This window comes from Pseudomonas sp. GW822-FHT02E03 (assembly GCF_058802325.1).
The window spans coordinates 114,501-229,843 of the sequence record NZ_JBXAOA010000005.1; the positions used below are offsets into that span (position 1 = coordinate 114,501).

100 protein-coding genes and 4 pseudogenes (2 of these 104 cut by a window edge) are annotated in these 115,343 nt (G+C 57.7%); 32 read left to right on the plus strand and 72 right to left on the minus strand.

The annotated features are described in order from the left end of the window. Positions 1 to 2,023, plus strand: partial view of an ABC transporter permease gene (locus AC1RQB_RS05850; RefSeq protein WP_063341094.1) — the 3' portion only. It extends 482 nt beyond the left edge of the window; 2,023 of the gene's 2,505 nt are visible here — the last part of the coding sequence; its start codon lies beyond the left edge, outside the window; the stop codon is at positions 2,021 to 2,023. A gap of 91 nt (positions 2,024 to 2,114) precedes the next feature. Here AC1RQB_RS05850 and greB read toward each other — a convergent pair whose 3' ends face one another. The 3 genes from greB to AC1RQB_RS05865 all read right to left on the minus strand — a co-directional run bounded on the left by greB (position 2,115) and on the right by AC1RQB_RS05865 (position 4,226). Continuing rightward, positions 2,115 to 2,588, minus strand: a complete 474-nt coding sequence (greB, locus tag AC1RQB_RS05855) for a transcription elongation factor GreB (protein ID WP_063341095.1) — start codon at positions 2,586 to 2,588, stop codon at positions 2,115 to 2,117. A gap of 67 nt (positions 2,589 to 2,655) precedes the next feature. Next, a complete protein-coding gene (locus tag AC1RQB_RS05860; RefSeq protein ID WP_063341096.1) occupies positions 2,656 to 3,933 on the minus strand; it encodes a type II toxin-antitoxin system HipA family toxin in 1,278 nt (425 codons plus the stop codon). Continuing rightward, complete coding sequence (locus tag AC1RQB_RS05865; RefSeq protein WP_063341097.1) at positions 3,930 to 4,226, minus strand: helix-turn-helix domain-containing protein; 297 nt, start codon at positions 4,224 to 4,226, stop codon at positions 3,930 to 3,932. The genes AC1RQB_RS05860 and AC1RQB_RS05865 overlap by 4 nt, the downstream gene beginning before the upstream one ends. Before the next feature lie 189 nt (positions 4,227 to 4,415). Between AC1RQB_RS05865 and AC1RQB_RS05870 the strand changes: the two are divergent. Next, positions 4,416 to 4,511: pseudogene (locus tag AC1RQB_RS05870) on the plus strand (transcription elongation factor GreB); the annotation flags it as partial. An 18-nt stretch (positions 4,512 to 4,529) separates the two neighbouring features. Here the strand turns inward: AC1RQB_RS05870 and AC1RQB_RS05875 are convergent. The 3 genes from AC1RQB_RS05875 to AC1RQB_RS05885 all read right to left on the minus strand — a co-directional run bounded on the left by AC1RQB_RS05875 (position 4,530) and on the right by AC1RQB_RS05885 (position 7,059). Beyond that, positions 4,530 to 4,838: a hypothetical protein gene (locus AC1RQB_RS05875; RefSeq protein WP_052964043.1), complete on the minus strand. Its 309-nt coding sequence runs from the start codon at positions 4,836 to 4,838 to the stop codon at positions 4,530 to 4,532. A 259-nt stretch (positions 4,839 to 5,097) separates the two neighbouring features. Next, complete coding sequence (locus tag AC1RQB_RS05880) at positions 5,098 to 5,532, minus strand: DoxX family protein (RefSeq protein ID WP_063341098.1); 435 nt, start codon at positions 5,530 to 5,532, stop codon at positions 5,098 to 5,100. Between the two features lie 105 nt (positions 5,533 to 5,637). Beyond that, the gene (locus tag AC1RQB_RS05885) at positions 5,638 to 7,059 is read right to left on the minus strand and encodes an MltF family protein (protein ID WP_063341099.1); all 1,422 of its coding nucleotides are present in this window, start codon (positions 7,057 to 7,059) and stop codon (positions 5,638 to 5,640) included. Positions 7,060 to 7,293: 234 nt separating this feature from the next. Here AC1RQB_RS05885 and AC1RQB_RS05890 point away from each other — a divergent pair, with 234 nt between their 5' ends. The 3 genes from AC1RQB_RS05890 (at position 7,294) to AC1RQB_RS05900 (ending at position 10,378) form a co-directional block, all read left to right on the plus strand. Next, entirely contained in the window at positions 7,294 to 8,103 is an 810-nt protein-coding gene (locus tag AC1RQB_RS05890) for a TatD family hydrolase (RefSeq protein WP_007899841.1), read from the plus strand. A 207-nt stretch (positions 8,104 to 8,310) separates the two neighbouring features. Beyond that, positions 8,311 to 9,792, plus strand: coding sequence for a methyl-accepting chemotaxis protein (locus AC1RQB_RS05895; RefSeq protein ID WP_063341100.1), 1,482 nt, complete (start codon positions 8,311 to 8,313; stop codon positions 9,790 to 9,792). A 217-nt stretch (positions 9,793 to 10,009) separates the two neighbouring features. Further along, positions 10,010 to 10,378: an Mpo1-like protein gene (locus tag AC1RQB_RS05900; RefSeq protein ID WP_008071687.1), complete on the plus strand. Its 369-nt coding sequence runs from the start codon at positions 10,010 to 10,012 to the stop codon at positions 10,376 to 10,378. On the opposite strand, the gene AC1RQB_RS05905 is transcribed toward AC1RQB_RS05900, so the two are convergent. The 3 genes from AC1RQB_RS05905 to AC1RQB_RS05915 form a co-directional block, all read right to left on the minus strand. Then, positions 10,379 to 11,176, minus strand: a complete 798-nt coding sequence (locus AC1RQB_RS05905; RefSeq protein ID WP_063341102.1) for an acyl-CoA thioesterase — start codon at positions 11,174 to 11,176, stop codon at positions 10,379 to 10,381. 247 nt (positions 11,177 to 11,423) lie between these two features. Then, the gene (locus tag AC1RQB_RS05910; protein ID WP_063341103.1) at positions 11,424 to 12,191 is read right to left on the minus strand and encodes a CHAD domain-containing protein; all 768 of its coding nucleotides are present in this window, start codon (positions 12,189 to 12,191) and stop codon (positions 11,424 to 11,426) included. Positions 12,192 to 12,235: 44 nt separating this feature from the next. Then, positions 12,236 to 12,514, minus strand: coding sequence for a hypothetical protein (locus AC1RQB_RS05915; protein ID WP_008071677.1), 279 nt, complete (start codon positions 12,512 to 12,514; stop codon positions 12,236 to 12,238). Positions 12,515 to 12,759: 245 nt separating this feature from the next. Between AC1RQB_RS05915 and AC1RQB_RS05920 the strand changes: the two genes are divergently transcribed. Continuing rightward, positions 12,760 to 13,800: a patatin-like phospholipase family protein gene (locus AC1RQB_RS05920; RefSeq protein ID WP_063341104.1), complete on the plus strand. Its 1,041-nt coding sequence runs from the start codon at positions 12,760 to 12,762 to the stop codon at positions 13,798 to 13,800. Positions 13,801 to 13,941: 141 nt separating this feature from the next. Here AC1RQB_RS05920 and AC1RQB_RS05925 read toward each other — a convergent pair whose 3' ends face one another. The 6 genes from AC1RQB_RS05925 to kdpF form a co-directional block, all read right to left on the minus strand. Then, positions 13,942 to 14,640 carry a response regulator gene (locus AC1RQB_RS05925; RefSeq protein WP_008006017.1) on the minus strand — a complete coding sequence of 233 codons (699 nt, stop codon included), beginning with the start codon at positions 14,638 to 14,640 and terminating at the stop codon, positions 13,942 to 13,944. 48 nt (positions 14,641 to 14,688) lie between these two features. Continuing rightward, positions 14,689 to 17,340: a DUF4118 domain-containing protein gene (locus AC1RQB_RS05930; protein WP_008071675.1), complete on the minus strand. Its 2,652-nt coding sequence runs from the start codon at positions 17,338 to 17,340 to the stop codon at positions 14,689 to 14,691. 151 nt (positions 17,341 to 17,491) lie between these two features. Further along, entirely contained in the window at positions 17,492 to 18,037 is a 546-nt protein-coding gene (gene kdpC, locus AC1RQB_RS05935; RefSeq protein ID WP_063341105.1) for a potassium-transporting ATPase subunit KdpC, read from the minus strand. Between the two features lie 200 nt (positions 18,038 to 18,237). After that, entirely contained in the window at positions 18,238 to 20,295 is a 2,058-nt protein-coding gene (gene kdpB, locus AC1RQB_RS05940; RefSeq protein WP_063341106.1) for a potassium-transporting ATPase subunit KdpB, read from the minus strand. A 10-nt stretch (positions 20,296 to 20,305) separates the two neighbouring features. Next, positions 20,306 to 22,000: a potassium-transporting ATPase subunit KdpA gene (kdpA, locus tag AC1RQB_RS05945; protein ID WP_063341107.1), complete on the minus strand. Its 1,695-nt coding sequence runs from the start codon at positions 21,998 to 22,000 to the stop codon at positions 20,306 to 20,308. An 8-nt stretch (positions 22,001 to 22,008) separates the two neighbouring features. Beyond that, entirely contained in the window at positions 22,009 to 22,098 is a 90-nt protein-coding gene (gene kdpF, locus AC1RQB_RS05950) for a K(+)-transporting ATPase subunit F (protein ID WP_007899818.1), read from the minus strand. A 404-nt stretch (positions 22,099 to 22,502) separates the two neighbouring features. Between kdpF and eat the strand changes: the two genes are divergently transcribed. Then, entirely contained in the window at positions 22,503 to 23,867 is a 1,365-nt protein-coding gene (gene eat, locus AC1RQB_RS05955; RefSeq protein ID WP_063341108.1) for an ethanolamine permease, read from the plus strand. A 174-nt stretch (positions 23,868 to 24,041) separates the two neighbouring features. Then, positions 24,042 to 24,209 carry a DUF2897 family protein gene (locus tag AC1RQB_RS05960; RefSeq protein WP_007899812.1) on the plus strand — a complete coding sequence of 56 codons (168 nt, stop codon included), beginning with the start codon at positions 24,042 to 24,044 and terminating at the stop codon, positions 24,207 to 24,209. Positions 24,210 to 24,306: 97 nt separating this feature from the next. Here the strand turns inward: AC1RQB_RS05960 and AC1RQB_RS05965 are convergent, their stop codons facing one another. From AC1RQB_RS05965 to AC1RQB_RS05995, 7 genes are all read right to left on the minus strand, one after another. After that, positions 24,307 to 25,158 carry an urea carboxylase-associated family protein gene (locus tag AC1RQB_RS05965; protein WP_063341109.1) on the minus strand — a complete coding sequence of 284 codons (852 nt, stop codon included), beginning with the start codon at positions 25,156 to 25,158 and terminating at the stop codon, positions 24,307 to 24,309. Positions 25,159 to 25,173: 15 nt separating this feature from the next. Beyond that, positions 25,174 to 25,827, minus strand: a complete 654-nt coding sequence (locus AC1RQB_RS05970; RefSeq protein WP_063341110.1) for a GntR family transcriptional regulator — start codon at positions 25,825 to 25,827, stop codon at positions 25,174 to 25,176. A 71-nt stretch (positions 25,828 to 25,898) separates the two neighbouring features. Further along, on the minus strand, positions 25,899 to 27,173 hold the full coding sequence (fabF, locus tag AC1RQB_RS05975; RefSeq protein WP_063341111.1) for a beta-ketoacyl-ACP synthase II: 1,275 nt from the start codon (positions 27,171 to 27,173) through the stop codon (positions 25,899 to 25,901). A gap of 32 nt (positions 27,174 to 27,205) precedes the next feature. Next, positions 27,206 to 28,000 carry an SDR family NAD(P)-dependent oxidoreductase gene (locus tag AC1RQB_RS05980; protein WP_063341112.1) on the minus strand — a complete coding sequence of 265 codons (795 nt, stop codon included), beginning with the start codon at positions 27,998 to 28,000 and terminating at the stop codon, positions 27,206 to 27,208. Between the two features lie 206 nt (positions 28,001 to 28,206). Then, positions 28,207 to 28,542: a ComEA family DNA-binding protein gene (locus AC1RQB_RS05985; protein WP_063341113.1), complete on the minus strand. Its 336-nt coding sequence runs from the start codon at positions 28,540 to 28,542 to the stop codon at positions 28,207 to 28,209. A 112-nt stretch (positions 28,543 to 28,654) separates the two neighbouring features. Next, positions 28,655 to 30,649, minus strand: coding sequence for a polysaccharide biosynthesis protein (locus AC1RQB_RS05990; RefSeq protein WP_207267297.1), 1,995 nt, complete (start codon positions 30,647 to 30,649; stop codon positions 28,655 to 28,657). Between the two features lie 86 nt (positions 30,650 to 30,735). Further along, positions 30,736 to 31,764 carry an MraY family glycosyltransferase gene (locus tag AC1RQB_RS05995; RefSeq protein ID WP_063341114.1) on the minus strand — a complete coding sequence of 343 codons (1,029 nt, stop codon included), beginning with the start codon at positions 31,762 to 31,764 and terminating at the stop codon, positions 30,736 to 30,738. A gap of 366 nt (positions 31,765 to 32,130) precedes the next feature. Between AC1RQB_RS05995 and AC1RQB_RS06000 the strand changes: the two genes are divergently transcribed. Genes AC1RQB_RS06000 through AC1RQB_RS06030 form a run of 7 tightly spaced genes read left to right on the plus strand, consistent with a single transcriptional unit; the run spans position 32,131 to position 38,171 of the window. After that, a complete protein-coding gene (locus AC1RQB_RS06000) occupies positions 32,131 to 33,156 on the plus strand; it encodes a glycosyltransferase (RefSeq protein WP_207267299.1) in 1,026 nt (341 codons plus the stop codon). Next, on the plus strand, positions 33,156 to 34,316 hold the full coding sequence (locus AC1RQB_RS06005) for an NAD(P)/FAD-dependent oxidoreductase (RefSeq protein WP_063341115.1): 1,161 nt from the start codon (positions 33,156 to 33,158) through the stop codon (positions 34,314 to 34,316). Before AC1RQB_RS06000 ends, AC1RQB_RS06005 begins: the two co-directional genes overlap by 1 nt. Then, a complete protein-coding gene (locus tag AC1RQB_RS06010; protein ID WP_063341116.1) occupies positions 34,313 to 35,050 on the plus strand; it encodes a glycosyltransferase in 738 nt (245 codons plus the stop codon). Before AC1RQB_RS06005 ends, AC1RQB_RS06010 begins: the two co-directional genes overlap by 4 nt. A gap of 2 nt (positions 35,051 to 35,052) precedes the next feature. Continuing rightward, the gene (locus AC1RQB_RS06015) at positions 35,053 to 35,997 is read left to right on the plus strand and encodes an aldo/keto reductase (protein ID WP_063341117.1); all 945 of its coding nucleotides are present in this window, start codon (positions 35,053 to 35,055) and stop codon (positions 35,995 to 35,997) included. Between the two features lie 15 nt (positions 35,998 to 36,012). Continuing rightward, complete coding sequence (locus AC1RQB_RS06020) at positions 36,013 to 36,393, plus strand: GtrA family protein (protein WP_063341118.1); 381 nt, start codon at positions 36,013 to 36,015, stop codon at positions 36,391 to 36,393. A 31-nt stretch (positions 36,394 to 36,424) separates the two neighbouring features. Continuing rightward, complete coding sequence (locus AC1RQB_RS06025; RefSeq protein WP_063341119.1) at positions 36,425 to 36,922, plus strand: hypothetical protein; 498 nt, start codon at positions 36,425 to 36,427, stop codon at positions 36,920 to 36,922. Then, on the plus strand, positions 36,903 to 38,171 hold the full coding sequence (locus AC1RQB_RS06030) for a hypothetical protein (protein WP_063341120.1): 1,269 nt from the start codon (positions 36,903 to 36,905) through the stop codon (positions 38,169 to 38,171). The genes AC1RQB_RS06025 and AC1RQB_RS06030 overlap by 20 nt, the downstream gene beginning before the upstream one ends. Positions 38,172 to 38,702: 531 nt before the next feature. On the opposite strand, the gene AC1RQB_RS06035 is transcribed toward AC1RQB_RS06030, so the two are convergent. The 3 genes and pseudogenes from AC1RQB_RS06035 to AC1RQB_RS06045 all read right to left on the minus strand — a co-directional run. Beyond that, a complete protein-coding gene (locus AC1RQB_RS06035; RefSeq protein WP_063341121.1) occupies positions 38,703 to 39,755 on the minus strand; it encodes an acyltransferase family protein in 1,053 nt (350 codons plus the stop codon). A 78-nt stretch (positions 39,756 to 39,833) separates the two neighbouring features. Continuing rightward, positions 39,834 to 40,337: pseudogene (locus AC1RQB_RS06040) on the minus strand (lysis protein). After that, positions 40,334 to 40,429, minus strand: a pseudogene (locus AC1RQB_RS06045) (cell wall hydrolase); the annotation flags it as partial. The pseudogenes AC1RQB_RS06045 and AC1RQB_RS06040, both read right to left, overlap by 4 nt. 223 nt (positions 40,430 to 40,652) lie before the next feature. Between AC1RQB_RS06045 and AC1RQB_RS06050 the strand changes: the two are divergent. Together AC1RQB_RS06050 and AC1RQB_RS06055 are read left to right on the plus strand one after the other, a co-directional pair. Further along, positions 40,653 to 41,609 (plus strand): acyltransferase family protein, encoded by a 957-nt coding sequence (locus tag AC1RQB_RS06050; protein ID WP_063341123.1) that lies wholly within the window; start codon positions 40,653 to 40,655, stop codon positions 41,607 to 41,609. Positions 41,610 to 41,787: 178 nt separating this feature from the next. Then, positions 41,788 to 42,071: pseudogene (locus tag AC1RQB_RS06055) on the plus strand (transposase domain-containing protein); the annotation flags it as partial. Positions 42,072 to 42,148: 77 nt separating this feature from the next. Here AC1RQB_RS06055 and AC1RQB_RS06060 read toward each other — a convergent pair. From AC1RQB_RS06060 to mtnA, 22 genes are all read right to left on the minus strand, one after another. Then, entirely contained in the window at positions 42,149 to 43,525 is a 1,377-nt protein-coding gene (locus tag AC1RQB_RS06060) for an FAD/NAD(P)-binding protein (protein WP_063341124.1), read from the minus strand. Further along, complete coding sequence (gene cysC, locus AC1RQB_RS06065) at positions 43,522 to 44,115, minus strand: adenylyl-sulfate kinase (protein WP_063341125.1); 594 nt, start codon at positions 44,113 to 44,115, stop codon at positions 43,522 to 43,524. The genes AC1RQB_RS06060 and cysC overlap by 4 nt, the downstream gene beginning before the upstream one ends. A 64-nt stretch (positions 44,116 to 44,179) precedes the next feature. Then, complete coding sequence (locus tag AC1RQB_RS06070; RefSeq protein ID WP_081235220.1) at positions 44,180 to 49,036, minus strand: glycoside hydrolase family 99-like domain-containing protein; 4,857 nt, start codon at positions 49,034 to 49,036, stop codon at positions 44,180 to 44,182. 4 nt (positions 49,037 to 49,040) lie between these two features. Then, positions 49,041 to 50,408 carry an ABC transporter ATP-binding protein gene (locus tag AC1RQB_RS06075; RefSeq protein WP_063341127.1) on the minus strand — a complete coding sequence of 456 codons (1,368 nt, stop codon included), beginning with the start codon at positions 50,406 to 50,408 and terminating at the stop codon, positions 49,041 to 49,043. Further along, complete coding sequence (locus AC1RQB_RS06080; RefSeq protein ID WP_063341128.1) at positions 50,398 to 51,216, minus strand: ABC transporter permease; 819 nt, start codon at positions 51,214 to 51,216, stop codon at positions 50,398 to 50,400. The genes AC1RQB_RS06075 and AC1RQB_RS06080 overlap by 11 nt, the downstream gene beginning before the upstream one ends. Before the next feature lie 117 nt (positions 51,217 to 51,333). Next, the gene (locus AC1RQB_RS06085) at positions 51,334 to 52,341 is read right to left on the minus strand and encodes a glycosyltransferase family 2 protein (protein WP_081235221.1); all 1,008 of its coding nucleotides are present in this window, start codon (positions 52,339 to 52,341) and stop codon (positions 51,334 to 51,336) included. Positions 52,342 to 52,700: 359 nt separating this feature from the next. Next, entirely contained in the window at positions 52,701 to 53,663 is a 963-nt protein-coding gene (locus tag AC1RQB_RS06090; protein WP_063341129.1) for a UDP-glucose 4-epimerase family protein, read from the minus strand. Beyond that, positions 53,660 to 54,583, minus strand: coding sequence for a glycosyltransferase (locus AC1RQB_RS06095; protein WP_063341130.1), 924 nt, complete (start codon positions 54,581 to 54,583; stop codon positions 53,660 to 53,662). Before AC1RQB_RS06095 ends, AC1RQB_RS06090 begins: the two co-directional genes overlap by 4 nt. Positions 54,584 to 54,639: 56 nt before the next feature. Continuing rightward, positions 54,640 to 55,530 (minus strand): glucose-1-phosphate thymidylyltransferase RfbA, encoded by an 891-nt coding sequence (gene rfbA / locus AC1RQB_RS06100; protein ID WP_063341131.1) that lies wholly within the window; start codon positions 55,528 to 55,530, stop codon positions 54,640 to 54,642. Beyond that, positions 55,527 to 56,420 (minus strand): dTDP-4-dehydrorhamnose reductase, encoded by an 894-nt coding sequence (gene rfbD / locus AC1RQB_RS06105; RefSeq protein ID WP_063341132.1) that lies wholly within the window; start codon positions 56,418 to 56,420, stop codon positions 55,527 to 55,529. Before rfbD ends, rfbA begins: the two co-directional genes overlap by 4 nt. Then, on the minus strand, positions 56,417 to 57,493 hold the full coding sequence (gene rfbB, locus AC1RQB_RS06110; RefSeq protein ID WP_063341133.1) for a dTDP-glucose 4,6-dehydratase: 1,077 nt from the start codon (positions 57,491 to 57,493) through the stop codon (positions 56,417 to 56,419). The genes rfbD and rfbB overlap by 4 nt, the downstream gene beginning before the upstream one ends. A 226-nt stretch (positions 57,494 to 57,719) precedes the next feature. After that, complete coding sequence (locus AC1RQB_RS06115) at positions 57,720 to 57,959, minus strand: LapA family protein (protein WP_063341134.1); 240 nt, start codon at positions 57,957 to 57,959, stop codon at positions 57,720 to 57,722. Between the two features lie 27 nt (positions 57,960 to 57,986). Continuing rightward, on the minus strand, positions 57,987 to 58,283 hold the full coding sequence (gene ihfB / locus AC1RQB_RS06120) for an integration host factor subunit beta (protein ID WP_007899751.1): 297 nt from the start codon (positions 58,281 to 58,283) through the stop codon (positions 57,987 to 57,989). Positions 58,284 to 58,433: 150 nt separating this feature from the next. Beyond that, positions 58,434 to 58,712, minus strand: coding sequence for a hypothetical protein (locus tag AC1RQB_RS06125; protein ID WP_008071618.1), 279 nt, complete (start codon positions 58,710 to 58,712; stop codon positions 58,434 to 58,436). Positions 58,713 to 58,928: 216 nt separating this feature from the next. Then, positions 58,929 to 60,620, minus strand: a complete 1,692-nt coding sequence (gene rpsA, locus AC1RQB_RS06130; protein ID WP_018929851.1) for a 30S ribosomal protein S1 — start codon at positions 60,618 to 60,620, stop codon at positions 58,929 to 58,931. A 120-nt stretch (positions 60,621 to 60,740) separates the two neighbouring features. After that, positions 60,741 to 61,430: a (d)CMP kinase gene (gene cmk, locus AC1RQB_RS06135; RefSeq protein ID WP_008071616.1), complete on the minus strand. Its 690-nt coding sequence runs from the start codon at positions 61,428 to 61,430 to the stop codon at positions 60,741 to 60,743. Beyond that, positions 61,427 to 63,634, minus strand: a complete 2,208-nt coding sequence (locus tag AC1RQB_RS06140) for a bifunctional prephenate dehydrogenase/3-phosphoshikimate 1-carboxyvinyltransferase (RefSeq protein ID WP_008071615.1) — start codon at positions 63,632 to 63,634, stop codon at positions 61,427 to 61,429. Before AC1RQB_RS06140 ends, cmk begins: the two co-directional genes overlap by 4 nt. 28 nt (positions 63,635 to 63,662) lie before the next feature. Beyond that, on the minus strand, positions 63,663 to 64,775 hold the full coding sequence (gene hisC / locus AC1RQB_RS06145; RefSeq protein ID WP_063341135.1) for a histidinol-phosphate transaminase: 1,113 nt from the start codon (positions 64,773 to 64,775) through the stop codon (positions 63,663 to 63,665). Positions 64,776 to 64,787: 12 nt separating this feature from the next. Continuing rightward, on the minus strand, positions 64,788 to 65,882 hold the full coding sequence (gene pheA, locus AC1RQB_RS06150) for a prephenate dehydratase (protein WP_008071613.1): 1,095 nt from the start codon (positions 65,880 to 65,882) through the stop codon (positions 64,788 to 64,790). Further along, a complete protein-coding gene (gene serC, locus AC1RQB_RS06155; RefSeq protein ID WP_033036325.1) occupies positions 65,882 to 66,967 on the minus strand; it encodes a 3-phosphoserine/phosphohydroxythreonine transaminase in 1,086 nt (361 codons plus the stop codon). The genes pheA and serC overlap by 1 nt, the downstream gene beginning before the upstream one ends. A 228-nt stretch (positions 66,968 to 67,195) precedes the next feature. Then, positions 67,196 to 69,865: a DNA gyrase subunit A gene (gene gyrA / locus AC1RQB_RS06160; protein ID WP_008071610.1), complete on the minus strand. Its 2,670-nt coding sequence runs from the start codon at positions 69,863 to 69,865 to the stop codon at positions 67,196 to 67,198. Positions 69,866 to 70,311: 446 nt separating this feature from the next. Then, entirely contained in the window at positions 70,312 to 71,388 is a 1,077-nt protein-coding gene (gene mtnA, locus AC1RQB_RS06165; protein WP_063343870.1) for an S-methyl-5-thioribose-1-phosphate isomerase, read from the minus strand. Between the two features lie 109 nt (positions 71,389 to 71,497). Between mtnA and AC1RQB_RS06170 the strand changes: the two genes are divergently transcribed. From AC1RQB_RS06170 to AC1RQB_RS06190, 5 genes are all read left to right on the plus strand, one after another. After that, positions 71,498 to 72,832 (plus strand): TRZ/ATZ family hydrolase, encoded by a 1,335-nt coding sequence (locus tag AC1RQB_RS06170; RefSeq protein ID WP_063341136.1) that lies wholly within the window; start codon positions 71,498 to 71,500, stop codon positions 72,830 to 72,832. 71 nt (positions 72,833 to 72,903) lie between these two features. Then, a complete protein-coding gene (gene ubiG / locus AC1RQB_RS06175; protein ID WP_007899720.1) occupies positions 72,904 to 73,602 on the plus strand; it encodes a bifunctional 2-polyprenyl-6-hydroxyphenol methylase/3-demethylubiquinol 3-O-methyltransferase UbiG in 699 nt (232 codons plus the stop codon). Between the two features lie 4 nt (positions 73,603 to 73,606). Then, positions 73,607 to 74,278, plus strand: coding sequence for an N-acetylmuramic acid 6-phosphate phosphatase MupP (gene mupP, locus AC1RQB_RS06180; RefSeq protein ID WP_063341137.1), 672 nt, complete (start codon positions 73,607 to 73,609; stop codon positions 74,276 to 74,278). A 186-nt stretch (positions 74,279 to 74,464) separates the two neighbouring features. Then, complete coding sequence (locus tag AC1RQB_RS06185) at positions 74,465 to 75,205, plus strand: YciK family oxidoreductase (protein WP_063341138.1); 741 nt, start codon at positions 74,465 to 74,467, stop codon at positions 75,203 to 75,205. A 374-nt stretch (positions 75,206 to 75,579) separates the two neighbouring features. Continuing rightward, entirely contained in the window at positions 75,580 to 76,506 is a 927-nt protein-coding gene (locus AC1RQB_RS06190; RefSeq protein ID WP_063341139.1) for a GGDEF domain-containing protein, read from the plus strand. A gap of 140 nt (positions 76,507 to 76,646) precedes the next feature. Here the strand turns inward: AC1RQB_RS06190 and AC1RQB_RS06195 are convergent, their stop codons facing one another. The 7 genes from AC1RQB_RS06195 to AC1RQB_RS06225 form a co-directional block, all read right to left on the minus strand. Then, positions 76,647 to 77,408 carry an iron-containing redox enzyme family protein gene (locus tag AC1RQB_RS06195; protein WP_219734651.1) on the minus strand — a complete coding sequence of 254 codons (762 nt, stop codon included), beginning with the start codon at positions 77,406 to 77,408 and terminating at the stop codon, positions 76,647 to 76,649. 77 nt (positions 77,409 to 77,485) lie between these two features. After that, entirely contained in the window at positions 77,486 to 79,945 is a 2,460-nt protein-coding gene (locus AC1RQB_RS06200) for an EAL domain-containing protein (protein WP_063341141.1), read from the minus strand. A 195-nt stretch (positions 79,946 to 80,140) separates the two neighbouring features. Continuing rightward, entirely contained in the window at positions 80,141 to 81,958 is a 1,818-nt protein-coding gene (locus tag AC1RQB_RS06205) for an ABC transporter ATP-binding protein (RefSeq protein ID WP_063341142.1), read from the minus strand. Then, complete coding sequence (locus AC1RQB_RS06210) at positions 81,951 to 82,553, minus strand: DsbA family protein (protein WP_198537223.1); 603 nt, start codon at positions 82,551 to 82,553, stop codon at positions 81,951 to 81,953. Before AC1RQB_RS06210 ends, AC1RQB_RS06205 begins: the two co-directional genes overlap by 8 nt. Positions 82,554 to 82,592: 39 nt before the next feature. Continuing rightward, positions 82,593 to 83,534 carry an oxygen-dependent tRNA uridine(34) hydroxylase TrhO gene (gene trhO, locus AC1RQB_RS06215; protein ID WP_063341144.1) on the minus strand — a complete coding sequence of 314 codons (942 nt, stop codon included), beginning with the start codon at positions 83,532 to 83,534 and terminating at the stop codon, positions 82,593 to 82,595. 286 nt (positions 83,535 to 83,820) lie between these two features. Next, positions 83,821 to 84,120: a BolA family protein gene (locus AC1RQB_RS06220; RefSeq protein WP_008005913.1), complete on the minus strand. Its 300-nt coding sequence runs from the start codon at positions 84,118 to 84,120 to the stop codon at positions 83,821 to 83,823. Positions 84,121 to 84,132: 12 nt separating this feature from the next. Then, positions 84,133 to 84,654: a DUF2059 domain-containing protein gene (locus tag AC1RQB_RS06225; RefSeq protein ID WP_008071591.1), complete on the minus strand. Its 522-nt coding sequence runs from the start codon at positions 84,652 to 84,654 to the stop codon at positions 84,133 to 84,135. 192 nt (positions 84,655 to 84,846) lie between these two features. On the opposite strand from AC1RQB_RS06225, the gene AC1RQB_RS06230 reads away from it, so the two are divergent. Then, a complete protein-coding gene (locus tag AC1RQB_RS06230) occupies positions 84,847 to 86,241 on the plus strand; it encodes a class II fumarate hydratase (protein ID WP_032830366.1) in 1,395 nt (464 codons plus the stop codon). A gap of 139 nt (positions 86,242 to 86,380) precedes the next feature. On the opposite strand, the gene AC1RQB_RS06235 is transcribed toward AC1RQB_RS06230, so the two are convergent. Then, complete coding sequence (locus tag AC1RQB_RS06235) at positions 86,381 to 87,343, minus strand: DMT family transporter (RefSeq protein ID WP_063341145.1); 963 nt, start codon at positions 87,341 to 87,343, stop codon at positions 86,381 to 86,383. Between the two features lie 201 nt (positions 87,344 to 87,544). On the opposite strand from AC1RQB_RS06235, the gene AC1RQB_RS06240 reads away from it, so the two are divergent. Continuing rightward, on the plus strand, positions 87,545 to 87,739 hold the full coding sequence (locus AC1RQB_RS06240) for a DUF6316 family protein (protein WP_063341146.1): 195 nt from the start codon (positions 87,545 to 87,547) through the stop codon (positions 87,737 to 87,739). A 194-nt stretch (positions 87,740 to 87,933) separates the two neighbouring features. Here the strand turns inward: AC1RQB_RS06240 and AC1RQB_RS06245 are convergent, their stop codons facing one another. After that, positions 87,934 to 89,118, minus strand: a complete 1,185-nt coding sequence (locus AC1RQB_RS06245; protein ID WP_008071575.1) for a thiolase family protein — start codon at positions 89,116 to 89,118, stop codon at positions 87,934 to 87,936. 105 nt (positions 89,119 to 89,223) lie between these two features. Beyond that, a complete protein-coding gene (gene pap, locus AC1RQB_RS06250) occupies positions 89,224 to 90,747 on the minus strand; it encodes a polyphosphate:AMP phosphotransferase (RefSeq protein WP_063341147.1) in 1,524 nt (507 codons plus the stop codon). Positions 90,748 to 91,070: 323 nt separating this feature from the next. Here pap and mnmC point away from each other — a divergent pair, with 323 nt between their 5' ends. The 5 genes from mnmC to AC1RQB_RS06275 all read left to right on the plus strand — a co-directional run bounded on the left by mnmC (position 91,071) and on the right by AC1RQB_RS06275 (position 98,578). After that, positions 91,071 to 93,053 (plus strand): bifunctional tRNA (5-methylaminomethyl-2-thiouridine)(34)-methyltransferase MnmC2/FAD-dependent 5-carboxymethylaminomethyl-2-thiouridine(34) oxidoreductase MnmC1, encoded by a 1,983-nt coding sequence (mnmC, locus tag AC1RQB_RS06255; RefSeq protein ID WP_063341148.1) that lies wholly within the window; start codon positions 91,071 to 91,073, stop codon positions 93,051 to 93,053. 123 nt (positions 93,054 to 93,176) lie between these two features. Continuing rightward, positions 93,177 to 94,949, plus strand: coding sequence for an N-acetylglutaminylglutamine amidotransferase (locus AC1RQB_RS06260; protein WP_063341149.1), 1,773 nt, complete (start codon positions 93,177 to 93,179; stop codon positions 94,947 to 94,949). 3 nt (positions 94,950 to 94,952) lie between these two features. After that, a complete protein-coding gene (ngg, locus tag AC1RQB_RS06265) occupies positions 94,953 to 96,698 on the plus strand; it encodes an N-acetylglutaminylglutamine synthetase (protein ID WP_063341150.1) in 1,746 nt (581 codons plus the stop codon). A 250-nt stretch (positions 96,699 to 96,948) separates the two neighbouring features. After that, a complete protein-coding gene (locus tag AC1RQB_RS06270; RefSeq protein WP_063341151.1) occupies positions 96,949 to 98,139 on the plus strand; it encodes an osmoprotectant NAGGN system M42 family peptidase in 1,191 nt (396 codons plus the stop codon). A 211-nt stretch (positions 98,140 to 98,350) separates the two neighbouring features. Then, positions 98,351 to 98,578 carry a YheU family protein gene (locus AC1RQB_RS06275; RefSeq protein WP_003199186.1) on the plus strand — a complete coding sequence of 76 codons (228 nt, stop codon included), beginning with the start codon at positions 98,351 to 98,353 and terminating at the stop codon, positions 98,576 to 98,578. Between the two features lie 5 nt (positions 98,579 to 98,583). On the opposite strand, the gene csrA is transcribed toward AC1RQB_RS06275, so the two are convergent. The 3 genes from csrA to AC1RQB_RS06290 form a co-directional block, all read right to left on the minus strand. Next, positions 98,584 to 98,769: a carbon storage regulator CsrA gene (gene csrA, locus AC1RQB_RS06280; RefSeq protein WP_008075152.1), complete on the minus strand. Its 186-nt coding sequence runs from the start codon at positions 98,767 to 98,769 to the stop codon at positions 98,584 to 98,586. A 153-nt stretch (positions 98,770 to 98,922) separates the two neighbouring features. After that, the gene (locus tag AC1RQB_RS06285) at positions 98,923 to 99,255 is read right to left on the minus strand and encodes a YnfA family protein (RefSeq protein WP_063341152.1); all 333 of its coding nucleotides are present in this window, start codon (positions 99,253 to 99,255) and stop codon (positions 98,923 to 98,925) included. 64 nt (positions 99,256 to 99,319) lie between these two features. Continuing rightward, entirely contained in the window at positions 99,320 to 100,135 is an 816-nt protein-coding gene (locus tag AC1RQB_RS06290; protein WP_008075150.1) for an SDR family oxidoreductase, read from the minus strand. A gap of 293 nt (positions 100,136 to 100,428) precedes the next feature. On the opposite strand from AC1RQB_RS06290, the gene AC1RQB_RS06295 reads away from it, so the two are divergent. After that, the gene (locus AC1RQB_RS06295) at positions 100,429 to 100,581 is read left to right on the plus strand and encodes a DUF3309 family protein (protein WP_008012020.1); all 153 of its coding nucleotides are present in this window, start codon (positions 100,429 to 100,431) and stop codon (positions 100,579 to 100,581) included. A 60-nt stretch (positions 100,582 to 100,641) separates the two neighbouring features. Here AC1RQB_RS06295 and AC1RQB_RS06300 read toward each other — a convergent pair whose 3' ends face one another. The 10 genes from AC1RQB_RS06300 to AC1RQB_RS06345 form a co-directional block, all read right to left on the minus strand. Further along, complete coding sequence (locus AC1RQB_RS06300; protein ID WP_063341153.1) at positions 100,642 to 102,735, minus strand: LTA synthase family protein; 2,094 nt, start codon at positions 102,733 to 102,735, stop codon at positions 100,642 to 100,644. A gap of 364 nt (positions 102,736 to 103,099) precedes the next feature. Then, positions 103,100 to 103,702, minus strand: coding sequence for an START domain-containing protein (locus tag AC1RQB_RS06305; RefSeq protein ID WP_063341154.1), 603 nt, complete (start codon positions 103,700 to 103,702; stop codon positions 103,100 to 103,102). A gap of 41 nt (positions 103,703 to 103,743) precedes the next feature. Next, the gene (locus AC1RQB_RS06310) at positions 103,744 to 103,998 is read right to left on the minus strand and encodes a YkgJ family cysteine cluster protein (RefSeq protein ID WP_008075147.1); all 255 of its coding nucleotides are present in this window, start codon (positions 103,996 to 103,998) and stop codon (positions 103,744 to 103,746) included. Between the two features lie 158 nt (positions 103,999 to 104,156). Further along, the gene (locus AC1RQB_RS06315; RefSeq protein ID WP_063341155.1) at positions 104,157 to 104,624 is read right to left on the minus strand and encodes a hypothetical protein; all 468 of its coding nucleotides are present in this window, start codon (positions 104,622 to 104,624) and stop codon (positions 104,157 to 104,159) included. A gap of 87 nt (positions 104,625 to 104,711) precedes the next feature. Next, a complete protein-coding gene (locus tag AC1RQB_RS06320) occupies positions 104,712 to 106,151 on the minus strand; it encodes an aminotransferase-like domain-containing protein (RefSeq protein WP_007903895.1) in 1,440 nt (479 codons plus the stop codon). Positions 106,152 to 106,361: 210 nt separating this feature from the next. Continuing rightward, positions 106,362 to 107,174 carry an OmpA family protein gene (locus AC1RQB_RS06325; protein WP_007903897.1) on the minus strand — a complete coding sequence of 271 codons (813 nt, stop codon included), beginning with the start codon at positions 107,172 to 107,174 and terminating at the stop codon, positions 106,362 to 106,364. Next, positions 107,171 to 107,527 (minus strand): DUF4398 domain-containing protein, encoded by a 357-nt coding sequence (locus tag AC1RQB_RS06330; RefSeq protein WP_008073146.1) that lies wholly within the window; start codon positions 107,525 to 107,527, stop codon positions 107,171 to 107,173. The genes AC1RQB_RS06325 and AC1RQB_RS06330 overlap by 4 nt, the downstream gene beginning before the upstream one ends. Positions 107,528 to 107,536: 9 nt before the next feature. Beyond that, on the minus strand, positions 107,537 to 108,373 hold the full coding sequence (locus AC1RQB_RS06335; RefSeq protein ID WP_008073147.1) for a substrate-binding periplasmic protein: 837 nt from the start codon (positions 108,371 to 108,373) through the stop codon (positions 107,537 to 107,539). A 106-nt stretch (positions 108,374 to 108,479) separates the two neighbouring features. Then, entirely contained in the window at positions 108,480 to 109,409 is a 930-nt protein-coding gene (locus AC1RQB_RS06340) for an electron transfer flavoprotein subunit alpha/FixB family protein (protein WP_063341156.1), read from the minus strand. Then, positions 109,410 to 110,159: an electron transfer flavoprotein subunit beta/FixA family protein gene (locus AC1RQB_RS06345; RefSeq protein WP_007942046.1), complete on the minus strand. Its 750-nt coding sequence runs from the start codon at positions 110,157 to 110,159 to the stop codon at positions 109,410 to 109,412. A gap of 547 nt (positions 110,160 to 110,706) precedes the next feature. Between AC1RQB_RS06345 and AC1RQB_RS06350 the strand changes: the two genes are divergently transcribed. Further along, on the plus strand, positions 110,707 to 112,371 hold the full coding sequence (locus AC1RQB_RS06350; protein WP_063341157.1) for an electron transfer flavoprotein-ubiquinone oxidoreductase: 1,665 nt from the start codon (positions 110,707 to 110,709) through the stop codon (positions 112,369 to 112,371). A gap of 185 nt (positions 112,372 to 112,556) precedes the next feature. On the opposite strand, the gene AC1RQB_RS06355 is transcribed toward AC1RQB_RS06350, so the two are convergent. After that, entirely contained in the window at positions 112,557 to 113,447 is an 891-nt protein-coding gene (locus AC1RQB_RS06355; RefSeq protein ID WP_063341158.1) for an AraC family transcriptional regulator, read from the minus strand. A gap of 227 nt (positions 113,448 to 113,674) precedes the next feature. Between AC1RQB_RS06355 and AC1RQB_RS06360 the strand changes: the two genes are divergently transcribed. Then, complete coding sequence (locus AC1RQB_RS06360; protein ID WP_063341159.1) at positions 113,675 to 114,727, plus strand: NAD(P)-dependent alcohol dehydrogenase; 1,053 nt, start codon at positions 113,675 to 113,677, stop codon at positions 114,725 to 114,727. On the opposite strand, the gene AC1RQB_RS06365 is transcribed toward AC1RQB_RS06360, so the two are convergent. Continuing rightward, positions 114,724 to 115,343 carry the 3' portion of an IclR family transcriptional regulator gene (locus AC1RQB_RS06365; protein WP_008012044.1) on the minus strand. Its footprint extends 184 nt past the window's final position, so the window shows 620 of its 804 coding nt (coding positions 185–804); the start codon falls outside the window, past its right edge; its stop codon occupies positions 114,724 to 114,726. The genes AC1RQB_RS06360 and AC1RQB_RS06365 overlap by 4 nt on opposite strands.

The window sequence follows — 115,343 nt, forward strand, 5'->3', positions numbered from 1 at the left end:
CATCGACGTCGGCATGAAAACCCTGACGCTGGCGCGGGTGCTGACCTACGAACCGGATCGCGCCGGCAATTTCTACAGCCTGACGCCACGGGTACTGATCAACTTCAGCGACCTTGAGGCAACCGGCGTGGTGCAACCCGGCAGCCGGGTCAGTTACCGCGAACTCTGGCGCGGCAACGCCTCGGCGCTGGAAACCTATCGGCAGCTGATCAAGCCAGGTTTGGCGGCCAACCAGCGTATCCAGGATGCTCGCGATGGCAATCGGCAGATCGGCGGCGCCCTGGGCAAGGCTGAACGTTATTTGAACATGGCCAGTCTGGTGGCGGTGCTGTTGTCCGGTGTGGCGGTGGCGTTATCGGCGACACGCTTCGCCACCCGCCGCTTCGATGCCAGCGCATTGCTGCGCTGCCTGGGCCTGTCCCGTCGGGAAACCATGGTGCTGTTCAGTCTGCAGCTAACCGTACTCGGACTGCTCGCCAGCGTCAGCGGCGCCCTGCTCGGCTGGCTGGCGCAGCTGGGGCTGTTTGCACTGCTGCGTGATTTATTGCCGACCGATGTTCCACCGGGTGGCCTGCTGCCGGCCATCGCGGGGATCGGCACCGGGCTGGTGGCGTTGGCCGGTTTCGCCCTGCCGCCATTGGCCGCTTTGGGTCGGGTGCCACCGTTGCGCGTGTTGCGTCGCGACATGCTGCCGATTCCGTCCAGCAGCTGGATTGTTTATGGCGCGGCATTGGGCGCCCTCGGCCTGATCATGTGGCGCTTGAGCCTGGACCTGTTGCTGACCTTCGCCCTGCTCGGCGGCGGTGTGATCGCGGCACTGGTGCTGGGCAGCGTGCTGTTGCTGCTACTGAAAAGCCTGCGCCGGATGCTGGCGCGCGCCGAATTGCCATGGCGCCTCGGGTTGGGCCAACTGCTGCGCCATCCACTGGCGGCGGCCGGTCAAGCCCTGGCCTTCGGTCTGATTCTGCTGTCCATGGCGCTGATCGCTTTGCTGCGTGGCGAATTGCTCGACACCTGGCAAAACCAGTTACCGAAAAATGCCCCGAACTACTTCGCCCTGAACATTCTGCCGGCGGACAAACAGGCCTTTACCGATCGACTGATGGAGTTGTCGGCACAATCGGCGCCGCTGTACCCGGTGGTGCCGGGACGGCTGATCAGCGTCAATGGCGAGCCGGTGCAGGACATCGTCAGCAAGGATTCGGCCGGTGATCGAGCCATTCAACGGGACCTGAGCCTGACCTGGGCGGCCGAGCTGCCGGAGGGCAACAAACTCACCGCCGGCAACTGGTGGGATCAGCAACCATCGGATGAAATACCGGGAGTATCGGTGGAAGGTAAAGTCGCCGAAAGCCTCAAGCTCAAGCTCGGCGATCACATGGTATTCACCGTTGGCGGGGTCAATCGGGAAGCGAAAGTCACCAGCCTGCGGGAGGTCAACTGGGACAACTTCCAGCCGAACTTTTTCATGATCTTCCAGCCCGGCACCCTGAAGGACTTGCCGGCGACCTACCTGACCAGCTTCTACCTGGCGCCCGGTCACGATCAGCAGATCGTCGATCTGTCCCGAAGCTTTCCGGCAGTGACCATTCTGCAAGTCGAAGCGTTGCTGGCGCAGCTGCGCAGCATTCTCGGCCAGGTCACCCTGGCGGTGGAGTATGTGTTGTTGTTTGTGCTGGCGGCGGGCATGACGGTGTTGTTCTCCGGTTTGCAGGCAACGCTGGATGAACGCATTCGCCAAGGTGCATTGCTGCGAGCGCTAGGCGCCGAGCGACAGTTGCTGGTCAGGGCCCGGCGGATCGAGTTCGGTCTGCTCGGCGCGGTCAGCGGGTTGTTGGCGGCACTGGGTTCGGAACTGGTGAGTCTGGTGCTCTACCGCTACGCTTTCGACCTGCCTTGGCATCCGCATCCATGGCTGTTGGTGTTGCCACTGATCGGTGCCGTGCTGATCGGCGGTGCCGGTGTGTTCGGCACGCGCCGCGCCTTGAATGCCAGCCCCCTGACAGTCTTGCGTGAGGGTTGATAAACACATCAAGTATTCAATCGCAAGAAGTCACCACGAGCCGTTATCGCCCTCCCCGTAGGGCGATTGCTCGGAAAACGCCGAGTACACCCTATTTCGGGTATCTGATCTCGTTTATCCACCACAACACTTCTCCGCTCGGGGTCTGCACAACGGCCTCATCACCGACCTCTTTCTTCAAAAGCGCACGCGCCATTGGCGAATCGATGGAGATGTAATCGTTGCGACCGTAGATTTCGTCATACCCCACAACCCGGAATTTCTTGATTTCACCTGCCTCGTTTTCAATCTCGACCCAAGCCCCGAAAAAGACCCTGCCTTCCTGCTCAGGCGAGTACGCGACCACCCGCACATCTTCGAGGCGCTTGCGAAGGTACCGAACACGCCGGTCGATTTCCCGGAGCAGCTTCTTGTTGTATTGGTAATCCGCGTTTTCGCTACGGTCGCCGAGCGACGCCGCCCAAGTGACCTTGCGCGTGGTGTCAGGACGCTTTTCCCGCCAAAGGTAGTCGAGCTCCTGCTTCAGAGCCTCATGACCTTCCTTTGTGATGATGTTCGTACTCAAGATGGATTTCTCACTAACGATTTATCTCCAGCAAGGTTATATCGGCTCTTGGAGCCCCAGGTCGCGCTCAAGCGAAGCGCACCCTTGAATCACTAAGGACCCGGTGAATTGCTGCCCCCGCAGACTTGGGGATTTTCAGTGCTCTGAGCACACGATCCCAGTCATCAAGCGCCGCGAGGGTTTGGTCTAGGTATTCATCAGGCTTGAGGTATTTGTAATCCTTGCACAGGTCTCTGATGACCTTTCGTGTCGGTTTACCATGACCTGAAAATGCAGTGGAGTGCTCACCCATCCCATTGGAGAAAGTAAGGTCGTACGCTGGAGACAGCTTCCAGCCCCCCTGCCCACTTTTGTCCTGAGGCTCGTGATACAGAAACGCAAAGTTTTTGGTGTGATCGTCGTAGTTGTGGAACACCGCATTGAAGATCATGAGCCTTGCCATTTTCTCAACCTCGGCAGCGCTTTTCGTCAGTGCGCTTGTCAGCTTGAGTAGCTGGCTGTAATCCATCGTCGGCGCCCGGAAGTCTGCGTAGACCAACGCGCAGAGGGTAATCATATGAATCTTGCGATCGCCATCACGATCGAAACGTTTGGCTGCGAAGAACCGCTCAAATCCGCCCTGGCGCATCTGCACCTTTAGCAGTTCCGTATGCGCCATATTCACCCCGGCCATTCTGGCCATCACCGCATACGCTTGCTCGATCCCTCCAGTCTCCAAAGGCTCACTCAGAGCCCTGAACTTCACAAGCCAGTGAGCGTATCCAGGTGGAAGTGGGCCAAAAGCTGAAGTCGCAGTTTCAAGATCGTGTGACAGTGCGGCGATTGCTTTGGGGCGAGCACCACCGGGGGAGCCACCCGCCAAACGTAACCCCTTGAGCACTCCTGGGGTGTCTCCTTGTTGTACCTCGACAGATGCCTCGAATAGGCGAGCAAGATTCACTGACTCGGCGGCGATCTTTTCTGCTTTGGGATGGTACTCAAAGATCCCCATAGCCCGATCACCAATATAGGCCAGCCGATCCAGCGGACTGAGCGTCAGCGAGGTGCCTGCTCCGAAGGTCGCGTCGAAGAATCTATCCATCAGCAGAAGCCCCCAACCGTCCGGCAAGGAATCTGCAAATGGGCCATGCAAGCCCTTGAACAAACGACTTTCACGAGCGAGCTGTGGCTTGTCATCGAATGTCATTGTCAGGGGAGAAAGGTCGAACCCCTTGGCCAGCCATTCTTTGTCGTACACAAAGTAGATGCCTTTCCCCTCGATACGGCTCAATTCGCCAACCATTACGCCATTGGCAGTGACGGTGAGCGATTCAGTGGGCTTGAACCTGGGGATAGGCGAGCTCATTTGGTGCCTCGTTTACGCTTGAGATTTTTTAGCTCGTCGATTGAGCCTGGATGCGAGGGTTTGAAAAGACTCATCACCGGCGTTAGCTCATCGAGCGCCGTGGCCAGGAGAATCATGGACTCAAGAGTGATCGAGCCTGAGCGTTCGAACCGCTTGATGGAGGACTCAGACACTCCGGATTGCTCAGCCAAGGTTCTGCGAGAAAGGTTCTTGGACAAGCGCAACGATTCGGCATTCTTCCCCAGCTCGCGTGCGATTTCCGCTGGGCTGTACAAAAAATGCAAGAGCGACATAGCTTTCTCCGAACACACTATTGGTCAGAACTGATCCAGTATGACCAATAATATCGAACAAAGGATCTATTCTGACCAGTTGCATCAATAGCAAGATATGTAATTTGTTGCATTAGTGGTCATATTTGACCAATTAACACAAAATAATAACTATAAAAGGTCAGATACGACCAATAGAGTTAAAATGAGCGCGCCTTGATCGGCAAGGCACTGGACGCCGAAGTGCGGGTCCAGACACCGACCGGTGAACAACTCGTGTATATCGTGGCGATCGACTATTTTTGAGCCGCGGCGCTCTGAACCTCAGCGACGGGTAATCAGCCCTTGGCGAGCCACGCGAGTCAGCTGCCTGATCACTTCAGGCGCATCCTCGGCGTTGGGTGCCAGAATCACCGCCAGATCGAAACTGTCGTTGGCAAACCGTGCCAATGACTCGCCGTCGTCGACAAACTGAATCAGGAAAGCAGCAGGCCCACCGGTGCGACGTGGCCAGCCATCGAGGTAACGCAAAAGCGTCGGCTGATGTTTACCGCCAAGCAGGATTTTTGGATTGCGCTGGGTGAGGTGTGCCGTGATCGGCGCGGGGCGTATAACGGGGCTTAATGCATTCATTGTGTCGTGTCTCTGCCTCAAAAGTCTGCATGGCAGGTGAGAGGCAACACCGAACCAGCGCTTTAGCGGTATTTCGAAGCCTGTTTCAAGCTTCTATCGGCAACTGAATGAGTCACCTGGCGCCCCGCAAGTAGCTGTTTAAATCGGCGCATGGGCAGCATCCTAGAGAAGCTGACCGGACAGTGTCAAGAATCACCAGCAACAAAAAGGCCTGCACAGTGCGTCGCACAATGCAGGCCTTTTCGTTGAGCCAGGGCAGTCAGTTGGTGATGGCGCGGTCTACCGAAAGTTTGCCTGCACCTTCGATCAGCACCGCGAGGCTGCCACCGAGCAAAGCCAGGGCGAACTCATAACCGTTGTTAGCCATGAACAGGCCGTTGCTGATGTGCACTGTGAAAATAGCCACCAGAGAGAGAAAGGTCAGCCCCAGCGCTGCCGGGCGTGCCAGCAGACCGATGATCAGCGCCAGACCGCCGAAGAACTCGGTACCACCGGCCAGGATCGCCATCACATTGCCCGGAGCCAATCCAATGCTTTCCATGTACTGCGCAGTGCCGGCAATGCCGTAGCCGCCGAATGCCCCAAAGAGTTTCTGTGAGCCATGGGCCGCGAAGATGATGCCGACGAAAATACGCAGAATCGTCAGACCGTAGCCCGCGCGAGTGAACAGTACCTTGTTGATCAGTGTGCTCATGCTGTGTCATCCATTGTGAGTGTGTGTGTTGGTTGGCCGCTATATTAATCAATAAAACTCATGTTAAAAGCGCAAAAAACGCACCATAACAATCAGCTTAGTCGATCATTTCCGTGAGACCACTTTTTGCCCCTGAGGCTCCAACGACTCCCGCTCCCGATCGAACGCCAAGTAATACTTGTTCACGCTATTAACATAGCTGACAGCCCCCATCCCCACCTGCTCCATGGCGATGCGCTCGACCTGGAAAAACCACTGATTAGGATTCAAGCCGCGCCGCCGGGCCTCGGCGCGCATGCCTTGAACCCGCTCCGGTCCCATGTTGTAGGCCGCCAGCACGAACGCCATGCGCTCGCGCTCGTTGAGTTTGGGGCTGGCGAAAAACTTGCGGCGGATCATCGCCAGGTACTTGGCGCCGGCCTGCACATTGGCGTCGAGGTTTTGAATATTACTCACGCCAACCCGTTGGGCGGCGGACGGGGTGATTTGCATCAGGCCGGTGGGGCCGCTACCGCTTCTGGCGTTGGGTTGCAGCGCCGACTCCTTGAAGGCCAGCGCTGCCAGGTTCAGCCAGTCCATGCCTTGGGCTTCGGCATGTTTTTGCAGTACTGGTCGAAGTTTTTCCAGGCGCTGCCGATCGGCCTTGGCCAAGGGATAGTGCACTTGATACAGGCGTCGATAGATTCGCAGGAACGCCGCATCCTGGTCCGACGGTTTCTTGTAAGTCGTCAGGAAGCGATCGATGCTCGAACGCAGCATTGAAGCGTCGCGGCGCACAAACCAGTATTCCTCGCCTGGTTCGCTGATCATGACCTGCCGATCGAAGCGCAATTTGGGTAGGATCTTGCCCCAACGTTCGGCAATCGGTTGCTCGACAATCGTCAGATGAAAAATCCCGCCCTGAACCATTTCCAGCACGTCCTCGACCGCCAGGCTGGGATCGACCCACTCGATCTTCACCGGCGGCAGTTTGTGCAGCGCGAGTTTCTGATTGATCTGACTGACCGCATCCCCGGCGGCACTGCCGGTGGGCAGCGCGAGGGTTTTGCCCGAGAGTTGTTCGAGACGGGTGTAACGTCGCTCGCCTTTGATCCCCACCAGCAGCAACGGCACGTTACTGGCAATCGGCTGACTGGTACTGACGGCGAGGCTCGGTTGCGGGTCGAGTAATTCTCCCGGCGCAACCAGATCACCCTCCCCGCGCTGCAACGCACCGAGCAGTTGATCCTTGGCTTTGGGAATGATCTTGAGGGTGATTTCCTGGCCATCGCGGGCATGGCCATTGAGGTATTGTTCGAAAGCGCGCAGGCGGTGGTATTCGACGCCGATGGCCTGGCCCTGGACTTCACCGGAGCTGTTGCGGCTCTGGTTGACCAATACCCGCAACACGCGACTGCTGCGAATCTCCGCCAGGTCGCGGACCTTGGCCGCCGGCACGGCTTGCAACGGCCCGGCCAGACGCGCAACCGCCGGCATGGGCAGCAGCAACGAACAACACAGCAGTAACAAAACCGAGGGACGAATCATCCACTCTCCGGAAAGAATACGGGTCGACTCATGGATAATTTCATGACGTCGAGCGACAGAAACAGAGCGCCTGAAGCGCTGGTAAAGTGCGTGAGAGTGGCACAGTGATGGCAAATCTACCACCCGACCTGTCTCGCGGCCTCAACAGACAGCTTTAACTGGTTGTAGTTCTTGGCTTTTCTTATAAATCTACGGCTCTGATATGCTTTCCGGCCTTTGGTCCGAGGTAGCACCATGCAACTCATCGATATCGGCGTCAACCTGACCAACCCCAGTTTCGCCGACAAACACCAGGCTGTGCTCGACCGTGCCTATGCTGCCGGTGTCTGCCAACTGGTGCTCACCGGGACCAGCGTCGAGGGCAGCGAACAGGCGCTGGAGCTGTGCCAGCAACTGGACGAAAGCGCTCAGCGGCTGTTCGCTACGGCCGGTATTCACCCACATTCGGCCAGCGACTGGAACGCCGATAGCGCTCAGCGCCTGCGCAGTTTGCTCAAGGAGCCGAACGTGGTGGCCGTGGGTGAATGCGGCCTCGATTTCAATCGTGATTTCTCGCCCCGCCCGCAACAGGAAAAGGTCCTCGAAAAACATCTGGAGATGGCGGTCGAACTGCAATTGCCGGTGTTCCTGCATGAGCGCGATGCCAGCCAACGATTGCTGGAGATCCTGCGTGATTACCGCGACCAGTTGCCAGCCGCCGTGGTGCACTGCTTCACCGGTGAAAAGAAGGCGCTGTTCAGCTACCTCGATCTGGATCTGCACATCGGCATCACTGGCTGGATTTGTGACGAGCGCCGGGGCACGCACCTGCATCCACTGGTCAAAGAGATTAAACGCGGGCGCTTGATGCTGGAGAGCGATGCACCGTATCTGCTGCCCCGCAGCTTGCGCCCCAAGCCGAAGAATGGCCGCAACGAGCCGGCGTATCTGACTGAAGTGTTGCGTGAGGTGGCGTTGCATCGTGGGGAAAGCCAGGAAGACCTGGCAAATCACACCACAGCATGCGCACGGGCATTCTACGGGTTGCCTTCGATCCCCCAGTAACTACAAATCCCCTGTGAGAGCGGGCTTGCTCGCGATGACGAAATATCAGTCGACATCTCTGGTGCCAGATACACCGCTATCGCGGGCAAGCCCGCTCCCACAGGTTAGCGGTGTTGCCCATTGATCCATATCAAGAGTCGCCCCCCTGAGTAGCGGCACACTAATGGCACCTTGCCAAAACTGTTTCCGCTATCAGAGAAGACCTCCATGGGTGCCTGGCTTAGCAACATCTCGCTGAAATACAAATTCTGGGCGGTCAACGCCGTTGCCTTCGTCACCACCCTGTTGCTGGTGCTGTACGCCGTGCAGCTTGAACAACAAGCCCGCAGCCACGCCGCCCAGGCGTCGGTTCAGGCCCAGGCGCGATTGCTCAATGCCTGGCCTGCCGGGCAGCCGCTGCCCAAGGCCGATAATCTGCTGACCTTCAATCGCGGGCAGGCGCCGTTACTGAATGGGCAACCGGTGCTGGAGCTGACCGATACCAACGGTTGGGTCGAGATCAACGCTATGCCGCTGTTCGGTGAAAACCCGTTGATGGGCGCCGAGGTATTCACTCGCCCTGACGGTCAACAGGTCGCGGTAATTGCCTATGGCCCGAGCCTGAGCCACGTGTTCGGCGAACGCTTCACCCACTACGCGGTAGCGGTGTTCATCCTGATGCTGGCAATGCTCGGCGCCTCGCAACTGTTGATCCGCTTCCTGCTCAGCCAGCTCAACACGTTGAAAGACGTGATGCTCCATGTCGAGAAAAGCGGCGACCTGTCGGCCCGTGTGCCGCTGGCTTGCAAGGATGAAGTCGGGCAGATGGCCAATGCCTTCAACGCCATGCAGGCCGGTTATCAGCGGGTGGTCAACACCGTCGCCAGCACTGCGAGGCAACTGGATGTCGGCGCCGCGCGGCTGGCCTCGAGCATGAACGAGGTGCGTCACGGTATGCTCGGTCAGCAAAGCGAAACCGATCAGGCCGCCACAGCGATCAACGAAATGACCGCCACGGTCCATCACATAGCCCAACACGCCGGCGCCACCCGCGACCTCTCGCAAACCGCCGACACCCTGGCCGGCAGCGGCCAGGAAGTGGTCACTCGGGTGCAGCAATCGATTGGCGGGTTGTCCACCGGCGTGCAGCAAACGGCCGAGATGATTCAGCGTCTGGCCGAGGACAGTCAGAAGATCAACGGCGTGGTCAGCGTGATCCACAGCATCGCCGAACAGACCAACCTGCTGGCCCTTAACGCCGCCATCGAAGCGGCCCGGGCCGGGGAAATGGGCCGCGGGTTTGCGGTGGTCGCCGATGAGGTGCGTAACCTGGCCAAGCGAGTCCAGGCGTCCACCGACGAGATCACCACCATGGTTTCAGCGCTGCAGGCCGGCACTCGGGATGCTGTGGACTTCATGCAGGAAAGCTCGTACAAGGCGGACGACTGCATGCAGCAGGCTCAGGAAGCCAGTGTGGCCCTGGCCGAAATCACTGGAGCGGTGGCGCAGATGCGTGAAAGCAATACGCAGATCGCTGTGGCGGCCGAGCAGCAGAGCCATGTGGCGGAGGAAATGAATCGGGCGGTGGTGAGCATTCGCGACGTCACCGAAAATACCGTGCAGCAGACCGTGAATTCGGCGATCACCAGCAATGAGTTGGCGATGTTGGCCGGGGAGTTGAGCAAGGCCATAGGTCAGCTGAAACTGTGATGGCCCCATCGCGGGCAAGCCCGCTCCCACAGGATTAGCGCTATTTTAAAACTTGCGCATTACCTGTGGGAGCGGGCTTGCCCGCGATGGCGTCAGACCGAGCAAAATCAATCCTGACCATTACACCTATTGCGCCGATAGCCAGCCTCGATTCGCCGACGGCTTTCGCCCGGCCTATTCTTTGTTCAAGAGCCTCATCGAACCAAGGATAAGCATCATGGGCAAACGTCATCCCAACCTTCCCGCCTGGCAATGGCGAGCGTACCCGCATAATCACCAGCACCCGACCAATCTGGTGTTGCACCTGATTGCCGTGCCGCTGTTCATCGTGGCGTTTTTGCTGATGGTCTCGGGGGTGTTCAGCCTGGATCTGGCGAGTATCGCGATCGGCGTTATCGGCCTGATCGCCGCCCTGGGTCTGCAGCGCCAAGGTCATCGCCTGGAGGCACAAGCCTCCGAGCCCTTCAGTGATCGCAAAGATGCGGTATCACGCTTGTTGGTCGAGCAGTTCCTGACCTTCCCACGGTTTTTCTTCAGTGGCGGCTGGTGGCGCGCCTGGCGTGAACGCCACCGCCGTCGTCACTGATCAGGCGAAAATCGTGACTGTCTGCCGGCTCATGGCGATCAACTGACCGTCTTCGCTCCACAGTTTTGCGGCGGCGTGCCCGTAGCCGTCAGCGGCATACTCGATTTCAACCAGGTACTTGCACCAGTCCAGCGTGCTCAACGCAAGTAACGGCTGGACGAATTCGATGGTCCAGGTCAGCGTGCTGCCTGCCGCCGGCTTCTTCAGATACGACAACAAGGACGGCGGCCAGGCGTCGACCAGCGCCAGAATATGCGCCTCGCTGACCACCTCGTCCTTCCCTTCTCCACGCAAGCGCACCCAACCTCCCATGTCGCGGGAGGTGTTGCCGGTGAACGGCAGGCCACCGACACTCCAGCGCATTGCCAAATGACGCATGAATTCCGGGGTCACCCCTTTGATATAGGGCATTTCCTGGCAGTCGTCCCAGTGCTTCATCTCGGGCGCAGCGTTGGCCGTGACCGCCACTTCGGAAGGTCGCGAGGCGCCGAAGCTGCCCTGGACCAACGTCACCACCTGGCCCTTCTGCATCGCCCGGCCCAGCACCTGGCTGACGGCTTTGCCTTCGCGCAACACATCGACTTCAAAACTGACTGGCACATCGGGTACGACCGGGCCGACAAAGGTGATTGCCAGCGAACGCACCGGACGATCCGCCGGGACTTTTGCGCGCATGGCTTCGTATTGCAAGGCGGCTATCAGCCCCCCAAAACTCGCCCGGCCCTGGCCCCATTCGGCCGGAATAGACAGCTCCTGCGGCTGACTGCGCACAGCGTCGAGCAGATCGGAAAAGTGCATGGGAACCTCAGAGACAGGAAAATGGATGGAACGATCTTAACCAGCGCGCAAAGCCGATACAGCGCTTATTCCGGCCAAAATCACTGACAGATGAGCCGTGCTCGGCTCGAACACTCATTCCCTGTTCACCACAAAACAACTGTGGGAGCGGGCTTGCTCGCGAAAGCGCTCTGACATTCAACATTTTCGTTGAATGTCATGCCCTCTTCGCGAGCAAGCCCGCTCCCACATTTGATCTTTAGGGTTTTCAGGATTTGAAGCAGGCGGCACTGAATTTTTCGAGGACGCGGTCGGCGCGCGCTTCGGCCTCGGCCAAGGTGGTTTTCCAGGTCGCGACACAGGGCTGCAAATCGGGCTCTTCTTTGGCGCGGTCCAGCCACTGCCAGCTGTCGTGCCAATCGCCCAAAGCGGATTGGGCCGATTTCAATCCGGACAGGGCCGCTTCCGGCAAGCGATCCAGTTCGGGGTAGGCTTCGATGCCATAGCGCACGCGCTTGATCAGCAGGCGCAGGCGATGGCGGTCATGGGCGGGGTCATGCAGGGCCTGGTCGAGTTTCTTCCATTGTTTGCCCAAGCGTTTTTCGATGCGCTTGCGCAAGCCCTTGAGCAAGCCCTGACGCTGAGAAGCCCGCAGGAAACGCGGAAAGGCGTCGAGGATCATCAGCATCTGCGCCACTTCCGGGCTCGCCGCCACGACGGGATAAACCTCGTGCATCCGCGCCATGCGCCGGTGCGCGGCCTCGGGTTGATCGTGCTGGAGCAGGTACGCTGCCAGCACTTCGCGATCGCGCAACGGCGTGGTCAGGTCACCGACCCGGGAAGCCGCCGCTTCAAGTTGCTCGACTCCGGGCAAACCGCGCAAGGGCCGCAACAAGCTGCGCAAACGCCGCACGGTGGTGCGTAGATCGTGCAGGGCTTCAGAATCGGTACGGGCACTCAAGCGTGCCTGGCAGGCGAGCAGGCGAATGTCCAGGCTCAGAACGTGAGCCACCAACCGATCAACCAAGGCAGACATCGCTTGCTCCGTAAATCGAATTCCCCCATTGGCTATAGCATGCTTCAGCGACCGGCGCGAGATTCACGAATGTAGAAGCGCGCCTTCTCGGCCTTCTTGGTGCACCCCTCATACGCTTCGAATTGCTGCTGGGTCTTGGCGCCGGTCAGCAACGACAGCGCCTTGGAGTAGCTGACAGTCCCGGCAAAGCCCTCGACCTTGGCCAGATCCAGTTCACGCCAGGCGGCGTCGAGCTGGCTACCGCAGCTGTCACGGTAAGCGGTTTTACCGGCACAACCGGCGAGTGCCAGGGCAATCAACGGCACACAGATCCAGACTTTCATCACTCACACCTCAAAGATAGGTAAATATGCATGCACGTAAGACGGTCTGGCACGTGAAAAGTGCCTTGGGCTCGCCGTGGAAACATGCAGTGGAAACATGCAGTGAAAACATAGAGCCGGCGAGAATACCCATTCGCCTTGCCTGAGTGTCAAAAAACGACGCACTGGCCCCCTCGAACGACCATAGCGATTGAAGCGTGCCCCTCGATGGGTGCATTGTTGAACCTTGTCAGAGAGGTCGATTCATGAAAAAGCGTGTCGCACTGGTGTTGGGCTCGGGTGGCGCCCGGGGCTACGCCCATATCGGCGTCATTGAAGAGATCGAACGGCGCGGCTACGACATCGCCTGCATCGCCGGTTGCTCCATGGGCGCAGTGGTCGGCGGGATCTATGCCGCCGATAAACTCAAGGATTACCGCGACTGGATCGAGAGCCTGGATTACCTCGACGTGTTGCGTCTGGTGGACGTCAGCTTTCGCCTGGGCGCAATTCGCGGGGAAAAGGTCTTCGGACAGATCCGCAAGATCGTCGGCGAAATTAATATTGAAGACCTGCGCATTCCCTACACGGCGGTGGCCACGGACCTGACCAACCAGCAGGAAATCTGGTTCCAGGAAGGCTGCCTGCACCAGGCCATGCGCGCCTCGGCGGCGATCCCCAGCCTGTTCACGCCGGTGATGCAGGGCAATCGAATGCTGGTGGACGGCGGCATTCTCAACCCATTGCCGATCGTGCCGGTGGTGTCGAGCCATTGCGACCTCATCATCGCGGTCAACCTCAACTCCACCAACCAGCGTCACTATCAACTGCCAGTGATCCAGCGCCCGGCCGCGTTCAAGACCCGTTTTGACAGCCTGATCAACTCGTTGGGTTCGAAAATGCCCTTCCGCCGCAAACAGGCGGAACAATTGCTGCTGCTGGAAAAGGAGGCGTTGATGGCAGAAGCGGCCGATATCAATCCGTGGATCGAATCCGCCGCGCCCGAAGGCCAGCAACCGGCGGCGGCCCCGGAAAGCAACGGCGCACCGAAATCCGCCACCGGGTCGTTCATCATCGACAACGTCGGGCCGGCGTCCTTGCTGGACCTGATCAACCAGAGTTTCGAGGTGATGCAGACCTCATTGGCGCAGTACAAGATTGCCGGGTATCCGCCGGATATCCTGATCAACGTGCCCAAGCGGGTGTGCCGGTTTTTCGAGTTCTACAAGGCGCCGGAATTGATCGCGCTGGGGCGCGAGATTGCGCGCGATACGCTGGATCGGTATGAGAATGAGCGGGAATCTTGAGGTTCCTGGGTGAATGTGAGGGCCTCTTCGCGGGCAAGCCCGCTCCCACAGAGTTTTGTGGCGGTCACATGATCTGTGAACACCCGGAACACTGTGGGAGCGGGCTTGCCCGCGATGGCGCAGGATCAGGCACCACAAAAACTAAAGGCTACCCTCACTCAACAACCGATACCCAACCCCCGCCTCGGTAACGATAAACCGTGGCTGAGTCGGATCATCCGCCAGTTTCTGCCGCAAGTGCCCGACCACTATCCGCAGATAGTGGCTGTCTTCGGTGTGGGTCGGGCCCCAGATGTCCTTGAGCAATTGCTGCTGGGTGATGACCCGCCCCGGATGCCGGGCCAGTTGCGCCAATACCGCATATTCCTTGCGCGTCAGCGCCACTTCGGCACCGTCCAATAGCACCCGGCGATAAGCCAGGTCCACGGTGAGCGGGCCGAAACTGAGCGCCGCTTCCTGAGCCTCACCCGTCGGCGCCTGACGCAGCAAGGCGCGCACCCGGGCCAAAAACTCCTGGATGCCGAACGGCTTGGTCACGTAGTCGTTGGCGCCGCCATCCAGGGCTTGTACTTTCTGCCCTTCGCTGGCGCGTACCGAGAGCACCAGTACCGGCACCGTCGACCACTCGCGAAACTCGCGCAGCACCTGCTGGCCGTCCATGTCCGGCAGGCCGAGGTCGAGCACCAGCAGGTCGGGTTTGTTCAATGCGGCCTGGGCCAGGCCTTCCGTGCCGGTGCCGGCCTCCAGCACTTTGTAGCCTTGGGAGGCGAGGCTGATGCGCAGGAATTTGCGGATCTGCGGTTCGTCGTCGATGACCAAAATGGTCGCAGTCTGGCTCATGAATTCATATCAACACAAAGAAGTGGCAAGAGAGTAGCGCAGGCGAGATCAGGCTTCACTGTCCAATCCCGGTTGAGTCTGCAACGGCAGGTGCAGCGTGATGCAGGTACCGCGCCCTTCGATGCCGTCGGCGACGCTGATCCGCCCGCCATGGGCACCGACCATGCCCTGACAGATCGCCAGCCCCAACCCCGTGCCCTGCCCACCGCGATCACCGCGAGCGGCGGTGTAAAACATGTCGAAAATCTTCGCCCGGTCCTCCTCGGGAATCCCCGGTCCCTCATCGCTCACCGAAAAAAACAGCTCGCTGTCATTGGCCCCTGCACACAATTCAAGACGCCCGTGGGGCGGTGAGAAACGCGCGGCGTTTTCCAGCACATTGACCAGTGCTTGCTCGATCAGCGCGGCATGCACATAGAGCAGCGGCAACTCGGCCGGCACTTCGGTAATCACCTGCAACGATGCCAGCACCGCGCGCAGACGATTGAGCGAACTGCCGACGATGTCTGCTGGCGACACCCAGTCTCGCGCCAGCTTCAGGGCGCCGTGACCGAGGCGCGTCATGTCTAGCAGGTTTTGAATATAGCGATCCAGTCGTTCGGCTTCATCGCGGGTGCCTTCGAGCAGTTCGCGGCGGTCCTCCAAGGGGATCGCCTCGCCAAGCGCCAGCAGGCTGTCGATGCTGCCGCGCATGGAGGTCAGCGGCGTGCGTAAATCGTGGGACACCGAGGCCAACAGCGCGCTGCGCAGTTGCTCAGTTTCGCCATGCAAGCGCGCCGCCTCAAGGTCATCGGCCAGTTGCGCGCGGGCCAATGCCTGGGCCAGCGGTTGGCTCAGTGCGGTCAACAAGCGCCGCCGCTGGCCGCTCAGGGTCTGACCTTCTTTGGCACACACGCCGAGCAGCGCCAGCGGCCCATCGTCCACCGACAACGGCCACCACCACCAGCGCCCGAACGGCAAGGTGCCGGTGCCTGCGCCGGCCGGTTGGTCGTGTTGCCAGGCCCAATCGGCGGCGGCGCGCTCGGCTTCGGAGAACTCCAGCGGCCCGCCGGTTTCAACTTTCCAGCCGCTCTGGCCATCGCGATTGAGCAGGCACAGTTTCAGGTCGGTCCAGCCATTGAGGTGCTGCGCCGCAGCGCTGACCACGGCCTGACGGTCGGTGGCGGCGGTGAGTTTGCGCGACAGGTCGAGCAGTTCGCTGGTTTCTTCCTGGGTGTCGCGCAAGGCCTGCAATTGCCGCCGTTGCCGAGCCGCAAGGTTACCGGTCAAGGCCGCCATCAACAGAAAGAACAACAAGGTCAGCACGTCTTCTTCGCGCTGGATACGGAAGGAGAACGTCGGCGGGATGAACAGAAAGTCATAGGTCAGAAACGACAGCGCCGCGCAGGCCAATGCCGGGCCGAGACTGCTACGCACCGCCACCAGCAACACTGCGGCGAGGAACACCAGCGAAATGTTGGGCAGCGCCAAGGCGCTCGACACCGCCCAGGCCAGGGCACTGGCAAGCACCGTTGCCACCAGCGCCAACGCGTAGTCGAACCAGACCAGCGATTGCGCCGAGCGTTGGCGCGGCTGATGCTGTTCCTGATCACTGTCGAGCACGTTGATTTCCAGCCCGCGAGCATCGCGCAGTAAACGAGACGCCAGCCCGCCACCGAACAACCGTCGACGCAAACGCTGGCGTGACTGGCCCACCAGCACCAGGCTGGCGCGGCGTTCAGCGGCGTGCTGGATCAACGTTTTCGCCACCTCGCCCGCGCGCAGCAACACCACTTCACCACCGAGGCGTTCGGCCAGTTGTTGAGCGCTTTGCAGGCGCAGCCGCGATTGCTCGTCGCGCACACGGCCGTTGTCCACATGCACCAGGCTCCACGGCAAATGCCGCCGCTGGGCCACACGACTGGCGTGACGCACCAGACGCTCGGCCTGAGCATCGCCATCGACACCCACCAGCAAGCGACCGCGCACAGCCGGTGCGGCCTGCCCCAACTGGCGATAACCCTGGGCCAGATCGTTATCGACCTGAGCGGCGGCGGTTTGCATCGCCAGTTCGCGCAGGGCGGTGAGGTTGGTCTGGGTGAAGAATGCATCGATGGCCGCCCGCGCCTGCTCCGGCACGTAGACCTTGCCGTCACGCAGACGCTCCAGCAACTCGCGCGGCGGCAGGTCGATCAGCAGCAGTTCGTAGGCTTCTTGCAGCACCCAGTCCGGCAGGGTTTCGCGCACCTGTACGCCAGTGATGCCGCGCACCTGATCGTTGAGACTTTCCAGATGCTGGACGTTGACCGTGGTGAACACGTCGATGCCGGCAGCCAGCAATTCCTGAATGTCTTGCCAACGTTTGGCGTGACGACTGCCGGGGGCGTTGCTGTGGGCCAGTTCGTCCACCAGCACCAGTTTCGGTTTGGCGGCAAGCAGACCGTCGAGGTCCATTTCTTCGAGCATCACGCCGCGGTATTCCGAGCGCACCAACGGTTGCTGCGGCAAGCCAGCCAACAGCGCTTCGGTTTCGGCGCGACCGTGGGTTTCGACCACCCCGGCCATGACTTTCACGCCTTGACGCAGTTGAGTGTGGGCGGCTTGCAGCATGGCGTAGGTCTTGCCGACCCCCGGGGCGGCGCCCAGGAATACCTTGAGCCGGCCACGGCCATCGCGGGGCAGGTCTGCTAACAGCGCGTCGGCGCGGCCGGAGTCACTCATGCTTGAAGTTCTCTCTAATTGATCGTTCCCACGCTCTGCGTGGGAATGCAGCCCGGGACGCTCCGCGTCCCAGTCGAAGCGGACGCAGAGCGTCCATATAGATGCATTCCCACGCAGAGCGTGGGAACGATCCTTTCCAAACTTTTGACCTTTACAGTTTTTCCAGCGCCATATTCAACGCCAACACATTCACCACCGGCGGCCCCACCAGGGGCTGTTCAATGTGCGCGTTGAGCAGTTGCTCAAGCGTAGACACTGGCAGATTGCGCGCCGCCGCGACACGCGCCAGTTGATAGGCAATTGCGGCCGGTGGCAAGTGCGGATCGAGGCCGCTGCCGGAGGTGGTCAGCATCGCCAACGGCACCGGCCCCTGGCCAGCTACCTGCAATTTACTGGCCTCGTCGATCACCCGAGTGGCCAACGCCGGATTGCTGGGCGAGAGGTTGCTGGCGCTGCTCGACACGGTGGCAAAGGCACCGGCCGATGGCCGTGGGTGGAACCAGCCATCACCAACGAAATCCTGGGCTATCAGCGACGAACCGCGAACCTTGCCGTCAGCGTCGCGCACCAGGCTGCCATTGGCCTGGTCCGGGAAGGCGACCTGGGCGACGCCGGTGACCACCAACGGGTAGGCGACGCCGGTGATCAGGGTCATCAGCAACAGCAGGCTCAGGGCCGGACGTATCAGTGTGGACATTTCAAAATCCTCTATTCGACTCGGAAGGCACACACATCACCTGTGGCGAGGGAGCTTGCTCCCGCTCGGCTGCGCAGCAGTCGTAAACCTGGTGAATGCGGTGTGCCTGAATAAACACTTGGGCCTGAGGTGGGGCCGCTTCGCAGCCCAGCGGGAGCAAGCTCCCTCGCCACAAAAGCCCCTGCCTCAAGCAGCAACCGCTATACCAAATGCAACGCCGTCAACAACATGTCGATCGCCTTGATGCCCACGAACGGCACCAGAATCCCGCCCAGCCCATAAATCAGCAGATTGCGCCGCAGCAACGCCGCCGCGCTCACCGCTTGCACCCTCACACCACGCAACGCCAACGGAATCAGCACCACAATGATCAAGGCGTTGAACACAATCGCCGACAGAATCGCGCTCTGCGGACTGCTCAGGTGCATGACGTTGAGCACACCCAGTTGCGGGTAGATCGAGGCGAACAGTGCCGGCAGGATCGCGAAGTACTTGGCCACGTCGTTGGCGATGGAAAAGGTGGTCAGCGCACCACGGGTCACCAGTAATTCCTTACCGATCTGCACCACGTCCAACAGCTTGGTCGGGTCGCTGTCGAGGTCGACCATGTTCGCCGCCTCCCGTGCCGCTTGCGTACCGTCGTTCATCGCCATGCCGACGTCCGCCTGAGCCAGGGCCGGGGCGTCGTTGGCACCGTCGCCGCACATGGCGACCAGGCGACCGTCGTTCTGCTCGTGACGAATGCGCGCCAGTTTTTTCTCCGGAGTCGCTTCAGCCAGCACGTCATCCACGCCCGCTTCGGCGGCAATCGCAGCGGCGGTCAGCGGGTTGTCGCCCGTGACCATGACCGTGCGAATCCCCAGCTTGCGCAATTCGGCGAAACGCTCGCGGATGCCGGGCTTGACCACGTCCTTGAGGTGAATGACACCGAGCAATTTGCCGTCGACGCAGACCAGCAGAGGCGTGCCGCCACTCTGGGCGATCTTGTCGATCTCCCGGGACAGAGGCGCGGCCAGATCGGCGCGTTTCAGGCCGACGAAAGTCAGCAGCGAATCCACCGCGCCTTTGCGATAGACCCGGCCCTGATAGTCAACGCCAGACAAGCGGGTTTCAGCACTGAACGGCACCGCGGTCAGCACCTCGGCGGACGGCTCGGGTTGCGGATGAAGACCGCGCAGGTACTCGACGATGGATTTGCCTTCAGCCGTGTCATCGGCCAAGGAGGCAAACAACGCGCCTTCGGCCAATTCCTTGGCAGTGACACCCGGCGCGGCATAGACCGCGGAGCAACGACGATTGCCAAAGGTGATGGTGCCGGTCTTGTCCAGCAGCAGGACGTGAACGTCCCCCGCCGCTTCCACGGCGCGACCGGATTTGGCGATCACGTTCAGGCGCACCAGACGGTCCATCCCGGCGATACCGATGGCCGACAGCAAGCCGCCAATGGTGGTCGGAATCAGCGTGACCAATAACGCCACCAGGAACACCAGCGGCAGGCTGCCATTGGCGAAGTGGGCGAACGGTTGCAGGGTCACCACCACCAGCAGAAAGATCAGGGTCAGGCCGATCAGCAGGATATCCAGCGCCACTTCGTTCGGGGTTTTCTGGCGTTTGGCGCCTTCGACCAGCGCGATCATGCGGTCGAGGGTCGATTCACCGGGGTTGGCGGTGATGCGTACCAGCAGCCAGTCGGACACCAGTCGAGTGTTGCCGGTGACCGCCGAACGGTCGCCACCGGACTCACGAATCACCGGCGCGGATTCACCGGTAATTGCCGCTTCGTTGACCGCCGCGATGCCTTCGATCACCTCGCCGTCACCGGGAATCATCTCTCCCGCTTCGACGCGCACCACATCGCCCTTGCGCAGGCTGGTGGCGGGCACCACCTGAAAGCTGCCATTGGCGTTTTTGCGCCGGGCACTCAAGCCTTCACTGCCGGCCTTGAGGCTGTCGGCACGGGCCTTGCCGCGACCTTCTGCCAGCGCTTCGGCAAAGTTGGCGAACAGCACGGTGAACCACAGCCACAACGCGATTTGCGCGGCGACGAAAGTCGGCACGGCGCTGTCGGGAATGAAGCACAGCACGGTGGTCAGAATCGCGGTCAGTTCCACCACCAGCATCACCGGCGCACGTTGCAATTGCCGTGGGTCGAGCTTTACGAACGCTTGCACCAGCGCCGGGCGCCAGAGGGCCGAGATCGCGGTTTTCGGTTGTTCCGGCGCCTTGACGACGGCGGCTTTAGTTGCGGGCATATTCATCATTGACTCCTTAGAAGCCCAAGCTCAGATGTTCGGCAATCGGGCCCAGCGCCAGGGTCGGCAGGAAGGTCAAACCACCCACCAGCAAAATGGTCACGGTCAACAGGACCACGAACAGCGGGCCGTGAGTCGGGAAGCTGTTCTGGCCGATCGGCGCGGTTTTCTTCATCGCCAGGCTGCCGGCCAGGGCCAGTACCGGGAGGATGTAACCGAAGCGACCGATCAACATGCCCAGCCCCAGCATCAAGTTGTGGAACGCGGTGTTGGCACCGAAGCCGCCGAACGCCGAGCCGTTGTTGGCACTGGCCGAGGTGTAGGCATAAAGCAACTGGCTGAAACCGTGAGCACCGGGGTTACTCACCGCCGCGACCGGGCCAGGCAGGCTGGCAGCAATCGCGCCGAGCACCAGCACGCCGACTGGCATCACCAGCAAGGTCACCACCAGCAACTGGACTTCTTTGGCTTGCAGTTTCTTGCCGAGGTATTCCGGAGTGCGGCCGATCATCAGCCCGGCGAGGAATACCGCGATCAGCACGTTGAGCAACATGCCGTAGAGCCCGGCTCCGACGCCGCCGAAGATCACTTCGCCGACCATCATGTTGATCATCGCCACCATGCCGCTCAGCGGATTGAGGCTGTCGTGCATGCCATTGACCGAACCGTTCGACGCCGCCGTGGTGGTCACCGACCACAGCACCGTGGCGGTGGTGCCGAAACGCGCTTCCTTGCCTTCCAGCGGCGCGGTCTGTTCGACGGCGACGTTGTTCAGGGTCGGGTTCGGTTGATATTCAGCCCACAGCGACGTCGCGCCGCCGATCAAAAACAGCGCCAGCATGCAGGCGATGATCGCGCGGCTCTGACGCAGGTCTTTCACGTAATGGCCGAAGGTGAACACCAGCGCCACCGGGATCAGAATGATCGAAGCGACTTCGAACAGGTTGCTCCACGCCGTCGGGTTCTCGAACGGGTGCGCCGAGTTGACGCCGAAGAAGCCACCACCGTTGGTGCCCAGTTGCTTGATCGCAATCTGGCTGGCGGCCGGGCCGAGCGGGATGACCTGATCGACGCCCTGCATGGTCACGGCGTTCACGTACTGGGCGAACGTTTGTGGCACGCCCTGCCAGACCAGATACAGCGCCAGCAGCAGGCACAGCGGCAGCAGGCCGTAGAGGGTGGCGCGGGTCATGTCGACCCAGAAGTTGCCCAGGGTTTTGGTGGATTTGCGGCCGATGCCGCGACACAGCGCAACCAGTACAGCGAGGCCAGTGGCGGCGCTGACGAAGTTCTGCACGGTGAGGCCGACCATCTGACTCAGGTAGCTGAGGGTCGCTTCGCCGCTGTAGGACTGCCAGTTGGTATTGGTCATGAAGCTGACGGCGGTGTTGAACGCTTGCGTCCATTCCTGACCCGGCAAGTTTTGCGGATTGAGCGGCAAATAATTCTGAAACAGCAGGATCGTGAACAACAGCAAAAAACCCGCGAGGTTGAAGGCGAGCAAGGCCAGGGTGTATTTCTGCCAGCTCTGCTCAGCCTGTGGATCGACGCCGGCCACCCGATAGCAACCCCTCTCCACCGGCCCGAGGATCGGCGACAGCCAGGTGCGCTGCCCTTCCATCACCTTGTAGTAGAAGCGCCCAAGAAACGGTGCCGGGATCAGCACCACGGCGAAGAAGGCGATGATCAGCCAATAGTCATAACTGTGCATAGCCGCTCCTAGTTCCGGTCCGCGCGCAACAGCGCAACCAACAGATAAATGAACAGCCCCACTGCCAATAGCAGTGACACCCCGTCCAGAACGCTCATGGAAATTCTCCGTGTTACGGCGTATTGCCGCGTGTGGAGTGATTGTCGGGAGGGTGGCTGTAAAGGCGCGAGATCGAGGGGGGTGGCGGGGCATAAATAAAGCGTAAAGAGTGGGGGTATGGTTTTGTTACAGCGGTGTTCCGACGGGCCTCATCGCGGGCAAGCCCGCTCCCACAGGTTTTTGCGATTTCCGGGAAAGCGCATTCCATTGTGGGAGCGGGCTTGCTCGCGAAGGCGGCAGCACAGACGACAACGCCCCCAACTGGCGCACAAAAAGCGCGCATCCGGCCGCGACCATCCCCGATACGACAGCTTTCAGCGCTTTACGACGCCCACCTGAAAAATGGCACGCCCACTGCACACGCCCTCCCCCGAGCTTTTCCAAACCGTTCAGGGAGCAAGGCATGAACACACAACTCAAACCCACGCTGGGTACGCTGCACCTGTGGGGTATCGCGGTCGGGCTGGTGATTTCCGGTGAGTACTTCGGCTGGAGTTACGGCTGGGGCGTTGCCGGGACACTTGGCTTCCTGGTGACCTCTTTCATGGTCGCCACCATGTACACCTGCTTCATCTTCAGTTTCACCGAACTGACCACCGCGATTCCCCATGCCGGCGGTCCCTTTGCCTACAGCCGCCGCGCCTTTGGCGAGAAAGGCGGTTTGATTGCCGGGTTGGCGACCCTGATCGAGTTCGTCTTCGCCCCTCCGGCGATTGCCCTGGCGATCGGCGCCTACCTGAATGTGCAGTTTCCCGCCCTCGACCCGAAACACGCGGCGGTCGGTGCCTACATCGTGTTCATGGGCCTGAACATCCTCGGCGTGAAACTGGCCGCGACCTTCGAGCTGGTGGTCTGCGTATTGGCGGTCGCCGAATTGTTGGTGTTCATGGGCGTGGTCGCCCCGGCGTTCAGCTTCAGTAACTTCGCCCTCAACGGCTGGGCTGGTGCTGATGTGTTCGGTGCGCCCGCGATTGCCGGCATGTTCGCGGCCATTCCGTTTGCCATCTGGTTCTTCCTTGCCATCGAAGGCGCGGCCATGGCCGCCGAAGAAGCCAAAGACCCGAAACGCACGATTCCCAAGGCCTACATCAGCGGCATCCTGACCCTGGTGCTGCTGGCCATGGGCGTGATGTTCTTCGCCGGTGGCGTTGGTGACTGGCGCACCCTGTCGAACATCAACGATCCGCTGCCGCAAGCCATGAAAGCCGTGGTCGGCGAAAGCTCCGGCTGGTTGCACATGCTGGTGTGGATCGGCCTGTTCGGCCTGGTGGCGAGTTTCCACGGGATTATTCTCGGCTACTCGCGGCAGTTCTTTGCGCTGGCCCGGGCCGGTTACTTGCCAGCATCCCTGGCCAAACTGTCGCGCTTCCAGACCCCGCACCGGGCCATCATCGCCGGTGGCGTGATTGGCATCGCGGCGATCTACAGCGATGGCTTGATCAACCTCGGCGGCATGACGCTGACGGCGGCGATGATCACCATGGCGGTATTCGGCGCGATCGTGATGTACATCATGAGCATGCTCAGCCTGTTCAAACTGCGCAAAACCGAACCGAACCTGGAACGCACCTTCCGCGCGCCTTGCTACCCATTGGTGCCATTCATTGCGTTGATGCTGGCGGTGGTTTGCCTGGTGGCGATGGCCTGGTTCAACACCTTGATCGGGCTGATCTTCCTCGGCTTCATGGCAGTGGGTTTCGTGTACTTCATGCTCACCGCGCAATTGCGTGCCGATGCGCCGGTGGATGCGATGTTGACCGGGCTTTAACCTCACACACCGCGCCCCTGTAGGGGGAATGTGCAGGTTTCGAAGATGTGGCGCAGATGAACGGGACATAACAGGCCTAGAATGGAACCACTGCGAAATTCCATCGCTCAAAAGTGGTATGCAGGATCGATCGGCGAACCCTCGCCCACCGGCCTGCCCTTAAGGAGAGCCGTTATGCCTTGGTATGCCTGGTTGATTCTGATCGTTGCCATCGGCTCGATCGTTGGCGGTCTGATGCTGCTGCGCGACACCGCCAACAAGGTCGAATTGACCGAAGAGCAACGCAAGCGCGTCGCCGAACGCAATGCGGAAGCGGATGCCAAGGATGCGCAGGACCGCTAGATCAAAAGATCGCAGCCTTCGGCAGCTCCACATGGAATATGCGTTTCCCTGTAGGAGCTGCCGAAGGCTGCGATCTTTTTGCTCTTGCTTTTAGCGCTTACTTTTCCCAATCGGCCTTGGCGATGTGCAAGCCATGCAGCCCTTTATAGACCGCACGTTCCGGTTGGCTCCAGCCTTCAAGCAACGACTCTTCCAACCGATAAATCTCAACTCCCAACGGGCGACACACACTCAGCGGATCCTGCGCATCCGGCCCCCACATGGCCAGGGACAAATCGCCACCCGGGCACGTCGACAACGCACACAGCAGATCAATCTCGGCAAAGAACTCCAGATAATCACCCTTCTGCGCCGGACAAGCTTTCATGAAGTACATGTCGTCGTGGTTCAGACCCGTGCACTGGAAAATGTTCAGCACATCATGCACGTCAAACTCGGTCAGGCCATGGGGTAACACGGCGCGCGTCAAATTCGAGTGGCAGTGATGATGGAAGTCCTCGCCGGTGAGCATTTTGTTCACATACGGATCGCACCGCGTCCCCAGCAAGTCGTGCAAACGCCCGCCATGTTCGTCGATGCCGTACCCGGCCAGGCTATCGTCGGTGATGGTCACCAGCGGCCGCAAAAATGGCAGGTTCGACCAGAGCCGGTCATGAATGCTGACATGCGCCCCTTGCAACTGCCGGGTTCGCGCCGCCCACAAACGCTCGCGCGGGTCATGGGCATTCCAGACATTGAAGTCCCCGACTTGCGGGCCGACTGGGGTCGTGACCCTGAACACATGCCCGGCTGGCACATTCCAGGCGCGGCCAGTGCGGATCGGCACTTCGAATTGTTCGATCAGCGTGCGCCCCTCTTTCTTGTCCCGGACTCTCTCGTAGAAAGCCGTGTCCACCTGCAAGGCCGAGCCTTTGCTGACTTGATAGGCCGCCGGATAGTCTTTGTACATGGCACAAATCCTCGATCAGTGATGGGAAGAAAGGGCAAGCATCTGCAACAGGAGGTGTTCGGAATCGTCGAGATACAGGCTCATCGCGTCCCCGGCTGCGCGCTTGTCGCCGTCGGCCAGCAAGTCATGTATCTGCCGGTCGCGGGCCAGCCAAGGCGCCTGAAAACGTGATTCATCGGGAGCGGTGCAAAACACCAGGCGCAGTTGCGCGACGACATTGGTGAAGAACTCATCGAACAACGGACTGCGCAGCAATCCGACGATGTGTTGATGAAACGCCAGACTGTGAGTGCCGACCGCACGCCAGTCCTCACGCTCCCGAGCCAGTTCGGTGGCCTCCAGGGCTTCGAGCATCCGGTCGGACTGATACTCACGCAATGGCTGACTGGCGCTGATGGCTTGCAGCTCCAGGGTGCGACGGACCTTGAACAGATCGCGCACATCATCCGCTCCCAACCTGCGCACCGTCATACCCTTATTGCGCACATAACGGGTCAGCCCTTCCTGACCCAGACGATGCAACGCCTCGCGAATCGTGTTTCGCGAGGCGTTGTAAGCCGACACCAGATCGTTTTCCACCAGCGCCATGCCCGGCAGCAAACGACCGCCGATGATGTCAGCGCGCAACTCCAATGTGATGTGGTCGGCCAGGGACAGTCCGCTGCTCATACTCAATGCCTCGTGATTGTTCAACAATCGCCAGCGAATGAGTAATCACTATTCGTGCCATCTACCTTGAACTACTCCTCCCAGTATTTGAACAACACACTGGCATTGACGCCACCAAACCCGAAACCATTGGATAACGCGTAATCGATGGTCATCGGCCGCGCCTGACCATGAACGATGTCCACCCCTTGCGTTGCCGGATCCGGGTTATCAAAGTTAAGCGTCGCCGGCACCACCTGATCGCGGAGCGCCAACAGGGTAAAGATCGCCTCGATCCCGCCGGCAGCGCCGAGCAAATGCCCGGTGGCCGATTTGGTCGACGTCACCGCTATCTTGTTGTCCGAGCCGAACAACGATTTGATGGCCGCCAACTCCCCCAAATCCCCCACCGGGGTCGAGGTCGCGTGAGCGTTGAGATGCTGCACCTGCGCTGGCGAAATGCCCGCCTGGGCCAACGCCAGCGACATCGCCCGACGCGCACCGCTGCCATCTTCAGGCCCCGCGGTCAGATGATAGGCATCGGCACTGGTGCCGTAACCGACCAGTTCGGCCAACGGCTGAGCGCCGCGCGCCAGGGCATGCTCCAGGGATTCGATCACCAGCAAGCCCGAGCCTTCGCCCATCACAAAGCCATCACGCCCACTGTCGAACGGCCGCGAGGCGCGTTCCGGGGTGTCGTTGTAACCACTGGACAACGCCCGAGCCGCCGCAAACCCGGCAAGGCTGACACGATCGATCGCCGCCTCCGCACCGCCACACACCGCAATATCTGCCTCACCGCAGCGAATCAGCCGCGCCGCGTCACCAATCGCCTGAACCCCGGCCGCGCACGCCGTTACCGGAGCGCCCAAAGGGCCCTTGAAACCGTGCTCAATCGACACATGGCCCGCCGCGAGGTTGACCAGAAACGACGGAATGGTGAACGGAGACAAACGTCGCGGGCCACGGTTGTCGGTGGTGCGCACCGCATCGGCAATCGCGCCGAAACCACCCACGCCCGAGCCAATAATGGTGGCAGTGCGTTCCTGGGCGTTGACGTCTTGCGGATGCCAATCGGCCTGCTCCAGTGCCTGACGCGCCGCCTCCATGGCAAACATAATGAAACGGTCCATCTTCTTCTGCTCTTTGGGCGGCGTCGCCCGGTCCGGATCAAAACCCGCCTCGGGATCTTCCGCCAGCGTCTGCACCGCGCCACCGACCTTGGTGGTCAGATCGGCAACCACCTCGTCCGGCAACGCCCGCAACCCGGAACGCCCGGCCAACAAACGCGCCCAAACCGCTTCGACGCCACTACCTAACGGCGACACCAGGCCCATGCCCGTGACGACCACTCGACGATTACTCATAACGCAAATACCTCAAGCCGATTCATGGCGCCTCACTTGTAACGCGTGGCGGCCGTGCTTCTAGACAGATTCGGCGCCATCGCATGACGCGCCGCCATAAAGGCCTCCCACTCGGAGGCATTCGGTAACGAAGGAATGGTGATCAACTCACCCTGGTCCAGACCCGACAATGCCGCGTCGACCATCTCCCCTGCTTCCATGATCATGTCCGCCGGAATCTGGGACGCATCGATACCGGACCGCTCCAGGATCTCGGTACGTGTGACGCCCGGCAACACCGCTTGAACCTGAACCCCGGTGCCCTGCAGTTCGGCGTTCAACGACTGAGTCAGGCTCAACACATAAGCCTTGCTCGCGCTGTACGTCGCATTGAACTGCTCGGGAAACAAAGCCACCACCGATGCAATGTTAATGATCGTCCCGCGACCGGCCTTAGAAAAACCCGCTGCCGCCGCCGAGGCCAACCGCGTCACCGCTGTGACGTTCAATTGAATCAAGCGCTCCAGCTGATCCATATCGGCGTTGGCGAGCAAACCATCCGCCGCGACACCGGCGTTATTCAGCAACAGGCTGATACTCGAATCGCTACGCAGGCGCTGCTCAAGCTTCAACACATCATCCTTTTGCGTCAGATCCGCCTTCAGCACCTCCACCTGAACCCCATGCGCTGCACGCAACTTGCTCGCCGCAGCCTCCAGCCGTTCCTGATCACGGGCCACCAGCAACAAATCAAAACCACGCGCCGCCAACCGCTCCGCGTAAACCGCACCGATGCCGGAAGATGCGCCGGTGACGAGGGCCGTACCTTGGGTCTGGACAGAATTCATGACTGTGCTCCTGGAGGATGCTTGAGGAAGGTGAGCGTCTGAAAATCAGGGCGCATCAACAAATGACGAATTTATTATAGGCATAATTTAAGCGTCATATGATAGACGTAATTTTTCCCGTCCCGATGAAAGGCTCCAGATCGCCCTCTGCGGCAATATGCAAAAAGGCCGGTCAATGACCGGCCTCTTGGCGTGGATCTACAAGCTTAGTTCACTTCCAGCTTCTCGCGATTCTTGTCCAGAATAGCCTTGCCAATCCCCTTCACTTCCAGCAATTCGTCGACGGACGAAAACGGCCCGTTACTCTCACGATAAGCAACAATCGCCTTGGCCTTCGCCTCACCGATCCCGGACAACTCGCGCTGCAGCGTCGGCGCATCGGCGCCATTGAGATCGACCTTGGCGGTTTGAGCCTTGGCAGCAACATCCAGCATCAAGGGTGCCTTGGCAGCCTCTGGCGCAGTCGTCGGCGCAGCGATGGCCGCAATAGAGGCGCTGGTGAGCAGGGCAAAAACCAGAGAGTAGAAATAGCCAGTACGCATAAATGAAGCTCCATGACATCGATTGAGAAAGCAGCTTTTCCGAAGCTGCCTTCCAAACTTAGGCGATGTGGTGGAGCTGTCAAAAATGTGTCCGTTACAGGATGTGAAACAATCAGGGTTCGAGGCGGCGTTGCTGATGAATCCAGTCGACAATCTCCCCGTCGGGGGTATAGCCGCTGACCGTTTCGCGCAGGAGTTGACGCACGCGGGAATAATCGTCCTGCTCGACAGCCAACAACAAATCAGTCAAACGGCTCTTGAGCACATCCCAGGGCAAATGATCTTCATTGGCCGTCATGATCATTGGATGCGGCGTCGCCGCGACGTTATCCCCGATCAGCAACTCTTCGTAGAGCTTCTCTCCCGGACGCAAGCCCGTGAACTCGATCGAAATATCGCCCTGGGGATTTCGCTCGGAACGGATGCTCAAACCAGACAGATGAATCATCTTCTCCGCCAGCTCGACAATCCTCACCGGCTCGCCCATATCCAGCACGAACACATCACCGCCCTGCCCCATGGAACCGGCCTGGATCACCAGTTGCGCGGCTTCGGGGATGGTCATGAAGTAACGGGTAATCTTCGGATGGGTCACCGTCAAAGGCCCACCCGACTTGATCTGACTATGGAACAGCGGGATCACCGAACCGGACGACCCCAACACATTGCCAAAACGAACCATGGTGAAACGGGTTTTATTGACCCGGGACACATTGGCTTTATCGCCAAACAGCACCGGAGCAATTTCACGACTGAGGGCCTGAAGGGTCAACTCCGCCAGACGCTTGGTGCTGCCCATGATGTTGGTCGGACGCACGGCTTTATCGGTGGAGATCAGCACGAAGTTGGCCACACCCGACTGCAAGGCAGCCTGAGCAGTGTTCAACGTGCCGATGACATTATTGAGCACGCCTTCGGCAATGTTGTGCTCGACCATCGGCACATGTTTATAAGCCGCCGCGTGATAAACGGTATCCACGCGCCAGGTCTTCATCACATCGAGCAACTTGTGCGGGTGACGGATGGAACCGAGAATGGGCAGCAACTGAACCGATACCGACTCACGGCTGGCGCGCTGCTCCAATTCCGACAGGATGCTGTAAAGGTTGAATTCACTGTGCTCAAACAGCAAAAGCGTGGTCGGGCCAAGGGAGAAAATCTGCCGGCACAGCTCCGAACCGATCGACCCACCAGCACCAGTAACCATCACTGTCTTGCCTTTGATACAGCGCTCAAGCAAATCGGCCTGGGCTGGCACGGCATCACGGCCCAGCAAATCAGCGATATCCACTTCCTGAATGTCTTCAACCTTGACCCGACCGCTGGCCAGATCGGTGAAATTCGGGACACTTCGCACGTGAAGCGGATAACCTTCCAGCAGATTGAGAATTTCCCGGCGCCGGGCGCGGGTGGATGATGGGAGCGCCAGGAGGATTTCCTGAGCGCCGGTGACGTCGATCATCTGCTGGATGTGTTTGGGTTTGTACACCTGGAGGCCTGAGATAGAGCGATCGGCGATGCTGGAATCGTCGTCGATGAAGGCCACTGGGCGCATGACTCGGCCCATGCGTAATGCAGCAACCAACTGATTACCGGCCACGCCTGCGCCGTAGATGGCGACTTTGGTGAGGCCGTCGTCGCGGCTGGTGAAGGGGACGTGCTGGGCAGCGGTGAACCAGTCACCCATGAAGTATTGGCGCATGCATAGGCGTAGGCCGCCGATGATTACCATGCTTAGCCACCAGTAGTTGAAGATGATGGAGCGTGGGACGACGGTTTGGTGGTTGCTGTACCAGTAGACAACGACCGCCAGGATCAGCGATGACAGGCTGACCGCCTTGACGATTGCGATCAGCGCATCATTGCCGAAATAGCGCATGACGGCGCGATACATGCCGAAGCGTATGAAAAGCGGGATAGCTACAATCGGAGCGCTGAGGAATAGCCAGAAATGGACCCTCAAAGGATTGTACATATCGTCGATGCCTAGGCGGACGATGAACGCAAGCCAGAGCGAAACCCAGACCAGAAAAATGTCTGTGGTAACTTGAATCAGTCGTTTTTGCCTACGTGGCAAACCTAGCAAAAAGGCGCGTATTTTATCCATAAACCTCACCCGACCAGGCCCATCCCCTCACAAAATCTGTGCTCATTGTACGGAATAATCCGAAATCATTCTGAATTTATCAGTGATCAGCGGTTAACAGTCCTGACTTCCAATTCCCCCGCACGATATCTAACAGCTATTACCAGTAACGGAATGTAAGCTATCAACACCCCAAGCGCTCCATCCAGACCAAAAGAAGTCACACAAAATGCAAGGGGCAACAACCAGAACACATTGATCAAGGCGACGGCCATCGTCACTGGCAAATGACGTCCATAGTGACGCGAGGCGTACTGATAAGCGTGGCTTCTGTGGGCTTCATAGACCTTGTCGCCACGCAACAGGCGTCGTAGCAAGGTAAACGTCGCATCGACAATAAAGACTCCGAGCAGGATCAGCCACCCCCAAAGAAAGCGAGGTTCGACCGCAGCAGCTTGAAGCGACAGCACCCCCAAGATAAGCCCCAGAAAACCGCTCGCCGCGTCCCCCATGAATATTTTCGCTGGCGGAAAATTCCAGAATAGAAATCCCAGAACCGCCATCGCCAGCAACAGTGGTCCCCATATCAAATTCAGGTGACCATCCGCCCAGTAAAGCAGACAAGCCCCCAGACAGACGCAGATGGCCTCGACGCTGGCGATTCCGTCAATCCCATCCATGAAGTTGTATAGATTCAGCAGCCACACCAAATAGAACAACGCAAAGACATCCCCGACCCAACTCAGGTTCAAAACAATTCCGGCGATCTCTATAGGAGCGAGCCCCCCCGTCCAGACCAGCACCCACCCTGCGCCGGCAAAATGGCCAAGCAAGCGCCAACGGGCGGCAATATGACCATGATCATCCATAAACCCGACGACTGCCACGAGCACTCCCGCACCCGCTGCTCCCCAAAAAAACCGGAAATCAATCAAATCCTCCCCCCACATTGCCGCGAGGCAAACGAGAAAGGTCACTACGATTGAAACGCCACCGCCCCTAGGAGTCGGTACAGTATGCGAGCTGCGATCATTCGGCACATCGAGCATGCTACGTGCCAGTGCATATCGACGCAGTGCTGCAGTCAAACCAAAAGAAAGGCCGCAGACAGCCGGTATGAACCACCAGAAAATCATTGATTACATCACTCCGAAATGTAGGTCAGCTATGAGCGACACATCCTTCATGGACGCAGAAGGTTGCTCAGAAGCAAAGTAGAAAATCCCGCTGATAGCGACCCCAAGACCGTTTCGCACAACGAACCAAAGCGCGCCGTGTGTTGCTGTGATTACGAAAGTGATGAAGGGTACACGATGTGTCGCGTTTGTCGTACGTAGCAGAGGTAGTCTCCAGAAGCCTTGGGAAGCGGGGTTGTGCGCGATTGCCTGCAAATGGCCATGAACGAAAAGGGTGACGTCCTCTACCCTGCAGATTAAGATTACGCGCTTTTTTTTCGAAAATATGGGCGACGGCCAACTGGCAGGCGTCTGGAGGAACTCTAAATGGTATTTTTTCCGGTATTTCTCTCGGTTGTGTTTGTTGTGCGCAACCAATCAAACCATATAGGAAGTATCCTGGCAGACACGGTCGAACGAATGTCCTCGCTCGTTAGTGATTACGAACTAATTGTTGTCGACAACGCGTCGGACGACGAAAGTATATCGATATTGAAAGGTCTGACCACTGAAAACGGCCTTCCAAACTTGCAAGTTTATGCTCTGACCAAGGAAGTCGACACCGACACTGCATCCTGGGCAGGTCTGGAAAATGCCTTGGGGGATTTCGTAGTCGTGATAGATCCTTTGGCCGATGACATCGCCTTTCTGCCTGAGATGCTCGACAAGGCAGTCAGTGGCGCGGATGTGGTTTTCGCCAACAACAAGCAAAAACCGCCACAAAGCTTTGCTTACGAGACCGCCTACAAAATATTCAATAAGGCCTACAAATCGTTCAATGGCATTCATCTGGCCACTGAAGCCCCCCAGTATCGGCTGCTCAGCAAACGAGTAATCAACTTCATCCTGCAACACCCGCAGCCATCTGTCACCTACCGCCATCTTCCCGCCACTGGCGGATTCGCTCGCGCCAATCTTATTTACAGTTCCAAGCCCCGAGTGACTCAGACCAAGCGCCTGCGTGAAAGTGTGGACCGGGGCATGCTGCTATTGGTCTCAACGACTCGAGCGCCGATGCGGTTAGTCACCTCGCTTTCGTTGTTTGGTGCCGTCGCCAACTTGATCTACTCATTTTATGTCGTCGCTAGTGGCTTCTTGAATCCGCATATTGCCCCGGGTTGGATCAGCCTTTCCTTGCAGCAGTCCGGCATGTTCTTCCTGATATCTCTGGTTCTCATGGTGCTTGGGGAGTACATCCTGCACATGACCAGCCTGTCGAACGAAGGACCGCTCTATCACATTGCCCAAGAGTTCACGAGCGCCCGCATAACGCGGCACGAGAAACTGAATATTGAAGAGGTAGCCTCTCAGACTGCTCCTCCCTCCCCGTCTGCTTCTGGTCGAGTTGCCTGATGGCGGCTATTGATAATATGCAAGACGCGGTTGTCATCGGAGGGGGGTTTTACGGTGCAGCAATCGCCGTCTACCTGGCCAAGCAACGCGGCATGAAACGTGTCACTTTGATCGAGCGAGAATCCACGCTGCTGTCCCGTGCCTCGTACAATAATCAGGCACGAGTACACAACGGTTATCACTACCCCCGAAGCTTCACCACGGCGTACCGCAGTCGCATCAACCTACCAAAATTCGTTCAGGACTGGCCTGACGCGGTCAAGCAGGACTTTACTAAGCTGTATGCCATCGCTCGGCGCAATTCCAAAGTCACCGCGAATCAGTTTGAACGTTTTTATCGAGAGATCGGTGCCCGGATCGAACCGGCCACACCTGCACTGCGGGCGTTATTTGAACCGCGCCTGATCGAAGAGGTTTTTCTGGTTGAAGAATATGCATTCGATACAACCAGACTGGCTCAATGGGCACTGCGTGAACTGAACGAAAGCGGTGTGAACATCCGCCTGCAGACCCGGGCTGTCGCAATATCCCACAGCCCTGACAACGCTCTGAATGTCACCCTCGCTCCCGAGGGCAAAGCGCAGGAACTCATCACCTGCCGATATGTATTTAATTGTACCTATAGCGGTCTCAATCAGTTTGGTGGCGACTTTCCAGGCACACAAACAGGCTTGAAGCAGGAAGTCACAGAAATGGCGCTCATGCAGGTACCGTCCGTGCTTCAGGATGTGGGCATCACGGTCATGGACGGTCCATTTTTTTCCATCATGCCATTTCCTGCCCGAGGCCTGCATACCGTATCGCACGTACGGTATACACCTCATATGCACTGGACTGACGAGTTGGGTAGCGACCCCTACCGAAAACTGGACAATTACGATCGCGCAACCCGTGTTGACCGCATGATTCGCGATATAGGTCGCTATCTGCCATCCGCGCTGGATGCCCAATATGTAGAATCACTTTTTGAAGTGAAAACCATTCTTACAAAGAATGAAGGCGACGATGGCAGGCCCATCCTGTTCGAAAAACACGATGCGCTTCCGGGATGCTACTCAATCCTGGGTGGGAAAATCGACAACATCTATGACGTTCTGGAAAAGCTTGAAACTGAAAATCTAACCAGCACGCAGACAACCCTTTCAGAGCAACGAAAATGAATCCATCGATTGAAATTACAATCCCCATCTTGAACGAAGAAGCGACGCTGGCGGATCAAGTTAATAAAACTCGCGACTATATCCTCAATAATTTGACGGATATTGGCGATATCCATATCGTGCTGGCCGACAACGGATCAACCGATAGAACGCCGGAAATTGCGCGTGAACTGCAAAGCAAGTTGCCCGGCGTGCGATATCTGCGTCTGGAAGAGCGTGGCGTCGGTCGTGCCCTCAAAGCATCCTGGACCCAATCCACCGCAGACATTGTCGGCTACATGGACCTGGATCTAGCAACCGACTTACGCCACTTGCGCCCGGCACTGGAAGCACTCAAGGCGAACAACGCTGACATCGTCACTGGCTCTCGCCTCGCAAAAGGTGCGAAAGTAATTGGTCGAAAACCTCTGAGGAATGTCACAAGCTTAGGCTTCAACTCTATTGTGAAACTTATTTTCAATACGTCATTCAGTGACGGCATGTGTGGTTTCAAATTTCTGCAGCGAAACATTCTCGGTCCGCTGATGAAAACCGGAGCACAAAGTGATGGCTGGTTCTTCGCCACCGAAATCCTTATCACTGGTGAACACCTGAAATACCGTGTACTGGATTTGCCGGTCACCTGGACCGACGACCCTAATTCAAAAGTCAAAGTTATCAAATTGATCATTGAGTACCTGAAGGCAATGTTCTCTTTACGCCAGCGCCTGAACAACACCAAGCCTGGAGTATGAACATGTCGACGTTCGCACCCGATAACAAAAAACTAGTGCTGGGCACAGCTCTCTGGGGCTGGGGCATAGAGCGCCGCGAAGCCTATAAGCTACTCGAGCACTTCTTGCAAAGTGGCGGCAGCATTGTCGATACCGCCACCAATTACCCGATCAACAAGCACAAGGAAGACTTTGGGCTTGCTGTCAACTGGATGGCTGACTGGGTAAAGCAACACGGTGGTGACACCAACCTTGCGCTTACCGTAAAAATCGGCTCCAGGGACAACATGGGCTCCCCCGATGTAAACCTCACGCCCGACCACATTGAGCGAGCTGCCGACACGCTGAAGAGCCAGTTTGGCGACGCACTGTCTTGCATCTCGATCCACTGGGACAACAGGGCAGATGACGAGCACCAACTAGCAGCCATTGCGCAAACCGTTGATGCCATGTCAAAACTGGAAAAAGCGGGGTTTTCCATTGGTTTGTCGGGCATAAAGTATCCGGAACTGTACTTCAAGGCCGACCCAACCCTGGCAGAGAAATGGATAATCCAAGTTAAAGAAAACTTTATGACACGTGCCGCTCGTGAGGCCTATCAAACATGGTTTCCCAAGGCAAAGTATCTTGCCTACGGGATCAACTTGGGTGGGCTGAAGATCGAAGCGCCGCAAACAAATAGCTCGATAGAATTACGCCAGATAAATATTCCCCAATCGCTGACCGAGAGGCTTGGACACTTCCTTAACTCAGACCATGGGTTCGTGCCTCGCCCGATGACACTCAATGAGTTGGCAATGGCTGCATCTTACGTAAATCCTTCACTGTCAGGGGTAGTCATAGGCCCAAGGAATATTGAGCAACTGGAAAACACCCTTGCCTATTGGAAGTCTTTAGAAGAGTACGCCGACAAACCAAAAGGTCTGCAGATGTTCAATCAATTGTCTAAAGACTTATCGCACGCATAGGAAGCTTCGCAAATAATGCAACCGCTAAAATACATCTTTGCAGGCATCGCCAATACAGTAATCGGCTATGGCGTATTCCTGATACTGGTCACTCTGTTCAACATGAATCCGGCATATGCTAACGCGATTGGCTATGGAGTAGCATTGATTGCAGCATTTTTATTTAACAAGACTTTCGTCTTTAGTCAGTCAACAACTGACAGAAGCACGATCCCGAAATTTGTTCTTGCCTTTGCCATCTCATTCACTCTAAACCAGTTGGTGCTAATGATAGTTTACCGTTGGATAGGAGTACACGCAGAAGTAGCCCAAATCTTCGCCATGGCTTCATACACGATAGCTTTCTACCTTCTCAACAAAGAATTTGTATTCAACAAGCCCAGAACTGAACTATAACAGACAAAAAAAAACCAACAGGATACAAAAAGTGCTCAAGCCACTTCACAACACAACGCTCAAAAGCGTGTTAAATTTTTCACCCGCCACATATATCTTTGCAATTGCTATCTCGATACTGGTGGGAATTTCCCTTTTCTTCGCAAACAACACGACAAAAATCGCCAAACTCCCTACAGAAAACAACTACACTCCCGATCTGAAAGCCAACTTTGACAAGTGTGAAATTGGCCCATTCTGGATATCAGTCAGTGGCTGGGCGCTTATGCCGCCCCCTAACGACACAATTAAAATTCATATTATTGCCGCGGGAAAAAACGGGGCAATCGAACTGATCACTCACCGCCTGAACAGAAAGGATGTCAGCGATTTCTTTAAGATAAAAAGTGAATTCCATTTACATGGATTCTCCGCATCAGCAATGAGTTACCGGCTCCGTCATCGCTACGGCAATACTATAAAGCTGTACATCGAAGACTCAAAAGGCGTTATATATTACGGAGGCGAAAATGCCTGCACTGCGATTTGACTCAGAAACCAAAAAGGCACTTCTATTTTTACTATTTCTTACATTTTTTTATTTGAGCTTTTTCTTCAATCTGGAGCTAAAGCCGTTCTCGGACGACTACACATTCCTATCAGCCGCCACATCAGGTGCGACCCAATTAGACTATCTGACTAAACGTTACTATACATGGACCGGCCGGATAGCAATTGAAGGCATCATGTTTACGACTATAGGCCTACCAACTTTCTGGAAGCTTGCGATCCCAACTTTCGTGCTTTTAAGCGCCTACTCCACCTGGAAAGCTTTTTTTTCAAACACCTTTCATTATGCCTATGGCATTATTCTCTGCACGTTCCTGACATTGCTTATCAGCCATAGCATTCTAGACACTACAGTTTACTATGTTACTGGTTTTTACAACTATTTGCTGCCGATTACATCTGCCGTTTTCGTTTGCACAACCTTCATACGGCCATCAGCGTTTTCAACGCCAGAAAAAATACTCGCACTTCCCCTCGCCTTTATTGCTTCGCAATCAGAACAGGCGGGGGTATCAATGCTCAGTGTATTAGTAGTTTCTTTGATTTGGGACAAAAAAAATGCCCTTCTCTATAGATGCCTTATATTGGCGATAGCGGTTGCTGGTTTTTCCTTTCTGCTGTCTGCGCCCGGAAACTATCTACGCATGACTTCAGAACTGAGATACATGCCAGAATTCACCGACTACTCTTTTTTCAAAAAAATAACGACCGGGCTTGATGTTTTCAACCACCACTTTATTGACTCAAAAAACCTCTACCCAAAATTGATAGCCCTGCTATTGCTACTACTCTCTCTTAACAACAACTTCCACTTAAAAAAGCTTGCCTTCTTGCTGGCCATCTGCGGCATTTTTCAAGGCGGCGTTTTTGGATACATATTCAATTCTGGAGGTAACGAATATTTCTCAATTCGCTACCTGAGCATGGGGCTTGGTCTGAGTTACTACGTTTCCTACACGTTGACTCTCTTATCACTTGTTAGCATTATCTACATCGTGAGAAACGTCATCACCAGCGACAGCAAATTTTACTTCGCTACGTTCCTCTTGCTACTTCACGTAGCTGTAACTGCATTGGTAGGCCTCTCGCCGACGGCCTACGAATCTGGGTACAGGGTTCTGTTTGCAGGCGACATCATCAGCCTTATGTTCATTTGCTTATTGTTTAAAGAAGAAATCGAACGACGCCGCAGTCTCCCCACAGAACTAAGTAGGATGCAGGTTAATTGACTATAGCGGTCCATAAACCCTGATCACCCATGTTGGCTCCGGAAAGTAACTGGGAGTACAGCATCGGGGCCAGGGGGCGACTTTGAATGTGGGCTTTATGGAGCGCTTACGGACCTTCATCTACAAAATTGCGCACATGCTGGGCACACTAAAAAGGGCTACTTACATAGCCCTTTTTATACAGCTCGCCAGTTAACCATAACCGTTCCATGAGCTCCGAATTCCAAGCCAGAATTTGATGTTCGATGCTGTGCTCCCAATTACTTTCTGGAGCCTGCCCCTCATGATGCGACCCGATGCCAAAGTTGAAAAGTCTATCTCTACCCCCGGACTTCCGACAATCCATTGACGGCTTGGCCGCCCTAGTAGAGTTGGATATTAAAGTCACCCCATGTGCGGACACCTTTCCCAATACAGCGCATTCGCGACTTTGTCACAGCAGGCCCGCCCCCCAGCCAACACTGCCGTTCGCCCCGTGTCAGCCGATACTTTTGACGAAGCAGACTATAGGTCTATGCTGGAGTTCAAACTTTATATACGACCACTTTCTGAAAGCCTCCCAGAGTACTTAAATGATTTCAGCGGCGCCAAAACCACTCTCTGCAAAGGCCTCTCCACAAATTTATAGCTCAACCACGAAATAAGTAGAGTGACAGCCAAAACTAGAGAAAAACTAATTAAGTAGCTATCACCTGAAGGAAGCCAGGACAATAGCGAAAGAAGCACAAAGTAATGAAGCAGGTAAACAGAGTATGAAATTTTACCAACCCACCTCAGAGGACTCCACGAAAGGATCGCAGATAAATAGTACCTATCAGAAACAACCAGAACAAAAAGAGTGACAAACTGAGCCATTACGATAAAGCTACGCCAAGAGTCAATTTCAAGATCAAAGTACAATCTTGAAAACTTAGGAAACGTGGCAGGTACGCTCAGCAATAGTAGAACGCCTATCACCGATCTAATCTTGGTTGAGTCCGAAACAACCTTATAGCTTGATGCGTTCACTACAATCAGTCCAAATATGAAATAGTGACATCTATTGAAAAAATCATAACTATAACTTAACCCTCCAGCCACCAACAGACAGGTGATACCCAGCAGCGTAGCGGCCGTCGCCATTTTCCCGAACCTAGATGCAAAGAACCATATTGCAACGAAAGCCATGTAGAAAATGAATTCAATCTGAATAGTCCAGAGCACGCTAAAGCCACGCTCAACCAATGCAACCTGCCCCAGATAAACACTTACCGAATCAATTTCCGATAATGCTATCTTCCCCGGGAATCCTGACCAAGCCAGGAAGGCAGGCAAAGCAGAAACAAGTAGAAAAAGCGGATAAACCCGAGCAACACGCTTAAACACATACTCAACTAAGCTTGACTTGGTAAACTCCTGATCAAGATGAAGCTTGCCAATCAAAAATCCGGTCAGCATAAAGAACAGCATAACCCCGGCCTGCCCTCCCCCCTCACCCAGCACACCGCCAAACATACCTGTAAGGTTGCTGTAATGACTCACGACTACTACGAGAGCAGCAAAGCCTCTAAACCCATCTAGATTATTAATATGCTGTTGCTGCATCAAATTTACGCCAACAAAATTTCAATCATTCTATCCGTAAAACCCAGAAACACGAAGCTTGGGGCGTTCGGTTCAGCGTTACAAATCCCTTGCGTACACTTGGCATGCCTTAAATCGATCAATCCCCTGTCGCCTTCATTGGCGATGGCGACAACTCGTTGAGCAAACGCTGGGACAAGTTCGACTCGTACTCCTGCATAACCCACACCGCCGGTTCCGGAGGTTTTGAGCACGTTACAGACACCGGCTGAATCCGCGGCAAGGAGGACTGACAGACACAGATCAGAAGTAGCAAGGCGTTCGCGCAGGCGAGTCTAGGCTTTTTGTGCATCGCTCAATTTCCTGTAATGGGTTTGCTCGTTGGTCGATAGGCGCTGCTCTAGGGCCAGACGCTTGTCCTGATCGGCGCGCACCAGGACGGCGGCCGCGTTGCTGACGGCGTCCAGATCATCTTTGTGCAGGGCCGGCCTGTTCCGCCATCTGCTTGCCACAGCGCCAGTCCTGCACCTTCCAGATACCGCCAGCCGTGAGCAGCATTAGCAACAGCACACCGCAAAATTTCCACCACAGCAGGGGACTCATGGCACATCCTTTAAGAAGACATGATGCCCGAGCTTCAGCGTCTGTTTCGTTCCCACAGCCCAGGCCGGAGCCTTCGGCATGGTGGTGGCGTAGTTTTCTCCATGCAAAAAAAAGCCGCCGAACTGGCGGTTGCTTATTTGCAAAGAGCGAATACGAAACACACTCACTTGCAACCAATTAAAGTGGTGGACTAACACTTTTTCAGATACCATGCCGGCGTTTTGGCATCATTTGTATCATTTTTTATACACATCCATCAGCACGCTGATCCCGTACCCCAGCGAAGCTCATGGATCAAACCGGCATGAAATAACTATGACTCGAACGGACTTGTCCACTTCGGAACGCTACCCTAATTTCGATATCCTCCGCTTACTTCTAGCATTAGAGGTGGTTGTAGCGCATCTATATTTATTCTCAACACCGAATACCGCTTGGAATGCTTGGATTATGGCGGTACCGGCATTCCTTGCCATCAGTGGTGTTGTGGTACTGAAGAGTTACAGCGAGAAAGTCTCGCTAAAAGATTTTGCAAAAAGGCGAGCTCTTAGAATACTTCCAGCTCTAAGCGTATCCATTTTATTGATATTTGCGTTGTTTGATTTTCAGGTAGCTATAAACGCTGTAACCACTTGGCTTTCAGGCGGAATTTACATACCTGAAAAAGGTTACACTAACCAGGCACTATGGTCGCTTGCGTGGGAGGAGCTTGCATATCTACTTTTAGCTGGGTTATGGGCCATCGGCGCATACAAAAAACCTCACTTTATATGGTTTGCCCTCATTGCGGCTGCTGCTACCGTGTACGTTTTGTCAGCTTATCGCTTTGGTCCACTTGCGATCACACTTGCCATGCTAGCCCAAGCCTTCTTTGTAGGAAACTTGGCGTTTCTATACAGAAAAAAACTTCATATTCTCGGACGCTTCGCACCCTGGGCATTCCTCGTGTTTACTCTCTTAACACCATATCTTCCAGCTCGCCAACTGCTTCAAGCAATGGCGGTGGTTTGGGTAGGGATTGCGGGGTTCAGGATAATCGGGTTTCGCATACCAGATATCAGTTACGGCATATATATTTATCATGTTCCAATTTTATTATTCATCACTGAGAAATGCCGGATCACGGATATCCAGAGTGCAAGTTGGATACTGATGGCTGTCCTGATACCAACTTGCCTAGCAAGTTGGTATCTCATTGAACAACCTTGTATTCGTTACAAGCGCAAAACAATACCCAACGCAGCAAAAGCAATGACTCAGCCCGTGGTTTAGCAGCTCCATAACATCCTGAACGGCTCCTAGCAGTTCAGTAGGCTGAAGTTGCTCTGGCCAAGGAAGGCTTGCTTGAATCTCCGCGTATCGGTCCGGGCCTGTCTGGCGTGCCGCTTGAATCTCTTCTTCCGACACGCCCATCATCTGAAAGCACGCCGCTTCCGAAAAGAAATGGTTGCGCTACACCGAGACTGGTTACTTACCGATCGATAACAACGATGCCGAGGGCCATCCGGCTCTTCGTCATCGGCAGAAAGAACTGGCTGTTCAGCGCCCCCCCCCAACGGGGCGAGGGCCAATGCGCAACTTTACAGTCTGGTCGAAACGGCCAAAGCAAATGGCCAGGAGCCCTATGCGTGGCCGCGCCACGCATTGGAACACCTGCCGCAGGCCTTGTCGGTAAAAGACTATGAAGCCTTGCTGCCGTGGAACTGCTCGTCAGGACGCCATGGTAAAACATAAAGCCCACTTCTTAGAAAGTGGGCTTTATGGATCCCATACCCTCTATCACGCAAACACTAGTTAACGGGATAGTTTTTTCAGCGAATCAAGTTGACCAGACTGGACGCTAGAGATTTCGCGTGTTGCCGCAACTCAGGGACTGCTGTAGCTTCCCAAAAATCCGCCTTGAGCATTGGGCCAATGTAGTGCAGCCAAGAGGGCGCTTCACCGTCAGCACCTTTCACCGCAAGCTTCTCATCGACATTTAATCCCAGACCGAAGGGATCAAGTTGTACCAGCCCCTCCCCTATGAGCTGAGTAATCAGACCGTCATTGACACGTCGCAAGTTTGTATTGGGGCCGGTACAGTTGATGACTCGAGCAACATTGATTTGCTCCACTTGCTGTTCGCCACGCAACTGGATATCAATTGTCAAACCAGCGGAGTCTGAAGCAATTTTTTGAATGCGCCCCGCCATTGAACGGATCTGTCCACCCGCTACCGCCTCTTCGAAGCGCTGGTAAGCAGCTGGCGCAACCCGATGGCGATGCACATCCCAGTAAGGCTGGACATGGCGCAAGAAGCGTCGGCGCTCGATATCTGACAACCGCCCCCACAATGCTGGGGTACCGGAACGCAAGACCGCGAGCAGGTCTCGCCAATCAAGATCATGCAGTCGTGCGGCATCGATTTCGTAGCGAATCAGACGCATGTATTCACGTATCGTCGGTGGTGCCTGCATCAGTGTGTCGACGAGACCAACCGGCACTTCATGGGCCGGACGTTGCGGCCGATGTGGCAACGGGCGAAGTCCGCGCCGAGAAACCATGTGGATGGGTCCACGATGCCCCTGCTGTAACAATCCAAGCGATACATCCAGGGCTGTCAGCCCTGCTCCGACCAAAAGTATCGGACTATCTATTTCAGCCACGGGCATTGCTCCGCCAGACCAAGGGTCTGACTGGTAACGCTGAGGGCTCATGGATGTAGAAAATCCCGGAGGATCAAGCGGAGAAAAATTACCAAACGCCAGCACCACTTGATCTGCCTTGATACGCTGGCCATTGACCAACTCCAGGACAGCCCCCGCGCCATCTGGTCTTAGGCGGCGCACTTCCGAGACTACGCGCTCAAGTCTTACCCCCACGGAACTGTGCTTTTCGGCATGATCCAAGACTGCGGCCAAGTAGTCGCCGTAAAGTTTCCGAGGTACAAATGATGATGCGGTGTAGGCAGGATTCAGTGCTTGGCAAAACCGCAAAAAATGATCAGGTTCTTCAACATAGGCACTCATATTGCCGGCAGGCACATTAAGCAAATGCAGCGAGCTGTTTGTTCCGTAGGCCAGGCCTCGTGCCATCGTGCCCGAACGGTTAATCAATACGACTCGAACATCAGGAGGGCTATGACGCAGGAACTGAGCGGCAGTGACCGCACCGCTAAAACCAGCCCCGATAATGACGAGCGTCTTCATTGAGCGGACCGTTTGTCGAGGTAGTCTAAAACCCGATTCACTGACACTGCCAGATCTTCTTCGACAGTATTAATGCGAATATTCGGGTTGGTAGGCGCCTCATACGCCGAGTCGATACCGGTGAAATTTTTGATTTCACCGGCCCGAGCTTTACCGTACAGCCCTTTAGGATCGCGTCGTTCACATTCCTCCAACGAAGTGTCTACAAATACTTCGACAAACTCGTCGGGGCCGATGACGTCACGCGCCATCGCGCGATCTTGCTGGAAGGGTGAAATGAAAGCGGTGATCACGATCAATCCAGCATCGACGAGCAGTTTGGAAACTTCTGCAACTCGCCGAATATTTTCAACGCGATCGACATCCGCGAAACCGAGATCCTTGCACAGCCCCATCCGCAGATTGTCGCCATCAAGCAAAAACGTATGCCGGCCTTTTTCAACCAGGGCCTGCTCCAGCGCATTGGCAATCGTCGACTTTCCCGCACCACTCAATCCAGTAAGCCAGATGACTGCAGGTTTTTGCCCTTTCACCAGGGCTCTCGCAGAGGCACTGACAGCCGTAGTGTGAAAAACCAGATCCTTACTCATACAATAAACCTTAATTGAACCAGTCGACCAAGGCCCGCCAGTGAAGTGGCAGGCCTACTCCGCATTATGCGTGGGCAAGCAGACGATCGCGCAACGCCTTGATCCGAGCTTCACAGACTCGATAAGACTCACTGTTCAGCAAGTCCGTACGTTGCTGCTCGTCAGTGAGCGCGAGCGTATGAGTATCACAGCCAATTCGATGAATGTAGTCACCAATAAAGCCGCAAGTTCGCAATGACGCCCAATCCGTTCCGGCTCGAGTGAACAACTGCATCGTCAGATAATAGTCTTCCATGTACTTCATATCATCGAAGTAGGTCACAGCTTCAAGATCGCACTTATCCAGATTCAGCAGGAAGCTGTGTAGCGGCGCGTGGTTATGCTCGACGAAATCACGATAGGTTTCACCGTAGTCATAAATTTTTTCACGCTTGATTGTGCAACCGGTCACCGCATCGACCATGGTGGAGTAAACACGTGCAAAGGTCGCATTTTTGCCGCTGGACTTGATTTGCTCTAACAGCACCTCGTAAGCCTTTGGAAACAACAAGTCATCGTAATCGAGAAATGCCGCATAACCATGACCGACAGCCTTGAGCGTGTCGTTCAACATCAGAGAGCGCAGATCCGGTGCCTGCTCTGTCGATGAATAACGCCGAATGACCGGTGCGCAACCATCACTCCAAGGCAGCTTTGCAAGCTCCCCTTCCAGTACCGCTATCTCCTCGTCACTCATATCCTGAATGGCCAGAATCGGCTTGACCAGGCACCCGGACTGGGCAATTAAAGAAAGAAGTGCATTAATCAGTGAGGCTCTGTCGCCCCGCCGATGGTAGCGCATGATGGTCGACACGGTGTCGAGCGCAACCTGAGTAACGGCTTCGGGCATTAGCTGGAAGCATGAAGCTTCGCAGCAGATCTTGTAGCCGATGGCCGAAACATTCGGGCGCAACTCCATGCAAGCGCGCTGATCAGCTTCAATCGTGAAGTTGACGATATTTTCGCTTTGCACAAAGTCAGGATCGTTGCGCAGGTTGGCGGACACGGCAAAGCCTTTGTGCCGGATCGCCATTTTCAGCAACGATTCAATGGTGTCGGCGGGAAACAGGCAGACATCGCTGAAAACAAGGGTGAAATCCGCGGAATCGACAGCATGACTGGAAACTTTCACGCCTTGTGCCTGCAACGCTTGGTGAACCTGAGCGCTTTCGACAACAACCGAACACCGCTCAAAAACGCCGGAACTCGCAAGGCACGCCAGGAACTTGTGACGGGACTGAGGCTCGGCTTCCAGACGCGCCGAGGCATCGGATGTCAGGACGATATTGAGTTTCAGATCACTATCGAGAGCATCGTGGCCAGCCGCCGAAAACGACTGACCGGACATTGCTCGCCCAATGGAGTTGAGATAGCCGTAACCGAATCGAGTATCCGGTTCGAGGTGCGCACCTTCAGCCCATTCGTTCCAGGCATTGATCACCACGAAGCGGCGATCTTCCGGCAAGTTTTGCTCAGAATAATCGATAAGACGCTCGACCCAACTCTGAAACTTCGCAGTCGTGAAGTTGTTCAGCACGTAGGCTCTGGTGCCGTATCGAGCGGTGTTGTCCCATGTTGGAACCAGAGAACGAAACAAGGTGAAATCCTTGCCCAGATCCTGCTCCATATAGTGGTCGGCGACTTCTGAGTAATTGAGAACACTGCCTTCCAGAGGCCAGTACGGGCGCAACTGAGCACGAGTATCAGCGACCGCATCACCGGTCCAATCATGCAGGACCCGCTCAATGGCAGCATCCATGCCATAGTCTTGTGGATGCGATGCCCCGCGTGTCAGCGTCGCGACAACATAAGGTGGTTTAACACCCGCCTTCTCACACTCTTCGCGCCAGATAGCGATATAACGCTCACTATGCTCGATTGAAGAAGGACGATAAACGGATAGTTTTGGACGTCCATCCACCTTGATGTAGCGCTCATCCTTAAAGAATGGGATGAGATAGCGGATGAAGTCACGAGCGTCATTTTCCGAATACACTTGCCCCAGCAGAACTTCCTGCTCGTTGCCATCCCAGCGACGAGTCCAGTTTTCATTCGCCCAGCAGAAGCAAAAAGGCATGTCGATCTGTGGATTGTCCAGCAGCATCTGTGCCGGCTTCTCCAAGATCATTCGTCCAGTGAACCAGTAGTGATAGAAGATCAGGCCATGAACACCTGACTTCTTCATCATCTCAGCCTGTTGCATCAACTGTGCCGGGCCGTCCAGATGGTAATAACCGATATCCTGGTGAGGAACATGCTGCTGGTAGTGCCCGTGGAACAGCGGGTTGGCAGAGCGAACCTTGTACCACTCGGTGAATCCCTCGCCGTGCCACTCATCGTTTTCAGGCGTAGGGTGGAACTGTGGCAAGTAGTACGCCAGCACTTTGATCGTGTCGTGCACGATGGAGCCGGAGTAATCGGATTGCGGTTCATAATAGGCCAACGGGTCACGAGAAAGCTGCGGTGACTCCAGTTGGTAATTGCGACCTTCATTCGTCGTCGTGCAAACCAGAAGCAGCCGTTCCAGGCAGTGGGTAAGCATGTCGGACGTGGCAGCAAAATCTTCATATTGCAAAGGCAAATGAATAAAGTCGCTAACAATACTTACGCGGGCCCAGAACATGCCGGCACGCGGGAATTCCGCGCTCGGGAACGTCGCGCCATCAACCTGGGGATACTTCTCCATTACCGTCGGGAGCACGCCACGGGCGTCGCTCCAACCAGATTCATGGTACGTAGCGTCCTCTGGCCGGTGATCGACCGGGTACACCACTTTCGCGTCATTGCCGAGCAAATCGAAGATTTGCCCAACGATGCTCGGTGAACCGCACAGCTGCTCCATCCGAAGGTTCGTGTCCGCGTCTTTTCCGCCCATGTCGTGAAAATGCGCAACATAGTCGTAACTGCTTAAACGGCTACCGAACTGAATGATCAACGGGGCGAGGTGCCCACTGTTTACCGGAACCCCCTCGACGACCAGTTTGCGCAGCAAAGGCACGGTGGCACGCAAGGACTTATCGTCAAACTTTGTGTTACCTGCGTCACTATGGGAAATGAACAGGTCAAATTCGACCGGGATATGTTTCAGGTAGTCGGACCAGTCCCCAGTCATCTGCTCATCATACAAATGAAGATGAACGGCGATCATGGTCGACCCTGGCTTCGTAATCTCTTGCAGATAAGGATCCAGGTAATAAGGTACGACTTTAAGTACCTCGTACTCTGTCAGTGCGCTGTCGCTCAGCGGTTGCAACACCTTGCTCAAGGCCAGGCGTTTTTGACTGCGAGTGAGTGTACGAGCCGCGATTGCGATCGCATGGCGCAAACCACCACGACGCGCCTCGCGAACAAAACGCCCGAGCAACTGCGGCTGCTGCGAAACCAGACTTAACAATTGGACAACGGTGCGATGACGACTCAATTTACGCGAAAGGTGATAGTTACGACCTTTCGTGTCATAGATCGACCGCCCTTCGTAGTAGCCGTGGCGCAAATAGTGAATCAGAGGATTGATACGACGCAGCCGTACATCAGCATATCGCTCAAGGTAGGCATTGGTGGAAAAGCCGGCCGAAGGGTCCCGCCCTTCACGCCAGCCCTGTTCGAGGTAATGCTGAAGCGGATTGACACCTGCGGCTCGAACATCCTCGTAGGTAGTTAGGTAATAGTTGGCGTCGAACAGTTCGCTTTCGGCAGGATTGTCTCCGCGATACCGCAACCCGAATCGCTCGGCCATATGGGACACCAGCGACTTAAGCAGGAAGCGCCCGGAAGCATAGCGGCGCAGATCCGCTTCCAGACTTTGAATCGTTCGCTCGGAATCAGCAAGAACCGTATTGACAGTGCCATATTCGGATTCAAGTGCGCTACGGTGCGCAACCAGGTTCGAGTATTCAGACGCAAGCGTGCTGTGTTGAGCTTCCAGATTATCGAAATCAACCTCCAGCGCCTTTATGCTCTGATCCTTCAACGCCGCTTGTTCGATCAGTCGCAGACTCAGCTCCGAACTGTGGTCCTCGAAGTGGCGCATGAGTCGATAAGCAGGCAAACGCTCCAACATTCCACGGTGGAGATCATTGAGCAGCGCTTCAAGTGCCTGGTCGTCTGCTCGCTTATCATGGGAAAGCTCCAGAAGAACATTGCTGAGCTTCAACACATCGACCGATACCGCGGGATCCTTGCTGAGGTCTTCCGGAGTAAAGGTATTATGCTGCAGCGAACGCTCCAGAAACTTGTGCTGATACTCAAGGAACTCTGGTCCTTGCGGATCAAAGGGGAACCCCAAGGAAGCAGAGATACGCTTTAACTGCTTTTCTGGCTCTTGAAGCATCAAATCGTAGTTAACAAAGACACGCGAAGTTCCCTGGCTATACTTCATGCTGAACAGCATGTGTTCCAACCAGAGGAAATAACCTTTCTCCAGCTCAAAATTATTTCGATTGGCTAGCGAGTGAGCGACACTTTTAGGATTACGAAAGGCGACGACGTAGCTGACTTTCAACTCGAGTGCAGCAAAAACCGCTTGCCAGAAAGGCAGAAGCCGCGCCATCCGTGGATCTTTAACGCCAAAACAATTGATCCCCGCAAGCTTGCTACGCAGAAGCTCGATCGCAAGAACTTTATGATCTTCGGCAACTTTCGACTCCAACTCCTCAGGCAGGATCGGTGTCAGCGTATGCCAATCATGACCCAACGCCTTTAACAATTCGACGTTGAAATCCGTTACTGCGGCGTCCTCAAAAAAACCCTTTTCGTTATTACCCACTTCAGCCGACAAAAGATTGCCGCCGAGATCTACACCAAGGACTTGTAACCCACGAGTAATGGCACTTGTACCGCTACGGTGCATGCCCAGAACTACGACTATTTGTTTATGATCCATAAGATTAATTATGCTCAACACTTGAAATGGTAAAAGCTGAAATACACTTGAAATCTACCGTCCCGGTTGCTGTGATCGAGGTTTCCGGCAGAACACGAAACAGGCACGCATCGATCAAGCGGTGCAGGTAGGTCTCCCCTTCCCCGACGACGCCGACCACGCCGGAGTTGAGAAAGTACGTGCCAGGATTCAGGTTGCACTCGAACTTGAACTCGACATCGATTTCTGCGTCGGCAGCTACATAGGTAATAGAATCTTGAGCCGTGGCCGCACTGGCTGCCCCACCGATCTCGATACCCGCAAGCGTTTTGATCATCATGCCAAAGCGAACAGCCACAGCTCCTGTCGAAAACGCTACGCGGTATGTATATCGATAGATGTCCCCGCGCTTGAGGCAGTTGACCTGTTTGCCGGCCACATTGAGGATGCGTGGATCACTGATCAGAACGCCGTGAGATTCGTAGGACATAACACTTTTGGAGACGATATGAGGATCGAAGTACTCCTCCAGTCCATTGTCCGCAGCTCGCGATATCTCGACCGCAACCGCCGACCGCTTCGCCTCTCGCTCCAGTTCAAGCCGTTCGAGACCGCCCGATTTGATCGCTTCGCGAATGCCGGCAACCTTGTCAGCGGGTGCATACAACAACTTCTGATATTGGCCGACAATAACCTTCGGCACGCCCTCTGCCAGCTTCTCACCTTTATCGAGAAGTATCGCGCGGGTACACAATTCGATGACTGCGCTTCCCGAGTGCGAGACGAACAGAATAGTGGCGCCGCTGGCTTTAATCGCCTCGATACGCGCAAAGCATTTGCGCTGAAATAATTCGTCGCCAACGGACAACGCCTCGTCGACGATCAATATTTGCGGATCAACGTTGATGGCCACGGCAAAGGCCAGGCGCACCATCATGCCACTAGAATAGGTCTTGACCGGTTGATCAATGAAATCCCCGATTTCCGCGAATGCCTCGATCTCGGCAAAGCGGGCGTCGGTTTCTTCTTTTGTAAGACCAAGCACTGCGGCGTTCATGTACACGTTTTCGCGGCCGCTGAATTCCGGGTTGAATCCAGAACCCAACTCCAGCAAAGCTGCGACGCGACCATGGGTCAAAATATCGCCATGAGTCTGATTGAGCGTGCCGCAAATCATCTGCAACAGGGTTGATTTCCCGCTGCCGTTACGCCCAAGAATACCGACGGTTTCACCTCTGTTGATGGTGAACGAAACGTCCTGCAAGGCCCAAAACTCCCGAAAGTATTGCTTCCGGCCGCGAGCGAACATTTGCAACAGCCGATCTCTAGGCTTGTCGTAGATATGAAAACACTTGCTCAGATTGTTGACGGCAATTGCTGTATTAGAGGACATCGGCGAACCCTTTACGCGTTTTTTGGAACCACGCAAATCCTAGCCAGAAGACAAGAGCTGCAGCGATATAGTAAAAGCCCAAGTGAACAAAGCTGGGTAGTTCACCACGGAAAAGCAGAGCCCGCGCATCTTCGATAGCAGGTGTCAGGGGATTCAGGAAAAGCAAATGCCGGTACTGCTCAGGCAGCGCCGTGATTGGATAGAAAATGGGGGACAGGAACATCAGAACCGAAGTGAAAACACCGATGATCTGACTGACATCTCTGAGGTACACCCCCATTGAGGCGAGAAACCAGACCAGGCCGACAACAAAGATCATCAAGGGCGCCAAGAATACCGGCAGCAGCAGGACGGTATATTGGAGTTTTCCGAAGAAGATCAGGTAAGCAATCAACCAGACACTAAGACTGACAAGAAAATGGAACATTGCTGCGCCAAGCGTTACCCAAGGAAGTATTTCCAGCGGGAATACCACCTTCTTTACGTAGTTGACGTTGCCGATAATCAGCCCTGGGGCTCTGTTTATGCACTCTGCAAACAGATTAAATACGATCAGGCCCGCAAACAGCATAAGCGCAAACTCGGTTTTCGAGCTGCTATCGACGCTCCACCTGGCTTTGAACACGACACTAAACACGAATGTGTAAATCACGAGCATGACAATCGGGTTAAACAGTGACCACAACATCCCCATGATCGAACCACGATAGCGCCCAACGATCTCCCGCTGCACCAACGCTCGGATGAGGCCTCTGTTGCGCCAGACGCTATTGAGCATCTCCTTTGGTGACGTAGAAAAATTCAGCATTGTGTAAAAACCTCAAAAAATCCGAGGGAGTTTAACTCTCTCAGCAAACTCTCTCGTCCGATCATTACTTGAATTACCACAGAACTCTTCCTGAAAGGAGCCAAGCCCGACTGCGTGTCAGATTCCATTGAACACCGTCGCCAAAACCAGCCCAAGATTGCCCCATAAGGATTGCCGGTAGACCCCAGATCGCCGTAGCCAGATGATCCGCGCCAATCCACGTGAGCTACGTGCTCGTTGAAAAAGATCCAGCCTCATTCGGTTTTCTTCATTTAACTGAAATCGGGTCGATTCCAGCGCTGCAATATTCTTTTGATTCCACCCACGAAAACGACCGCGAAACAGCATGCGCACTCGTTTCAATTGCGCTCTCAACCCCGAGGTAGAGCCAATAAGATTCGCATCATGCTGCCTATAGAGAATGGTCGGACAAACGTCGTAACAAACCCGCCCACCGGCGCCCGAAACAAGCAGATAGGCCCACCAATCATGGGAAACAATATCCAGACCGGCGCCTGCACGCTGAAATAACTGGCGGGCAGCATGGTTGAAGACCATTGTGTTGCCGCCACCGACACTTTGCACCAGCGCATTGGCAAATCCGACGGGACGCTCAAACAAGGGTGACAAGCCAATATTTGCGCCATGTTCATCGATCAGCGCCGTCCTGCCACAATAAAGAGAAGGTGTATGCGACGGTATATCCTGCAGTCGCTGCAAAGCGGACTCCAGCTTGTTTTCCTGCCAGATGTCGTCTTGATCGGCCCAAGCATAGAAATCAGACTTGATCGATTCGTCACAGGTAACAGTGAGGAAATTTGCAGCATAGCCGCGTCCTGGCCCCTGTCGGATCGACAGTTTGTCATCGCCCCAGCGCTCGACATATTCGCGTAACAGTTCCAGGGTTGAGTCAGTGGAGCCGTCATCCGATACCACAACAACCCAGTGCGAATAGGTTTGACGCGCTATGGATTCCAGTTGTTGAACCAGAAAACGCTCACCATTGAAGGTGCACAAGAGAATCGCAACACGTTCCATATGCCCGGTTACTTTCTGCCGACTATCGTCCACATCGCGGTAATCCGAATTGTTGTTATGGACAACCGGGGAAAGAGGGGCTACCACCGAGCACTCCGTTGCTGAAATGAGAGAATTTCACCTGTGCCGACTCGTTCAAACCAGGCAGGCGTTCGACGGGTCTGTTGAGCGTTAGATGATCGGCTCAGACACCACCCCCAGCTGCGCAAAATTTGCGATTATAGCGATGAAGCATTGCCATTTGATAGCCCATTGACATTATCGCTTTGCAAAGCGCTGGAGCAGATCGCGGGATTAAAAACACATAATATTGAACAGTTCGAGGTACAGCAGCACACGCCGCGGCACGAGGAGTGTAGGGTACCAAGCCCCCTTCCACCGAAAAAGGGTGGCAGTTTGCCAATGGTGGGATCAAGCCACCACCGACTCACTCTTTGATCTACAGTTCAGCTATGCAGTTTCAGGTGATGCTCTTCGGCTGTGTGACGAAGCGCTTCATCCACACTGATAACAGGCAGCCACCCCAGAGTATCCCAAGCTTTACTGATATCGACCTGTAATGAGCCACACAACCGCTGCGCCAAGTCACGACGCCCAATCAAGAATGCGCCTAAATTTAGTACCCAGTAAGGGATTGACAGCAAACGGGGCTTTACGCCCAGGGCATCGGCCATTCGCCGAAGCAATTGGGAAGTGGACAAGTCCTCGCCATCACTGACTAGAAATGTATTTCCCGCCGCTTCAGGATGGCTGATGCAGACATTGATCAAATCCACCAGATTCCCTATAGCCACCAGGCTACGCCGATTTTTTATCGCTCCCAGCGGAAGTGGCACTCCGCGCTCAAGCCAACGCATCATGCTCAGGAAGTTAGCCTTCACTCCCGGCCCGTAGACCAGCGGCGGGCGAATGATGACAACCTCCATCCCGGTGTCGAGGCTGAGCTGCTTCAATGCCTCTTCGGCTTCGTACTTGGATACACCATAAGGATCGGCCGGAGCCGGAAAATCATTAGCCTTGAATGGCTTACCCAATACAGTGCTTTCACCATTGACCTTAATCGAACTGATGAAAATGAAGCGCTTTACCCCCGACTCAGCTGCACGCCGTGCCAATCGAAGGGTCCCCTCCACATTGACTTTGCGAAATTCGGTCAAGGCGTCCACGGCGGTTTCATTCATCACATGTACGCGGGCAGCGGCATGGATGACGACTTGCACGTCATTGAGGTTAGGCAATGCTTTTGAATCAGTCAGCTCAAAAGGAACGACTGTGCATAACCCGTTCAGCCGTGTTGCGCCGCGCGCAGCTGCAATGGGGATGAACTTCTTGTCCAGCAGCAGCCTGAAAACCACCGCCTCGCCGACAAATCCGCTTGCCCCTGTCACCAGTATCTTTGGGGCATTCATTTAGCTTTGCACCCTATCAACGCCGTAGCCCAACAGATAAAAAAGAAGAACACTTTATCCCGCGCCCGGCGTCGGCATTGCCAGGCGCTGAAGGACAGTTTTATTAATTGCCGGTGGCGCAGATGCAACCACGTTTTGACGAACGGGTCTGTGTCACGCCCAACCAGACGAGCAATCATCCGCACCTGGTTAAACCACCAACCGTCGTGAATCGTTTTGTACCGGGCAATCAATGGGCTCAACCCCTTGTTGGCACCCACCTGATTACGCTCGTGTTGGCGATAGTCCATGGATGGTAATGGATCGATGTACCAGCGATAGCCATGACTGCGGGCAAAAGCGTAGCAATACCAGTCATGCAAAGTGACGTTCTGCAGAGGCTGCCAATTTTCAACCATTGCCGCTTTCAAGGACTCTGCCATCTTTTTGCTCAGCACATAGGTACAGCCCGGGCCTGCCGCTTCAAACAGGTAGTCCCATTCAACCTGGGGTTGGGCCTTGTCCAGCAAGTGAGTTCTGCCATCTGGCCAGAAGGCCGTGACGTTGCTGGAATAGGCATCGACCTGACGAGTTTGAATGGCGTCGACTGCACGCTGCAGTTTGTCCTTGTGCCAAACATCATCTTGATCGGCAAAGGAAATGAAATCGAAAGAGCCGAAGTCGACATCACGAATCAAACGAAAGAAGTTACGCGAGGCGCCCCCGAAGCTACCGGCATCCGGCAGAACGATCACTTGGTGATGCTCAGCCGAATAAGCCGCACACCGGGCCTCGGTACCATCAGTGGAAGGATCGATACTGATGTAAATGGTTACGTCGACAGCTGACTGGTCGAGGATCGAGGCCAACTGCTCCTCGATCCACTGCATGCCATTGTAGGCAGCCAGCAAAACCGCAACCTTGGGATGTTTTACTGGCATGCCATTCCTGCCTGGACCGGTTAAACGCTACTGTTCGAAAGGGTTGAGCCTTCGAATCAGTGAGAAGGCGAGTCCAGCAATTTCTGCAAGTACTGACCATAACCAGTCTTCTTCAGAGCATCAGCCTGAGCACCCAACTCTTCGGCTGTGATCCAGCCATTGTGATAAGCGATCTCTTCCAGGCACGCCACTTTCAGGCCCTGGCGCTGCTCGATGGTGTGCACGAAGTGACTGGCTTCCAGCAGCGAATCATGGGTACCGGTGTCCAGCCAGGCGAAGCCGCGGCCGAGCATTTCGACGTTGAGGGTCTTCTGCTCGAGGTAGGCACGGTTAATGTCGGTGATTTCCAGCTCGCCACGGGCAGAAGGCTTGATGCTCTTGGCGATTTCGACGACCTGGTTATCGTAGAAGTACAGGCCAGTCACCGCGTAGGCGGATTTAGGCTTCAGCGGCTTCTCTTCGATACTCAAGGCACGGCCGGCAGCGTCGAACTCGACGACACCAAAACGCTCCGGGTCCGACACGTGATAGCCGAATACAGTCGCGCCGTGCTCTTGAGTGCTGGCGGAACGCAGGTTCTCGGAGAAGTGCTGACCGTAGAAGATGTTGTCGCCCAGGATCAGGCAGCAAGGGTCTTTGCCGATGAACTCTTCGCCGATGATGAAGGCTTGTGCCAGGCCGTCCGGGCTAGGTTGCTCGGCGTAGGTCAGCTTGATGCCGTACAGGCTGCCGTCACCCAGCAATTTCTGGAACGATGGCAGGTCTTCTGGGGTGGAGATAATCAGGATTTCGCGCATACCCGCGAGCATCAGCACCGACAACGGATAGAAGATCATCGGCTTGTCGTAGATCGGCAGCATCTGCTTGGACACGCCGAGGGTCAACGGGTGCAGACGCGTGCCCGAGCCGCCAGCGAGGATGATGCCTTTACGATTTGTCGTGGTCATTTATTCAGGACTTCCATCAGCATTCGGGTGACGCCACTTTGCCAATCCGGCAAGCGCAGAGAAAAATTGTCGCGCAGCTTCTGAGTGTTCAACCGTGAGTTCAGAGGGCGGCGCGCCGGTGTTGGGTAGGCGGTTGTGTCGATCGGATTGATCGTCGTGACGGCAAGCTCTTCACCGTTGGCCTTGGCAAAACCGATCACATGGCTGGCATAGCCGTGCCAGGACACTTCACCACTGGCCGCCAGATGATACAGGCCCGCCAGTTCAGGGCGTAGCTGGACCTGCTGAATGGCCAGTGCCGTCACGTCGGCGATCAAATCTGCGCCGGTCGGGGCACCGATCTGGTCGGCGATGACGCTCAGGGTGTCGCGGTCCTTGGCCAGACGCAGCATGGTCTTGGCGAAGTTATTGCCTCGGGCGCCGTAGACCCAGCTGGTGCGGAAGATCAGGTGCTTGCAGCCCGAGGCAATGATCGCTTGCTCGCCGGCCAGCTTGCTGGCGCCGTAGTGATTCACCGGGGCGACGGCATCTGTCTCTTGCCACGGCGTCAGGCCTTCGCCGCTGAACACGTAGTCGGTCGAGTAGTGAATCAGCCAGGCATCCAGGGATGCAGCCTCTTCAGCCATGACCTGGCTGGCTTGGCCGTTCACACGGTCGGCCAGTTCGGTCTCGGACTCAGCCTTATCGACGGCAGTGTAGGCCGCAGCGTTGACGATGACATCCGGCTTGACCTGACGGATCGTTGCACGCAGTGCGTCGAGATCAGACAGGTCGCCGCTCAAGCCATCGACCGGGTGACGATCGAGGGCGATCAATTCGCCAAGCGGCGCAAGGGAGCGTTGCAGCTCCCAGCCGACCTGGCCGTTTTTTCCCAACAGGAGGATTTTCATGCTTTGTCCGAACGATCCGTGTAGTTCTGGTCGATCCATTGCTGGTAGCTGCCGCTCTTCACGTGAGCTACCCATTCAGTGTTGTTCAGGTACCACTCGACGGTTTTGCGGATACCGGTTTCAAAGGTTTCTTCCGGCGTCCAGCCCAGCTCGCGCTGGATTTTGCTGGCGTCGATGGCATAGCGCTGGTCGTGGCCCGGGCGATCCTGAACGTAGGTGATCAGGCTGGCATGGGGACGATGCGCGGAATCTGGACGCAGTTCGTCGAGCAGTGCGCACAGGGTATGCACCACTTCGATGTTTTGCTTTTCGTTATGGCCGCCGATGTTGTAGGTCTCGCCGATCACGCCTTCAGTCACGACTTTGTACAGTGCGCGGGCGTGGTCTTCGACGTAGAGCCAGTCACGGACCTGGTTGCCTTTGCCGTAGACCGGCAGAGGCTTGCCTTCCAGTGCGTTGAGAATGATCAGCGGGATCAATTTCTCTGGGAAATGGCAAGGGCCGTAGTTGTTCGAGCAGTTGGTCACCAGCGTCGGCAGGCCGTAAGTACGAGCCCAGGCGCGAACCAGGTGATCGGAACTGGCCTTGCTGGCCGAATATGGCGAGCTTGGCTGATACGGTGTGGTTTCGGTGAAGAGGTCTTCCGGACCTTCGAGGTCTCCGTAGACTTCGTCGGTGGAGATATGGTGGAAGCGGAAATTGGTTTTACGCGCCCCATCCAGTGCCGCCCAATAGTGGCGTGCAGCTTCCAGCAAGGTGTAGGTGCCGATGATGTTGGTCTGGATGAATTCAGACGGACCGGAGATCGAGCGGTCAACGTGGGACTCTGCGGCCAGGTGCATGATGGCATCTGGTTGGTGCTCACGCAGAACACGGTCCACTTCATTACGGTCGCAGATGTCGACGCGTTCGAACACGTAACGCGAGTTCTGGCTGACTTCGGCCAGCGACTCAAGGTTACCGGCATAAGTCAGTTTATCGACGTTAACGACAGAGTCGGCAGTGTTGGAGATGATATGACGAATGACTGCCGAGCCGATGAACCCGGCGCCGCCGGTAACTAGAATTTTCACGCGAAACCATACCCTTAAGTTGCTGACAGGGCCGCCAACCGCGCACTGTCTAATCCATGAATGCAAAAGCCATCAAGTCAGCCGTGGCTTCTGACAGAGTCAGTCTGAACCGATTCGGGAACGCCCTATCGACCAAGCGCAGCATTTTACAGCTTAATGAAGGTTTTACTAATGGATATGGACAAGCCATGACGCAAATTCGACGCGTGTAACGGGTTTGTCGCGATCAGACAAGGCGCTTGCGTGAAGCCCTGGACGTACGCCCCAGAAACCAGCCGAGAATCGGCCCGATCACCATGCCAATCAGCAGCGCAATCACCATGACCAGCGATACTGGCAACTGCGGGCTCGCCCAGCCCAGGAACAGCAGTGACACGCTTTGCTGGTTCTCAAGTACGAACGCCAGGATCGCGAGAACGAGCAACAGGACAAATATAGCGAGAAGTACGCGCTTGAGGTTACGCATCAGCGGTTCCTTGAAGTGCAGCAGCTGTCAAAGCCCCTCCTCCTCTTCCTCGTTCACGCGATCGCGCAGTTCTTTGCCTGGCTTGAAATGCGGAACGAACTTGCCGTCGAGGCTGACGGACTGACCGGTTTTCGGATTGCGGCCTACGCGCGGTGCGCGATAGTGCAAGGAGAAGCTGCCAAACCCACGGATCTCGATTCGATCACCGGTGGCCAGACATTGGGACATTTGCTCAAGCATGGTCTTGATGGCCAGCTCCACATCCTTGGATGAGAGCAGCCCTTGATGGGTGACAATTCGTTCGATCAACTCCGACTTCGTCATATTTTTCCCTTCTTTTTCAAGCAGCTAGGAAAAGCGCTTCAAAGGTTTTAGCATGCCCGGAGAAATTTGAACAGCCTGAGTTTTGACATATCTTTCCTCGTAATGAGGCGCCCGATTGCAGAACATCGGAACATTGCTCCAACCCGGCATTCATCTACAGATAACCAGCATGGTGCGCGTCAGATAACCCGCGGGATTGAAGCCGAAAGGGAATACATCCTCTTCCTTGGCATCATCGGACCTGACGACGACTTTATAACCTGCGCCCTTGCATTCCTTTGCAGCTCGCTTGTGGCACTTTTCCCATCCGGAGCCCAACCCGGAACAATCGATCTCTATGCCACTGACTCCGCGTACCGCATGAGTCTTGGCGCTTGTGGTACAGCCCGCTAATGTCAGTACTGCTATCACGACAATGAGCTTGTTCATTCGCTTCCTTATGCCGGGCGCAATGCCCAGCGGTCGTTCACTTCAGGCTAAGCCTAGCCTCGAATAGATGATTGACCTGTATGAAGTTACAGACAACTTGTGTAGATCATTGGTTTCACGAAAGAAAAGCGGTGGTGTCAGCCCTCCTTGGGATTCACCAAATCGCAGACACAAAAAAGGGCGACCGAAGCCGCCCTTTTTATGGTCTGTCAGAACTTAGTTCTGCTTTTCCATTTGTGCACGCAACAGGTCGCCCAGAGTGGTAGGACCAGCAGCGATGTCAGCAGCAGGCTTGTCTTTCAAGCTCTGGATTGCTTCTTTCTCTTCAGCATCGTCTTTCGACTTGATGGAGAGCTGGATTACGCGGCTCTTGCGGTCAACGCTGATGATCTTGGCTTCTACTTCCTGGCCTTCTTTCAGAACGTTACGCGCGTCTTCAACGCGGTCACGGCTGATTTCGGAGGCTTTCAGAGTCGCTTCGATATCGTCGGCCAGAGTGATGATGGCGCCTTTAGCGTCAACTTCTTTCACGATGCCTTTAACGATGGCGCCTTTGTCGTTCTCTTGAACGTACTCGGAGAACGGATCGCTTTCCAGTTGCTTGATACCCAGGGAGATGCGCTCGCGCTCTGGGTCAACCGACAGGATAACGGTGTCCAGCTCGTCGCCCTTCTTGAAGCGGCGAACGGCTTCTTCGCCCACTTCGTTCCAGGAGATGTCGGACAGGTGAACCAGACCGTCGATGCCGCCGTCCAGACCAATGAAGATACCGAAATCGGTGATCGACTTGATGGTGCCGGAGATTTTATCGCCCTTGTTGAACTGGCCAGAGAAATCTTCCCATGGGTTAGATTTGCACTGCTTGATGCCGAGGGAGATACGACGACGCTCTTCGTCGATGTCCAGAACCATAACTTCCACTTCGTCGCCGACTTGTACGACTTTCGAAGGGTGGATGTTCTTGTTGGTCCAGTCCATTTCGGAAACGTGCACCAGGCCTTCAACGCCTTCTTCCAGCTCAGCGAAGCAGCCGTAGTCGGTCAGGTTGGTTACACGAGCGGTAACGCGAGTGCTTTCTGGGTAACGGGCTTTGATAGCAACCCATGGATCTTCGCCCAGTTGCTTGAGGCCCAGGGAAACACGATTGCGTTCGCGATCGTACTTCAGAACCTTGACATCGATCTCGTCGCCAACGTTGACGATTTCGGAAGGATGCTTGATACGCTTCCAAGCCATGTCGGTAATGTGCAGCAGGCCATCGACGCCACCCAGATCGACGAATGCGCCGTAATCGGTGAGGTTCTTGACGATACCTTTGACTTGTTGGCCTTCCTGCAGGGATTCCAGCAGAGCTTCACGCTCGGCGGAGTTCTCGGCTTCGAGGACGCTGCGACGGGAAACGACAACGTTGTTGCGTTTCTGGTCGAGTTTGATGACCTTGAATTCCAGCTCTTTGCCTTCCAGGTGCGTGGTGTCGCGCACTGGACGGACGTCAACCAGAGAACCTGGCAGGAACGCACGGATGCCGTTAACGTCGACAGTGAAGCCGCCTTTAACCTTACCGTTGATAACGCCCTTGACCACTTCTTCGGCTGCGAAGGCTGCTTCCAGAACAATCCAGCATTCAGCGCGCTTGGCTTTTTCACGGGACAGCTTGGTTTCACCGAAGCCGTCTTCAACCGAGTCCAGAGCAACGTGAACTTCGTCACCGACGTTGATGTTCAGCTCGCCAGCATCGTTGTAGAACTGCTCAAGCGGGATGAGTGCTTCAGACTTCAGGCCAGCGTGAACGGTTACCCAGCGAGCCTGGTAATCGATATCAACGATAACACCGGTGATGATGGAGCCTGCCTGAAGGTTCAGGGTTTTTAGGCTTTCTTCAAAGAGTTCCGCAAAGCTTTCGCTCATTTTAATTCCTGTTGATAAGGGCGAAGAATACGCCCATCTCCACACCCCAGACGGTGTGGGTTAGTTTCATTTAAAAGAAGCCACCGCAGGACTATGACTGGTCCCCTGCGGCCCTCTTGGTCACCCGGCGATATCGCGAATGGCGATCTCGCTCATGATGCGTTCCAGCACCTGATCGATGGATAATTCCGTGGAATCCAGCTGGATGGCGTCAGCCGCCGGTTTGAGCGGGGCTACCGCTCGCTGGGTGTCACGCTCATCGCGTGCACGTATCTCATCTAGCAGACTCGACAGACTAACACCATCGACTTTGCCCTTCAACTGCAAGTATCGACGGCGCGCACGCTCCTCGGCACTGGCAGTGAGGAAAATCTTCAGCGGCGCGTCCGGAAAAACCACCGTACCCATGTCGCGACCATCGGCCACCAGACCCGGCGACTCCTGAAAGGCCCGCTGGCGCTGCAGCAGCGCTTCACGAACGGCGGGCAGCGCAGCGACCTGCGAGGCACCCGAGCCGATACTTTCGGTACGGATGACATCGCTGACTTCGTCGCCTTCCAGAATAATGCGCTGCAGCTGACCGTCGGTCGCCGCGATGAATTGCACATCCAGATGAGCGGCGAGCTTTTTGAGCAATTCCTCATTCGTCAGGTCGACGCCATGGTTATGCGCCGCGAACGCCAGCAATCGATACAGCGCACCGGAATCCAGCAGGTTCCAGCCCAGGCGCTTGGCCAGCATGCCGGCAACAGTCCCCTTGCCAGAGCCGCTAGGCCCATCAATGGTTATAACCGGTGCGATGCTGATCACGACTGAGCCTCTTGCGCAACACGGATACCGACCTGCGCGCACAGCGCGAGGAAGTTCGGGAACGAGGTCGCGACGTTGGCGCAGTCATGGATGCGGATCGGTGCAGTGGCGCGCAACGAAGCCACGCTGAAGGCCATGGCAATCCGGTGATCGCCGTGACCATGCACTTCGCCGCCGCCGATCTGGCCGCCGTCGATGATGAGGCCGTCCGGGGTCGGCTCGCACTTGACACCCAGCGCCAGCAAACCATCCGCCATGACCTGGATCCGGTCCGACTCCTTCACGCGCAGCTCTTCGGCGCCGCGCAGCACGGTGCGCCCTTCGGCACAGGCAGCGGCCACGAACAGCACCGGGAACTCGTCGATGGCCAGTGGAACCAGCGCCTCGGGGATCTCGATACCTTTGAGTTTAGCTGCCCGTACGCGCAGATCCGCTACCGGCTCGCCGCCCACTTCACGCTGGTTTTCCAGGGTGATGTCCGCACCCATCAGGCGCAGGATGTCGATCACGCCGGTACGGGTCGGGTTGATGCCGACGTGCTCGAGCACCAGTTCCGAACCTTCGGCAATCGACGCGGCCACAAGGAAGAACGCCGACGACGAGATGTCGCCCGGCACTTCAATGTGGGTCGCGGTCAGCTTGTGGCCGGACTCGACCGATGCGGTCGCGCCATTGACGGTGACCGGGTAGCCGAAGCCGCGCAGCATGCGCTCGGTGTGATCGCGAGTCGGTGCCGGCTCGGTGACGGTGGTCTTGCCTTCAGCGTACAGACCCGCAAGCAACAGGCAGGATTTCACCTGGGCGCTGGCCATCGGCATGGTGTAAGTCAGACCCTTGAGCTTGTTGCCGCCACGAATGGTCATCGGTGGACGACCTTCAGCAGCGGTCTCGATCACGGCGCCCATTTCACGCAGCGGATTGGCCACGCGATTCATCGGACGCTTGGACAGAGAAGCATCGCCGGTCAGGGTGCTATCGAAGTTCTGCGCAGCCAAAAGGCCAGACAGCAGACGCATCGAGGTACCGGAGTTGCCCAGATAGATCGGGCCCGGCGCAGGCTTCAGGCCATGCAGGCCGACGCCGTGGATGGTCACACGACCGTGGTGCGGACCTTCGATGACGACACCCATGTCGCGGAAAGCCTGCAAGGTCGCCAGAGCGTCTTCGCCCTCGAGGAAACCTTCCACTTCGGTGACGCCTTCGGCCAGGGAACCGAGCATGATCGAACGGTGGGAAATCGATTTGTCGCCCGGTACACGAATCCGCCCAGTCAGGCGGCCACCAGGTTGTGCCAGGAAAATCAGATCGTTGGAATTCATAGCGTCCACATAGGCCCGGCGGGCCAGGATTTTACTGAAATGCTCGCGGGCAACCCGGGCGCGCGTGAACACGCCCAATAATTGGTGCCCATCCCCTGCATCGACCGCGTCGCGCAAGGCGTCGAGGTCGCTGCGAAATGTATCGAGTGTGCGCAGGACAGCTTCGCGGTTGGCGAGGAAGATGTCGTGCCACATGACCGGGTCGCTTCCGGCGATTCTTGTGAAATCGCGGAAACCGCCCGCAGCGTAACGGAAGATCTCAAGATTTTCATTGCGTTTGGCCAACGAATCGACCAAACCGAACGCCAGCAAGTGCGGCAGATGGCTGGTCGCCGCCAGCACTTCGTCATGACGCTCGACCTGCATGTGCTCGACGTCGGCGCCCAATTCGCGCCACAACCGGTCAACCACTGCCAGCGCGGCCGGATCGGTCTGATCCAGCGGCGTCAGAATCACTTTATGACGACGGAACAGTTCGGCATTGGAGGCTTCCACCCCGCTCTGCTCGGAACCGGCGATCGGATGCCCCGGCACGAAGCGCGTCGGCATGCCGCCAAACGCCTCGGTCGCCGCGCGCACCACATTGCCCTTGGCGCTGCCGACGTCGGTCAGAATCGCTTGCCCCAGGTCCATGCCCGCCAACAGCGCGAGCAGTTTCTCCATGGCCAGGATCGGCACCGCCAGCTGAATCACGTCAGCGCCTTGGCAAGCCGCCGCCAGGTCTTCTTCGCAGCGATCCACCACGCCTAACTCGACCGCCAGCTTGCGCGACTGCGGGTCGAGATCGACCCCGACCACTTCGCGACACAGACCGCTTTCACGCAGGCCTTTGGCAAACGAACCGCCGATCAAGCCCAGACCAACCACCACCAGGCGACCGATCATAGGTTGCGCAGATTGCAGTGCAGTGACATCAACCACGAGCCATAACCTTGGTCAGCGCCTCGAGGAAGCGGCTGTTTTCTGCCGGCAAACCGATGGTGATACGCAGGTGGTTCGGCATGCCGTAATTGGCCACCGGACGCACGATCACCCCTTCACGCAGCAACCCCTCGAACACTGGCGCCGCTACGCGACCCAGATCGACACAGATGAAGTTGCCTTTGGATGGAATCCAGCTCAACCCCAGCTCGCGGAAACCCGCTTGCAGCTGCTGCATGCCGGACTCGTTCAGGCGGCGGCTTTCGGCCAGGTACTCGACGTCTTGCAGAGCCGCACAAGCGGCGGCCAGCGCGAGGCTGTTGACGTTGAACGGCTGACGCACGCGGTTCAGCACATCGGCGACGATGGCCGAGGACAAGCCGTAACCGACCCGCAGCGACGCCAGACCATAAGCTTTGGAGAAGGTGCGCGAGACCAGCAGGTTCGGGTAGGCCGCCAGATAATCCAGGCCGTCCGGCAAGTCGCTGCCTTCGGCGTACTCGATGTAGGCCTCGTCCAGCACCACCAGCACATGGGCCGGCACGTCCTGCAGGAAATCATCCAGCGCCTGGGCGTCGAACCAGGTCCCGGTCGGGTTGTTCGGGTTGGCGATGAACACCACACGAGTATCGGCATCGATCGCGGCGAGCATGGCCGACAGATCATGCCCCCAGTCTTTGGCCGGGATCACTTTTGCCTGGGCACCGACGGCCTGGGTGACGATCGGATAGACCGCAAACGCATGGGCGCTGAACACCGCGTTCAGGCCTGGCGCCAGATAGGCACGTGCCACCAGCTCCAGAATGTCGTTGGAGCCATTGCCCAGCGTTACCTGGTTGAGCTCGACGCGGCACTGATCGGCCAGCAGGGTCTTGAGCGCAAAACCGTTGCCGTCCGGATAGCGGGTCAGCTCGGTCAGCGCTTCGCGGATCGCTGCCAATGCCTTGGGACTGGCGCCCAACGGGTTTTCGTTGCTTGCCAGTTTGACGATATTGGCCGGATCGAGGTTCAGCTCACGGGCCAGTTCGTCCACGGGCTTGCCCGGAACGTAAGGCGAAAGTTGTTGCACGCCCGGCTGTGCCAGAGCGAGGAAGTTGCCACTCATTTGCTACCGCCCTTAGAGAACTGCTTTCGGGTAGGAACCCAGCACTTTGAGTGCTACTGCTTCCTGACTGATCTTTTCCAGTACACCTTTGACCAGTGGGTCGCGGTGGTGGCCGACGAAGTCGATGAAGAACACGTAGGTCCATTTACCGCTGCGCGACGGACGAGTCTCGATGCGCGTCAGGTCGATGCCGTTGTCATGGAACGGCACCAGCAACTCATGGAGCGCGCCGGGTTTGTTGCTCATGGACACGATGATCGAGGTCTTGTCGTCGCCGGTCGGCGGTACTTCCTGGCTGCCGATCATCAGGAATCGCGTGGAGTTGTCCGGACGATCCTCGATTTTTTCGGCCAGACGAGTCAACCCGTACAGACTGGCGGCCATGTCGCCAGCGATCGCCGCCGAGTTCCACTCACCCTTGACCCGCTTGGCCGCTTCGGCGTTGCTCGAAACCGCCACGCGCTCGACATTCGGGTAATGGGCGTCCAGCCACTTGCGGCACTGGGCCAGGGACTGGGCGTGGGAATAGATGCGGCTGATGCTGTCGGTCTTGGTGTTTTCACCCACCAACAGGTGATGGTGAATCCGCAGCTCAACTTCGCCACAAATCACCATGTCGTGTTCGAGGAAGCTGTCGAGGGTGTGGTTGACCGCGCCCTCGGTGGAGTTTTCCACCGGGACCACGCCAAAGTTCACCGCACCGGCCGCGACTTCACGGAACACTTCGTCGATCGCCGCCATCGGCTTGCTGATCACGGCGTGACCGAAGTGCTTCATGGCTGCGGCTTGGGTGAAGGTGCCTTCAGGGCCGAGGTAAGCCACTTTCAGCGGCTGCTCGAGGGCCAGGCACGAGGACATGATTTCGCGGAACAGCCGCGCCATCTCTTCGTTGCCCAGCGGCCCCTGGTTACGCTCCATCACACGCTTGAGCACCTGGGCTTCACGCTCAGGACGATAGAACACCGGCACTTCGCCTTCGGCCAGCGAGGCCATCTTTACTCGCGCAACTTCCTGGGCGCAACGTGCGCGCTCACTGATCAGCTCCAGGACTTTTTCGTCCAGAGCATCAATGCGCAGGCGCAGTGCCTTGAGTTCTTGCTCAGACATTAGCCGTGTTCCTTCTCGAACTCTGCCATGTACGAAACCAGTGCGTTGACCGCAACGATATCGACGGCGTTATAGATGGAGGCACGCATGCCGCCCACGGAACGGTGGCCTTTGAGGTTCAACAGGCCACGTTCGTCGGCACCGGCCAGGAACGGCTTGTCGAGACGATCGTCGGCCAGACGGAACGGCACGTTCATCCACGAGCGGTCCGACTTGTTGATCGGGTTGCTGTACAAGCCGCTGGCGTCGATGAAGTCATACAGCGTGCGCTGCTTGACTTCATTGAGCTTGCCGATGGCTTCGACGCCACCCTGCTCTTTCAGCCACTCGAACACCAGGCCGGACAAGTACCAGGCCAGGGTTGGCGGGGTGTTGTACATCGAGCCGTTATCGGCCGCGACCTTGTAGTTGAGCATGGTCGGGCAAATGGAACGGGCGTGACCGAGCAGGTCTTCGCGCACGATGTTCACGACAATGCCGCTCGGGCCGATGTTTTTCTGCGCGCCGGCGTAGATCATGCCGAAGCGCGAAACATCCACCGGACGCGAGAGAATGTCCGAGGACATGTCGGCGACCAGCGGCACATCGCCGGTTTCCGGGATCCATTGGAATTCCAGGCCGCCAATGGTTTCGTTCGGTGCGTAGTGAACGTAGGCCGCGTCTTTGGACAGCTTCCATTCGTTCTGGCCGGGGATAGCGAAATAGTCGTAAGGCTTGGCGGTGGCGGCAACGTTGACGTGGCCGTAGCGCGAGGCTTCTTCGATAGCTTTCTGCGACCAGATACCGGTGTCGATATAGTCGGCGGTGCCGCTTTCCGGCAACAGGTTCAGAGGAATCTGAGCAAATTGCTGGCTCGCGCCACCTTGCAGGAACAGCACTTTATAGTTCGAGGGGATATTCAGCAGATCACGCAGATCCTGCTCGGCCTTGGTGGCAATGGACACGAACTCATCGCTGCGATGGCTCATTTCCATGACCGACAGACCCTTGCCGTGCCAATCAAGGAGTTCACCCTGGGCGCGCTTCAGGACAGCTTCGGGAAGCGCCGCAGGACCGGCACAGAAGTTATAGGCTCTCTTGCTCACATCCAATCTCGCTCTGATTTGGTGGTCACTTAAATCTTTCGGTCTGCGGATGATCGTTCCCACGCTTTGCGTGGGAATGCATCCAATGACGCTCTGCGTCATGGGACGCGGAGCGTCCCGAGCGGCATTCCCACGCAGAGCGTGGGAACGATCCTGTGCAGTGTCGCAAATTTTCAAACAGAACAAACAACAAGGGGGCGAATCTTCATCCACCCCCTGCTTGCCCGCTTACTCTTGCGGCTCTTCGTCAGCGGCGGCGTCGAGTTGCTGGTCTTCGGCAACGTCGTCGATCACGACTTCACCGTCGAACACTGCACCCTCTTCACCTTCAAGCCCTTCGCCTTCCAGCTCTTCGCCTTCGACTTCCGACGGCTCTTGAACCCGCTCCAGGCCCACCAGCGTTTCATCGCTGGCCAGCTTGATCAAGGTTACGCCCTGGGTGTTACGACCCAGGCTGGAGACTTCGTCGACACGGGTACGAACCAAAGTACCCTGGTCGGAAATCAGCATGATTTCCTCGCCGTCGAGCACCTGGACTGCGCCGACCAGACGGCCGTTACGCTCGTTGCTGACCATGGCGATAACGCCCTGACCGCCACGCTTGTACTCAGGGAACTCGGTGATCGCGGTGCGCTTGCCGAAACCACGCGCCGAAGCGGTGAGGATCTGGCTGCCTTCTTCCGGGATCAGCATGGAAATCAGCTTCTGGCCTTCCGGCAGACGCATACCGCGGACACCGCGAGCGGTACGGCCCATGGCGCGAACGTCGGTTTCCTTGAAGCGAGTCACCTTGCCGCCGTCGGAGAACAGCATGACTTCACGCTCGCCATCGGTAATAGCGGCAGAGATCAGTACGTCGCCTTCGTCCAGCTCCAGCGCGATCAGGCCGACGCTGCGTTGACGGCTGAAGGATTCCAGCGGGGTCTTCTTCACGGTGCCTTTGGCAGTGGCCATGAAGATGAAGTGACCTTCGGTGTATTCCTCGACCGGCAGCATGGTGGTGATGTATTCATCACTGTCCAGCGGCAGCAGGTTGACCAGCGGACGACCACGGGCAGCGCGGGACGCTTCCGGGATTTCGTAGGTTTTCAGCCAGTACACTTTGCCTTTGCTGGAGAACAGCAGCAGCGTGGTGTGGCTGTTGGCGACCAACAGGTGAGCGATGTAGTCCTCATCCTTGACGCCGGTGGCCGATTTGCCTTTACCGCCACGACGCTGAGCCTGGTACGCAGCCAATGGCTGGGTCTTGGCGTAGCCACCGTGGGAAATGGTCACGACGCGCTCTTCTTCCGGGATCATGTCGCCCAGGGTCAGGTCGAGACGGGCATCGAGAATCTCGGTGCGACGCACATCGCCGTACTCGGCGCGGATCACTTCCAGCTCTTCGCGGATCACTTCCATCAGGCGCGTGGCGCTGCTGAGGATGCGGATCAGCTCGCCGATCTGGTTGAGGATCTCTTGATACTCGGCCAGCAGCTTTTCGTGTTCCAGACCGGTCAGACGGTGCAGGCGCAGCTCCAGAATGGCTTGCGCCTGTTCCGGCGACAGGAAGTACTTGCCGTCGCGCAGACCGTATTGCGGATCCAGGGTCTCTGGACGGCAAGAATCGGCGCCGGCACGTTCGACCATCGCAACTACAGCGGAAGATTCCCAGGCAGTGCTGATCAGCGCTTCCTTGGCTTCCGACGGCGTTGGCGAGGCCTTGATCAGGGCGATGACCGGGTCGATGTTCGACAGGGCAACCGCTTGACCTTCCAGAATGTGACCACGTTCGCGCGCTTTACGCAGTTCGAACACGGTACGGCGGGTAACCACTTCACGACGGTGACGAACGAACGCTTCCAGCAGGTCCTTGAGGTTCAGGATCCGCGGACGGCCGTCGATCAGCGCGACGATGTTGATACCGAACACCGCTTGCAGCTGGGTCTGGGCGTAGAGGTTGTTGAGGATCACCTCAGGCACTTCACCGCGACGCAGTTCGATCACAACGCGCATACCGTCCTTGTCGGACTCGTCGCGCAGTTCGGTGATGCCTTCGAGCTTCTTCTCTTTGACCAGTTCGGCGATCTTCTCGATCAGACGCGCCTTGTTCAACTGGTAAGGGAGTTCGGTGATGACGATCTGCTGACGACCACCGACCTTGTCGATGTCTTCGATCATCGAGCGGGCACGCATGTAAATGCGCCCGCGACCGGTGCGGTAGGCTTCGATGATGCCGGCGCGACCGTTGATGATCGCGGCGGTCGGGAAGTCCGGACCGGGAATGTATTGCATCAGCTCATCGACGGTCAGTTCCGGGTTGTCGATGAGTGCCAGGCAACCGTCGATGACTTCACCGAGGTTGTGTGGCGGGATGTTGGTCGCCATGCCCACGGCGATACCGCTGGAGCCGTTGACCAGCAGGTTGGGAATACGGGTCGGCATGACCGCCGGGATCATTTCGGTGCCGTCGTAGTTCGGCACCCAGTCCACGGTTTCTTTGTGCAGGTCAGCGAGCAGCTCGTGCGCCAGCTTGGTCATGCGCACTTCGGTGTATCGCATGGCCGCGGCGTTGTCGCCGTCCACCGAACCGAAGTTGCCCTGACCGTCTACCAGCAGGTAACGCAGCGAAAATGGCTGCGCCATCCGAACGATGGTGTCGTACACCGCGGTATCACCGTGAGGGTGATACTTACCGATCACGTCACCGACAACACGGGCAGATTTCTTGTACGGCTTGTTGAAGTCGTTGCCCAGCTCGCTCATCGCGAACAGCACACGCCGGTGCACGGGCTTCAAGCCATCGCGCGCATCCGGCAGTGCCCGCCCGACAATCACGCTCATCGCGTAGTCGAGGTAGGACTGCTTCAGCTCGTCTTCGATATTGACCGGGAGGATTTCTTTGGCCAGTTCGCCCATGAGAAGCCTGATTCCTTTTTCTGGTGAAACTTCGTCACATCCATATGGGACGAACGAAGCTCGCCGATGCAGACTGAGTGCCGTGCACCGACTTACGACAAATCAACGAGTTATGCCATGGATCTGCGCAGTAAAGGCAGCCACATCAGGCTACCCTGGAAACCGCCGGATGTTATCACAAGAGCCGCCACGCACCTATCCCCCAGATGCGCATGGAGCATAGTTAGTTGACCGGTGACAGGCTTGAAAGGGACGAGAGGGGCTTAGAGCCGTGTTGAAAGAAGAATCAGGGGCTTGATCAGCGATATTTGTTGACTGTCAGGGCCTCTTCGCGAGCAAGCCCGCTCCCACACTGGACCGGTGTCGCATACAAATTCTGCGATCGACTCGGCCCAATGTGGGAGCGGGCTTGCTCGCGAAGGCGATTTATCAGGCGCCAGATACCTTTAATGCAGACGCTTACGGCACATCAACTGCGCCATTTTCGCCGTATCCGGCCGTTCGACGATGCCTTTTTCGGTGACGATTACATCAATCAGGTCAGCCGGGGTCACATCGAACACCGGGTTGAATGCATCGACATCCGCCCCGAGCCGCTTGCCACCGACTTCCAGCAACTCGCGACCATCGCGCTCTTCGATGGGAATCTCATCGCCACTGGCCAGGTTCATGTCGATGGTCGAACTCGGCGCCACTACCATGAAGCGCACGCCGTGGTGCATGGCGTTGACCGCCAGTTGGTAGGTGCCGATCTTGTTCGCCACATCACCATTGGCGGTGATCCGGTCAGCACCGACGATCACCCAGGTCACACCCTTGGTTTTCATGATGTGCGCGGCGGCGGAATCGACATTGAGGGTCACCGGAATGCCTTCATTGGCCAATTCCCATGCGGTCAATCGCGAACCCTGCAGCCATGGGCGGGTTTCGTCGGCGTAGACGCGCTCGACCATGCCTTCGATGAACGCCCCGCGAATCACCCCCAGCGCCGTGCCGAAGCCGCCGGTGGCCAGTGCGCCGGTGTTGCAGTGCGTGAGGATCGCCTGGGCGTTGCCCTGATGCTTGCGGATCAAGTCCACGCCCAACTGAGCCATGGTCAGGTTGGCTTCGCGATCACTTTCATGGATGGCGATGGCTTCGGCCTCCAGCGCCGCCAGAGGGTCTGTGTCTTCCTTGAGGCGGTCCAGGCGGTCGCGCATGCGACTCAAAGCCCAGAACAGATTAACCGCTGTTGGACGGGAATCGGCCAGTAACGCGTAATCCTCTTCCCACGCGGCCTGCCAGTCACCGCCCTCGGCAATGCGGGCGCGGGCCGACAGCACCATGGCATACGCCGCACTGATGCCAATGGCCGGCGCGCCGCGCACCACCATTGAGCGAATGGCCTCAGCCACGCCCGCGGCGCTGGTGTAGGCGATCCAGGTTTCCTCGAATGGCAAAATACGCTGATCCAGCAGATACAGGGCGCCATCACGCCAATCGATGGCCTTCACCTTCTCCGCAGCCAACAGTCGATCGCGCATCCCCATACCCCGCACTCATGAACAAAAACCGCCGATTATAGCGAGCCCCCCGCGAAGACGCTCGGGTATACTTCGCCATCCTTTACAAAAGCACTGGAACCGACTTTCGATGCCGACCCCCACCGCTGCGCTCGACCTGTTATTGCTGCCGACCTGGCTGGTACCTGTCGAACCGGCTGGCGTGGTCCTTAAAGAGCATGCCTTGGGCATCCGCGACGGTCGTATCGTATTTATCGGCCCGCGCGCAGCAGCCTTGAAGTTTAACGCAACCGAAGTCCGCGAATTGCCGGACATTCTGCTCAGCCCCGGCCTGATCAATGCTCACGGGCATGCGGCAATGACGCTGTTCCGCGGCCTGGCCGACGATCTGCCGCTGATGACCTGGCTGGAAAAGCACATTTGGCCCGCTGAAGCCAAATGGGTAGACGAGGCGTTCGTACGCGACGGCACCGACCTGGCCATCGCCGAGCAGATCAAAGGCGGCATCACCTGTTTCTCCGACATGTATTTCTTCCCGAAGGTTGCCAGCGAACGCGTACATAACAGCGGCATTCGCGCCCAGATCGCCATTCCGATCCTCGATTTCCCGATTCCAGGCGCCGCCACGGCGGATGAAGCCATTCGTCAGGGCGTTGAATTATTCGGTGATCTCAAGCATCACGAGCGGATCAAAGTCACCTTTGGGCCCCATGCACCCTACACCGTGGGCGACGAAACCCTGGAAAAAATCCGGGTGATCGCCGAAGAACTGGACGCCTCGATTCATATGCACGTCCACGAAACTGCTTTCGAAGTGCAGCAGTCGGTCGAGCAGTGCGGCGAACGCCCGTTGGCCCGCCTCGGTCGCCTGGGCCTGCTCGGGCCGCGCCTGCAGGCCGTTCACATGACCCAGATCAGCGATGAAGACCTGATGCTGCTGGTAGAAAGTAACACCCATGTGATTCATTGCCCGGAGTCGAACCTGAAACTGGCCAGCGGTTTCTGCCCGATCGAGCGTTTGTGGCGGGCCGGGGTCAATGTGGCGGTCGGCACCGATGGCTCGGCCAGCAATAATGACCTCGACCTGCTCGGCGAAACCCGCACCGCTGCGTTGCTGGCCAAGGCCGTCGCCGGGTCGGCCACGGCGCTGGACGCCCATCGCGCCCTGCGCATGGCCACGCTCAATGGCGCTCGCGCGCTGGGCATCGAAGCTGAAACGGGTTCGCTGGAAGTCGGTAAAGCGGCGGACATCGTCGCGTTCGACCTGTCGGGCCTGGCGCAGCAACCGGTCTACGACCCGGTTTCGCAACTGATCTATGCCACTGGCCGCGACTGCGTGAAACACCTTTGGGTCGCCGGCAAGCAACTGCTCGACGACCGCCGCCTGACCCGCCTGGATGAGGCGCAGCTGTGCGCCACCGCCAAGGCCTGGGGCCAGCGCATCAGCGGCCATACCGAATCGTAAGCACCGAATTGTAAGCACCCTGGACCAAAACCGGGGCAACAGGATTTTTCAAGTTTTAGAGGACTGACACCATGAGCAACGTCGACTACGCCGAAATCGCCAAATTTGAAGCCCTGGCCCATCGCTGGTGGGACCGCGAAAGCGAGTTCAAACCGCTGCACGACATCAACCCGCTACGGGTCAACTGGATCGATGAGCGGGTCCATCTGGCCGGTAAGAAAGTCCTCGACGTCGGTTGCGGCGGCGGCATCCTCAGCGAAGCCATGGCTCAACGCGGCGCGACCGTAATGGGCATCGACATGGGCGAAGCGCCGCTGGCCGTCGCTCAGCTGCACCAACTGGAATCCGGCGTGAGCGTCGAGTACCGGCAGATCACCGCCGAAGCGCTGGCTGAAGAAATGCCTGAGCAATTCGACGTGGTCACCTGCCTGGAAATGCTCGAACACGTGCCGGACCCGTCGTCGGTGATCCGCGCCTGTTTCAAGATGGTCAAACCGGGCGGCCAGGTGTTCTTCTCCACCATCAACCGCAACCCGAAGGCCTATCTGTTCGCCATCGTCGGCGCCGAATACATCATGAAGTTGCTGCCGCGCGGCACCCACGACTTCAAGAAGTTCATCCGCCCCTCCGAGCTTGGCGCCTGGAGCCGCATGGCCGGCCTGACCGTCAAGGACATCATCGGCCTGACCTACAATCCGTTGACCAAGCATTACAAACTGGCGGCCGATGTGGACGTCAATTACATGATCCAGACCCTGCGCGAGGAGTAAGCCGATGCGTATCAGAGCGGTCCTTTTCGACATGGACGGCACCCTGCTCGACACTGCGCCGGATTTCATCGCCATCTGCCAGGCGATGCGCGCTGATCGTGGTTTGCCGCCAATCAACACTCAACACATTCGCGATGAAATTTCCGGCGGCGCCAAGGCGATGGTCGCCGCAAACTTTTCCATGGACCCGGAATCGCCGGGGTTCGAGGAACTGCGTCAGGAATTCCTCGACCGCTACCTCAAGGGTTGCGCGGTCCACAGCCATCTGTTCGACGGCATGGCCCAGGTGCTGGAAAAAATCGAAAAGGCCAACCTGATCTGGGGCGTGGTCACCAACAAACCGGTGCGTTTCGCCGAGCCGATCATGCAGCAACTGGGCCTGGCCGACCGTTCGAAAGTGCTGATTTGCCCCGATCATGTGAAGAACAGCAAACCGGATCCGGAGCCGTTGATCCTGGCGTGCAAGATGCTCGACCTGGACCCGGCCAGCGTGCTGTTTGTCGGCGATGACCTGCGGGACATCGAGTCCGGCCGCGATGCTGGTACCAAAACCTGCGCGGTGACCTACGGCTATATTCACCCGGACGATAACCCTAAGCACTGGGGCGCGGACGTAGTGATCGATCATCCGCTGGCGTTGCTCGAGGTGCTGGATAACGCTTTGTGCAGTTGCTGAACACAGAGGCTTTTGTGGCGAGGGAGCTTGCTCCCGCTGGGCTGCGAAGCGGCCCCCTCTATCTATGAACGCATTCTTTCAGGCACACCGCATTTGCAGGTTTTACGACTGCTTCGCAGCCGAGCGGGAGCAAGCTCCCTCGCCACAAGTACGATGCCTGCCTGTTGAATTGTTGTGAGGTTTTTTATGTTTGATTATTCCGCCCGCCCTGACTTGCTCAAGGACCGGGTCATCCTGGTCACCGGCGCTGGCCGTGGCATCGGTGCTGCCGCTGCAAAAACCTACGCCGCCCACGGCGCCACCGTGCTGTTGCTGGGCAAGACCGAGGCCAACCTGACTCAGGTCTATGACGAAATCGAAGCGGCCGGGCATCCACAACCGGCCGTGATTCCGTTCAACCTGGAAACCGCACTGCCTCATCAATACGATGAACTGGCAGCCATGATCGAGACCGAGTTCGGCCACCTCGACGGCTTGCTGCACAACGCATCGATCATCGGTCCACGCACCCCGATCGAGCAGTTGTCCGGCGAGAATTTCATGCGCGTCATGCACGTCAACGTCAACGCCATGTTCATGCTCACCAGCACCCTGCTGCCACTGCTCAAGCTGTCTCAGGACGCCTCAGTGGTGTTCACCTCCAGCAGCGTCGGTCGCAAGGGTCGTGCGTATTGGGGCGCTTACGGCGTTTCCAAGTTCGCCACCGAAGGCCTGATGCAAACCCTGGCCGACGAAGTAGACACCGTGGCACCGGTGCGCTCCAACAGCATCAACCCCGGCGCCACCCGCACCAGCATGCGCGCTCAGGCCTACCCCGGTGAAAATCCTCTGAACAATCCGACACCCGAGGAGATCATGCCGGTCTACCTTTACCTCATGGGTCCGGACAGCACCGGCATCAATGGTCAGGCATTCAACGCTCAGTAGTGTCCGTGCGTCGCTTTTCTGCCGCGACGGCTTCCCGCCGCGGCATTCAAACCCGGTGGTAACTACCCCTGCTTCAAGTCAAATAAATGTCACCGCGCTGCGCAAATCCCCGCGCACAACCTTCCAGCATTTTGATTTTTAAAGCTTTTTATTCGACTGAACCGAATGGCATGACTTTCGCTCTAACTTTGCTCAGACACGCCGTGTGAAAGCAGACGAGGCGGAGCTTGAGCCGAGAGGTTACTAATCTTCGGCAAAGCGGACTAAACTCGTGCCAAATGTCCTACGGGACTGATGGACCAGTATGACGCGCAGCCCAAAGCCGCTCTCACCCAGCCTGTAAGACAGCCTTACTGCTTAGGGGCTCACGCCATATGAAATCACCTTCCCAGACCAACGCAATTGACTTCGACAGTGCCAAATTGCAACGCCTGGGCTTTGGTCAGCAGCCTCCCCTCCTGGAGCGGCCCGTCAGTCTTGCGCAGTTGCGCCAAGCGCTGGGCCTGCAACTGCAAACCAGTCTTGAGCCGCAACGCATTCTCGGACTTTTCTTCCGTGAAATTCAGCGCCTGGTGCCGCTGGATGCCTTGAGTTACGAACATCAGCCCAGCGACTTGCGCCTGCAATTCGGTGCACGGGGTCATCATTCAATCAGCTACAGCCTCAGCCATGAAGGCGAGCAATTGGGTGAGCTGGTGTTCCGTCGCAATCAGCGTTTCAGCGAACAGGAACAGGGCAACCTGGAGTCACTGTTGTCGACCCTGCTCTTCCCCATGCGAAACGCCCTGCTCTACCGAGCGGCGACCCAAAGTGCATTGCGTGATCCGCTGACCGATACCGGCAACCGCATCGCCATGGATCAGACGCTGGAACGGGAAATCGAGATGTCGCGGCGACACTCGCAGCCTTTATCGCTGCTGATGCTGGACATCGATCATTTCAAACAAATCAACGACACCTACGGGCACAGCGCCGGCGATGAAGTGCTGAAGGCCGTCGCAGCCTCGATCAAAAATCAGTTGCGCAACGTCGACATGGTGTTCCGCTTTGGTGGCGAAGAATTCCTGATTCTGCTGTCCAACACCAATCGGGAAGCTGCAGCCATGATCGGTGAGCGACTGCGGTTTGCGGCGCAGGCTCAGGACTATGAGGCCGAGGGCAAGATGATCGAGCTGACGGTCAGCATCGGTTGCTCGACGCTGCTTCCCGGCGAGTCTGCCGAGAGTCTGTTGCGACGGGCCGACAGTGCGTTGTATGTGGCCAAGCGCGAGGGGCGTAACCGGTTGGCAATGGCAGGCTGATATTTCAGCACCGCTGTATAACCAATGTGGGAGCGGGCTTGCTCGCGAAAGCGGTCTTACATTCAGCATCTCTGTTGAATGTTAAGCCCTCTTCGCGAGCAAGCCCGCTCCCACATTTGGTTTGTGTTGTTTTCAGGGGATCAGCTTTCAGCCAACGCCATCCGCTCACGGGCTACCGGGGTTTTCACTGCCAATTCCAACTGCATGCAACGTTCCAGGAACAGATACATGTAGTCGTAACTTTTGCAGACAGCCTGGCGCAATTCCACTTGCAGTGCTTTGCTCGGGTTCATGCCCGCCAAGGTGCAGATGATTTCCAACGCTTCCCATGGATGGGCATCGTCATACTGGGCATGCATCTTCAACCACTTCATGGCCCGCTTGCGATCTTCCTCGGGGAACGAGGCCGCATAGACGCCATTGGAGCAAACCAGGGCCGACCACTCCCCGGTCGCCCCCTCGATGGCATAGTTGGTGGCGGCGATGGCCACGATCAGCGAGTCCGACGAACTGGTGTGCCAGCACCAATGGCTCAAAGCGTGAAGCTCTGGTGCCACGTGTTGCGCTTGCAGATCTTCCAGGCTGATACCGTGGGCACGACTCCAGTGGACCCAGTAGTCGGCATGGTTCAATTCGACGCGAATGTTGCGCATCAGCCAGCGACGCGCCATGTCTTCGCCAGGGTGGCGCGCAAAACGGGTCTTGGTCAGGTTCTGTGCCATATATAAAGCGAACTGTTCGACCACCGGCCAGCCACCAATAAGGTACTGACGCATGGTTTTTGCACTGAGTCTGTTATCTCGCATGCGTTGATACAGTTCGTGTCCGACAACCCGGCGCTTGCTCTCGCTGCAATCCTGGATCAGTTGCTGAGCCCAGGCGGGATAACTTGCAGCTTCCATGAGTGGTCCGGTTCTGTTGAATGTATCGATCACTGTCGCGCTCCTTTTGATTGTGATTTTAAGATCAACAAGAGATTTCAACGGAACGTGCCCGGCGCCTTGAACAACAAGGATCGGGGCCTGGCAGGACGACTTTGCAAACTATCCCAGGTAAACAGATGCGGGCGTTCAATCACATACCCTTGAGCGTAATCCACTCCGATCTCCAGCAATGCCTGCTCGATCTGAGGTGTTTCAACGAACTCTGCAATCGTGCGCTTACCCATGACATGACCGATGTGATTGATCACTTCGACCATGGCGCGGTTAATCGGGTCGTCCAGCATATCCTTTACGAAACTCCCGTCGATCTTCAGGAAGTCTACAGGTAAATGTTTCAAGTAAGCGAATGAGGACATACCGGCACAAAAGTCATCTAGCGAAAAATGACAACCTAAACCTTTGAGTTCATTGATAAATTTAGTTGCGCTAGCCAGATTTGCAATCGCGCTGGTTTCTGTAATTTCAAAACAAATCATTTCAGGTGGAATTGAATATGCAACAAACTGTTCACGAAGGAAGTCCAGAAACGCCTCATCTCCGATAGTAATACCTGACAGATTTATCGCACACATGGCCAACGGCCCTTCGCGCTCTTCGGCGACGCACTGGGCAATGACTTTGAAAACGTTCTCCACCACCCAACGATCAATCGATGTCATCAAACCGTAACGCTCGGCGGCCGGAATGAAACTGTCCGGCAGAATCATGCGTCCCGCTTCGTCATGCAGGCGCAGCAGTATTTCGATATGCCCGCCGCCATGCTCACCAGGGCCAAGAGGCGCGATTTCCTGGGCGTACAGGCAGAAGCGGTCTTCTTCCAGCGCCACGTGCAGGCGCTGCACCCAGGCCATTTCGCCAAACCGCAAGGACAGCTCCGAGTCGTCGGCGTGATAGACCTGAACCCGGTTGCGGCCCTTTTCCTTGGCCATATAACAGGCCATGTCAGCGGCACGCAATGAAGCTTCAAGGGTGGCCGGACTCTGGACCACATGCACCAGGCCAATGCTCACGGTGGTCACGAACGGCCGGCCTTTCCAGACAAAATGCAGGTTCTGCACGGTCTGGCGCAGGCCTTCGGCGATTTTCTCGGCCGCTTGCGGCGCGCAGTTTTCCAACAGAACGCCAAACTCGTCACCCCCTAGCCGGGCCAGGGTGTCACCTTCGCGCAAACCTGATTGCAACAACGCACATATATGCCGCAACAACTCATCGCCCGCCGCATGACCGCAGGTGTCGTTGACCAGTTTGAATTGATCCAGGTCGAGAAACATCAAGGCGTGACGCCCCGCCTGGCGCGTCAGGTTATGCAGGGCCTGCTCCAGCCGATATTCGAACTCGCGGCGGTTGGCCAATCCGGTCAGAGCATCATGAGTCGCCTGCCACGACAGATTGGCGATGTATTGCCGCTCCTGGGTCATGTCATGCAGCACCAGCACAGTGCCACTGACCCTGCCCGTATTGCGGATCGGCGCGCCGACAAGAGTGACCGAAACCGTGCTGCCATCCAGACGCTGGATCAGTTTTGAATGCTCGCTGCCACCGCTGAGCTGACCGCTCAAAATGTGCTCGATCAAGGTAAAACCCTCGGCCTGAGCACTCTCGTCCAGCAGATTGAACAGCGCCGCCAATGGCAACCCCGCCGCCTGTTCGGCCTTCCAGTGAGTCAAGGCCTCGGCGGCCGGATTCATATAGACAATCGCGCCCTCGACGTCCGTGGTGATCACCCCGTCGCCAATCGATTGCAGAGTGATCTGTGCCCGGTCTTTCTCCAACTGCAAGGCATCGGCGAAGGCATGGCGCTGCTTGAGCAGTTTATGCGTACGCAACAGAGCTAACACAATCAAACCCAACGCAGTGGCCAGGTTTGTCACCAACAGCAGCCGGAGAATCACCCGTGAGCCTTCGCCCAAGGCATCGCTGAACGCTTTGGCGGCGGGCGTCACGCCATCGTTGATGGCAAAAATCTGCTCTCTCCAGCGTTTGACGTCGGCATCGGTGACCTGGCTATCGGCAATACGCTGATGCATCTCCCGCGCGACGTCATCGAGTCGCACCAGGTACGCGTCACCGACCGTCCACAGCTCGATGGCTTTTTCCAGGTAACTGAAATTCCGGAAATTGAGGTACAGCCAAATCAAACTGGAGACGTCGTCCGGGTGGTTGCCGCCCTTGAGGATCGCGATTCGCGCTGCCTCGATATTCGGTGGCTGATGGTCCAGCGCCAGACGCAATTCATGGCCACCCTGAGGCACCGCAATCGCGTTCTGGTATTTGAGAAAAATCGTTTCGTCGCGACTGTCGGCGTAGAGATTGAGGTAATAGATGGCGTCTTTCTGGCCCTTGGACCACAGGCTTTCCCCGCCGACGTAACCGCGAACCGCCGAAAGAACGTAAAGACTGACGCCTCCCAACAATGCCTGAAATAACACGACGGCGATAAAAGGCCAGACGATGCCCAACAACCGAGGGGTTGCGAGAGTCCTTTTTGGCTTCATGAGGTCCCTTGTCTTAACACTGCTCGATCGTCGTCCGGACGAAAACGCTACCGCTAGACTAGGATGGGTTCTCACTCTAGGCAAGCCGGGGAAGCTCATGCTCAACAGCAGCACAGTCCCGGCGATTCAGGGCTGCTCGTCTTCACGTGCTAATCCTTGCCGGGGAAAATACCCTGAACGTCCTGTGGCATTAATCTAGTGCTGCTGTAAATGCCCATAAAGCTTGGCGTACAAACCACCATCGGCAATCAGCTGCTGATGGTCGCCATCCTCGGCAACCTGACCACCGTCGAACACCAGCACTCGGTCAGCCTGCTTCACGGCCGACAACCGGTGCGCAATGATCAGCGTGGTGCGGTGACTCAAGAACCGCGCCAGCGCCTGGTGCAGGTTGTATTCGGTGGCCGCGTCCAGGGCGGACGTGGCCTCGTCGAGGATTACCACTTTGGGTTCGGCCAACACCATCCGCGCAATCGCCAGGCGTTGACGCTGCCCGCCGGATAAACGCACACCGGAGCGCCCGACAATACTGTCCAGGCCATTGGGCAATTCACGCACCGTATTGTGCAACTGAGCAATTTCCAATGCCTGCCAGCAGGCTTCATCGCTGCGTTCGCGGCCCATGGTCAGGTTGGCGCGCACGGTGTCGTTGAACAGTGCCGGGTGCTGCAAGACCACGGCGACATTTTCACGCACGGTTTCCAGGCCAATCTCTTCCTGAGTCGAACCACCGAAACGGATGGTGCCGGCCAGCGGTGTGTACAAGCCCAGCAGCAACTGCACCAAGGTGCTTTTACCACCGCCGCTGGCACCGACAATCGCGACTTTTTCACCGGGGGCAATCGACAGGTTCATTTGGTTCAGCACCAACTCGTCGCCGTAGCCGAAACTCAATCCCTGAACTTCGATGCCTACCGTGTCGCGCCCCTGAAACGGGTCGACACTGCCGTTGTATTGCGGCTCATCAGCACGGGCCAGCAACTCGTTGATGCGCGACAGCGCACCGCCAGCGGCGTAAAAGGCGTATTGCAGGTTGAGCAGTTGTTCCACCGGACCGATCATGAACCACAGGTAGCTGAACACGGCCAGCATCTGGCCGATGGACAGGTCGGAAAACAGCACGGTGAGCATGGCCGCGGCGCGAAAAATATCGATGCCGAACTGGAACAGCAAGCCGCTGGCGCGGTTCGATGCATCGGTTTTCCACTGCGAGCTGACCGCGTAATCGCGCACTTCACGCGCTCGCTGGCCCAGCCGTCCGAGGAAAAAGCCCTGACGATTACCGGCGCGCACTTCCTGGATGGCATCCAGGGTTTCGGTCAAGGCCTGGGTGAAGCGCGAGGTGCTGTCGTTCTCGAGTTTCTTCAGGTGTTTGACCCGCTTGCCCAACTGCACCGTGGCATAGATCACCAGCGGGTTGAACAGCAGGATCAGCAGCGCGAGTTTCCAGTGCATCCACATCAGGATCGAGGCGGTGCCCACCAGCGTCAGCATGGCCACAAGGAAACGACTGAGGGTTTCGCCGACGAATTTGTCCACTGTGTCCAGGTCGGTGACCAGGTGCGTAGTCACCGTGCCGCTGCCCAGGCTTTCGTATTCGCCCAGCGAGATGCATTTGAGTCGCTCGATCAGCCGCACCCGAATCCGATACACGATGTCCTTGGCCAACGCCGCAAACAATTTCGCCTGCACCACGTTGAACAACAACGCGGCACAGCGCAATGCCAGGGTCACCAGCAGCATCAGGCCAATGTAACCCGCAGCTTTCTGCCAGACGTCGGGCAGCGCGTGGTTCATGATTTTCAGCGCGGCGTCGCCGTGGCCCAGCAGCACTTCATCCACCAGCAACGGCAACAGCAAGGGGATCGGCACGCTGCACAGCGTTGCCAATACCGCGACGCCGTTGGCGATCCACAGGGATTTTTTATGGTGAAGGGCCAGGCGACGGATTTCTGCCCAGCTCAGACGGTCGACACGTGCAGGGGCTGGAACGTCGTCGGGCAGATCATGCACAGGCAGCGCGCTCCAGCCAGCGGCCGAGCAACGGTGACAACACACTCAGAGGCTGATACCCATTGGTCAGCAACGCCAACTGACCATTACGCTCTGCCAGCAAGGTCGGGAAACCGGCAATGCCCAGGTCCTGAACCCAGGTGAAATCGGCAGCGGTGGCGGCGTGCTGATCGGCACGGTCGAACGCGGCGGCGAACTCGATGCGCGGCAAACCGGCCTGCTCCGCCAGCTCCACCAACACGCTGGCGCGGGTGACATCACGCCCCTCGGCATAGAACGCATGCTGGATCAGCCCGAGCAGTTTCCAGGCGCAATCCGGTGCCAGACTGCGCGCCGTCACCAGCGCCCGACAGGCAGGCTCGGTGTCGTAGACAAACCCGTCGGGCAGCGCGCCTTCAAACTTGAACGGTTGGCCAGTAGCCTCGTGGACCGCCTGCCAGTGCTCAAGGATATAGCGCCGGGTAGTCGGCTCCAGCGCCGAGCCGCTGCCGGTGCGCAAACCGCCGACGACCAAATGCACGTCTACCCCCGCCACCTGCGCCTGCTCGACCAGCGCATTGGCCACTGGCGCAAAGCCCCAGCACCAGGAACACATCGGATCCATCACATAGAGCAGGCGACGTGCGGACATGGTTCAAGCCTCGGAAGGAGTTTGCTTGTAGTTGTAACCAATCGGGTGCGGCAGGTTGCGCGCCTTGGCCAGTTCGATCTGCTTCTGCCGGTCGATGGCACTGCGACGGGTTTTCTCGCTCAGCTTATCCCAGCAATGCGGGCAACTGATGCCGGCCACATAGTGCTCGGACGCGCGGTCTTCGACGCTGACAGGCGTACGACAGGCATGACATTGATCGTAGTCGCCTTCGCTGAGGTCGTGGCGCACGGTCACGCGGTTATCGAACACGAAGCAGTCGCCCTGCCATTTGGTTTCTTCCTGCGGCACCTCTTCGAGGTACTTCAGAATGCCGCCCTTGAGGTGATAGACCTCATCGAAACCCTGGCTGAGCATGTAGCTCGACGCCTTTTCGCAGCGAATGCCGCCGGTGCAGAACATCGCGACTTTCTTGTGCACGGCCGGGTCGAAATGGGCTTTGATGTAGTCGGGGAATTCGCGAAAACTGGTGGTCTTCGGATCGATGGCGCCTTCGAAGGTGCCAATCGAGACTTCGTAATCGTTGCGGGTGTCGATCAGCAGCACTTCGGGATCACTGATCAGCGCATTCCAGTTTTGCGGATCCACATAGGTGCCGACCTTTTTGTTCGGGTCCACGCCTTCAACGCCCAAGGTGACGATTTCTTTCTTGAGTTTGACTTTGGTGCGGTAGAACGGCTGCTCGTCGCAGTACGACTCTTTGTGGTCGATGTCGTCCATGCGCGGGTCGTTCTTGAGCCAGGCCATCAGCCCGTCAATGCCTTCGCGGCTGCCGGACACGGTGCCGTTGATGCCTTCTTCGGCGATCAGCAGCGTGCCTTTGATGCCGTTGTCGACCATCGCTTGCAGCAGCGGCTCGCGCAGGGCGACGTAATCTTCCAGGGTGACGAACTTATACAGTGCCGCCACGACAATCTGTTGTGTCATGGGTAATTCTCCAGGTGGCTACCCTCGTAAGGGGTGAACCGGATGCGAAAAAAAACGCGCCGGGTGAGCGGCGCGTTGCGGATTCTAGCAAAAACCGTGTGGCTTTAGGACTGCGAGATGCCTTTGTGGCGAGGGAGCTTGCTCCCGCTCGGCTGCGAAGCAGTCGTAATGCTGGCGACTGCACTCTTTCAGACAGGACGCTGTTGCAGGTTTTAGGACTGCTTCGCAGTCCAGCGGGAGCAAGCTCCCTCGCCACAACAGCCCTTCAGCCCGTCAGCCCGTCACATTAATGTTTGCTACCGCCAGCACAGGTCGGCGAAGCCGGGGCCGCGTCGATCTGTGCCCATTCTTGCGGTGTGTAGGTGTGCAGCGCCAACGCATGGAACTCGCCCATCAGTTCGCCCAAAGTGCCGTACACCTTCTGGTGACGCTTGACGCGATTGAGGCCTTCAAACTGCTGGCTGACCACCACGGCTTTGAAGTGGGTCTGCAACCCACGGCTGTGCATGTGGCTTTCATCCAGCACTTGCAGGTGCTCGGGCTGTAACAGCCCGAGCGTTGATTCGATGCGTTGTTGCATGGTCATCCCGAACTCCGCTTAAGGCTTTTTCTTGGCAGGAGCGGCGCCTTTAGGCTCCAGCTCGGCCGTCATGTCAGCCAGCAGTTTGTTGACCACAGGCACCGCGCTTTCCAGCTTGGCCTGGGTCATCTGGGCCGATTGCTGAGTCAGCTGCGGCATTTTTTCCAGGACTTTCTTGCCCAATGGAGACTGGTAGAACGCAACCAGATCCTTGAGCTCGGATTCGCTGAAATTGGTGGTGTAAAGCTTGACCATGTCCGGCTTCAGCTTGTTCCAGCCAATGGCTGCGTCCAGAGCGGCGTTGGCCTTGGCTTGATAGGTTTCCAGCAGGGCTTTTTTCGACTCAGGGGCTTTGGTCTGTTCAAAGCGCTGAGCGAACATTTGCTGCACTTGCATGTACACCGGAGTGCCCAATTTGTCAGCGTGCGCCAGGGTCAGGAAAGCTTCGGCACTGGCGTTGTGGCTGGCGGTATCGGCAAAAACCTGGCCGCTGGCGCAAACCAGTGCAACCGCGGTACAGATGGCACGAAGACGAGTCATCGAGTTTCCTTTTCTAGCAGGCGAGGCAAAACCTCAAGGGCGTCCATTCTGCACCTAAAAAAGTGTGTCACTCAACCCCAAGCCTTGTCGCGCCTGATTTAGAGGGGTTGAACGGTCAAATTCCAGACTGATGGAACCACGGCCGGCGATCACGGCCTAAACTGCGCTATCAGACCTACAGGAGTGTGCATGATGAGCCGTATCGAAACCGACAGCCTGGGCCAGGTAGAAGTCCCGGATGACGCTTACTGGGGCGCTCAGACGCAACGCTCGCTGATCAACTTCGCCATCGGCAACGAGCGCATGCCGCTGGCGGTGCTGCACGCCCTGGCCCTGATCAAGAAAGCCGCGGCGCGCGTCAACGATCGCAACGGTGACCTGCCCGCCGACATCGCCCGGCTGATCGAACAGGCCGCCGACGAAGTGCTCGACGGCGACCACGACGAGCAGTTCCCGCTGGTGGTCTGGCAGACCGGCAGCGGTACCCAGAGCAACATGAACGTCAACGAAGTGATCGCCGGTCGCGCCAACGAACTGGCCGGCAACCCGCGCGGCGGCAAGACGCCGGTGCATCCCAACGATCACGTCAACCGTTCCCAGAGTTCCAACGATTGCTTCCCCACGGCCATGCACATCGCGACGGCTCAGGCGGTGCAGCAGCATTTGCTGCCGGCGATCAGCGAATTGTCGGGCGGGTTGGCGGAGTTGTCCGCGCGGCACATGAAACTGGTCAAGACCGGTCGTACCCATATGATGGACGCCACGCCGATTACCTTCGGCCAGGAACTCTCGGCGTTCATCGCGCAACTGGATTACGCCGAGCGGGCGATCCGAAGCGCGCTGCCGGCGGTCTGTGAACTGGCTCAGGGCGGCACTGCGGTCGGCACCGGATTGAACTCGCCCCACGGTTTTGGCGAAGCGATCGCTGCTGAACTGGCCGCCCTCTCCGGCCTGCCGTTCGTTACGGCCCCCAATAAATTTGCCGCATTGGCCGGCCACGAGCCGCTGGTCACCCTTTCCGGCGCCCTGAAGACCCTTGCCGTGACCCTGATGAAAATCGCCAACGACCTGCGCCTGCTGGGCTCCGGGCCGCGAGCGGGGTTGGCCGAAGTGAAACTGCCGGCCAATGAGCCGGGCAGTTCGATCATGCCCGGCAAGGTCAACCCGACTCAGTGCGAAGCCCTGTCGATGCTGGCCTGTCAGGTATTGGGCAATGACGTTGCCATCGGTTTTGCCGCCAGTCAGGGCCATCTGCAATTGAACGTGTTCAAACCGGTGATCATCCACAACCTGCTGCAATCGATCCGCTTGCTGGGCGATGGCTGCAGTAACTTCCAGCGGCATTGCATCGCCGGGCTGGAACCGGATGCCGAGAAAATGGCCGAGCACCTGGAACAAGGCTTGATGCTGGTGACGGCACTGAACCCGCATATCGGCTACGACAAGTCGGCGGAGATTGCCAAGAAGGCTTACAGCGAGGGGCTGACCCTGCGTGAGGCGGCGTTGCAGCTGGGCTATCTGACCAATGAAGAGTTTGATGCGTGGGTGAGGCCGGAGGATATGTTGGAGGCTGGCAAGCAGGGGTGAATCTGAAAGTGATTCAGTGCCTGACAGTCAGTCATCGCGGGCAAGCCACGCTCCCACAGTTTTGTGTCGATCCTGAATATTTGTGATCGACACAAAACCTGTGGGAGCGTGGCTTGCCCGCGATGAACGATAACGCGGTCTACCGTGTGACTGCCATCCGCACCCGCCGCGCCCTGAGCCCCGCCATCAACGATGGCCCCAACGCCACCAGCGCCGACCCGAGCACCACCAACACCGCCCCGCCATAACCCAGGCCGTTGATCTGCTCGGCATGCACATACTCAGGCCATAACCACGCGGCCACGGCCACGGCGGCAAAGGTCACCAGCGGCGTGATCGCCAGCGTTGCGCTGACCCGCGAAGCTTCCCAATGGGCCAGGGCTTCGGCGAAGGCGCCATAAGCGATCAGGGTGTTCAAACAGCACGCCAGCAGCAGCCAGCCTTGCAGCGGGCTCAATTGCAGCGCCTCCAGCGGATGCACCCATGGCGTCAGCAACAGCGCACAAAACAGGTAAATCACCATCATCACCTGCAACGAGTTCCACACCGTGAGCAACTGCTTCTGGCCCAAGGCATAGAAGGTCCAGACCGTGGACGCCAACAGCACCATCAGCACACCCGCGGTGTAATCGGTCAGGGAAGTCAGCAGTTCACTCAAACGCTGATTGAAGAACAATGCAAAGCCGATCAGCAGCACCAACAGGCCAATCCCCTGCCCCACGCTAAACCGTTCCTTGAACACGAACAGACTGGCGATCAGCAACATGATCGGGCCCATTTGCACCACCAGCTGCGCGGTGCCGGGGCTGAGCAGGTTCAGGCCCATTAGGTACAGCACGTAGTTGCCGACCAGTCCGAGTACCGCCATCAACACCAGCCAGCCACCGCGCGGGCCGAGGACTTTGCGACTCGGCAGGCGTTTGGTCGCTGCCAGATAAATGAACAGGCAGCCACCGGACACCAGCAAGCGAAACCAGGTCACCGTCACCGGGTCCATCACCAGCAGCACTTGCTTGAGCTTGATCGGCAGGATTCCCCACAGCAACGCGGTCAGCAAGGCCAGGCACAAACCATAAACCCAGCGACCCGATGAAATATGCATGCTGACCCCGAAGCCGATTGGCGAAAACGGTCATTCTAGGCTCAGACGGGAGCGCGACACAGGGACAGTTGCCGACGGGCCGCGAATGAAACTGTGCAGGTCGCACCATAAAGTTGACGATATGCCGTCGATCAGCTGGCCAGGCGTGGCAAGTGGTTCATGCATAAGCTCATTGAAACCGTCACCCGCAGGAGATCGCCCATGTACGGCATGCGCGCCCAAGACAACGCCCCCGCCACCCACTTTCGTTGTGACCGGTTGTGTCGTGTGAATGGAGAGCTGTATTTCACCACGCGGGAACAGACGCTGGAGGGGCCGTTCGATGATGCGGCGACGGCCGAGAAAGAGATTCAGGCTTATATCGAGCGGATGCAGTTTTTGCGGATGAACTCGTAAGTCGCATCGCCTGCATCGCGGGCAAGCCCGCTCCCACAGGGTTTGTGGCGTTCGCAATATTTGTGATCGCCACTAATTACTGTGGGAGCAGCGGGCAAGCCCGATCCCACAGGGTTTGTGGCGTTCGCCGTATTTGTGATCGCCACTAAATACTGTGGGAGCGGGCTCGCCCGCGATAGCAATGCAACACGTACTTAACGCACCGCTTCAAACAACCCTGTAGCCCCCATCCCGCCCCCCACGCACATGGTGACGATGCCGTAACGCAGGTTACGCCGCTGCAATTCACGCACGATGTGCCCGACCTGACGCGAACCGGTCATGCCGAATGGATGGCCGATGGCAATCGAGCCGCCGTTGACGTTGTATTTGTCGTTGTCGATTTCCAGCCGATTGCGGCTGTACAGGCATTGCGAGGCGAACGCTTCGTTGAGTTCCCACAGATCAATGTCGGCAACCTGCAATCCCTTCGCCTTGAGCAACTTCGGCACCGAGAACACCGGGCCGATGCCCATTTCGTCTGGCTGACACCCGGCCACGGCAAAACCGCGGAAGAAGGCTTTGGGCTTGAGCCCCAGCGCCAGGGCTTTTTCCAGGCTCATCACCAGGGTCATCGAAGCGCCGTCAGACAGCTGCGACGAGTTGCCGGCGGTCACCGAGCCGTCCTCGGCAAACACCGGTTTCAACCCGGCCAGGCTTTGCAGCGTGGTGTCCGGGCGGTTGCAGTCATCGTGATCGACGATGCCGTCGAGAATCTGCACCTGGCCAGTGGCCTTGTCTTCAACGCGATACTTCACCGCCATCGGCACGATCTCATCGTTGAACAACCCGGCGGCCTGCGCCAGGGCGGTACGTTGCTGGCTTTGCAGGGCGTACACATCCTGCTCTTGGCGGCTGACGTCGTAACGACGCGCGACGATTTCGGCGGTCTGGCCCATGGGGAAATAGATGCCCGGTACCTGCTCTTTCAGCAGCGGGTTGATCAGGTTGTCGGTGTTGACGCTTTTCATGGTCAGGCTGATCGACTCGACGCCACCAGCGACAATGATGTCGCTGCAGCCCGAAGCGATCTGATTGGCGGCAATGGCGATGGCCTGCAAGCCCGATGAACAGAAGCGGTTAAGGGTCATGCCAGCCGTGCCGATGCCCAGGTGCGATAGCACCGCGACGTTACGGCCGATGTTGAAGCCCTGGGCGCCTTCGTTGGAGCCGGCGCCGACGATGCAATCCTCGACGCTGGCCGGGTCGACGTCATTGCGCGTGAGCAGCGCATTGACACAGTGGGCCGCCATGTCGTCCGGGCGGGTCATGTTGAACTTGCCACGAAAGGATTTGGCCAGGCCGGTCCGTACGCTGTCGACGATCACCACTTCACGCATGGCATACACCTCATTGTTGTTGTCAGTCAGGAGTTGGACCGAGCATAAGTCCACCCTATGACTGACCGCGACAATCATTCACCCCGCGTATGCGTAGCCATCGGTTCAGCGCTTGCGATTTCGCTGTTTCTTCTCGCGTTTGTCGGACTTTTCGAACGCCTCTTCCAGTGCCTCGTTAAGGGTGCGCAGGACCTTGACCCGGGCCCAGCGCTTGTCATTGGCTTCCACCAGGGTCCACGGTGATACCTCAGTGCTGGTGCGATCGACCATGTCGCCGACAGCGGTGCGGTAATCGTCCCACTTGTCGCGATTGCGCCAGTCGTCTTCGGTGATCTTGAAACGCTTGAAGGGGATTTCTTCACGCTCCTGGAAGCGCTTCAGTTGGGTCTGTTTGTCGATGGCCAGCCAGAACTTGACCACGATCACCCCGGCGTCGGCGATCTGCTCTTCGAAGTCGTTGATCTCACCGTAGGCGCGCAACCAATCCGCCTTGCTGCAATAGCCTTCGATGCGCTCCACCAGCACCCGGCCATACCAGGAACGGTCGAACACAGTGAATTTGCCCCGGGCCGGGATATGCCGCCAGAACCGCCAGAGATACGGCTGGGCCCGTTCTTCCTCGGTAGGCGCGGCGATCGGCACGATGTCGTACTGGCGCGGGTCGAGTGCCGCGGCCACCCGACGAATTGCCCCGCCCTTGCCTGCCGCGTCATTGCCTTCGAACAATGCAATCAACGCGTGGCGACGCATGCGCTTGTCGCGCATCAACCCGGAAAACCGTGCCTGTTCGGTAATCAGTTGTTCTTCGTAATCGTCCTTGTCCAGGCTCAGCGTCATGTCCAGGCTGTCGAGCAAATTCACCTGATCGACGCTGGGGAACAAGGGCGCGGCGCTGACTTTGTCCGGGTGAATCCTGGGTCTTTTCAGTGCACTTTGCAGGCCATCGAGCAGAATCTTGCCGACCGCCAGGCTTCTATAATTCGCGTCCACGCCTGCAATCACATGCCACGGCGCATAGTCGCGACTGGTGCGGCGCAGCACCCGTTCGCCGTATTTGACGAATTTGTCGTAGGTCTGCGATTGCTGCCAGTCCAGCGGGCTGATGCGCCAACTGTGCAACGGGTCATCGGCCAGCGCCTTGAGCCGCGCTTTCATTTGTTTTTTGGAGAGGTGAAACCAGAACTTGAAGATCAGCGCGCCTTCGTCGCACAGCATCTTCTCTAACCGCTCGGCCCCATTGATGCTTTGATCGAGTCGCGGATCCTTGAACAAGCCATGAACCCGTCCCTGCAGCATCTGGCTGTACCAGTTACCGAAGAAAATCCCCATGCGGCCCTTGGCCGGGAGCATCCGCCAGTAGCGCCAGGCCGGCGGTCGCGCCAGTTCTTCGTCGGTCTGCTGGTCGAAGGTGCGAACCTCGATCGAGCGCGGGTCCATCCATTCGTTGAGCAACTTGACGGTCTCGCCCTTGCCGGCCCCTTCGATGCCGTTGATCAAGATGATCACGGGAAAGCGCCGTTGCTGCCGAAGTTCGAACTGCGCTTCGAGCAAAGCCTCACGCAGGGCCGGCACTTCGGCGTCATAGGTTTCTTTGTCGATGGCATGACCGATTTCGGCGGATTCGAACATAAGGCAGCTCCTTCCAGGATTGAGCAAGACTAGCGGATTGACTACCCATATGTAGGACAAATCAATCTTTGAAGCGGATACAAACCCCTGTGGCGAGGGAGCTTGCTCCCGCTGGACGGCGAAGCCGTCCCGACATCGGCAACCCCGCACTCCAGTGGTACATAGGCAACCAGCTTGCGGCTGCTTTGCACCCGAGCGGGAGCAAGCTCCCTCGCCACAAAAGCGACGATTTTCCCTGACACAGCCAATGTGGCACTTGCCATGGATCAAGCACGGCCACGGCGATCGGCTAGAATGGCCACCTTGTCGTTGCCGAGCCTGCCATGAAACCTGTATTGCCCCACGCCCAGCTCGACTGGGACGACCAAGGTCGCCCGCGTTCGCGGGTGTTCGATGATGTGTATTTTTCCGACCAGTCGGGCCTTGAAGAAACCCGCTACGTGTTTCTGCAGCAAAATGATTTGCACGAGCGTTTCGCCGCATTGCCGGCAAGCGGTCGATTGGTGATTGGCGAAACCGGGTTCGGTACCGGGCTGAATTTTCTCTGTGCCTGGCAGTTGTTCGAACAGCACGCGGTGGCCGGTGCGCGACTGCATTTTGTCAGCGTCGAAAAGTACCCGTTGAGCGCTGCCGACCTGCAACGGGCCCTGGCCCTATGGCCGGAACTCAAGCCGTTTGCCGATCAATTGCTGGCGCAATACGTCGCGATCCATCAAGGCTTTCAGCGCCTGGTCCTGGACAACGGCCGCGTCACCCTGACCTTGCTGGTCGGCGATGCACTTGAGCAGTTGCCGCAACTGGATGCGCAAATCGACGCCTGGTTTCTCGACGGCTTCGCCCCGGCGAAAAACCCCGACATGTGGACCGCCGAATTGTTTGCCGAACTGGCTCGCCTGGCGGCACCCGGCTCGACCATCAGCACCTTTACCAGCACCGGCTGGGTACGCCGTTTGCTGAATGCGGCGGGTTTCAAGATGAAGCGCACGCCGGGCATCGGCCATAAATGGGAAATTTTGCGGGGCACGTTCCTCGGTTGGCCCGAAGAGGCCGCTAAACCGACCTCGGCAAAACCATGGTTCGCTCGCCCACAGCCGCTGACCGGCGAACGCCGCGCCCTGGTGATCGGTGCCGGGCTGGCCGGTTGCGCCAGTGCCGCCAGCCTGGCCGCGCGGGGTTGGCAAGTGAGCCTGCTGGACCGCCACGAAGCACTGGCGCAGGAAGCCTCGGGCAACCCTCAGGGCGTGCTGTACCTCAAGCTTTCTGCTCACGGCACGGCGTTGTCGCAATTGATCGTCAGCGGTTTTGGTTACACCCGACGTCTGCTGGAACAACTGCAGCGTGGCGTCGACTGGGACGATTGCGGCGTCTTGCAACTGGCCTTCAATGCCAAGGAAGCCGAGCGTCAGGCGCAATTGGCCGCGGCCTTTTCACCGAGCCTGGTGCATCTGCTCGATCAATCCCAGGCCCAGGCCCGGGCCGGCATCGAATTGGCGCACGGCGGCTTGTTCTACCCTGAAGGCGGCTGGATTCATCCGCCTGCGTTGTGCCAGTGGCAAGCGTCCTCAACGAACATCCAGTGGCTGCCCCATCGCGACGTGCTGGAACTGCGCAAGGTCGATGATCAGTGGCAGGCCTGGGACGGCGATGCACTGCTGGCCAGCGCGCCGGTGGTGATTCTGGCCGGCGCCGCCGAGATCAAGCGTTTTCCCCACAGCGCCGACCTGCCCCTCAAACGCATTCGCGGCCAGATCACCCGACTGGCACAAACCCCTGAAAGCCAGAGCCTGGCGACCGTCGTCTGCGCCGAAGGCTATGTGGCCCCCGCACGCCTGGGTGAACACACTCTCGGCGCCAGCTTCGATTTCAAAAGCGATGAGCTGACCCCGACCGTCGCCGAACACCTCGGTAATCTGGCGTTGCTCGAAGAAATCTCCACTGACCTGGTCGCCCGTCTGCATGTTCCAGACCTGGACCCGCAGCAACTGGAAGGACGCGCGGCATTCCGCTGTACCAGCCCCGACTACCTGCCGATCGTCGGACCGTTGGCCAACCAGGCTGCCTTCGCCGACGCCTATGCCGCACTGAGCAAAGATGCCCGGCAAGTGCCCGATGTTCCCTGCCCATGGCTCGAGGGGTTTTACGTCAACAGCGGTCACGGCTCTCGCGGTTTGATCACCGCGCCGTTGTCTGGCGAGCTGTTGGCGGCATGGCTTGAAAACGAGCCGTTGCCGCTGCCAAAAACAGTCGCCGAAGCCTGCCATCCCAATCGTTTTGCCTTACGCCAATTGATCCGCGGAAAAGCCTGACCCATCGACATATAACTTATCGGTCTAAAACTCCAGGGATCCAGCTGGGTCAGTTTCCGGGTACCCGCCGTTTTTGGCGAGGTATCGATTGACCCTCCCCAACGGAAAAACCGGTAAGGACTTATGTGCGGATTAGCTGGAGAATTACGTTTCGACCATCAACCTGCGGACCTCGCAGCCATTGAACGAATCACCCATCACCTGGCCCCTCGTGGCCCTGATGCGTGGGGCTTCCACAGCCAGGGGCCGATTGCCCTCGGCCATCGGCGCCTGAAAATCATGGACCTGTCGGACGGCTCGGCACAGCCGATGATCGACAACCAACTGGGCCTGTCCCTGGCCTTCAACGGCGCGATCTACAACTTCCCGGAACTGCGCACTGAGCTTGAAAGCCTCGGTTACGCCTTCTATTCCGGCGGCGACACCGAAGTGCTGCTCAAGGGTTATCACGCCTGGGGCGAAGCCCTGTTGCCCAAACTCAATGGCATGTTCGCCTTCGCCATTTGGGAGCGCGATGCCAAGCGCCTGTTCATCGCCCGCGACCGTCTCGGCGTGAAGCCGTTGTATCTCTCGCGCACCGGGCAACGCCTGCGCTTTGCCTCGGCCCTGCCAGCATTGCTCAAGGGTGGCGACATCAACCCGATTCTCGATCAGGTGGCGCTCAATCATTATCTGAACTTCCATGCAGTGGTCCCGGCCCCGCGCACCTTGCTGGCGGGCATCGAGAAACTGCCCCCGGCGAGTTGGATGCGCATCGACGTGGACGGCACCACCGAGCAGAAAACCTGGTGGACCCTGCCCTACGGCCCAAATGCCGACGAACTGAACCTGACCCTCGAAGACTGGCGCGACCGCGTGCTCGACAGCACCCGTGATGCGGTGGCGATCCGTCAACGGGCGGCGGTGGACGTCGGCGTGCTGCTTTCCGGTGGCGTCGATTCGAGTCTGTTGGTAGGCCTGTTGCGCGAAGTCGGGGTCGAAGACTTGTCGACCTTTTCCATCGGCTTCCAGGATGCCGGCGGCGAGCGTGGTGACGAGTTCCAGTATTCGGACCTGATCGCCAAGCACTACGGCACACACCATCACCAATTGCGCATCGACGAAAAAGAGATCATCGAGCAATTGCCCGCGGCGTTCCGCGCCATGAGCGAACCGATGGTCAGCCATGACTGTATCGCGTTCTATCTGCTATCTCGCGAAGTGGCCAAGCACTGCAAGGTGGTGCAAAGCGGCCAGGGCGCGGACGAGTTGTTCGCCGGGTATCACTGGTATCCGCAGGTGGACGGTGCGAGCGATCCGTACGCGGCCTATCGCGATGCGTTTTTCGACCGCAGCTATACCGACTACGCCGCCACGGTGCAGCCGAAATGGCTGACGGCCAACGACGCGGCCGGCGACTTCGTGAAGGAACACTTCGCCCGGCCCGGTGCCGAGGCAGCCGTGGACAAAGCCCTGCGCCTGGACAGCACCGTGATGCTGGTGGATGACCCGGTCAAGCGGGTCGACAACATGACCATGGCCTGGGGCCTGGAAGCGCGTACGCCCTTTCTCGACTATCGCCTGGTGGAATTGTCGGCGCGGGTGCCGGGCAAATTCAAGCTGCCGGATGGCGGCAAGCAAGTCTTGAAAGAAGCGGCGCGGCTGGTCATTCCCAGTGAAGTGATCGACCGCAAAAAGGGTTACTTCCCGGTCCCTGGCCTCAAGCATTTGCAGGGTGACACGCTGAACTGGGTGCGTGAACTGCTGCTCGATCCGAGTCAGGATCGTGGTCTGTTCAACCCCGCCATGCTCGACCGCCTGCTGACCGATCCACAAGGTCAACTGACCCCGTTGCGCGGCTCCAAGCTGTGGCAATTGGCAGCCCTGAACCTGTGGCTCAGTGAACAAGGAATCTGATCGATGAAACCTCACGCCACGGCTTATAGCCAACGCTTGTTGCGCGGTCAGACGCCCTCTTATGAACGCCTGCAGGCGCGCCTGGCCGAAGACGGCAGTGAATTGGGCGCCGCGCCAATCGCGGTGCATTGCGGTTGGGGCCGGCTGCTGATCGGCCATACCTTTCCCGATGCGGCGAGCCTTGCCCAAGAGTTGCTCAATGAGCAGCCCGGTGAGCGGGACATCGCCTTATACGTTGCCGCGCCCCAGCAAGTGTTGGGGCTGGAGCCGGCGCAACTGTTTCTTGACCCCTCCGACACCTTGCGCCTGTGGTTCAGCGATTACCGCCAGGCTACCCGGGTGTTTCGCGGCTTTCGCATCCGTCGGGCGCAAAGCGAGACGGACTGGCAGGCTGTCAATCAGCTGTATCAGGCACGCGGCATGCTGCCCATTGATGCGAATTTGCTGACACCTCATCCCCAGGGCGGCCCGGTTTACTGGCTGGCCGAAGACGAGGACAGCGGCGCGATCATCGGCAGCGTCATGGGCCTGAATCATCACAAGGCGTTCAACGACCCGGAAAATGGCAGCAGCCTGTGGTGCCTGGCGGTCGATCCGCAATGTTCGCGCCCAGGCGTCGGTGAAGTGCTGGTGCGGCACTTGATCGAACACTTCATGAGCCGTGGCCTGAGTTACCTGGACCTGTCTGTGCTGCACAACAACCGTCAGGCGAAAAGTCTTTACGCCAAGCTCGGTTTTCGCAACTTGTCGACCTTCGCCATCAAGCGCAAAAACGGCATCAACCAGCCGTTGTTTCTCGGCCCCGGCCCCGAAGCCGAGTTCAATCCGTATGCGCGGATCATCGTCGAGGAGGCTCATCGGCGCGGCATTGAGGTGCAGGTGGATGACGCGCAAGCGGGTCTGTTTACCTTGATTCACGGCAGTCGCCGGGTGCGTTGCCGCGAATCCCTGAGCGATCTGACCAGCGCCATCAGCATGACGTTGTGCCAGGACAAAAGCCTGACCCACAAGGTGCTGAAAAACGCCGGTCTTGAACTGCCGGCCCAACAACTGGCAGGGAGCGCGGACGACAATCTGGCGTTTCTCGACGAGCACCAACGGGTGGTGGTCAAACCGCTAAACGGTGAACAGGGCCAAGGGGTGGCGGTGGATTTACGCACCCTCGAAGAGGTCCAGCAAGCCATCGAAAACGCCCGCACTTTCGACAGTCGAGTACTGCTGGAAAGCTTCCATGCAGGCCTCGACTTGCGGATTCTGGTGATCGGTTTCGAAGTGGTCGCCGCCGCCATTCGCCGGCCGGCGGAAGTGGTGGGCGATGGTCAGCATTCCATCGGTGCGCTGATCGAGGCCCAGAGTCGTCGCCGTCAGGCGGCAACCAGCGGTGAAAGCAAAATCCCGCAGGACCATGAGACCCAGCGCACGTTGCAAGCCGCGGGGTACGACTACAGCAGCATTCTGCCAGCTGGTGAGCATCTGTTCGTGCGGCGCACGGCGAATCTACACACCGGCGGCATTCTTGAGGACGTCACGGCGATTCTGCATCCGACCTTGGTGGATGCGGCGGTGCGTGCAGCGCGGGCGCTGGATATTCCAATGGTCGGGCTCGACCTGATGGTGCCGGCCGCCGACCAGCCGGAGTACGTGTTTATCGAAGCCAATGAACGCGCCGGGCTGGCCAACCATGAACCGCAGCCGACGGCGGAGCGGTTTGTGGATTTGTTGTTTGCGCATAGTCAGCCGGTGGCCTGACATTGATGTGTCGCCTGTTCCATCGCCATCGCGAGCAGGCTCGCTCCCACATTTGACTGCATTCCCCTGTGGGAGCGAGCCTGCTCGCGATGGGGCCCTGACAGATCACACACCCTTCTTGATCGTTCCCACGCTCTGCGTGGGAATGACTCCTCGGACGCTCCGCGTCCACTTGGGACGCAGAGCGTCCCTGGCTGCATTCCCACGCGGAGCATGGGAACGATCAGCCCTCACGTCATCAGGAGTTTCCATGACCCGCAAAATTCCCGAGCCGGACCTCAATTACCTGCAAAAAGTCCTGCTGGAAATGCTCGCCATTCCCAGCCCCACCGGGTTCACCGACACCATCGTGCGTTACGTTGCCGAACGTCTCGAAGAGTTGGGCATTCCCTTTGAGATGACCCGTCGCGGCACCATCCGCGCCACCCTCAAGGGCAAGCAGAACAGCCCGGACCGCGCCGTCTCAGCCCACCTGGACACCATTGGCGCAGCGGTTCGCGCGATCAAGGACAACGGTCGCCTGACCCTGGCGCCGGTCGGTTGCTGGTCCAGCCGTTTTGCCGAAGGCAGCCGCGTCAGTCTGTTCACCGACAACGGCGTAATTCGCGGCAGCGTGTTGCCGCTGATGGCTTCCGGGCATGCGTTCAATACTGCCGTGGATGAAATGCCGATCAGCTGGGATCACATCGAGTTGCGCCTGGACGCCTACTGCGCCACCCGCGCCGATTGCGATTCGCTGGGGATCAGCGTCGGCGATTTCGTCGCCTTCGACCCGTTGCCGGAGTTCACCGAAAGCGGCCACATCAGCGCCCGTCACCTCGACGACAAGGCCGGCGTTGCCGCACTGCTGGCGTCGTTGAAAGCCATTGTCGACAGTGGCGAAGAACTGATGATCGACTGCCATCCACTGTTCACCATCACCGAAGAAACCGGCAGCGGTGCAGCGGCGGCCCTGCCTTGGGACGTCAGCGAATTCGTCGGCATCGACATCGCGCCGGTCGCGCCCGGCCAGCATTCCAGCGAACACGCGGTGAGTGTGGCGATGCAGGATTCCGGCGGGCCTTATGACTATCACTTGTCGCGCCACTTGTTGCGGCTTGCCAGCGACAACGAACTGCCGGCGCGTCGCGACCTGTTCCGCTATTACTTCAGCGATGCTCACTCCGCCGTTACGGCCGGCCACGACATTCGCACCGCCCTGCTGGCCTTCGGCTGCGATGCCACCCACGGCTATGAACGCACCCACATCGACAGCCTCGCCGCCCTGAGTCGCCTGCTCGGCGCCTACATCCTCAGCCCGCCGGTGTTCGCCAGCGATGCACAACCGGCCAAGGGCTCCCTGGACCGGTTCAGTCACCAGATCGAACACGAGACGCAGATGGAAAGTGACACGCGGGTGCCGTCGGTGGACAGCTTGATTGGGCAGCGTTCGGAGAGCTGATCCTGACGATCGTTCCCACGCTCCGCGTGGGAATGCAGCCCGGGACGCTCCGCGTTCCTTTCGAGAGCTGGAACGCGGAGCGTCCCCTGAGGCATTCCCACGCAGAGCGTGGGAACGATCAAGATCAAAAGATCGCAGCCTTCGGCAGCTCCTACTGGTGATGCGTTTATAACCGCCGTAGCATCGCGCCATTGTTTAGCCGAGGTGCCTTATGCTGATCCCCCACGACCAACTTGAAGTCGACACGCTGACCCGCCTGATCGAGGATTTCGTGACCCGCGACGGCACGGACAATGGCGATGACACACCGCTGGAAACCCGCGTGTTGCGTGTTCGTCAGGCATTGACCAAGGGCCAGGCGCTGATCGTCTTCGATCCGGAAAGCGAGCAATGCCAGTTGATGCTCAAGCACGACGTGCCCAAGCACCTGTTCGACTGAGACCCTTATCGGGCTTTGGCTTTGACCTGTTGAACCTGGATGCGCTCATAGACTTCGGCGCGATGTACGTTGACCTGCTGCGGCGCTTCAACACCGAAGCGCACGCTGCTTCCGTTGACGGCGAGAACCCGCACGGAAATGTTGTCACCAATGGAAATCAACTCGCCCACAACGCGACTGAGTACAAGCATGGCATTCATCCTTCAGGGTTACCGGCCCTTGAAGATGCCCGGCGCGTAGCGGGTCTTCAATGCAACGGCAGCAAAACAGTCTTGCCCTACAGCCCAGGAGGCTTCGCCCTGACGGACGTGTCCGACAAACCGGTTAGATGAAGGACCGATCCTTCAGGAAGCGGAAAAGCGCGGGCCAAACAGGATGACGCTCGCCCCGATCACACACAGCGCCACGCCAATCCAGTCCGAGCCCAGCGGACGAATCCGCTCGACCACCGCCAGCCAACCGATCGACGCAATGATGTAGATGCCACCATAGGCCGCATAGGCGCGGCCGGCGTAGCTCGCTTCGACCCGGGTCAGCAGTACCGCGAACAAGATCAGGCTGAGCAACGCCGGGATGATCCACCAAGCGCTTTTACCCTGGCGCAACCACATCCAGAAGGCAAAGCAGCCAGCGATTTCAAACAGCGCGGCGAGGAAAAACCACAGGTAATTGAGCATGCAGATGTCTCGTGAGGATGACCGGTTGCGGCCACCCTAACGACGGTCTTGCGCACGGGCAAGTTCAGCCTGCGGATTGTTTGGCCTTGGCGCGCATTTTGTCGGCCATCACGGTCATTTCGTTGTAGAGCAACTGCGGATCTTTCTGTTTGATCGCCCAGGCCATGCGGCCCTGTTCGTGAGGCAGAATCAGGAATTCGCCGGCGGCGACCTGCTGATAGATGTAATCGGCAATGTCGGCGGCGGTGATCGGCGAGCTTTCCAGCAACTTGCCGACCTGGGCTTTCATGGCCGGAGTCGGGCCGCGGAAAGAGTCCAGCAAGTTGGTCTGGAAGAACGACGGGCAGACCACATGCACGCTGACTTCCTCGTGGGCCAGTTCGATCAACAGACTTTCGGACAAAGCCACCACACCCGCCTTGGCCACGTTGTAGTTGCTCATGGCCGGACCTTGCATCAGTGCGGCCATCGAGGCGATGTTGATGATCTTGCCTTTGCTTTTCTCCAGCAGCGGCAGGAAGGCCTTGCAGCCCTTGACCACACCCATCAGGTTGATCGCGATCTGCCAGTCCCAGTCTTCCAGCGACAATTCACTGAAGAACCCGCCCGAGGCCACGCCGGCGTTGTTAACGATGACGTCGATGCCGCCGAACTTCTCTTCACAGGCTTGGGCAAACGCCGTCAGCTGGCTGTAGTCGCGCACATCGCAACGCTGGATGAAACCGTCACCGCCGGCTTCGCGAACCAGCTTCAGGGTTTCTTGCAGGCCGGGTTCACTGACATCCGACAAGGCCAGCTGCCAGCCTTCACGCGCCCAGCGCAGCGCGATTTCGCGACCCAGGCCTGAGCCCGCGCCAGTGATCATCATGCGATTTTGCATAGCAAACAGCCTTGTTGTTCCGGGGAAGATGCGCCGAGTGTAGCGAAGGATAATGCGCGACCCACGCTCCATCAGAGTGCTGAATGGCCGACGATGAATCATGACGCGGTTCGGCTGTTTCAACTTTGAGACGCAGTAAAAGAAATAAACGTGCTTTCCAAATACATTAAAAAAACCTGGAATCTTTCTTCATATCCATGAGTCGGATTTTGTAAGCAGCTAGGATTAATACAAGTCCAGCTGATCGCTAAAACGCTAGGTCAATCCACAACGCTTCCAACAAGGAAACAGACATGGGCACAATTCTTATCGTTATTCTTATCCTGTTGCTGATAGGTGGTCTGCCGGTCTTCCCGCACTCCAGAAGTTGGGGTTATGGCCCGTCCGGTATCATCGGCGTGGTGTTGGTGGTGCTATTGATCCTGCTGCTACTCGGCAAGATATAAAGGTTTTGCCGGCAAAAAAAAGAGGCCCTGCGAAGGGCCTCTTTTCTATTCCGGTAAAACTTAGTCCGGTTTGCCGTCAACCACACCGGCGGTGTTATCGATCAGGCTTTTGGTGGCCGTCTGAATGAACGACTCGAGCTTCTGCTTGAGCGCCGCTTCATCAGCCGATGCCGGGATCACTTCACCTTTCGGATTGGCGCCCAGTTCGTATTGATACAACTTCGGCGGCATCTCTTTGGGCAGTACCAGCACGCGATCCCCGGTAAGCAATGCGACCGTCTGATCGCTGCCCGACGGCTTGATCACGCCAAACCCCTTGTCGCCTTCCGGCAGGTTCAGCAAGTCGCGACCCCAGCATTGTTGAATCACCTCTCCACCAATACGGCCCATGATGGTCGGCACGATGTCGATCTGGGTGCCGACGGTATGGTCGACCTGGCCGAATTTTTCCTGGACGCCCGGCCCGATCAGCAGCATCGGCACGTTGAAACGACCCAGGTCCATTTCAGTGATCTGCTGTTCGTTGCCAAAACCGTGGTCGCCGACCACCACAAACAGGGTTTCCTTGAAATACGGCTCTTTGCGGGCCTGTTCGAAGAATTGACCCAACGCCCAGTCGGAATAGCGCATGGCGGTCAAGTGTTCGTTGAGGTTGCCGCGATCGGTCACAGGCTTCACCGGCAATGGCGTCGGCAAAGCGTACGGCGTGTGGTTGGACAGCGTTTGCAGCAAGGCATAGAACGGCTTCTTGTCCTTGCCATCGCGGGCCTTCAATTCTTCCAGGCCACGGTTGAACATGTCCTGGTCGGACACACCCCAGGTCGGATCGGAGAACACCGGGTTGACGAAGTCATTACGTCCGATGAAGTTGGTCATGCCCTGGTTGCTGAAGAAGCCCGACTGGTTGTCCCAGGCGAAGTCGCCGTTATAGACGTACACATCGTCGTAGTCACGGGCACTGAGCAACTGCGGCAGGCCGGACAGTTTGTGGCTGCCTTCAGGCGTCTGCATCAGGTATTCGAAACCCGGCAAGTTCGGGAAGCAGGCCATGGTGGCGAACATGCCCTGGTGGGTATGGGTGCCGTTGGAGAAGAAACGATCGAACAACAGGCCTTCTTTCGACAGTTTGTCGAAGTACGGCGTGATTTCACCCGGACGACCCAGAGCGCCCACCGAGTGACCGGCGAAGCTTTCCATCAGGATCACCACGACGTTCTTGATCGGCAGTGTCTTGTTGGTGTCGGGGCTGAAATTGCGACGCACCGCGGCGGTCTCGGGATCGACCAGCTTGTCGCTCGGGGTCAACAACAAATCGCGCACGGTCTGCTGGGCCAGGGGCTGTGGCAGTGTGGCTTTCCAGACATTGTCGCGATGTTCGGACAGCCGGCTCTTGGCCGCTGCGATCAACGACAGCGTGCCGTTGAGGCCCAACTGATTGGCGAAGTTCGAGTCGGTGGTGTAAACGTCACCCCAACGCATCGGCGGGCCCTGACGCAGAGTGCCACGAGCGGCGACCACGCAGACCAGCAGGCAGACCACGAACACCATGCCACGCGCATACCACGGAGCGACCTGCCGCGTACTGATGCTGCCACCGCTGAACGGCCCGCGAGGACGCGTGGCGCGGTCGGCGCCCTTGAACGCAAGCGTCAGAATCAACGTGCCCACGGCCCAGGCCAGCAGGTAGCGAACCACCGGAAAACCGTACCAGAGCATGCTCACCACGGTTTTCGGGTCTTCTTTCACGTACTGGAAGACCAGACCGTTGAGGCGCTGGTGGAACTCGCGGTAAAAGTCCATCTCCATCAGGCCGAGGAACAGCGCGATGCTCGAGACAACGGTCAACCACAACCGGAAGAACCCGCGAGCGGCCATGGCCCTGGCACTGAACAGGGCCAGCAGCAGCGGAATGCTGAGGTAAACCACCAGGCGCAAGTCGAAACGCAGGCCGTTGGCGAACGCTTCCAGAAAGGTCGAGGCCGGTGTGTCGAGGATCATCGAGCTGTTGTAGACCAGCAGCGCCACGCGCAGCAGGCTGAACATGACCATCATGACCAAGGCACACAATAGCGTGTAGGCCAGATGCGATTTGACGGTCGGTTGCAGCAGGCGACTAGAAGCTCGCTGCTGACTCAGGGCGTCCGGGTTTGCCATGTCGTTTTAGGACCCATTGGAAGTTGAAGTTTCAAAAATACAGCGGCGCCTTGCCTGATGCTGGTCGGTTAACCTGTGGGAGCGGGCTTGCGCGGTGCGCAAATGTTGCACGATCAACCGCGGCATTACCATTGATTACTGACCCGCAGGACCGACTGTCGCTTGTAGCGTTGTGGGACAAGAGACGTGGTGCAAAGTTGCGGGCTGACTCATTGGGACGCGAGTGAATTGTCTTGGAGGCTTTGTGAAAATTTCGTTCAACGCATATCCAGAAACAAAATAAAGCCCCGTCCCTTGGTAAAAACACGAACGCCCCGATCAAATCGGGGCGCTGTTGAACGGGCATTATCAAAAGTATACGCGGTTACTTCTCGGCGCGTTCTTTCAGGGCTTTGAGGGTGTTGAACGGCGCATCGACCACAAACTTGTTGGCCAACCACGACGGCACGCTGCCGCCGGGTTCGGTATGGGCCTGATAAGTCACTTCGACTTGATCGCCCTTAGGCACGAGCTTCCAGAAACCTTTGACCTGGGCCACCCGTACTAAACCTTTTTCTTCCGGGACGTACTTGGGCTGCCCTTCCAACTCGCGGGTCAGGCTGCCATCGGCGCCTTCAACAGTGGTGACATGCAATACGGAGTCGCGAGGAGTGACCGGCCAAGGGGTATTGAATTGGGTGTAGGTCCAGCTCTGGTTACCTTCATGTTTGAGCAACTTCTGAGTCTTGCACTCGTGAATCCATGCACAGGCACCCGGCACGTCTTCCTGCAATGCACGCAGTTTGGCCATGGTGGTCTTCATGACGGTCACGCCACGGTAAGCCTTGTATTGGGAACCGGCCACTTCACTCAAGGACACCTTGATGCCCTCTTCTTCCTTGGCGGTTTTCCATTCTTCGGCCTGGGCCGTGGAGGCCAGTAAAACCGTCAAACCACACAGCACAGCCATACGATGCAGCGAACCCATAGTCTTATTCCTTATTGTTGAAGTTCCGTTCGTTGAACCCATCACGCGGCCGTCATTTGCTCCCACCAGCCCAGCAACTTGATCGCTTCGTCGCTGCTGCTTCCGCAGACCTCGACATCGGCTTCAAATGCCGAACACACCGCAGGACGTTCCGGCTTGCCGAAAATGCTGCACAGGTTATCGGTAGACAGCTGTATGCAACGCTCTCCGGCGGCTTTGCCATTGGGCATTCCGGGAATCGGCGAACTGATGGAAGGGGCAATGCAACAGGCGCCACAGCCTTCACGGCATCTCATGACGACAAGCTCCTCGCGACGGGTAAAGGGACGTGGCACAGAGTAACGGCTAAAACGACTGTTTAAAATTACCTGAGCCCGGGTTTTTTCGTTGAAACGAACGTGACTGACCAGTCTCCGACAAAGCGTCTGGTCCGCGGGTCACGAATGGGAGGGATTTACTGCTTGAACTCGAATTCCAGCGCCGCGCCTTCAACTTCCCGACGCTCTTCATTGCGCAGTTGCAGCTGCATCTCGTTGCTGAGCAGGCGTCCGTTGAGCTGGAACGGGCTGCTCTTTTCACCGAACATTTGCGGCAACAGCGCATCGTGTCGGGGCAAGGTTACCGTGCCGACCGGCTTCAATTCTTCGACCATGTCCTTGGGTAAGCTCAAGTCGAGACTTGCGGAAGGGAGTTTGGTTTTCACGACTTCACTGGCCGGTTTCGACTTGGAAGCAATGGGGGAACGTTTTTTGACCGCCGCAGCCTTCTTTTTGGCCGGTGCGGCCTTTTTGACCGCTGCCGTTTTTTTCTCGGTGGTGCTGGCTGTCGGTTTTTCCTGAACGGAAGCCGCCATGACGCCTTCCGGATGACAGGTCATTAACAGGCAGATCAACAACCAGGCGGCAGGAAAAATCGGCTTCATGGACCCAACGGTGTGAACGGCAGAAGGCTATATGCTCGCCTGTTGGAGACGACAAGACAAGCGGCCAGTTCAGAACTGCCCAGCCGCTCAAAAACCGCTCGCCGTCTCCTGACAAAGTTGCGTCGCCAGCAAACCCAACGTCATCAATGCACGCTCGGCCTCGCGGTTCCAGGGGATGCCACAGTTCAGGCGAATGCAGTGATTGAACTGCTCGGTGTTACTGAAAATCAGCCCCGGCGCAATGCTGATGCCCTGCTGCAACGCACGCACATGCAGTTCCTGCGTGTTGACCCGCCCCGGCAGGCTGACCCACAGAATGAAGCCGCCGGTGGGCCGGGTCATCTGCGTCCCTTCAGGGAAGTACTGCTGCACCGCCAACTGAAAAGCGCTGAGGTTCTTGCGGTACTCCTGACGGATGTAGCGCAAATGCCGGTCGTAACCGCCGTTCTCCAGATAGGCCGCTATGCCCATTTGCGTGACGCTACAGGCTGAATGGGTGCTGAAGGTCTGCAAGCGCTGGATTTCCTGCTGGTACTTGCCGGCAATCATCCAGCCGATGCGCACACCGGGCGACAGGGTTTTGGAGAAGCTGGAGCAATAGATCACCCGATCCAGTCGGTCGTAGGCCTTGAGCGATTTGGTGCGACCCTGCTCGAACATCAGTTCGCCGTAAATATCGTCTTCGACGACCTGGATATCGAAATCCGAAGCCAGGCGCAGCAATTGTTTCTGCCGCTCTTCGGGCATGGTGCCGCCCAAGGGATTACTCAGGCGCGTGGTCAGCACCAGCGCCTTGATCGACCACTGGTTGGCCGCCAATTGCAGGGCTTCGAGGCTCATGCCGGTGGCTGGATCGCTGGGGATCTCGATGACTTTCAGCCCCAGCAGGTCGGCGAGCTGCAGCAAACCGTAATAGGTTGGCGACTCGGCCGCGATCAGATCGCCCGGCCGGGTCAATACGCGCAGAGACATCTGCAACGCATCGACGCAGCCGTGGGTAATCACCACTTCCGACGGGTCGACCACCACACCGGCGTCGCGCATGCGAATTGCCACTTGCCGACGCAACGGCTCGAAACCGGGGCTGAACATGTAGCTGAACGCCCGCGGGCTATGGAAACGGGTAACTTTGGCCAGTTGCTGATGCAGCGCCCGCACCGGCAGATAGTCAACGCTCGGTACGGCGGCGCCCAACGGGAAGACGCCTTCGCGGCGGGATTCGACCAGGACTTGCTGAATGATGCTGCTGCGCGTGACAAGGCCAGGTCGCTCGACCCGTGCAATGTCCGGGGTTGGCGCCGTGAGCGCCGGCGTCTGGTGCACGTAGTAACCGGATTGCGGCCGGGCACGAATCAACCCCTGATCTTCAAGGTTGGCGTAGGCCTGCAACACCGTTGCATGGCTGACGTTGAGCTGCGAGCTCATCTTGCGCACCGAAGGCACGCGCTCCCCCGGTTGATAGACACCGCGGCGGATGTCTTCGGCCAGTTGCTGAGCAATACGTTGGTAGAGCAAGAGATTGGTCATGACGCAGCACTCGATTTCACGGGCATTTTATTCTTGTGTGAAACAATACCGGAACAGTTTAGAAGTGTACTGGGACAGTTGCCACAATAGTCGACCGTACAGTGCAGTGTCAGCAAAAACTGTACTGTTTTTACTGGAATCGCGAGGCAATTGGCAGGCACAAAAAAACCCGGCACTGCTGACAGGCCGGGTTTTCCAGTAACGCAGCCCTTAGCGGGCGGCGCCGAGCTGGCCTTTTTCGTCGGAGAACACAATTTCCACCCGACGGTTCTGTGCACGACCACGTTCTGAGGCGTTCACGTCCACCGGGTATTCATCGCCGTAGCCTTCGACTTTGATACGTTTGTCGTCGATGCCCAGGTCCATCAGCACGTCAGCCACCGATTGCGCACGGTCGCGGGACAGCTTGAGGTTTTCCTGTTTACCGCCAGTGCTGTCGGTGTAGCCTTCGATCCGCACCACGCGCTTGGGGTTGAGCTGCAAGAACTGGACGATCTTCAGCACCACGCGGTTTGCCGAGCTTTTCAGCTCTGCTTCACCGGTATCGAACAGCACATCGCCCAGAGTCATCACCAGGCCACGGTCGGTTTGGGTAGTCGCCAACGCCACGATCTGCTCTTCGAGCCACTTGCCCTGTTGCTGCACGCTGAGCAACTTGGACTCACGCAGGGCCAGTTGCAGGCGCTGACGCTCGAGTTCGAGCTTCGCCGCGCGTTCCTCGTTGAGCACTTGATTGGTGTGTTCCCGGGCGATTTCGCTGTAGCGCCGGCTCAGGTAGGCGTAATGCACAACGTCAGAACCGCTGCCCCAGTAGCTGGACAGACGATCGGCGCGGGCCAGCGACTCGCCGGCACGGATCACGTCTTTGGGCGCAATGCGCAGCACATTGGAGTCTTCCTTGACCTTCTGAAAGTCAGTGCCGGCCTGCTGGATTGCGGCTTCGCTGTGTTGACCAGCGCAACCATAAAGGCTTGCGCAACCGGCCAGGATCAAGCCGCCGAGTGCTTTGGTTTTCAGGCTCATTGGGCATCTCCCAGTTGCTTGCGCAGACGAGTGATGCGGGTATTGAGCACGTTCAACTGCTCCTCACTCTTGAGGGTCAGAACCCGGGCTTCGGCCAGTCGCGCGTCCAGCTCAGCCTGCTCGGCCCGCATGCGCGCATTCTTGAAGGACTGGTCGGCCATGTTGCCCTTGGCACGCTTGAACTTGTCTTCAGCCAGCTTCAGCTCTGGCACTTCGTCGGCGGTAGCACCCACGGCCTTGGCTTGTTCGAGGGCCTGTTCGGTCAGGCGTATTTGTTCATTCGGCGCCGGATCGGCTGCACAACCCGCCAGAGCCAGAACGGCCAGGGCAGCGAAAAGAGGTCGAATACTCACTAAGAATCCCTACTGTTTTGGGGTACTGACAGGTTGTGGCTGCGGTTGTGAGCGTTGCGCTTTCCAACGCTCGATATTGCGCAGCAGCGCAGCTTCTGTCAGTCCGGACGCGGGCAATTCTGTCATCTTTTTAGCCAGCTGTCCGCGCAACCAAGGATCGTTGCAGGCAGAGTTATGGGAAACTGCAAGATACAGGCCCGGTTTGTCGATGGGGTGTGGGTGGGCCATCAAGTCATTGGCCATCCCCAGCGTTTGCACCAAGGCCATGCCCGAGTAGCGTCCGGCGAGGACAAATTCCACCTCGTTCAGCAGCAACTTCTGAAAGGCCTGGGTGAGATTGGGCGTGCGAACCAGAGTCAATTGCTGCTCGGCGAAAGTGCCAAATGACGTTGTTACTCGAGCCTTTTCTGACAAGGCGCCGGGATGACCGTGAAGGTCCTGGGCTTCGTTGTAGACCAGTAGCGAGTCGTTGCGAGTCCAGACCAGGTAATCGTTCTCCAGCAGCGGTGGATGGATGTAATCCAGATTTTCCAGCTCACTGACCGTCAACGGCGCATCGGCCAGCATGTCCATTCGTCCGCTGCGCACTTCGTCCAGGGCCTGGGAGCGCTTGCCGGCATAAAGCAGTTCGACCTTGATGCCCAACTCCCCCGCCACTTGCTGCAACAGGTCGGCGCTGGCGCCTATCAGGTACTTGGGGTTTTGCGGGTCTTGCCACAGATACGGCGGCGCGTCCGGACTACCGGTCACCACCAGGCGCTCACATTTGCCCGCGGCTATGGATAGCCCCGGCAACAGCGTCAGCCCCAGCAGTAATGACCAGCCACACACGCGGCGTAAATCCATGGGAACACTCCCTACAACCCAATATTTTCGCCCGTAGGAGCTCCTACAGAAGCACAAAAAAAAGCCCGACCAAAAGGTCGGGCTCTTTATAAGTCAAGACGCCGGATTAGACCAGCTTCTCGAACTCGGGGATGGCTTCGAACAGGTCTGCCACCAGGCCGTAATCGGCCACCTGGAAGATCGGCGCTTCTTCGTCCTTGTTGATCGCAACGATCACTTTGGAGTCTTTCATGCCGGCCAGGTGCTGGATCGCGCCGGAAATACCGACCGCAATGTACAGCTGCGGAGCAACGATCTTGCCGGTCTGACCGACCTGCATGTCGTTGGGTACAAAACCTGCGTCGACCGCGGCGCGGGAAGCACCGACGGCAGCGCCCAGCTTGTCAGCCAAGGCGTACAGGTGTTTGAAGTTGTCGCCGTTCTGCATGCCGCGACCGCCGGAAACGACGATCTTGGCAGCGGTCAGTTCCGGACGATCGGACTTGGCCAACTCTTCGCCAACGAAGCTCGAAGTGCCAGCGTCGTGAGCAGCCGCAACCGCTTCAACGGCAGCCGAACCACCTTCAGCGGCAACCGGGTCGAAACCGGTGGCACGCACGGTGATCACTTTGACCGCAGCGTTCGATTGAACGGTAGCAATGGCGTTACCGGCGTAGATCGGGCGCTTGAAGGTGTCGGCGCTTTCGACCGAGATGATCTCGGAGATCTGGTCAACGTCCAGGTTTGCGGCAACGCGCGGCAGGATGTTTTTGCCGTTCGAAGTAGCGGCAGCCAGGATGTGGCTGTAGCCCTTGCCCAACTCTGCAACCAGCGGAGCGACGTTTTCCGGCAGTTGATGAGCGTAGGCGGCGTTATCGGCCACCAGCACTTTGGCCACACCAGCGATTTTCGCCGCGGCTTCAGCCACGGCGCCAGCGCCCTGACCTGCAACCAGAACGTGGATATCACCACCGATCTTGGCGGCAGCAGCCACAGTGTTCAGCGTGGCCGGGGCCAGTACTTTGTTGTCGTGTTCAGCAATAACCAAGATAGTCATTTAGATTACCTTCGCTTCGTTTTTCAGTTTCTCGACCAGTTCAGCCACCGACTTGACCTTGATACCCGCGCTGCGTGCAGCCGGCGCTTCGACTTTCACGGTCTTGTTGGTGGAGGCGGTGGAAACGCCCAAAGCGTCCGGAGTCAGCACTTCGAGAGGCTTCTTCTTGGCTTTCATGATGTTTGGCAGAGACGCGTAGCGCGGCTCGTTCAAACGCAGGTCGGTGGTGACGATGGCCGGCAGTTTCAGGGAAACCGTCTGCGCGCCGCCGTCGATTTCGCGGGTCACGGCAACGCTGTCGCCGGACACTTCGACTTTCGAAGCGAACGTGCCCTGACCGTAGCCGCTCAATGCAGCGAGCATCTGGCCAGTCTGGTTGTTGTCGCTATCGATGGCTTGTTTGCCGAGGATCACCAGCTGAGGCTGTTCCTTGTCGACAACAGCTTTCAACAACTTGGCAACCGCCAGGGAAGTCAGATCTTCAGCGGATTCGACGAGGATGGCACGGTCGGCACCCAGAGCCAGCGCGGTGCGCAGTTGCTCTTGAGCGGTGGACGGGCCGATGGAGACGACGACGATTTCAGTCGCAACGCCTTTCTCTTTCAGACGTACGGCTTCTTCCACTGCGATTTCGCAGAATGGGTTCATCGACATCTTGACGTTAGCGAGGTCGACGCCGGAATTGTCCGCCTTGACACGAACCTTGACGTTGTAATCCACAACGCGTTTGACAGCTACAAGAACCTTCATGGATTCCTCGTTACTCTCCGGTGAAAAGAAAGTCGCCTAGGCGAACCTGGCGGTTGATGCTCATCGGCACAAGGGCACCTCTAAAAACGCTGGCAGGTGTATCGGGTGAACGTTGCTCACGAGGCGGATAACCGTTCGTCAGTGGTGACCGACGAGTCATTCATTATCGCGGCGTGTAAACTGCGCGAAAAACCTGCGCGGCGCATCACCTTGTACTGCCATCGCCCTGTCTTTAGAGGTGCTCTTGAAACCAACAGTCAGCCTACGGCGAGCGCAAAACCGACCGTATCTTGACCGGAACGCCTATTCCGGTCAATACGGCAAAATGGCCACTCATAAGCCGCGGTGACTTTGATTTATCTGGCTTTGAGCCAATTCAAACAAACGTTTGTATTGGACGCTAGGAGTGGTGTAGATATAATGCGCCACCTAGAGAGAAAGGTGGGTCATCCATTATCCCTTCCGACCGTTGCCGGAGGAAATAATGGATGCAACGCCAAACCTCCAATTAGAAAAAAACTGTTGAGCCTTGAGTAGGAGATAGCCTGTGGAACGCGAATACATGGAATTCGACGTGGTCATCGTCGGTGCCGGCCCCGCTGGCCTGTCCGCCGCCTGCCGTTTGAAGCAGAAGGCCGCCGAAGCCGGTAAGGAAATCAGCGTCTGCGTGGTCGAAAAAGGCTCCGAAGTCGGTGCTCACATCCTGTCCGGTGCCGTGTTCGAACCACGCGCCCTGAACGAACTGTTCCCGGACTGGAAAGAACTCGGCGCGCCGCTGAATACGCCAGTCACACGCGATGACATCTTCGTTCTGAAAAACGCCGACAGCGCGCAGAAGATTCCTGACCTCTTTGTGCCCAAGACCATGCACAACGAAGGCAACTACATCATCTCCCTGGGCAACCTGTGCCGCTGGCTGGCTCAGCAGGCCGAGAACCTGGGCGTGGAAATCTACCCGGGCTTCGCCGCCCAGGAAGCACTGTTCGACGAGAACGGCGTGGTTCGCGGGATCATCACCGGCGACCTGGGCGTTGACCGCGAAGGCAATCCGAAAGAAGGCCTGTACACCCCGGGCATGGAACTGCGTGCCAAGTACACGCTGTTCGCCGAAGGTTGCCGTGGCCACATCGGCAAGCAACTGATCAAGCGCTTCAACCTCGACAGCGAAGCCGACGCCCAGCATTACGGCATCGGCCTGAAAGAAATCTGGGAAATCGACCCGGCCAAGCACCAGCCAGGCCTGGTGGTCCACACCGCCGGTTGGCCGCTGGACATCATGGGCACCGAGAACACCGGCGGCTCGTTCCTCTATCACCTGGAAAACAACCAGGTGGTGGTCGGCCTGATTGTCGATCTTTCCTACAGCAACACCTTCCTGTCGCCGTTCGACGAGTTCCAGCGCCTCAAGCATCACCCGGTGCTCAAGCAATACCTGGAAGGCGGCAAGCGCATCAGCTACGGCGCGCGTGCTATCTCCAAAGGCGGCTTGAACTCGCTGCCGAAAATGGTCTTCAAGGGCGGCGCGCTGATCGGTTGCGACCTCGGCACCCTGAACTTCGCCAAGATCAAAGGCAGCCACACCGCGATGAAGTCCGGCATGCTCGCCGCTGACGCCGTGGCCGACGCGCTGTTCGCTGAGAAGGATGGCACCGAAGAGCTGACCACTTACGTCGACGCCTTCAAGAAGAGCTGGCTCTACGACGAACTGTTCGCCAGCCGCAACTTCGGCCCGGCGATGCACAAATTCGGCCCGATTCTCGGCGCGGCGTTCAACTACATCGACCAGAACTGGTTCGGCGGCAAACTGCCGTTCACCCTGCACGACACCAAGCCGGATTACGCTTGCCTGAAACTGGCGGCCGACTGCAAGAAGATCGACTACCCGAAACCGGACGGCAAGATCAGCTTCGACAAACTCAGCTCGGTGTTCATCTCGGGTACCAACCACGAAGAAGAGCAGCCTTGCCACTTGAAGCTGGCCGATGCGAGCATTCCGATCGCCAAGAACCTGCCGATGTACGATGAACCTGCCCAGCGTTACTGCCCGGCCGGCGTGTACGAAGTCGTCACCCAGGAAGACGGCGAGAAGCGCTTCCAGATCAACGCCCAGAACTGCGTTCACTGCAAGACCTGCGACATCAAGGACCCTGCGCAGAATATTACCTGGGTGGCGCCGGAAGGTGCCGGCGGCCCGACTTACCCGAACATGTAAGTTGACTCGCTGAACATCAAGGCTCCCGACATGGGGGCCTTTTTGTTGCCTGCGATTTAAGCAACGACACAAAACCACTGTGGGAGCGGGCTTGCTCGCGAATGCGGTGCATCAGTCACCCGTTAAGTCGACTGACCCACCGCATTCGCGAGCAAGCCCGCTCCCACATGGGGATTCGTGGTGTATCAAGCAGCCCGCTCATCTCCGGGATTACGTTCGAAGTAACGCTTGTACTCGCGGCTGAACTGCGACGTGCTCTGATACCCCACCCGATGCGCCACCTGGGCCACGCCCAAGCCTTCGCCCAGCAACAACTGCTGGGCCCTGAGCAAGCGCAAACGCTTCAAATACTGCACCGGCGACAACAAGGTGCTGCGCTTGAAATGCTCATGAAACGTCGACGCGCTCATGTTCGCGCAACTGGCCAGGGTCTCGACGTTCAGCGGTTCGGTGTAATGCGCATGCAGATGACTCAGGGACGCCGCGATCCGGGCGAACTGCCCCTGTTGTTCCACCAGCGCGCGCAATACATCCGCTTGCGGCCCCCGCAACGCCACGAACAACAATTCACGCAATCGCGCCGGGCCCATGATCTGGCATTCCAGCGGATCGTGCAGGCAGCGCAACAACCTCTCCACACAACCGCGCATGGCATCGTCGAGCACTGCCGAAGTCATGGACTCGGGCGTCTGTGCGGGAACCGTGCGCCCCGGCGACAGCCCCATGGCCAATACCAACTCACCGAGCATTACCCGGTCGATGGCGATGGAAACGCCCAGCATCGGGCCATCCGGCGCCGAAAACGTTTCGCACTCGAAGGGCACCGGCAACGCCTGAATCAGATAATGCCCGGCACCGTATTCAAGCGTACGCGGGCCCAGATACGCCAACTTGCTGCCTTGGGCGATGATGACCAGGCTTGGCTCGTAGATTTGCGGGCCACGGGCCACATCACAACTGGCGCGCAAAACCTGCACCCCCGGCAATGCGGTGGGAGCGAAACCATCGCGAAGGGTCAGCGGCTGGATCAGCGAAACCAGGGTGGCATTGGCATCGAGATGACGGGTCAACAACATGAGGGAGCTCTTCACAAAAGAAGTCACAAAAGAAGTCACAAAAGAAGTCACAAAAAAGTCGCAAAAACGGGATGAAAGCATCATCGCAGGTCTGAACGCCAATGCGACCAATCAACGGTGCATGCCGGAGGATTAGGCATGACACCCGGAGGAATCGCCATGGCCGGTCACCCGTGCGGCGCCCAGAATTGCTCGCCTCACCTGTCACCGCTTTTGCGAGGTTCACCATGTACACCGCCATCGGATACGCCGCTCAATCAGCCACCACTCCCCTCGCCCCGATGAAATTCGAACGCCGCAGCCCACGGGCCGACGACGTTGCGATCGACATTCTCTACTGTGGCGTCTGCCATTCCGACATCCATCAGGCCCGCAACGAGTGGGGCATTGCTGTTTACCCACTGATGCCCGGCCACGAAATCGTAGGCAAAGTTACCGCCGTCGGTGCGAACGTTACTAAACACAAAGTCGGCGACCTGGTCGGGGTCGGCTGCATGGTCGACTCGTGCCGCCACTGCGAAGCCTGTCAGGCGGATCTGGAGCAATACTGCCTGGAAGGTCCGACCATGACGTACGCCACCCCGGACCGGGTCGATGGCAGCAACACCATGGGCGGTTACTCCGACAGCATCGTGGTCAGCGAGCACTTTGTCGTGCGCATCCCGGAGAAACTCGACCCGGCCAGCGCCGCGCCGATTCTGTGCGCCGGCATCACCACCTATTCGCCGCTCAAGCACTATGGCGTCAAGGCCGGTGACAAGGTCGGGATTCTCGGCATGGGTGGCCTCGGCCACATGGGCATCAAGTTTGCCAAGGCGATGGGCGCTGAAGTGACGTTGTTCACCCGCTCGGCGAGCAAGGCTGAAGAAGGTCGTCGCCAAGGCGCGGACCACGTGATCGTGTCCACCGACGCTGAGCAGATGAAAGCCGCCGCAGGACATTTCGACTTCCTGCTGGACACCATTCCGGTGCAGCACGACCTCAATCCCTACCTCGATACCCTGCGTTTCGACGGCGTACACATTCTGGTGGGCTTGATCGAACCGGTCGATCCACCGGTGCACGCTGCCAAACTGGTATTGGGTCGTCGCGTGCTGGCAGGCTCGCTGATCGGCGGCATCGCCGAAACCCAGGAAGTGTTGGATTTCTGCGCCGAGCACGGCATCACCTGCGACATCGAAATGCTCGACATCCGCCAGATCAACGAGGCTTACACCCGCATGATTGCCGGTGACGTGAAGTACCGCTTCGTGATCGACATGGCGACACTGAAGGTTTAAACCTTCAAGCCAAGCTCCGCCGACAGCCGGGCTGTGACCCCTTTGATCAGGGGAATCAGCTCGGCCATTTTTTCCAGCGGCATGTACGGCACGGTGCTGGCGATGCTGATACCGGCGACGATGCGCTTGCTGGCATCGCGGATCGGCGCCGCCACGCAGCGAATCGACGGTTCGTTGTCTTCCAGGTCGAAGGCGTACCCGCCAGCCACATACTCAATCATGCGCTGCTGAAACTGCTCCCAGGATTGCTCCGGGTGCTGCGGCCAGAACTGATTTTTCCCACCCACCGGCAAGCTGATTTCGTACAGCCGCTGCCATTCTTCCTGCGTGTCATCGAGCATCAGCGCCTTACCGATCCCGGTACGCGCCAATGGCATGCGATGCCCCACCCGCGAACGCATTTCCGGACCGTTGCGCCCCGGATTCTTGTGCAGGTACAGCACCTCGTCACCTTCACGAATCGCCAGGTGAATGGTGTCGCCGGTCAACGCCGACAACTCATCCAGATACGGCCCGGCCAGCGTCACCAGTGGCAACTCTTCACGAGCCTGGAAACCCAGCTCGATCAGTTTCGGCCCCAGCAGATAACCGACTTGCGGCACCACCCGCAAATATC

Coding starts and splice junctions, on each gene's coding strand:
- AC1RQB_RS05860 (WP_063341096.1), bottom strand. CDS start 3,933: ATGAGCTCGCCTATCCCCAGGTTCAAGCCCACTGAATCGCTCACCGTC.
- AC1RQB_RS05865 (WP_063341097.1), bottom strand. CDS start 4,226: ATGTCGCTCTTGCATTTTTTGTACAGCCCAGCGGAAATCGCACGCGAG.
- AC1RQB_RS05875 (WP_052964043.1), bottom strand. CDS start 4,838: ATGAATGCATTAAGCCCCGTTATACGCCCCGCGCCGATCACGGCACAC.
- AC1RQB_RS05880 (WP_063341098.1), bottom strand. CDS start 5,532: ATGAGCACACTGATCAACAAGGTACTGTTCACTCGCGCGGGCTACGGT.
- AC1RQB_RS05885 (WP_063341099.1), bottom strand. CDS start 7,059: ATGATTCGTCCCTCGGTTTTGTTACTGCTGTGTTGTTCGTTGCTGCTG.
- AC1RQB_RS05890 (WP_007899841.1), top strand. CDS start 7,294: ATGCAACTCATCGATATCGGCGTCAACCTGACCAACCCCAGTTTCGCC.
- AC1RQB_RS05895 (WP_063341100.1), top strand. CDS start 8,311: ATGGGTGCCTGGCTTAGCAACATCTCGCTGAAATACAAATTCTGGGCG.
- AC1RQB_RS05900 (WP_008071687.1), top strand. CDS start 10,010: ATGGGCAAACGTCATCCCAACCTTCCCGCCTGGCAATGGCGAGCGTAC.
- AC1RQB_RS05905 (WP_063341102.1), bottom strand. CDS start 11,176: ATGCACTTTTCCGATCTGCTCGACGCTGTGCGCAGTCAGCCGCAGGAG.
- AC1RQB_RS05910 (WP_063341103.1), bottom strand. CDS start 12,191: ATGTCTGCCTTGGTTGATCGGTTGGTGGCTCACGTTCTGAGCCTGGAC.
- AC1RQB_RS05915 (WP_008071677.1), bottom strand. CDS start 12,514: ATGAAAGTCTGGATCTGTGTGCCGTTGATTGCCCTGGCACTCGCCGGT.
- AC1RQB_RS05920 (WP_063341104.1), top strand. CDS start 12,760: ATGAAAAAGCGTGTCGCACTGGTGTTGGGCTCGGGTGGCGCCCGGGGC.
- AC1RQB_RS05925 (WP_008006017.1), bottom strand. CDS start 14,640: ATGAGCCAGACTGCGACCATTTTGGTCATCGACGACGAACCGCAGATC.
- AC1RQB_RS05930 (WP_008071675.1), bottom strand. CDS start 17,340: ATGAGTGACTCCGGCCGCGCCGACGCGCTGTTAGCAGACCTGCCCCGC.
- kdpC (WP_063341105.1), bottom strand. CDS start 18,037: ATGTCCACACTGATACGTCCGGCCCTGAGCCTGCTGTTGCTGATGACC.
- kdpB (WP_063341106.1), bottom strand. CDS start 20,295: ATGAATATGCCCGCAACTAAAGCCGCCGTCGTCAAGGCGCCGGAACAA.
- kdpA (WP_063341107.1), bottom strand. CDS start 22,000: ATGCACAGTTATGACTATTGGCTGATCATCGCCTTCTTCGCCGTGGTG.
- kdpF (WP_007899818.1), bottom strand. CDS start 22,098: ATGAGCGTTCTGGACGGGGTGTCACTGCTATTGGCAGTGGGGCTGTTC.
- eat (WP_063341108.1), top strand. CDS start 22,503: ATGAACACACAACTCAAACCCACGCTGGGTACGCTGCACCTGTGGGGT.
- AC1RQB_RS05960 (WP_007899812.1), top strand. CDS start 24,042: ATGCCTTGGTATGCCTGGTTGATTCTGATCGTTGCCATCGGCTCGATC.
- AC1RQB_RS05965 (WP_063341109.1), bottom strand. CDS start 25,158: ATGTACAAAGACTATCCGGCGGCCTATCAAGTCAGCAAAGGCTCGGCC.
- AC1RQB_RS05970 (WP_063341110.1), bottom strand. CDS start 25,827: ATGAGCAGCGGACTGTCCCTGGCCGACCACATCACATTGGAGTTGCGC.
- fabF (WP_063341111.1), bottom strand. CDS start 27,173: ATGAGTAATCGTCGAGTGGTCGTCACGGGCATGGGCCTGGTGTCGCCG.
- AC1RQB_RS05980 (WP_063341112.1), bottom strand. CDS start 28,000: ATGAATTCTGTCCAGACCCAAGGTACGGCCCTCGTCACCGGCGCATCT.
- AC1RQB_RS05985 (WP_063341113.1), bottom strand. CDS start 28,542: ATGCGTACTGGCTATTTCTACTCTCTGGTTTTTGCCCTGCTCACCAGC.
- AC1RQB_RS05990 (WP_207267297.1), bottom strand. CDS start 30,649: ATGGATAAAATACGCGCCTTTTTGCTAGGTTTGCCACGTAGGCAAAAA.
- AC1RQB_RS05995 (WP_063341114.1), bottom strand. CDS start 31,764: ATGATTTTCTGGTGGTTCATACCGGCTGTCTGCGGCCTTTCTTTTGGT.
- AC1RQB_RS06000 (WP_207267299.1), top strand. CDS start 32,131: ATGGTATTTTTTCCGGTATTTCTCTCGGTTGTGTTTGTTGTGCGCAAC.
- AC1RQB_RS06005 (WP_063341115.1), top strand. CDS start 33,156: ATGGCGGCTATTGATAATATGCAAGACGCGGTTGTCATCGGAGGGGGG.
- AC1RQB_RS06010 (WP_063341116.1), top strand. CDS start 34,313: ATGAATCCATCGATTGAAATTACAATCCCCATCTTGAACGAAGAAGCG.
- AC1RQB_RS06015 (WP_063341117.1), top strand. CDS start 35,053: ATGTCGACGTTCGCACCCGATAACAAAAAACTAGTGCTGGGCACAGCT.
- AC1RQB_RS06020 (WP_063341118.1), top strand. CDS start 36,013: ATGCAACCGCTAAAATACATCTTTGCAGGCATCGCCAATACAGTAATC.
- AC1RQB_RS06030 (WP_063341120.1), top strand. CDS start 36,903: ATGCCTGCACTGCGATTTGACTCAGAAACCAAAAAGGCACTTCTATTT.
- AC1RQB_RS06035 (WP_063341121.1), bottom strand. CDS start 39,755: ATGCAGCAACAGCATATTAATAATCTAGATGGGTTTAGAGGCTTTGCT.
- AC1RQB_RS06050 (WP_063341123.1), top strand. CDS start 40,653: ATGACTCGAACGGACTTGTCCACTTCGGAACGCTACCCTAATTTCGAT.
- AC1RQB_RS06060 (WP_063341124.1), bottom strand. CDS start 43,525: ATGAAGACGCTCGTCATTATCGGGGCTGGTTTTAGCGGTGCGGTCACT.
- cysC (WP_063341125.1), bottom strand. CDS start 44,115: ATGAGTAAGGATCTGGTTTTTCACACTACGGCTGTCAGTGCCTCTGCG.
- AC1RQB_RS06070 (WP_081235220.1), bottom strand. CDS start 49,036: ATGGATCATAAACAAATAGTCGTAGTTCTGGGCATGCACCGTAGCGGT.
- AC1RQB_RS06075 (WP_063341127.1), bottom strand. CDS start 50,408: ATGTCCTCTAATACAGCAATTGCCGTCAACAATCTGAGCAAGTGTTTT.
- AC1RQB_RS06080 (WP_063341128.1), bottom strand. CDS start 51,216: ATGCTGAATTTTTCTACGTCACCAAAGGAGATGCTCAATAGCGTCTGG.
- AC1RQB_RS06090 (WP_063341129.1), bottom strand. CDS start 53,663: ATGAATGCCCCAAAGATACTGGTGACAGGGGCAAGCGGATTTGTCGGC.
- AC1RQB_RS06095 (WP_063341130.1), bottom strand. CDS start 54,583: ATGCCAGTAAAACATCCCAAGGTTGCGGTTTTGCTGGCTGCCTACAAT.
- rfbA (WP_063341131.1), bottom strand. CDS start 55,530: ATGACCACGACAAATCGTAAAGGCATCATCCTCGCTGGCGGCTCGGGC.
- rfbD (WP_063341132.1), bottom strand. CDS start 56,420: ATGAAAATCCTCCTGTTGGGAAAAAACGGCCAGGTCGGCTGGGAGCTG.
- AC1RQB_RS06115 (WP_063341134.1), bottom strand. CDS start 57,959: ATGCGTAACCTCAAGCGCGTACTTCTCGCTATATTTGTCCTGTTGCTC.
- ihfB (WP_007899751.1), bottom strand. CDS start 58,283: ATGACGAAGTCGGAGTTGATCGAACGAATTGTCACCCATCAAGGGCTG.
- AC1RQB_RS06125 (WP_008071618.1), bottom strand. CDS start 58,712: ATGAACAAGCTCATTGTCGTGATAGCAGTACTGACATTAGCGGGCTGT.
- rpsA (WP_018929851.1), bottom strand. CDS start 60,620: ATGAGCGAAAGCTTTGCGGAACTCTTTGAAGAAAGCCTAAAAACCCTG.
- AC1RQB_RS06140 (WP_008071615.1), bottom strand. CDS start 63,634: ATGATCGGTCGCCTGGTGGTGGTTGGTCTGGGCTTGATCGGCGGTTCG.
- hisC (WP_063341135.1), bottom strand. CDS start 64,775: ATGAGTGGCAACTTCCTCGCTCTGGCACAGCCGGGCGTGCAACAACTT.
- pheA (WP_008071613.1), bottom strand. CDS start 65,882: ATGTCTGAGCAAGAACTCAAGGCACTGCGCCTGCGCATTGATGCTCTG.
- gyrA (WP_008071610.1), bottom strand. CDS start 69,865: ATGGGCGAACTGGCCAAAGAAATCCTCCCGGTCAATATCGAAGACGAG.
- mtnA (WP_063343870.1), bottom strand. CDS start 71,388: ATGCGCGATCGACTGTTGGCTGCGGAGAAGGTGAAGGCCATCGATTGG.
- AC1RQB_RS06170 (WP_063341136.1), top strand. CDS start 71,498: ATGCCGACCCCCACCGCTGCGCTCGACCTGTTATTGCTGCCGACCTGG.
- ubiG (WP_007899720.1), top strand. CDS start 72,904: ATGAGCAACGTCGACTACGCCGAAATCGCCAAATTTGAAGCCCTGGCC.
- mupP (WP_063341137.1), top strand. CDS start 73,607: ATGCGTATCAGAGCGGTCCTTTTCGACATGGACGGCACCCTGCTCGAC.
- AC1RQB_RS06185 (WP_063341138.1), top strand. CDS start 74,465: ATGTTTGATTATTCCGCCCGCCCTGACTTGCTCAAGGACCGGGTCATC.
- AC1RQB_RS06190 (WP_063341139.1), top strand. CDS start 75,580: ATGAAATCACCTTCCCAGACCAACGCAATTGACTTCGACAGTGCCAAA.
- AC1RQB_RS06195 (WP_219734651.1), bottom strand. CDS start 77,408: ATGGAAGCTGCAAGTTATCCCGCCTGGGCTCAGCAACTGATCCAGGAT.
- AC1RQB_RS06200 (WP_063341141.1), bottom strand. CDS start 79,945: ATGAAGCCAAAAAGGACTCTCGCAACCCCTCGGTTGTTGGGCATCGTC.
- AC1RQB_RS06210 (WP_198537223.1), bottom strand. CDS start 82,553: ATGTGTTCCTGGTGCTGGGGCTTTGCGCCAGTGGCCAATGCGCTGGTC.
- trhO (WP_063341144.1), bottom strand. CDS start 83,534: ATGACACAACAGATTGTCGTGGCGGCACTGTATAAGTTCGTCACCCTG.
- AC1RQB_RS06220 (WP_008005913.1), bottom strand. CDS start 84,120: ATGACCATGCAACAACGCATCGAATCAACGCTCGGGCTGTTACAGCCC.
- AC1RQB_RS06225 (WP_008071591.1), bottom strand. CDS start 84,654: ATGACTCGTCTTCGTGCCATCTGTACCGCGGTTGCACTGGTTTGCGCC.
- AC1RQB_RS06230 (WP_032830366.1), top strand. CDS start 84,847: ATGAGCCGTATCGAAACCGACAGCCTGGGCCAGGTAGAAGTCCCGGAT.
- AC1RQB_RS06235 (WP_063341145.1), bottom strand. CDS start 87,343: ATGCATATTTCATCGGGTCGCTGGGTTTATGGTTTGTGCCTGGCCTTG.
- AC1RQB_RS06240 (WP_063341146.1), top strand. CDS start 87,545: ATGTACGGCATGCGCGCCCAAGACAACGCCCCCGCCACCCACTTTCGT.
- AC1RQB_RS06245 (WP_008071575.1), bottom strand. CDS start 89,118: ATGCGTGAAGTGGTGATCGTCGACAGCGTACGGACCGGCCTGGCCAAA.
- pap (WP_063341147.1), bottom strand. CDS start 90,747: ATGTTCGAATCCGCCGAAATCGGTCATGCCATCGACAAAGAAACCTAT.
- mnmC (WP_063341148.1), top strand. CDS start 91,071: ATGAAACCTGTATTGCCCCACGCCCAGCTCGACTGGGACGACCAAGGT.
- AC1RQB_RS06260 (WP_063341149.1), top strand. CDS start 93,177: ATGTGCGGATTAGCTGGAGAATTACGTTTCGACCATCAACCTGCGGAC.
- ngg (WP_063341150.1), top strand. CDS start 94,953: ATGAAACCTCACGCCACGGCTTATAGCCAACGCTTGTTGCGCGGTCAG.
- AC1RQB_RS06270 (WP_063341151.1), top strand. CDS start 96,949: ATGACCCGCAAAATTCCCGAGCCGGACCTCAATTACCTGCAAAAAGTC.
- AC1RQB_RS06275 (WP_003199186.1), top strand. CDS start 98,351: ATGCTGATCCCCCACGACCAACTTGAAGTCGACACGCTGACCCGCCTG.
- csrA (WP_008075152.1), bottom strand. CDS start 98,769: ATGCTTGTACTCAGTCGCGTTGTGGGCGAGTTGATTTCCATTGGTGAC.
- AC1RQB_RS06285 (WP_063341152.1), bottom strand. CDS start 99,255: ATGCTCAATTACCTGTGGTTTTTCCTCGCCGCGCTGTTTGAAATCGCT.
- AC1RQB_RS06290 (WP_008075150.1), bottom strand. CDS start 100,135: ATGCAAAATCGCATGATGATCACTGGCGCGGGCTCAGGCCTGGGTCGC.
- AC1RQB_RS06295 (WP_008012020.1), top strand. CDS start 100,429: ATGGGCACAATTCTTATCGTTATTCTTATCCTGTTGCTGATAGGTGGT.
- AC1RQB_RS06300 (WP_063341153.1), bottom strand. CDS start 102,735: ATGGCAAACCCGGACGCCCTGAGTCAGCAGCGAGCTTCTAGTCGCCTG.
- AC1RQB_RS06305 (WP_063341154.1), bottom strand. CDS start 103,702: ATGGGTTCGCTGCATCGTATGGCTGTGCTGTGTGGTTTGACGGTTTTA.
- AC1RQB_RS06310 (WP_008075147.1), bottom strand. CDS start 103,998: ATGAGATGCCGTGAAGGCTGTGGCGCCTGTTGCATTGCCCCTTCCATC.
- AC1RQB_RS06315 (WP_063341155.1), bottom strand. CDS start 104,624: ATGAAGCCGATTTTTCCTGCCGCCTGGTTGTTGATCTGCCTGTTAATG.
- AC1RQB_RS06320 (WP_007903895.1), bottom strand. CDS start 106,151: ATGACCAATCTCTTGCTCTACCAACGTATTGCTCAGCAACTGGCCGAA.
- AC1RQB_RS06325 (WP_007903897.1), bottom strand. CDS start 107,174: ATGAGCCTGAAAACCAAAGCACTCGGCGGCTTGATCCTGGCCGGTTGC.
- AC1RQB_RS06335 (WP_008073147.1), bottom strand. CDS start 108,373: ATGGATTTACGCCGCGTGTGTGGCTGGTCATTACTGCTGGGGCTGACG.
- AC1RQB_RS06340 (WP_063341156.1), bottom strand. CDS start 109,409: ATGACTATCTTGGTTATTGCTGAACACGACAACAAAGTACTGGCCCCG.
- AC1RQB_RS06345 (WP_007942046.1), bottom strand. CDS start 110,159: ATGAAGGTTCTTGTAGCTGTCAAACGCGTTGTGGATTACAACGTCAAG.
- AC1RQB_RS06355 (WP_063341158.1), bottom strand. CDS start 113,447: ATGTTGTTGACCCGTCATCTCGATGCCAATGCCACCCTGGTTTCGCTG.
- AC1RQB_RS06360 (WP_063341159.1), top strand. CDS start 113,675: ATGTACACCGCCATCGGATACGCCGCTCAATCAGCCACCACTCCCCTC.